The sequence below is a fragment of the Streptomyces doebereineriae genome, from assembly GCF_031845645.1.
Classification (GTDB): domain Bacteria; phylum Actinomycetota; class Actinomycetes; order Streptomycetales; family Streptomycetaceae; genus Streptomyces; species Streptomyces canus.
The window spans coordinates 1-113,365 of sequence record NZ_JAVREZ010000019.1; the positions used below are offsets into that span (position 1 = coordinate 1).

The 113,365-nt window shown below is 69.3% G+C and carries 102 protein-coding genes and 5 pseudogenes (1 of these 107 cut by a window edge); 59 read left to right on the top strand and 48 right to left on the bottom strand.

Going from position 1 to position 113,365, the window contains the following annotated elements; genetic code table 11:
- Nucleotides 1-335: 335 nt before the first annotated feature.
- Nucleotides 336-1,484 (top strand): GGDEF domain-containing protein, encoded by a 1,149-nt coding sequence (locus tag RNB18_RS39170; RefSeq protein ID WP_311718868.1) that lies wholly within the window; start codon nucleotides 336-338, stop codon nucleotides 1,482-1,484.
- An 82-nt stretch (nucleotides 1,485-1,566) separates the two neighbouring features.
- Entirely contained in the window at nucleotides 1,567-3,105 is a 1,539-nt protein-coding gene (gene hutH / locus RNB18_RS39175) for a histidine ammonia-lyase (protein ID WP_311719022.1), read from the top strand.
- A gap of 49 nt (nucleotides 3,106-3,154) precedes the next feature.
- Here hutH and RNB18_RS39180 read toward each other — a convergent pair whose 3' ends face one another.
- Together RNB18_RS39180 and RNB18_RS39185 are read right to left on the bottom strand one after the other, a co-directional pair.
- A complete protein-coding gene (locus RNB18_RS39180) occupies nucleotides 3,155-3,931 on the bottom strand; it encodes a hypothetical protein (protein ID WP_311718869.1) in 777 nt (258 codons plus the stop codon).
- Between the two features lie 63 nt (nucleotides 3,932-3,994).
- A complete protein-coding gene (locus RNB18_RS39185; protein WP_266568632.1) occupies nucleotides 3,995-4,276 on the bottom strand; it encodes an LPXTG cell wall anchor domain-containing protein in 282 nt (93 codons plus the stop codon).
- A gap of 130 nt (nucleotides 4,277-4,406) precedes the next feature.
- Here RNB18_RS39185 and RNB18_RS39190 point away from each other — a divergent pair, with 130 nt between their 5' ends.
- Together RNB18_RS39190 and RNB18_RS39195 are read left to right on the top strand one after the other, a co-directional pair.
- Nucleotides 4,407-4,751, top strand: a complete 345-nt coding sequence (locus RNB18_RS39190) for a hypothetical protein (protein ID WP_311718870.1) — start codon at nucleotides 4,407-4,409, stop codon at nucleotides 4,749-4,751.
- A 204-nt stretch (nucleotides 4,752-4,955) separates the two neighbouring features.
- Nucleotides 4,956-6,221 carry a L,D-transpeptidase gene (locus RNB18_RS39195; protein ID WP_311718871.1) on the top strand — a complete coding sequence of 422 codons (1,266 nt, stop codon included), beginning with the start codon at nucleotides 4,956-4,958 and terminating at the stop codon, nucleotides 6,219-6,221.
- Between the two features lie 77 nt (nucleotides 6,222-6,298).
- Here RNB18_RS39195 and RNB18_RS39200 read toward each other — a convergent pair whose 3' ends face one another.
- The gene (locus tag RNB18_RS39200; protein ID WP_311718873.1) at nucleotides 6,299-7,288 is read right to left on the bottom strand and encodes an SGNH/GDSL hydrolase family protein; all 990 of its coding nucleotides are present in this window, start codon (nucleotides 7,286-7,288) and stop codon (nucleotides 6,299-6,301) included.
- A gap of 201 nt (nucleotides 7,289-7,489) precedes the next feature.
- Between RNB18_RS39200 and RNB18_RS39205 the strand changes: the two genes are divergently transcribed.
- The 5 genes from RNB18_RS39205 to RNB18_RS39225 all read left to right on the top strand — a co-directional run bounded on the left by RNB18_RS39205 (nucleotide 7,490) and on the right by RNB18_RS39225 (nucleotide 21,313).
- A complete protein-coding gene (locus RNB18_RS39205) occupies nucleotides 7,490-14,230 on the top strand; it encodes an RHS repeat-associated core domain-containing protein (protein WP_311718874.1) in 6,741 nt (2,246 codons plus the stop codon).
- A gap of 556 nt (nucleotides 14,231-14,786) precedes the next feature.
- On the top strand, nucleotides 14,787-15,080 hold the full coding sequence (locus tag RNB18_RS39210; protein ID WP_394817744.1) for an ATP-binding protein: 294 nt from the start codon (nucleotides 14,787-14,789) through the stop codon (nucleotides 15,078-15,080).
- Between the two features lie 356 nt (nucleotides 15,081-15,436).
- Nucleotides 15,437-16,894, top strand: a complete 1,458-nt coding sequence (locus RNB18_RS39215) for an ABC transporter permease (RefSeq protein WP_311718875.1) — start codon at nucleotides 15,437-15,439, stop codon at nucleotides 16,892-16,894.
- A gap of 214 nt (nucleotides 16,895-17,108) precedes the next feature.
- Entirely contained in the window at nucleotides 17,109-17,792 is a 684-nt protein-coding gene (locus RNB18_RS39220; RefSeq protein ID WP_059204719.1) for an ABC transporter ATP-binding protein, read from the top strand.
- 188 nt (nucleotides 17,793-17,980) lie between these two features.
- Entirely contained in the window at nucleotides 17,981-21,313 is a 3,333-nt protein-coding gene (locus RNB18_RS39225; RefSeq protein WP_311718876.1) for a S8 family peptidase, read from the top strand.
- Between the two features lie 69 nt (nucleotides 21,314-21,382).
- Here RNB18_RS39225 and RNB18_RS39230 read toward each other — a convergent pair.
- Nucleotides 21,383-21,706: pseudogene (locus RNB18_RS39230) on the bottom strand (RNA polymerase subunit sigma-24); the annotation flags it as partial.
- A 146-nt stretch (nucleotides 21,707-21,852) separates the two neighbouring features.
- Between RNB18_RS39230 and RNB18_RS39235 the strand changes: the two are divergent.
- Nucleotides 21,853-22,623 carry a group II truncated hemoglobin gene (locus RNB18_RS39235; protein WP_059204715.1) on the top strand — a complete coding sequence of 257 codons (771 nt, stop codon included), beginning with the start codon at nucleotides 21,853-21,855 and terminating at the stop codon, nucleotides 22,621-22,623.
- A gap of 8 nt (nucleotides 22,624-22,631) precedes the next feature.
- Here RNB18_RS39235 and RNB18_RS39240 read toward each other — a convergent pair whose 3' ends face one another.
- Nucleotides 22,632-23,534: a helix-turn-helix transcriptional regulator gene (locus RNB18_RS39240; protein WP_311718877.1), complete on the bottom strand. Its 903-nt coding sequence runs from the start codon at nucleotides 23,532-23,534 to the stop codon at nucleotides 22,632-22,634.
- Between the two features lie 183 nt (nucleotides 23,535-23,717).
- On the opposite strand from RNB18_RS39240, the gene RNB18_RS39245 reads away from it, so the two are divergent.
- A complete protein-coding gene (locus RNB18_RS39245; protein ID WP_311718878.1) occupies nucleotides 23,718-24,758 on the top strand; it encodes an NAD(P)-dependent alcohol dehydrogenase in 1,041 nt (346 codons plus the stop codon).
- Between the two features lie 298 nt (nucleotides 24,759-25,056).
- On the opposite strand, the gene RNB18_RS39250 is transcribed toward RNB18_RS39245, so the two are convergent.
- From RNB18_RS39250 to RNB18_RS39260, 3 genes are read right to left on the bottom strand one after another with little or no spacing between them, the layout of a single operon-like run.
- On the bottom strand, nucleotides 25,057-26,136 hold the full coding sequence (locus tag RNB18_RS39250) for a FecCD family ABC transporter permease (protein ID WP_311718879.1): 1,080 nt from the start codon (nucleotides 26,134-26,136) through the stop codon (nucleotides 25,057-25,059).
- Nucleotides 26,133-27,119, bottom strand: a complete 987-nt coding sequence (locus RNB18_RS39255) for a FecCD family ABC transporter permease (RefSeq protein WP_311718880.1) — start codon at nucleotides 27,117-27,119, stop codon at nucleotides 26,133-26,135. The genes RNB18_RS39250 and RNB18_RS39255 overlap by 4 nt, the downstream gene beginning before the upstream one ends.
- 4 nt (nucleotides 27,120-27,123) lie before the next feature.
- Nucleotides 27,124-28,173: an iron-siderophore ABC transporter substrate-binding protein gene (locus RNB18_RS39260; protein ID WP_311718881.1), complete on the bottom strand. Its 1,050-nt coding sequence runs from the start codon at nucleotides 28,171-28,173 to the stop codon at nucleotides 27,124-27,126.
- Between the two features lie 91 nt (nucleotides 28,174-28,264).
- Between RNB18_RS39260 and RNB18_RS39265 the strand changes: the two genes are divergently transcribed.
- Nucleotides 28,265-28,648, top strand: a complete 384-nt coding sequence (locus RNB18_RS39265) for a VOC family protein (RefSeq protein ID WP_311718882.1) — start codon at nucleotides 28,265-28,267, stop codon at nucleotides 28,646-28,648.
- Nucleotides 28,649-28,686: 38 nt separating this feature from the next.
- Here the strand turns inward: RNB18_RS39265 and RNB18_RS39270 are convergent, their stop codons facing one another.
- The 3 genes from RNB18_RS39270 to RNB18_RS39280 form a co-directional block, all read right to left on the bottom strand.
- A complete protein-coding gene (locus tag RNB18_RS39270) occupies nucleotides 28,687-29,139 on the bottom strand; it encodes an SRPBCC family protein (RefSeq protein ID WP_311718883.1) in 453 nt (150 codons plus the stop codon).
- 136 nt (nucleotides 29,140-29,275) lie between these two features.
- Entirely contained in the window at nucleotides 29,276-30,196 is a 921-nt protein-coding gene (locus tag RNB18_RS39275; protein ID WP_311719023.1) for a DUF5829 family protein, read from the bottom strand.
- A gap of 130 nt (nucleotides 30,197-30,326) precedes the next feature.
- A complete protein-coding gene (locus tag RNB18_RS39280; RefSeq protein WP_311718884.1) occupies nucleotides 30,327-30,713 on the bottom strand; it encodes a hypothetical protein in 387 nt (128 codons plus the stop codon).
- Nucleotides 30,714-31,039: 326 nt separating this feature from the next.
- On the opposite strand from RNB18_RS39280, the gene msrA (RNB18_RS39285) reads away from it, so the two are divergent.
- On the top strand, nucleotides 31,040-31,552 hold the full coding sequence (gene msrA / locus RNB18_RS39285) for a peptide-methionine (S)-S-oxide reductase MsrA (protein WP_057607654.1): 513 nt from the start codon (nucleotides 31,040-31,042) through the stop codon (nucleotides 31,550-31,552).
- Nucleotides 31,553-31,594: 42 nt separating this feature from the next.
- Here msrA (RNB18_RS39285) and RNB18_RS39290 read toward each other — a convergent pair whose 3' ends face one another.
- From RNB18_RS39290 to RNB18_RS39300, 3 genes and pseudogenes are all read right to left on the bottom strand, one after another.
- Complete coding sequence (locus RNB18_RS39290; RefSeq protein WP_311718885.1) at nucleotides 31,595-32,599, bottom strand: MerR family transcriptional regulator; 1,005 nt, start codon at nucleotides 32,597-32,599, stop codon at nucleotides 31,595-31,597.
- A 3-nt stretch (nucleotides 32,600-32,602) separates the two neighbouring features.
- Entirely contained in the window at nucleotides 32,603-33,304 is a 702-nt protein-coding gene (locus tag RNB18_RS39295; RefSeq protein ID WP_311719024.1) for a HEAT repeat domain-containing protein, read from the bottom strand.
- A 75-nt stretch (nucleotides 33,305-33,379) separates the two neighbouring features.
- A pseudogene (locus RNB18_RS39300) lies at nucleotides 33,380-33,875 on the bottom strand (hypothetical protein).
- On the opposite strand from RNB18_RS39300, the pseudogene RNB18_RS39305 reads away from it, so the two are divergent.
- Nucleotides 33,817-34,179: pseudogene (locus RNB18_RS39305) on the top strand (MmyB family transcriptional regulator); the annotation flags it as partial. The pseudogenes RNB18_RS39300 and RNB18_RS39305 overlap by 59 nt on opposite strands.
- Nucleotides 34,180-34,564: 385 nt before the next feature.
- Here the strand turns inward: RNB18_RS39305 and RNB18_RS39310 are convergent.
- Both RNB18_RS39310 and RNB18_RS39315 read right to left on the bottom strand, forming a co-directional pair.
- Nucleotides 34,565-34,795, bottom strand: coding sequence for a hypothetical protein (locus RNB18_RS39310; protein ID WP_311718886.1), 231 nt, complete (start codon nucleotides 34,793-34,795; stop codon nucleotides 34,565-34,567).
- 309 nt (nucleotides 34,796-35,104) lie between these two features.
- Nucleotides 35,105-35,581 carry a DUF4291 domain-containing protein gene (locus tag RNB18_RS39315; RefSeq protein WP_394817745.1) on the bottom strand — a complete coding sequence of 159 codons (477 nt, stop codon included), beginning with the start codon at nucleotides 35,579-35,581 and terminating at the stop codon, nucleotides 35,105-35,107.
- A gap of 196 nt (nucleotides 35,582-35,777) precedes the next feature.
- On the opposite strand from RNB18_RS39315, the gene RNB18_RS39320 reads away from it, so the two are divergent.
- Entirely contained in the window at nucleotides 35,778-36,791 is a 1,014-nt protein-coding gene (locus tag RNB18_RS39320) for a hypothetical protein (RefSeq protein WP_311718887.1), read from the top strand.
- Between the two features lie 149 nt (nucleotides 36,792-36,940).
- On the opposite strand, the pseudogene RNB18_RS39325 reads toward RNB18_RS39320, so the two are convergent.
- A pseudogene (locus RNB18_RS39325) lies at nucleotides 36,941-37,096 on the bottom strand (DUF4291 family protein); the annotation flags it as partial.
- 155 nt (nucleotides 37,097-37,251) lie between these two features.
- Between RNB18_RS39325 and RNB18_RS39330 the strand changes: the two are divergent.
- Nucleotides 37,252-37,836 (top strand): hypothetical protein, encoded by a 585-nt coding sequence (locus RNB18_RS39330; protein WP_311718888.1) that lies wholly within the window; start codon nucleotides 37,252-37,254, stop codon nucleotides 37,834-37,836.
- Nucleotides 37,837-38,342: 506 nt separating this feature from the next.
- Here RNB18_RS39330 and RNB18_RS39335 read toward each other — a convergent pair.
- The 3 genes from RNB18_RS39335 to RNB18_RS39345 form a co-directional block, all read right to left on the bottom strand.
- Entirely contained in the window at nucleotides 38,343-38,681 is a 339-nt protein-coding gene (locus RNB18_RS39335) for a hypothetical protein (RefSeq protein WP_311718889.1), read from the bottom strand.
- Nucleotides 38,674-39,333: a peptide-methionine (S)-S-oxide reductase MsrA gene (msrA, locus tag RNB18_RS39340; protein ID WP_311718890.1), complete on the bottom strand. Its 660-nt coding sequence runs from the start codon at nucleotides 39,331-39,333 to the stop codon at nucleotides 38,674-38,676. Before msrA (RNB18_RS39340) ends, RNB18_RS39335 begins: the two co-directional genes overlap by 8 nt.
- Before the next feature lie 154 nt (nucleotides 39,334-39,487).
- Nucleotides 39,488-40,606, bottom strand: coding sequence for a hypothetical protein (locus tag RNB18_RS39345; RefSeq protein WP_311718891.1), 1,119 nt, complete (start codon nucleotides 40,604-40,606; stop codon nucleotides 39,488-39,490).
- Nucleotides 40,607-40,800: 194 nt separating this feature from the next.
- Here RNB18_RS39345 and RNB18_RS39350 point away from each other — a divergent pair, with 194 nt between their 5' ends.
- The gene (locus RNB18_RS39350; RefSeq protein ID WP_266388713.1) at nucleotides 40,801-41,958 is read left to right on the top strand and encodes a cystathionine gamma-synthase; all 1,158 of its coding nucleotides are present in this window, start codon (nucleotides 40,801-40,803) and stop codon (nucleotides 41,956-41,958) included.
- 12 nt (nucleotides 41,959-41,970) lie between these two features.
- On the opposite strand, the gene RNB18_RS39355 is transcribed toward RNB18_RS39350, so the two are convergent.
- The 3 genes from RNB18_RS39355 to RNB18_RS39365 all read right to left on the bottom strand — a co-directional run bounded on the left by RNB18_RS39355 (nucleotide 41,971) and on the right by RNB18_RS39365 (nucleotide 43,426).
- On the bottom strand, nucleotides 41,971-42,219 hold the full coding sequence (locus tag RNB18_RS39355) for a hypothetical protein (protein WP_059204696.1): 249 nt from the start codon (nucleotides 42,217-42,219) through the stop codon (nucleotides 41,971-41,973).
- A gap of 61 nt (nucleotides 42,220-42,280) precedes the next feature.
- Entirely contained in the window at nucleotides 42,281-42,784 is a 504-nt protein-coding gene (locus tag RNB18_RS39360) for a sigma factor-like helix-turn-helix DNA-binding protein (protein ID WP_311718892.1), read from the bottom strand.
- 138 nt (nucleotides 42,785-42,922) lie between these two features.
- Complete coding sequence (locus tag RNB18_RS39365) at nucleotides 42,923-43,426, bottom strand: MarR family winged helix-turn-helix transcriptional regulator (RefSeq protein WP_311718893.1); 504 nt, start codon at nucleotides 43,424-43,426, stop codon at nucleotides 42,923-42,925.
- 162 nt (nucleotides 43,427-43,588) lie between these two features.
- Between RNB18_RS39365 and ilvA the strand changes: the two genes are divergently transcribed.
- The 3 genes from ilvA (at nucleotide 43,589) to RNB18_RS39380 (ending at nucleotide 46,783) form a co-directional block, all read left to right on the top strand.
- The gene (gene ilvA / locus RNB18_RS39370; RefSeq protein WP_311718894.1) at nucleotides 43,589-44,818 is read left to right on the top strand and encodes a threonine ammonia-lyase; all 1,230 of its coding nucleotides are present in this window, start codon (nucleotides 43,589-43,591) and stop codon (nucleotides 44,816-44,818) included.
- A gap of 184 nt (nucleotides 44,819-45,002) precedes the next feature.
- A complete protein-coding gene (locus tag RNB18_RS39375) occupies nucleotides 45,003-45,980 on the top strand; it encodes an ATP-binding cassette domain-containing protein (RefSeq protein ID WP_311718895.1) in 978 nt (325 codons plus the stop codon).
- A gap of 5 nt (nucleotides 45,981-45,985) precedes the next feature.
- Nucleotides 45,986-46,783, top strand: a complete 798-nt coding sequence (locus tag RNB18_RS39380; RefSeq protein WP_311719026.1) for an ABC transporter permease — start codon at nucleotides 45,986-45,988, stop codon at nucleotides 46,781-46,783.
- 60 nt (nucleotides 46,784-46,843) lie between these two features.
- Here RNB18_RS39380 and greA read toward each other — a convergent pair whose 3' ends face one another.
- On the bottom strand, nucleotides 46,844-47,344 hold the full coding sequence (gene greA, locus RNB18_RS39385) for a transcription elongation factor GreA (protein ID WP_057607641.1): 501 nt from the start codon (nucleotides 47,342-47,344) through the stop codon (nucleotides 46,844-46,846).
- A gap of 167 nt (nucleotides 47,345-47,511) precedes the next feature.
- A complete protein-coding gene (locus RNB18_RS39390; protein ID WP_311718897.1) occupies nucleotides 47,512-47,910 on the bottom strand; it encodes a DUF4307 domain-containing protein in 399 nt (132 codons plus the stop codon).
- A gap of 136 nt (nucleotides 47,911-48,046) precedes the next feature.
- On the opposite strand from RNB18_RS39390, the gene mca reads away from it, so the two are divergent.
- Nucleotides 48,047-48,907 carry a mycothiol conjugate amidase Mca gene (gene mca, locus RNB18_RS39395; RefSeq protein WP_311719028.1) on the top strand — a complete coding sequence of 287 codons (861 nt, stop codon included), beginning with the start codon at nucleotides 48,047-48,049 and terminating at the stop codon, nucleotides 48,905-48,907.
- Nucleotides 48,900-49,160, top strand: a complete 261-nt coding sequence (locus tag RNB18_RS39400) for a hypothetical protein (protein WP_311718898.1) — start codon at nucleotides 48,900-48,902, stop codon at nucleotides 49,158-49,160. The genes mca and RNB18_RS39400 overlap by 8 nt, the downstream gene beginning before the upstream one ends.
- A gap of 154 nt (nucleotides 49,161-49,314) precedes the next feature.
- Here RNB18_RS39400 and RNB18_RS39405 read toward each other — a convergent pair whose 3' ends face one another.
- Nucleotides 49,315-52,518 carry a tetratricopeptide repeat protein gene (locus RNB18_RS39405; protein WP_311718899.1) on the bottom strand — a complete coding sequence of 1,068 codons (3,204 nt, stop codon included), beginning with the start codon at nucleotides 52,516-52,518 and terminating at the stop codon, nucleotides 49,315-49,317.
- A 150-nt stretch (nucleotides 52,519-52,668) separates the two neighbouring features.
- Here RNB18_RS39405 and RNB18_RS39410 point away from each other — a divergent pair, with 150 nt between their 5' ends.
- On the top strand, nucleotides 52,669-54,699 hold the full coding sequence (locus RNB18_RS39410) for a thioredoxin domain-containing protein (protein ID WP_311718900.1): 2,031 nt from the start codon (nucleotides 52,669-52,671) through the stop codon (nucleotides 54,697-54,699).
- On the opposite strand, the gene RNB18_RS39415 is transcribed toward RNB18_RS39410, so the two are convergent.
- A complete protein-coding gene (locus RNB18_RS39415; RefSeq protein WP_311718901.1) occupies nucleotides 54,656-55,414 on the bottom strand; it encodes a Mut7-C RNAse domain-containing protein in 759 nt (252 codons plus the stop codon). The two genes, RNB18_RS39410 and RNB18_RS39415, sit on opposite strands and share 44 nt — an antisense overlap.
- A 259-nt stretch (nucleotides 55,415-55,673) precedes the next feature.
- Between RNB18_RS39415 and RNB18_RS39420 the strand changes: the two genes are divergently transcribed.
- Nucleotides 55,674-56,912 carry an RNA-guided endonuclease InsQ/TnpB family protein gene (locus RNB18_RS39420; RefSeq protein ID WP_311718902.1) on the top strand — a complete coding sequence of 413 codons (1,239 nt, stop codon included), beginning with the start codon at nucleotides 55,674-55,676 and terminating at the stop codon, nucleotides 56,910-56,912.
- Here the strand turns inward: RNB18_RS39420 and RNB18_RS39425 are convergent.
- From RNB18_RS39425 to trhA, 3 genes are all read right to left on the bottom strand, one after another.
- Nucleotides 56,909-57,556, bottom strand: a complete 648-nt coding sequence (locus RNB18_RS39425) for a TetR/AcrR family transcriptional regulator (RefSeq protein ID WP_311718903.1) — start codon at nucleotides 57,554-57,556, stop codon at nucleotides 56,909-56,911. The two genes, RNB18_RS39420 and RNB18_RS39425, sit on opposite strands and share 4 nt — an antisense overlap.
- A gap of 5 nt (nucleotides 57,557-57,561) precedes the next feature.
- Complete coding sequence (locus tag RNB18_RS39430; RefSeq protein WP_311718904.1) at nucleotides 57,562-59,106, bottom strand: MFS transporter; 1,545 nt, start codon at nucleotides 59,104-59,106, stop codon at nucleotides 57,562-57,564.
- Nucleotides 59,107-59,208: 102 nt separating this feature from the next.
- Entirely contained in the window at nucleotides 59,209-59,922 is a 714-nt protein-coding gene (trhA, locus tag RNB18_RS39435) for a PAQR family membrane homeostasis protein TrhA (RefSeq protein WP_311718905.1), read from the bottom strand.
- Between the two features lie 338 nt (nucleotides 59,923-60,260).
- Between trhA and RNB18_RS39440 the strand changes: the two genes are divergently transcribed.
- Complete coding sequence (locus RNB18_RS39440; RefSeq protein ID WP_311718906.1) at nucleotides 60,261-62,084, top strand: phosphoenolpyruvate carboxykinase (GTP); 1,824 nt, start codon at nucleotides 60,261-60,263, stop codon at nucleotides 62,082-62,084.
- Between the two features lie 171 nt (nucleotides 62,085-62,255).
- Here the strand turns inward: RNB18_RS39440 and RNB18_RS39445 are convergent, their stop codons facing one another.
- From RNB18_RS39445 to RNB18_RS39470, 6 genes are all read right to left on the bottom strand, one after another.
- Entirely contained in the window at nucleotides 62,256-62,867 is a 612-nt protein-coding gene (locus RNB18_RS39445; RefSeq protein ID WP_311718907.1) for a hypothetical protein, read from the bottom strand.
- A complete protein-coding gene (locus RNB18_RS39450) occupies nucleotides 62,854-64,413 on the bottom strand; it encodes a substrate-binding and vWA domain-containing protein (RefSeq protein ID WP_311718908.1) in 1,560 nt (519 codons plus the stop codon). Before RNB18_RS39450 ends, RNB18_RS39445 begins: the two co-directional genes overlap by 14 nt.
- Nucleotides 64,410-65,573, bottom strand: a complete 1,164-nt coding sequence (locus RNB18_RS39455; protein ID WP_394817748.1) for a toxic anion resistance protein — start codon at nucleotides 65,571-65,573, stop codon at nucleotides 64,410-64,412. The genes RNB18_RS39450 and RNB18_RS39455 overlap by 4 nt, the downstream gene beginning before the upstream one ends.
- A gap of 24 nt (nucleotides 65,574-65,597) precedes the next feature.
- On the bottom strand, nucleotides 65,598-66,659 hold the full coding sequence (locus tag RNB18_RS39460) for a substrate-binding domain-containing protein (protein WP_311718910.1): 1,062 nt from the start codon (nucleotides 66,657-66,659) through the stop codon (nucleotides 65,598-65,600).
- A gap of 272 nt (nucleotides 66,660-66,931) precedes the next feature.
- The gene (locus RNB18_RS39465) at nucleotides 66,932-67,348 is read right to left on the bottom strand and encodes an SCO4983 family protein (RefSeq protein WP_311718911.1); all 417 of its coding nucleotides are present in this window, start codon (nucleotides 67,346-67,348) and stop codon (nucleotides 66,932-66,934) included.
- Nucleotides 67,349-67,397: 49 nt separating this feature from the next.
- The gene (locus RNB18_RS39470) at nucleotides 67,398-68,609 is read right to left on the bottom strand and encodes a pyridoxal phosphate-dependent aminotransferase (protein WP_311718912.1); all 1,212 of its coding nucleotides are present in this window, start codon (nucleotides 68,607-68,609) and stop codon (nucleotides 67,398-67,400) included.
- 126 nt (nucleotides 68,610-68,735) lie between these two features.
- Between RNB18_RS39470 and RNB18_RS39475 the strand changes: the two genes are divergently transcribed.
- Both RNB18_RS39475 and RNB18_RS39480 read left to right on the top strand, forming a co-directional pair.
- Nucleotides 68,736-69,383 carry a hypothetical protein gene (locus RNB18_RS39475; RefSeq protein ID WP_311718913.1) on the top strand — a complete coding sequence of 216 codons (648 nt, stop codon included), beginning with the start codon at nucleotides 68,736-68,738 and terminating at the stop codon, nucleotides 69,381-69,383.
- Between the two features lie 135 nt (nucleotides 69,384-69,518).
- Entirely contained in the window at nucleotides 69,519-70,451 is a 933-nt protein-coding gene (locus tag RNB18_RS39480; protein ID WP_311718914.1) for a S1 family peptidase, read from the top strand.
- Here the strand turns inward: RNB18_RS39480 and RNB18_RS39485 are convergent.
- Both RNB18_RS39485 and RNB18_RS39490 read right to left on the bottom strand, forming a co-directional pair.
- Nucleotides 70,441-72,081 (bottom strand): N-acyl-D-amino-acid deacylase family protein, encoded by a 1,641-nt coding sequence (locus tag RNB18_RS39485; protein WP_311718915.1) that lies wholly within the window; start codon nucleotides 72,079-72,081, stop codon nucleotides 70,441-70,443. The two genes, RNB18_RS39480 and RNB18_RS39485, sit on opposite strands and share 11 nt — an antisense overlap.
- Before the next feature lie 35 nt (nucleotides 72,082-72,116).
- Nucleotides 72,117-73,379: an amino acid deaminase gene (locus RNB18_RS39490; protein WP_311718916.1), complete on the bottom strand. Its 1,263-nt coding sequence runs from the start codon at nucleotides 73,377-73,379 to the stop codon at nucleotides 72,117-72,119.
- Between the two features lie 184 nt (nucleotides 73,380-73,563).
- Between RNB18_RS39490 and RNB18_RS39495 the strand changes: the two genes are divergently transcribed.
- From RNB18_RS39495 to RNB18_RS39515, 5 genes are all read left to right on the top strand, one after another.
- Nucleotides 73,564-74,682, top strand: a complete 1,119-nt coding sequence (locus tag RNB18_RS39495) for a sugar kinase (protein WP_394817753.1) — start codon at nucleotides 73,564-73,566, stop codon at nucleotides 74,680-74,682.
- Nucleotides 74,679-75,449 carry an IclR family transcriptional regulator gene (locus RNB18_RS39500; RefSeq protein ID WP_311718918.1) on the top strand — a complete coding sequence of 257 codons (771 nt, stop codon included), beginning with the start codon at nucleotides 74,679-74,681 and terminating at the stop codon, nucleotides 75,447-75,449. The genes RNB18_RS39495 and RNB18_RS39500 overlap by 4 nt, the downstream gene beginning before the upstream one ends.
- Nucleotides 75,446-75,856 (top strand): RidA family protein, encoded by a 411-nt coding sequence (locus RNB18_RS39505; RefSeq protein ID WP_311718920.1) that lies wholly within the window; start codon nucleotides 75,446-75,448, stop codon nucleotides 75,854-75,856. The genes RNB18_RS39500 and RNB18_RS39505 overlap by 4 nt, the downstream gene beginning before the upstream one ends.
- A 115-nt stretch (nucleotides 75,857-75,971) precedes the next feature.
- A complete protein-coding gene (locus tag RNB18_RS39510; protein ID WP_311718921.1) occupies nucleotides 75,972-77,444 on the top strand; it encodes a GntP family permease in 1,473 nt (490 codons plus the stop codon).
- 83 nt (nucleotides 77,445-77,527) lie between these two features.
- Entirely contained in the window at nucleotides 77,528-78,061 is a 534-nt protein-coding gene (locus RNB18_RS39515) for a hypothetical protein (protein ID WP_311718922.1), read from the top strand.
- 6 nt (nucleotides 78,062-78,067) lie between these two features.
- Here RNB18_RS39515 and RNB18_RS39520 read toward each other — a convergent pair whose 3' ends face one another.
- Complete coding sequence (locus tag RNB18_RS39520; protein ID WP_311718924.1) at nucleotides 78,068-79,402, bottom strand: M14 family metallopeptidase; 1,335 nt, start codon at nucleotides 79,400-79,402, stop codon at nucleotides 78,068-78,070.
- 335 nt (nucleotides 79,403-79,737) lie between these two features.
- Between RNB18_RS39520 and RNB18_RS39525 the strand changes: the two genes are divergently transcribed.
- The 4 genes from RNB18_RS39525 to RNB18_RS39540 all read left to right on the top strand — a co-directional run bounded on the left by RNB18_RS39525 (nucleotide 79,738) and on the right by RNB18_RS39540 (nucleotide 85,031).
- On the top strand, nucleotides 79,738-82,164 hold the full coding sequence (locus RNB18_RS39525) for an ATP-binding protein (protein ID WP_311719029.1): 2,427 nt from the start codon (nucleotides 79,738-79,740) through the stop codon (nucleotides 82,162-82,164).
- 32 nt (nucleotides 82,165-82,196) lie between these two features.
- Complete coding sequence (locus tag RNB18_RS39530) at nucleotides 82,197-83,087, top strand: MEDS domain-containing protein (RefSeq protein ID WP_311718925.1); 891 nt, start codon at nucleotides 82,197-82,199, stop codon at nucleotides 83,085-83,087.
- A gap of 162 nt (nucleotides 83,088-83,249) precedes the next feature.
- Complete coding sequence (locus tag RNB18_RS39535; RefSeq protein WP_311718926.1) at nucleotides 83,250-83,657, top strand: ATP-binding protein; 408 nt, start codon at nucleotides 83,250-83,252, stop codon at nucleotides 83,655-83,657.
- 57 nt (nucleotides 83,658-83,714) lie between these two features.
- Complete coding sequence (locus tag RNB18_RS39540; RefSeq protein WP_311718927.1) at nucleotides 83,715-85,031, top strand: Nramp family divalent metal transporter; 1,317 nt, start codon at nucleotides 83,715-83,717, stop codon at nucleotides 85,029-85,031.
- Here the strand turns inward: RNB18_RS39540 and RNB18_RS39545 are convergent.
- A complete protein-coding gene (locus RNB18_RS39545; protein WP_311718928.1) occupies nucleotides 85,028-86,272 on the bottom strand; it encodes a hypothetical protein in 1,245 nt (414 codons plus the stop codon). The two genes, RNB18_RS39540 and RNB18_RS39545, sit on opposite strands and share 4 nt — an antisense overlap.
- A gap of 52 nt (nucleotides 86,273-86,324) precedes the next feature.
- Entirely contained in the window at nucleotides 86,325-86,831 is a 507-nt protein-coding gene (locus RNB18_RS39550) for a SigE family RNA polymerase sigma factor (protein ID WP_311718929.1), read from the bottom strand.
- 122 nt (nucleotides 86,832-86,953) lie between these two features.
- Here RNB18_RS39550 and RNB18_RS39555 point away from each other — a divergent pair, with 122 nt between their 5' ends.
- Together RNB18_RS39555 and RNB18_RS39560 are read left to right on the top strand one after the other, a co-directional pair.
- Nucleotides 86,954-87,352, top strand: coding sequence for a hypothetical protein (locus RNB18_RS39555; RefSeq protein ID WP_311718931.1), 399 nt, complete (start codon nucleotides 86,954-86,956; stop codon nucleotides 87,350-87,352).
- The gene (locus tag RNB18_RS39560; RefSeq protein ID WP_311718932.1) at nucleotides 87,349-87,666 is read left to right on the top strand and encodes a hypothetical protein; all 318 of its coding nucleotides are present in this window, start codon (nucleotides 87,349-87,351) and stop codon (nucleotides 87,664-87,666) included. The genes RNB18_RS39555 and RNB18_RS39560 overlap by 4 nt, the downstream gene beginning before the upstream one ends.
- Nucleotides 87,667-87,675: 9 nt before the next feature.
- Here the strand turns inward: RNB18_RS39560 and RNB18_RS39565 are convergent, their stop codons facing one another.
- Nucleotides 87,676-89,358, bottom strand: a complete 1,683-nt coding sequence (locus tag RNB18_RS39565; RefSeq protein ID WP_311718933.1) for a chitinase — start codon at nucleotides 89,356-89,358, stop codon at nucleotides 87,676-87,678.
- A gap of 255 nt (nucleotides 89,359-89,613) precedes the next feature.
- On the opposite strand from RNB18_RS39565, the gene RNB18_RS39570 reads away from it, so the two are divergent.
- Nucleotides 89,614-90,513, top strand: coding sequence for a hypothetical protein (locus RNB18_RS39570; protein ID WP_311718934.1), 900 nt, complete (start codon nucleotides 89,614-89,616; stop codon nucleotides 90,511-90,513).
- A 103-nt stretch (nucleotides 90,514-90,616) separates the two neighbouring features.
- Here RNB18_RS39570 and RNB18_RS39575 read toward each other — a convergent pair whose 3' ends face one another.
- On the bottom strand, nucleotides 90,617-91,813 hold the full coding sequence (locus tag RNB18_RS39575) for an RNA-guided endonuclease InsQ/TnpB family protein (RefSeq protein ID WP_311718936.1): 1,197 nt from the start codon (nucleotides 91,811-91,813) through the stop codon (nucleotides 90,617-90,619).
- Between the two features lie 152 nt (nucleotides 91,814-91,965).
- On the opposite strand from RNB18_RS39575, the gene cpaB reads away from it, so the two are divergent.
- The 13 genes from cpaB (at nucleotide 91,966) to RNB18_RS39640 (ending at nucleotide 102,133) form a co-directional block, all read left to right on the top strand.
- Nucleotides 91,966-92,673: a Flp pilus assembly protein CpaB gene (gene cpaB, locus RNB18_RS39580; protein WP_311718938.1), complete on the top strand. Its 708-nt coding sequence runs from the start codon at nucleotides 91,966-91,968 to the stop codon at nucleotides 92,671-92,673.
- A gap of 9 nt (nucleotides 92,674-92,682) precedes the next feature.
- Nucleotides 92,683-93,933: an AAA family ATPase gene (locus RNB18_RS39585; RefSeq protein ID WP_311718939.1), complete on the top strand. Its 1,251-nt coding sequence runs from the start codon at nucleotides 92,683-92,685 to the stop codon at nucleotides 93,931-93,933.
- A 44-nt stretch (nucleotides 93,934-93,977) separates the two neighbouring features.
- Nucleotides 93,978-94,301: a pilus assembly protein gene (locus tag RNB18_RS39590; RefSeq protein ID WP_311719030.1), complete on the top strand. Its 324-nt coding sequence runs from the start codon at nucleotides 93,978-93,980 to the stop codon at nucleotides 94,299-94,301.
- Between the two features lies 1 nt (nucleotide 94,302).
- The gene (locus tag RNB18_RS39595) at nucleotides 94,303-94,656 is read left to right on the top strand and encodes a TadE/TadG family type IV pilus assembly protein (protein ID WP_057609953.1); all 354 of its coding nucleotides are present in this window, start codon (nucleotides 94,303-94,305) and stop codon (nucleotides 94,654-94,656) included.
- A 12-nt stretch (nucleotides 94,657-94,668) separates the two neighbouring features.
- Nucleotides 94,669-96,006 (top strand): CpaF family protein, encoded by a 1,338-nt coding sequence (locus RNB18_RS39600; RefSeq protein WP_311718940.1) that lies wholly within the window; start codon nucleotides 94,669-94,671, stop codon nucleotides 96,004-96,006.
- 11 nt (nucleotides 96,007-96,017) lie between these two features.
- The gene (locus tag RNB18_RS39605) at nucleotides 96,018-96,962 is read left to right on the top strand and encodes a type II secretion system F family protein (protein ID WP_311718941.1); all 945 of its coding nucleotides are present in this window, start codon (nucleotides 96,018-96,020) and stop codon (nucleotides 96,960-96,962) included.
- Nucleotides 96,963-96,972: 10 nt separating this feature from the next.
- A complete protein-coding gene (locus RNB18_RS39610) occupies nucleotides 96,973-97,863 on the top strand; it encodes a DUF5936 domain-containing protein (protein ID WP_311718942.1) in 891 nt (296 codons plus the stop codon).
- Between the two features lie 11 nt (nucleotides 97,864-97,874).
- Nucleotides 97,875-99,191, top strand: a complete 1,317-nt coding sequence (locus tag RNB18_RS39615) for a sensor histidine kinase (protein WP_394817749.1) — start codon at nucleotides 97,875-97,877, stop codon at nucleotides 99,189-99,191.
- Between the two features lie 32 nt (nucleotides 99,192-99,223).
- Entirely contained in the window at nucleotides 99,224-100,018 is a 795-nt protein-coding gene (locus RNB18_RS39620) for a response regulator transcription factor (protein WP_311718943.1), read from the top strand.
- Nucleotides 100,019-100,130: 112 nt separating this feature from the next.
- Entirely contained in the window at nucleotides 100,131-100,292 is a 162-nt protein-coding gene (locus RNB18_RS39625) for a Flp family type IVb pilin (protein WP_167368204.1), read from the top strand.
- Complete coding sequence (locus RNB18_RS39630) at nucleotides 100,289-100,906, top strand: pilus assembly protein TadG-related protein (RefSeq protein ID WP_311719032.1); 618 nt, start codon at nucleotides 100,289-100,291, stop codon at nucleotides 100,904-100,906. The genes RNB18_RS39625 and RNB18_RS39630 overlap by 4 nt, the downstream gene beginning before the upstream one ends.
- A 16-nt stretch (nucleotides 100,907-100,922) precedes the next feature.
- Nucleotides 100,923-101,504: a hypothetical protein gene (locus RNB18_RS39635; RefSeq protein WP_311718944.1), complete on the top strand. Its 582-nt coding sequence runs from the start codon at nucleotides 100,923-100,925 to the stop codon at nucleotides 101,502-101,504.
- 8 nt (nucleotides 101,505-101,512) lie between these two features.
- The gene (locus RNB18_RS39640; RefSeq protein WP_311718945.1) at nucleotides 101,513-102,133 is read left to right on the top strand and encodes an OmpA family protein; all 621 of its coding nucleotides are present in this window, start codon (nucleotides 101,513-101,515) and stop codon (nucleotides 102,131-102,133) included.
- Nucleotides 102,134-102,154: 21 nt separating this feature from the next.
- Here the strand turns inward: RNB18_RS39640 and RNB18_RS39645 are convergent.
- Nucleotides 102,155-103,389, bottom strand: a pseudogene (locus RNB18_RS39645) (cytochrome P450).
- A gap of 377 nt (nucleotides 103,390-103,766) precedes the next feature.
- Here RNB18_RS39645 and RNB18_RS39650 point away from each other — a divergent pair.
- The 3 genes from RNB18_RS39650 to RNB18_RS39660 all read left to right on the top strand — a co-directional run bounded on the left by RNB18_RS39650 (nucleotide 103,767) and on the right by RNB18_RS39660 (nucleotide 106,978).
- Nucleotides 103,767-104,105 carry a hypothetical protein gene (locus RNB18_RS39650; protein ID WP_311718946.1) on the top strand — a complete coding sequence of 113 codons (339 nt, stop codon included), beginning with the start codon at nucleotides 103,767-103,769 and terminating at the stop codon, nucleotides 104,103-104,105.
- 61 nt (nucleotides 104,106-104,166) lie between these two features.
- On the top strand, nucleotides 104,167-106,413 hold the full coding sequence (locus tag RNB18_RS39655) for a DUF6571 family protein (protein ID WP_311718947.1): 2,247 nt from the start codon (nucleotides 104,167-104,169) through the stop codon (nucleotides 106,411-106,413).
- Nucleotides 106,406-106,978, top strand: coding sequence for a hypothetical protein (locus RNB18_RS39660; protein ID WP_311718948.1), 573 nt, complete (start codon nucleotides 106,406-106,408; stop codon nucleotides 106,976-106,978). Before RNB18_RS39655 ends, RNB18_RS39660 begins: the two co-directional genes overlap by 8 nt.
- Nucleotides 106,979-107,113: 135 nt before the next feature.
- Here RNB18_RS39660 and RNB18_RS39665 read toward each other — a convergent pair whose 3' ends face one another.
- Nucleotides 107,114-107,521: an ATP-binding protein gene (locus RNB18_RS39665; RefSeq protein WP_311718949.1), complete on the bottom strand. Its 408-nt coding sequence runs from the start codon at nucleotides 107,519-107,521 to the stop codon at nucleotides 107,114-107,116.
- A 234-nt stretch (nucleotides 107,522-107,755) separates the two neighbouring features.
- On the opposite strand from RNB18_RS39665, the gene RNB18_RS39670 reads away from it, so the two are divergent.
- Nucleotides 107,756-108,592 (top strand): helix-turn-helix domain-containing protein, encoded by an 837-nt coding sequence (locus RNB18_RS39670; protein ID WP_311718950.1) that lies wholly within the window; start codon nucleotides 107,756-107,758, stop codon nucleotides 108,590-108,592.
- An 8-nt stretch (nucleotides 108,593-108,600) separates the two neighbouring features.
- On the top strand, nucleotides 108,601-108,810 hold the full coding sequence (locus tag RNB18_RS39675; protein WP_311718951.1) for a DUF397 domain-containing protein: 210 nt from the start codon (nucleotides 108,601-108,603) through the stop codon (nucleotides 108,808-108,810).
- 23 nt (nucleotides 108,811-108,833) lie between these two features.
- Here RNB18_RS39675 and mycP read toward each other — a convergent pair whose 3' ends face one another.
- From mycP to RNB18_RS39690, 3 genes are all read right to left on the bottom strand, one after another.
- The gene (gene mycP, locus RNB18_RS39680) at nucleotides 108,834-110,165 is read right to left on the bottom strand and encodes a type VII secretion-associated serine protease mycosin (protein ID WP_311718953.1); all 1,332 of its coding nucleotides are present in this window, start codon (nucleotides 110,163-110,165) and stop codon (nucleotides 108,834-108,836) included.
- Between the two features lie 84 nt (nucleotides 110,166-110,249).
- The gene (locus tag RNB18_RS39685; protein WP_311718954.1) at nucleotides 110,250-111,638 is read right to left on the bottom strand and encodes a hypothetical protein; all 1,389 of its coding nucleotides are present in this window, start codon (nucleotides 111,636-111,638) and stop codon (nucleotides 110,250-110,252) included.
- 55 nt (nucleotides 111,639-111,693) lie between these two features.
- The gene (locus tag RNB18_RS39690; RefSeq protein WP_311718956.1) at nucleotides 111,694-112,014 is read right to left on the bottom strand and encodes a hypothetical protein; all 321 of its coding nucleotides are present in this window, start codon (nucleotides 112,012-112,014) and stop codon (nucleotides 111,694-111,696) included.
- A gap of 377 nt (nucleotides 112,015-112,391) precedes the next feature.
- On the opposite strand from RNB18_RS39690, the gene RNB18_RS39695 reads away from it, so the two are divergent.
- Together RNB18_RS39695 and RNB18_RS39700 are read left to right on the top strand one after the other, a co-directional pair.
- Nucleotides 112,392-112,952 carry an SseB family protein gene (locus RNB18_RS39695; RefSeq protein ID WP_311718958.1) on the top strand — a complete coding sequence of 187 codons (561 nt, stop codon included), beginning with the start codon at nucleotides 112,392-112,394 and terminating at the stop codon, nucleotides 112,950-112,952.
- Nucleotides 112,949-113,365, top strand: partial view of a hypothetical protein gene (locus RNB18_RS39700; RefSeq protein ID WP_311718959.1) — the 5' portion only. It continues 168 nt past the right edge of the window; only the first 417 of its 585 coding nucleotides appear in the window; it begins with the start codon at nucleotides 112,949-112,951; its stop codon lies off the right edge, out of view. Before RNB18_RS39695 ends, RNB18_RS39700 begins: the two co-directional genes overlap by 4 nt.

A 113,365-nucleotide genomic window follows, 5' to 3' on the forward strand; every position in this document is an offset into this window, starting at 1 on the left:
GTCCGTCCTCGGTCCGGCGGTAGCTGTTGCTTCAGCTGTGCCCGGTAACGGACGCCGGCCGCTGCGGGCGGACACCCCCCACCCCGTCCCCTGCGCGCCGTACGCGGCCAACGGCCCGTCGGAGCGCGTGAGGTGGCTAACGGTTCGTCGTGGCGGGGGTGACTGCAGCTCCCCAGGGGCGCGGGGAACTGCGCGACAGCCCCCACCGGTCTGCACCCGCCCGACAACCCGACCCGGCACCCCACTAGGCGCCCGGCCCAAGCCCAGCGCACGTGCGTTCTCGAACGGCCCAACCACAACCGGGCCCCCACCCGAATCCTCCCTAGCCTGGAGTGATGGGTGAGGACATCCGGCTGGCCGCCGTCGTGGCGTTGGCTCAGGGCATGGCCGCGGCCCACGGCTCGCGGGAGGCGTGGCGGGCCGCCGCCGCTGGGGCGTGCCGTGCGCTCGGGGGGAGCTTTGCCGCGTTGTCCGTGTGGGAGCGGGAGCTCGGGCGGCTCAGGGTGCTGGTGAACGTGGGGGAGCTGGCCGCCGGTGAGGAGGAGTTTCCCGACGGTGAGGCCTACCCGGTGCACCAGTTCCCGGAGATCACCGAGTTTCTGCACGAGCGGTGGGCCGGCGGCGGCGAGCCCAACGCGTGGGTCGAGACGGCGGAGGGACCTGCGGCCGGGGGGCGGCCCGGGTATGTGCATCAGCGGGTCGCCGCGCTGCGCAGGAGGGGGCGTGGGAGCTGTGTCGTCGCTCCTATCGTGCTGAACGGACGGGCATGGGGGGAGCTGTATGTCGCCCGCCCCGCAGGCGCCCCCGTCTTCGGGCGGGAGGACGCCGACTTCGCCACCGTTCTGGCCTCCGTGGTCGCCGCCGGAATCGCCCAGGCGGAGCGGCTGGAGGAGGCGAGACGGCTGGCGTTCACGGATGCGCTGACCGGGCTCGCCAATCGCCGTGCCGTTGACGCGCGGCTCGACGAGGCGGTCGACCGGCACAAGAGGGATGGTGTCGTCGTCAGCCTCGTCGTGTGCGATCTGAACGGGCTCAAGCGGGTCAACGACACCCGTGGGCACGCCGTGGGCGACCGGTTGCTGGAACGTTTCGGCTCGGTGCTGTCGCTGTGTGGGGCCATGCTGCCGGGTGCCCTCGCCGCGCGGCTCGGCGGGGACGAGTTCTGTCTGCTCGCCGTCGGGCCGTCCGCCGACGACGTGGTCAAGGCGGCCGATGAACTCTGCCGTCGGGCCGGGGAGTTGGAGCTGGGCGAGGGGGTGGCCTGTGGGGTCGCCTCCACCGCGGATCCGATCGGGCCCGTTCAGTCCGCCCGGCGGCTGTTCCGGCTGGCCGACGCCGCGCAGTACCGGGCCAAGGCCGAACGCGCCGCCAAGCCCGTCGTCGCGGGGCGGGCGGGGCCCGACGATCCCGTCGTACGGCTGGCCGACGCCGCTCCTTCCGGGGAGACGGCCGAGCGGCGGCAGTTCCGGGGGCGACTGCCCTGAGGGCGTGCGTAGGTGTAAGGGGTGTAACCCCGACCCAGTAGTGACATCCTGGAATTCAGTGCGTACGCTCCTGAATATGGATATGCACACTGTGGTGGTGGGGACGTCCGGGGTCACCGCGTCCGACGTCCTTGCCGTGGCACGAGGCGGTGCCCGCATCGAGCTCTCCGAGGAGGCGGTCGCCGCTCTGGCCGCGGCCCGCGGGATCGTGGAAGCCCTCGCGGCCAAGCCCGAGCCCGTCTACGGCGTCAGCACCGGCTTCGGCGCCCTCGCGACCCGGCACATCAGCCAGGAGCTCCGCGCCCAACTGCAGCGCAACATCGTCCGTTCGCACGCCGCGGGGATGGGGCCGCGGGTGGAGCGGGAGGTCGTACGGGCGCTGATGTTCCTGCGGCTCAAGACCGTCTGCTCGGGACACACGGGGGTGCGGCCCGAGGTCGCGCAGACCATGGCCGACGTGCTCAACGCCGGGATCACACCGGTGGTCCATGAGTACGGTTCGCTCGGCTGCTCCGGCGATCTCGCGCCGCTGTCCCACTGTGCCCTCACGCTGATGGGGGAGGGGGACGCCGAGGGGCCGGACGGTGTGGTGCGGCCTGCCGGTGAGCTGCTGGCCGAGCACGGGATCGAGCCTGTCGAGCTGCGCGAGAAGGAGGGGCTCGCCCTTCTCAACGGCACCGACGGCATGCTCGGGATGCTGGTCATGGCGCTCGCCGATCTGGACATGCTCTACAAGTCCGCCGACGTCACGGCCGCCCTGTCACTGGAGGCCCTGCTCGGTACCGACAGGGTGCTCGCTCCCGAGCTGCACGCCATCCGGCCGCATCCGGGACAGGGGGCCTCCGCCGCCAACATGCTGGCCGTGCTGAAGGGTTCGGAGCTCACCGGGCATCACCAGGACGACGCCCCCCGGGTCCAGGACGCCTACTCCGTGCGCTGCGCGCCGCAGGTAGCCGGGGCCGGGCGGGACACCATGGCGCATGCGCGGCTGGTGGCGGAGAGGGAGTTGGCGTCCGCGGTCGACAACCCCGTCGTCCTGCCGGACGGGCGCGTCGAGTCCAACGGCAACTTCCATGGCGCGCCCGTGGCTTACGTCCTCGACTTCCTCGCCATCGCCGTCGCCGATCTCGCGTCGATCGCCGAGCGGCGCACCGACCGGCTGCTCGACAAGAACCGGTCCCACGGGCTGCCGCCGTTCCTCGCGGACGACGCCGGTGTCGACTCCGGGCTGATGATCGCCCAGTACACACAGGCCGCGCTGGTCAGCGAGTTGAAGCGGCTGGCCGTACCGGCGTCCGCGGACTCGATCCCGTCGTCCGCCATGCAGGAGGACCACGTCTCGATGGGGTGGTCGGCCGCGCGCAAGCTGCGCACCGCCGTCGACAACCTCACCCGGGTTCTCGCCGTCGAGCTCTACGCCGCCTCGCGCGCCGTCGAGTTGCGCGAGGGCCTGAGCCCGGCGCCGGCGACGCAGGCCGTCATCAGCGCCGTACGCAAGGCGGGTGTCGAGGGTCCCGGTCCCGACCGGTTCCTGGCGCCCGACCTCGCCGCGGCCGACGTGTTCGTGCGGGAGGGGCGGCTGGTGTCGGCGGTGGAGGCCGTCACCGGGCCGCTGCTGTAAAGGGGCGGGGCCCTGTTCGCCGTACGACCGAACAGGGCCCTCGCGGCGGTTACTTGAGCTTGGCCAGCTGAGCGTCGATCACGGCCGTCGACACGGGGGCCGCCTTGCCGCTCTCCAGTGAGGCGAAGTCGACCGTGTAGTACGTGGAGACGGTGTTGCCGACGCGGACCACCTCGGTGTTGAAGGTGGCCGTGCCCTCGCCGTCCATGTCGGCGCCGACGGAGAACGCGACGGACTCGTCGCCCTTGCCGGAGGCCTTGCCCGAGGCGACCTTGGTGATCTTCTGCTTCTCGCCCTCGGCGGTGATGGTGAAGCCGCCGGAGCAGGCCGCGATGCCGTCGGAGACGGCCTTGACGGCTTTCTCGGCGCCGTCGCCGTCGTAGGAGGACAGGCCCACAAAGGTCATCTCGACGTTGAGGACGGCCTCCTCCCCGGCGGACGGGGTGGCATCGGGGCTCTTCGTGAGGGTGTTGCTCACGCTCGCGTCCGTGTCGCCCGGTGCGAGGCCGGCCATGGCGTGGGCGAGCGGGGCGCACTCGGCCTTGTCGGTCTTCACCTCGCTCTTGGCCTTCGGCAGGGTGTCGTCGCCGTCGGCGGCCTCGTACCCGGTGACAGCGCCCTTGGCGAGCAGCAGCTTCTCGAGCTCGGCCGCGCTGCGGGCCTTCGCGGCCGGGGCCGTGCTCGAGGAGGAGGCACCGGCCTCCTTGGACGCACCCGACTCCTTGGAGTCGTCGTCCGAACCCCCGCTGCATCCTGTGATGAGGGCGAGCGACAGCACGCTCACGGTCGCCGCGGAACCTATGCGTGCCCTCGAAGATCTCTTCATGTGCGGACTATGAACGTTGGGCCAAGAAATCGTCAAGCGGGTTCAAGCGGAGCCCAAGAGGCTTCAAAAGCCCAGCCGTTCGCGGCGTACCGAATAGACGACGAAGCCCGCACCCAGAGTGAGGAACAGGGTGCCGCCGACGACGTACGGCGTGGTGTCGAAGCTGCCGGTGTCGGCGAGGCGGGTGTCGTCCACGGACGTCTCCGCGCTCGTGGTCGTGACCCGCGCCTGCGCTGTGACCTGCGGGGACGGCTCTGTTCTCGCCGGGCTGTCCTGGGTCGCGTTGGCGGACGGGACGAACCACAGGGCACCCAGAAGGGTCCCCGCGGCGGTGGCGGTCAGCAACGGACGGCGAACGGATGACACGGAATATCGATCCCCTTGTGGTGCTGGCGAATTGGCCGTGTGGGGCGATGTTAGTGAAAGGCGCGGGTCACGGGAAAGTCACGGGAGGCATGGGCTTTACGCTCCGGGCATGAGCACTGAAGAGACATCACGTTTTGTACGGCTTCGGGTGGAACTCGTCGTCGAGGTCGACGACCGGGACGCCGTGACCCGGGCCGCGCTGGCGCGGATCGCGGAGGATCCGGACATGCCGGGCGAGGAGCGGGCGCACGCCGAGGGCGCTGTGACGGAAGACACTGCGGAGGCGCTCGCCTACCTCGTGGACCCGTTCGACCTGGTCGGGGGCCTGACGGGCGTCGAACTGGCCCAGGCCTCCTGGAGCAGCGAGCAGATCGACTACGACCCGGATTCGCCGGACTGGGACCTCGACGAGGATGATGTCCAGGAGGACGAGGAAGAAGAGGCCGTCGGCTGAGCCCGCTTGGGGAAATCGTGACCCTGGGCGGCAACCGCCGTCCGGGGTTTCGTCGTCTCATGGGTCGCACGCACCGACAGCCACACCCTCCGCCACGGCGGACGTGGTGTGCCCCACACCTTCTCAAAAGGTGGAACGGGACGAACCGGTCGTAGCGTTTAGGTTTTATTGACGGGGACTCTCGTGGTTCGGGATTCGGCAACGATGGAGAAGCGTGTGATGACGGTCAGTAAGCGGCGCAGGGGCCTGACGGTCGCGTCCGCACTGCTCGGCGGGGTGCTGGTGCTCTCGGCCTGTTCCGGTGGCGACGACTCCTCGTCGAGCGGCAGCGGCGGCGACACCTCGCAGGCCAAGGCCGACGAAGCGGCGGCCAAGAAGAGCTCCCAGGCCGAAATCAAGATCACGCCCAAGGACGGCACGGACAACGCCTCCATCAACAACTCCGCCGCCGTCACCGTGAGCAAGGGCACGCTCACCGACGTGACGATGACGACGACCGACGGCACGAAGGTCGCCGGCGAGTTGTCCGCCGACAAGACCAGCTGGAAGCCCGATACTCAGCTGGAGCGCTCCACGAGCTACAAGGTCGCCGCGGAGGCCAAGGACTCCGACGGGCTCGTGGCCCACGAGAACGCCTCGTTCACGACGGTCTCCCCGGCCAACAGCTTCATAGGCAACTTCACGCCGGAGGACGGCTCGACGGTCGGCGTGGGCATGCCGGTGTCGATCAACTTCGACAAGGCGATCAGCAACAAGGCGGCCGTCCAGAAGGGCATCACCGTCTCCTCCAGCAGCGGTCAGGAGGTCGTCGGTCACTGGTTCAACGCCAACCGCATCGACTTCCGCCCCGAGGACTACTGGAAGGAGAACTCCACCATCACGCTGAAGCTCGCGCTCGACGGTGTCGAGGGCGCCTCCGGTGTCTACGGCGTCCAGCAGAAGACGGTCACGTTCAAGATCGGCCGCAACCAGGTCTCGTACGTCGACGCCAAGACCAAGCAGATGAAGATCACGCACAACGGCACGACGATCAAGACCATCCCGATCTCGGCCGGCTCTCCGGAGAACAAGACGTACGAAGGCGTCATGGTGATGTCCGAGAAGTTCAAGGAGACGCGCATGAACGGCGCGACCGTGGGCTTCACCGACGACGACGGCAAGGGCGAGTACGACATCAAGGACGTGCCGCACGCCATCCGGCTCACCAACTCCGGCACTTTCGTGCATGGCAACTACTGGGGCGCCAAGTCCGTCTTCGGCAACGTGAACACCAGCCACGGCTGCGTGGGCCTGTCCGACACCAAGGGCGCCAACGACACCGGCACGGCGGGCTACTGGTTCTACACCAACTCGATCGTCGGCGACGTGGTGGTCGTCTCCAACACCGGCGACAAGACGGTGGCCCCGGACAACGGCCTCAACGGCTGGAACCTGAACTGGGCGGACTGGAAGGCGGGGTCGGCGGTCTGACGGACGCCGGCCGACTGACGCGGGAAGGCGGTCACCCCTCGGGGTGGCCGCCTTCCGCGTTTCCTCCTGTGGTTGCGCTATGCGTCCGGGCCGAGTGAGGCGAGGTCGAAGGAGTCGCTGATGGCCTGGTATCCGTCCGTCGTCAGATTGACGTGATCACCGGAGTCGAAGTCGGCGGGGGCGGTGTCGTTGCCCAGCTTCAGGGCCTGCGGGTCGGCCGTACTGGCCGTGTCGGTGACCGCCACGACCGACTCCGCGTCCACGTAACTCACGGTGGGGGACGTGAAGTCGAGTTGGTCGGTGATCCAGGTGTTGGTGTCGATGCGGTTCTGGTCGACGGCCGCGGTGCAGGGACTGTAGCCGTCGCAGGGGGTCAGGGTCGTGAAGACGACCTTGATGCCCCAGCCCTTGAGCTGGTCGCGCAGGAGTCCGAGTGCGTTGTCGATGTCGACGTCGTCATGGCCCGCGACGATGTCCTCCAGGCCCTGGGTGACCACGACCGTGCGGATGCCGGGGACGGAGAGGACGTCCCGGTCCAGACGAGTGAGTGCCGCCCGCCCGCCGGCGCCGGCTCCCTGGTCGGTGCCGAGGTAGTTGTTCTCGATTCCGGAGGCCACCACGCCGTAGACCGGGATGCCGTCGGCGTTGTTGACCAGCCGGTACGCCAGCCACTGGTTGAAGCGTGAGTTGGTGTAGCCCGCGGTTGTGCCCGCGGTGCGGGTGTTGACGAGGCCGTCGCCGAGGACGGAGACGGTGGGCCGGTGGTCGGTGGTGGTGACGTCGACGCCGGTCAGGATGTCGGCGAAGCGACCCGATTCCGTACCGGTGCCCGTGAAGGCCGTGTTCGCCGTGTCCGTGGTGTGGTCGCCGCTGCCGACCGCGCTCACGTAGCCGACGGTGTCTGTGGCGGCCCAGGGGTGCATGACCAGGTAGTTCACCTGGTTCACCAGGTGGATGCTGGTCGTGATCACCCCGCGTGGCGCGACCGTCAGGGGAATGGGGTCGCTGTAGAGCTCGCCGCCCTCCGGGATCACCACCGACTTGGCCCCGCCGAAGGTGACGTCCACCGGTGGCGATGGGGGGCCGCAGTGCGTCGGAATTCTCGGTTGCGGATTTACAGAAAGACCATGCGGATACGCAGGGCGCCAGCCTTGTGGATTGTTGCGATCGGCGTCCTCGGCCTTGTCGTCGGGATTCTCTCGCCCACTGGAGCCGCCGCTGCCGGGCAGACCGTAAGCCACCTCGTCAAAGCGGAGAAAGAACGGCCGGTGCCCGTTGCACCGGTCAAGGGCAGGGCCGTGAAGGTCCCGCGGATGGCCCGCTGGAGCGCCGCCCAGGCACACAGGTCCTGGCCCGCCAAGAGCACGGCCGAGGTGGCGGTCCCCGTGCAGGGCGCCGCGCGGACCGGTCGCGTACCGGTGACCCTTGCTGCGGCGAAGGGTGCACACCGGGCCGCCGCCGGCACACGCCTGCAGGTGTCGCTGCCCGGGCAGACGGCGGCGCAGAAACTCGGTCTGCACGGCGTGGTGTTCACCGTCCGCCCGGACCGGACCGCCAACGACGGCACTGCCCGAGTCGGCCTGGACTACTCGGAGTTCAAGGACGCCTACGGCGGCGACTGGGCCGGTCGACTGCGCCTGGTGCAGCTTCCGGCCTGTGCCCTGACGACCCCTCGGTCTGCTGCCTGCCGTCAGCAGACCCCGCTGACCTCCACCAACGACGCCAAGACCCGGACGGTCTCCGCGCAGGTCACCACCGCACAGCCCATGGTCCTCGCGGCGGAGGCGACCGCGTCCGGCGGCGGTGGCACTTACGCGGCCACCTCCCTCGCCTCCTCGGGCCAGTGGTCGGCGGGTGGCTCGTCCGGCGCGTTCACCTACTCGTATCCGATCTCGGTACCGGACGTCCCCGGAAGTCTGACCCCGAGCATCTCGCTGGACTACAGCTCACAGGCCGTCGACGGCCGCACCTCCTCGACCAACGCCCAGTCCTCCTGGATCGGCGACGGCTGGGACTACTCACCCGGCTTCGTCGAGCGGAGCTACGCCTCCTGCTCCGACGACAGTGCGAACGGCACCCCGAAAACCTCCGACGAGTGCTGGTCGGATGACGTCGACACCCTCACGCTGTCGCTGAACGGCTCCTCCAACACCCTCGTCCACGACACGAAGTCGGGCACCTGGCACCCCCAGAGCGACAACGGCGAGAAGATCGAGATCAAGACCGACACGGTCAACGGCGACAACGACAACGAGTACTTCGTCGTCACCACCGCCGACGGTGCGAAGTACTACTTCGGCCGGAACCGCCTGCCGGGCTGGACGACCGGAGCGGCGACAACCAACTCGGTGTTCACGACCCCCGTCTACGGCAACGACACCGGCGAGCCCTGCCACGCCGCCACCTTCGCCGACTCCTGGTGCCAGCAGGGTTACCGGTGGAACCTCGACTACACCGTCGACCCGCACGGCAACGCCATGAGCTACTGGTACACACCGGAGACCGGCTATTACGGCCGGGACAACTCCACCACCCCGACCACGTACTCCCGCGGCGGCTACCTCGCCAAGATCCAGTACGGGCAGCTGGACGGGAAGGTCTACGACAGCACCGCACCGGCTGCCGCCCAGGTCTTCTTCGACACCTCCGAACGGTGTCTGGCGGACTCCGGCTTCGACTGCGCGTCCTCGAAGATGACGACGGCGAACGCCTCGCACTGGCCGGACGTCCCCGCCGACCAGGTCTGCCCGTCCTCGGGCACCTGCGCCAACCACGGCCCGGCCTTCTTCACCACGCGGCGCCTGACGGGTATTCGCACCCAGGTCCTGGTCGGCACCGCCTACACGGACGTCGACGCCTGGACGCTCACCCACATCTTTCCGCCGACCGGCGACACCACCACCCCGTCGCTCTGGCTGAGCCAGATCGTGCACACCGGCAAGGACGGCGGCAGCGTGGACCTGCCGCCGGTGAAGTTCGCCGGGCAGGCATTGGCCAACCGGGTCGACGGCCTGGACGGTTACCAGCCGATCACCCGCTACCGGATCACCACCGTCACCACCGAGTCCGGTGAGGTGATCACGGCCAACTACACCGGGCCGCAGTGCCATCGCACGGGCACCGCGGTGCTGCCGTCCAGCCAGGACGACAACAACCTCCGCTGCTATCCGCAGTACTGGACCCCTCCGGGCCAGACCTCGCCGCAGCTGGACTGGTTCAACAAGTTCGTCGTCAACTCCGTGACGGCACAGGACCCCACGGGCGACGGACTCCCGGTCCAGACGTCGTACAAGTACATCGGCGACCCCGCCTGGCACTACAACGACGACCCGATGACCCAGGCCAAGTACCGCACCTGGAACCAGTGGCGCGGCTACGGCACGGTCGAGAGCCGCACCGGCACGTCCCCGGCGACGATCACCCTCTCCCGGGAGACGTTCTTCCGGGGCATGGACGGCGACAAGACCTCCACCGGCACGCACAGCGAGACCCTCAACGACAGCGCGAACGACGACTCGCAGAAGGACTCCGACTGGCTGGCCGGCCAGACCTTCGAGGCACAGTCGTACAACGGCGACGGCGGCGCGCTGCTGTCCGACGGCGTCACCGACCCCTGGAGCTCGGGGGCGACGGCCACCCAGACCCGAACCAACGCGGGCCTGGACCCGCTGGTCGCCCACCGCACCAACATCGCGCGGGCCCGCACCGTCACCACCAAGGCCGACGGCACCAAGCGCACCACCGAGATCGACTACACGATCGACGGCGCGACCGGGCTGCCCACGGCCGTGGACGACCAGGGCGACACCGCCACGTCCACCGACGACAAGTGCACCCGCACCTGGTACGCGGCGGGCACTGACGGCACCCTGCTGCCGGTGCCGCGCCGGGTTCAAGAGCTCTCGGTCAAGTGCTCGGCGACCCTGGACTACACGAAGGACCTGGTCAGCGACGACCTGACGTTCTTCGACAACTCCACGGACAACACCACCGCGCCCACCAAGGGCGACGTGACGATGGTCCAAAAGGCCGACTCGGTCGCCGCCGACGGCACCATCCACCACATCACGGCCCTGAAGAACACCTACGACACCTACGGCCGCGAGCTCACCGAGACCGACGCGGACGGCCGTACGACCACCACGGCCTACACCCCCACGACCGGCGCGTCCCCGACCTCCGTCTCTGTCACCCAGCCGAAGGTCACCGGCCAGACGACCGCCTTCACTGCAACGTCCACGCTCGACCCGGCCCGCGGGCTGGACCTCAAGACCACCGATGCGGCCGGCTACTCCACCACCAGCACCTACGACCCGCTGGGCCGCCTCACCGCGGTGTGGGCACCGGGTTTCCCCACCGACAACAACCCCAACACCAAGTACAGCTACAACCTCTCGCCGTCGGCGCCGTCCACGGTCACCACCCAGACCCTCACAGACGCCAACGCCTACCGCACGTCCGTCTCGATCTACGACGCGATGCTGCGCCCCCGTGAGACACAGACGGCCACGGTCGACGGCGGACGCACCATCACCGACACGGTCTACGACTCGCACGGCTGGCCGGTGAGCAGCTCGAACGCGTACTACAACACCGGCGCCCCGTCCGGTGACCTGGTGGACGCGGCCGACAACCAGACCCCCTCCCAGACCGGCACGGTCTACGACGGCGCGGGCCGGGTCACGGCCTCGGTCGCCTACCACTTCGCGTCCGAGACCTGGCGCACCACCACCGCCTACCCCGGCGCCGACCGCGTCGACGTCACTCCGCCGGCAGGGGCGACTCCCACCACCACGTACACCGACGGCCGTGACCAGTTGGCCAAGCTGCTGCGCTACCACGGCACCACGCCCACCGGCGCCGCTGACACCGTCACCTACTCCTACGACGCGGCCGGCCACCAGACCGGCCAGGACGACGGCCAGGGCCACACCTGGAGCAGCCGCTACGACCTCCTCGGCCGCCGCACCTCCCAGACCGACCCCGACACCGGCGCCTCGTCTTCCACCTACGACAACGCCGGTCAGCTCCTCACCACGACCGACGCGCGCGGCAAGACCATCAGCTACAAGTACGACGAACTCGGCCGGAAGACGGCCGAGTTCGACACCACCGGCGGGGCCGCGCAGTCCACGACCAACGAGCAGGCGGCCTGGACGTACGACACGCTGAAGAAGGACAGGCCCACCGCGTCCGTCCGCTATGTCGGCGGCACGAGCGGATCGGCGTACACGGAGAAGGTCCTCGGCTACGACAGCCACGGCTGGGCACAGGCCACCGAACTGGTCGTCCCGGCGGCCGAGGGGGCGCTGGCGGGCAACTACATCCACCAGAACACGTACAACCTCACCGGCACGCTGAAGAATTACACGGACCAGGACCCGACGGCCGTCAAGCTGCCGCAGGAGACCGTCTCCTACACCTACGACGCCTACGACCGTCCCACGGCCGTCGGCGGCACCACGAACAGCTGGTCCTACGTCAACAAGCTCAGCTACACCGAGTTCGACGAGCCGTACCAGTTCACCTACGGCACCTCCGGCAACTTCACCCAGCAGACCCTCAACTACGACGACCAGACCCACCGCCTGACCGACTCCACCACGATCACCCAGTCCGGCGCGGCGATCGCCGACAGGACGACGTACGCCTACCAGCCCTCAGGCAACGTCACGAAGATCGCCGACAAGCTGGAGAGCGGCCAGACCGACACCCAGTGCTTCGCCTACGACTGGGCGCAGCGCCTGAAGTCCGCCTGGACGGCGACCGACAGCTGCGCGGCCACCCCGGCGCCGGGAGCCTCCGCAACGGTCGGCGGCCCGTCGCCGTACTGGCAGTCGTGGACCTACGGCGCCACCGGCGCCCGCGCGACCCAGGTGGACCACGACACGACAGGCGACACCTCCCACGACGCGACGGCCACCTACACCCCCGTCGCGGCGGGCGCGGGTCCGGCCCACGCGGTGTCCCAGGTGGACACGGTCGTACCCGGCGACTCGACGGCGAACACCACCGACGCCTACACATACGACGCGGACGGCAACGCCCTCACCCGCACCACCCGGGCGGGCACCGACACCCTGACGTACGACGACGAGGGCGACCTCTCCGAGCTGTCCTCGACGGGCTCGGCGGGCGACACGAAGTACCTGTACGACGCCGACGGCACCCTGCTCCTGCGCCACAGCCCCGACACGACCACCCTCTACACGGGCGACGAGGAGATCACCCTCAAGCCCGGGGCCACCAGTGCCGACGGCGTGCGGTACATCTCCCTCGCGGGCGAGACCGTGGCCACCCACTCCTCCGACGGCACGTTCGCCTACCTGATCCCGGACCGCCAGGGCACCGGCACGCTCCAGGTCGACTCGCAGACCCAGCAGGTGGTCCGGCGCCAGTACAAGCCCTTCGGCGAGACCCGCGACCAGTCCGGAGCCTGGATCGGCCAACAGGGATACGTCGGCGGCACCCAGGACGACAACACGGGCCTGACCAACCTCGGCGCCCGCGAATACGACCCCGCGATCGGCCGTTTCCTCAGCCCCGATCCCCTCTTGGACCCCGGCTCCCCGCAGACCTGGAACGCCTACGACTACGCCGGTGACTCCCCGGTCACCGAGTCCGACCCGTCGGGTCTGTGCATGGCGGACCAGTGCGGGGTGGGTTACCCGATCGGCGGCACGGGTGGCAGCAAGAGCAACCCGACGCGGTACGTGACGACCGGTCCGGTGGACCCGGGTGGCAATAACAACGCGTACTGCCACCACGGTCGGTGCACCGACGGGCACACGCTCGGGCACGGCACGGGTGCGGGTGGCGGCAACATCAACAGCAAGACGTACGACCCACAAGCCGAGGTGAAGGCCGCGCAGCGGGCCAAGGCCACCGCGAACGCGGCTGCCGCGGCGGCGAAGAAGCAGGTGTCCGGCTTCAAGCACCAGTTGCTGAGCCTCGTTGCGGACGTCATCGGTCTGACCGACGCCTACAACTGCTTCACCAAGGGCGACGTGATGGGCTGCGTCAACACGGCCCTGACGGCGGTGCCGTGGGGCAAGGTCTTCAAGGCCATCAAGGTCGGGGTGGAAGCCTTCAAGATCTGGCGGGCGCTGGACCGTGCGTACACGGCGGTGAAGGACGCGGAGGAGGCCGCGAGAATCGCCGAGGACGCGGTGCGGGCCGAGCGCGGGTTCGCTGAGGCGCGGGCGGCGGAGGGAGCCGAGGCGGACGCGACCGACGCGGTGACCTGCTCGGTGCACAGCTTCGTGCCCAGTACGGAGGTCCGCCTCGCGGACGGCACGTCGAAGCCGATCAGCAAGGTCAAGGCCGGCGACACGGTGCTGGCGACGGACCCGCAGACCGGCGTCACGTCTCCGGAGAAGGTCCAGGGCGTCATCGTCACGAAGACGGACAGGGACTTCACGACGCTGACCCTGGACACGGCGCCGACCCGAGGTCCCCCGCACCGGAAGTCCGAGAAGCAGACCCTCACCACCACCTGGCACCACCCGTTCTGGGACGCGACCCACCACCGCTGGACCGACGCATACAACATCACTCCCGGCATGAAACTCCGCCGGGCTGGCGGTACAACCGTCACAGTGACCGGGGTCCACAACTTCCATCAGAGCCAGGTCACTTACGACCTCACGGTCGCGGAATTGCACACCTACTATGTGCTGGCAGGTGCCACGCCGATACTGGTGCACAATTGCGGCGGCCCGGTTAGCCTGTCTGATGAGACGATCGACACGCACATTCTGCCGCGGCATGGCCCGGGTTCACCTGCCACGGGGAGCAAGTTCAGTGATGATGTCGATCCTGATGATTTTGAAGACATGGCGAATGAGGTTGTAAGTGGCAGTCCTACGCCGACCAAGGTCGATCCTGTGACAGGTAACCACGCGCACGAACATGATCTTGGACGCGTTGTCGGTGAGAATGGTGAGACCAAGGTGAGAGTTTGGGTTGATGAGGAGCGCAACGTCCGCACTATGCATCCGGTCCGTTGATCGAGTTCCGCGGCAGGCTTGAAGAGCGGCCGGATCCTGTGGGATGGGAGCATCGACGTGACTGCGCGACCGCAACGAGAGGCGAGCTCCTGTGGTACTTCTTCCCGGGTGATGTTTCTATCCGGGTTGATCACAACTACTGGGAGACAAACCTGGGGTGGGTCCCCCTGTTGCATTTTGCTCTCTCGCTCGCGGATATTTGCGATGCGCTAGGTGCAGCCGGACGCACTCACGCCGAGTATCATTTCACGGAATCTGATGCCGAGATTCGGTTTCGTCGATCCGGCGAGATTGTTGGAATCTATCCCAGTTCGGGCGATTTTCAAGGAGCCTGTACGCTCTCGGAATTTCGGCAGGCGGTAAGTCGACTCCTTTATCAGGTTCTTGAGGATGCCGGAGCCAGATCTTCGTCGATCTTGGAAACGCCACTCGCGGCTGAGATATCGGAAAGGGGTGAATCCCTTTCGGTCTGACAGCAGCCGCAGGTACGTTGAAACCGGCTCTACGGCTGTCCAGGCCGTTCGCGACCTGCATCTGTCGTGGCCGATGGTGGGGGATGAGCGTCTTCTGTGCATCGGTACGTGAGGTGGTCGACGCCCTACGGCCTGAAGCCCCTTGCACTTTCCGCACCCGGATCGAGGTCACCGACCCCGACCCGCGCGCCCTGCCCGTCCTCCTGCGGGCGACCGTCACGGAAGAGTCCGGCCGCGGCCTCGCCCTCCTGGACGCGATGGCCCGGCGATGGGGCGTGGAGCAGGGTGCCGACCGCAAGACGGTCTGGTGTGAGCTGGAAGAGCCGGGGCAGAGACCGCCATGCCATGTTCAGGCAGTCCGTGCAGGCAGTCTGTGATCGAATTGGCCCCCCTCGAGAACGAGGACGAAGCAGGGCGGGCGGTGTCCGCGTGACGTGGCTTCAGGAGTACGACCCCGACGAACGGCATGCGAGATAGGCGGAGCCCCGCCGGTGTCCGTGGCCGCCGTCGAGAAGCAGGCGGACAGTCTGGTAGAAGAGCAGGCTCGTCGGCGCACGGGTTCTCCAGCAACCTCATCGTCCCCGCCCTCCGCGCCTCCACATGCGCTGCGGCCTTCCGCAGCCGTGGCCCTGACAGGTTCGTCCAGGGTCCTACCTGGCTCACAGACAGCCTTCTCATGCAGCTCTTATTCGGGGCTTATGGAGTCATCACGCGCCGTACCTAGCTTTCGGCCATGTTCTTCACCTACCTGAGGCGCGAACTGCGCCGCCGCAGAAAGGCGGCCCTCGTCGTCGCCTCCGGGCTCGCGCTCGGGATCGCGCTGGTCATCGTGGTCAGCTCCGTGTCGTCCGGCATGGGGAAGGCCCAGGACAAGGTCCTCCAGTCGCTGTACGGACTGGGCACCGACATGACGGTGACCAAGGCCGCCCAGCCGCAGGCCGGTTCGTCGGAGCGGCCGCGTTTCCAGTTCGACGCGCAGGACAACGGCTCCGACGCGGAGCAGAGCAGCGACCGGGTGCTGGTGCAGGGGTTCGAGACCCTGTCCACTTCAACGGTCTCCAAGGTCGACCAGCAGACCGGGGTCTCGGACGCGGTCGGCGGGCTGAGCCTGCAAGTCATCAAGATCAACGGCCAGTTCACGCGCGGCGAGTTCCAGCAGAACGGCAACGGGGGCGGTGAAGGCGGCGGCCGGAACGGCGGCGGCACCGGCCGGCCGCAGGGTGAAGTGCGGGGCGGCGGTGCCAACTTCGACGTCAACAACTACTCCGTCTTCGGCACCGACGTCACCAAGGCGGCCCTCGGCCCGCTGACCTCCTCCAAGATCACCAGCGGCCGTACGTTCACGTCGACCGAGACCGCCGCGAAGGTCGCCGTCGTCGACTCCGCGTACGCCAAGGAGAAGAAGCTCAAGGTCGGTTCCACCGTCACCATCAAGAGCGTCAAGTTCAAGGTGATCGGTATCGCCACCGCGGACAGCGGGGACGCGGCCGCCAACGTCTACATCCCGCTCACCCAGGCGCAGACCCTCAGCGACTCGAAGAACAAGGTCACCACGATCTACGTCAAGGCGACCGACTCGCAGAAGATCGGCTCCGTCAAGTCGACGATCCAGAAGAACGTCTCGGGTACGACGGTGACGACCTCGGCGGATCTCGCGGACACGGTGTCGGGTTCGCTGTCGACGGCCTCCTCGCTCGCCACCAACGTCGGCAAGTGGCTGTCCATCGCCGTGCTGATCGCCGCCTTCCTCGTCGCCGGTCTGCTGACCTCCTCCGCCGTCTCGCGCCGGGTGCGGGAGTTCGGCACGCTCAAGGCGCTGGGATGGAAGTCGGGGCGGGTGACCCGGCAGGTCGTCGGTGAGGCGATGGTGAACGGGCTGCTGGGCGGGGCGCTGGGCATCGCGCTGGGCCTGGCGGGCGCGTACGTCGTGACGGCCATCAGTCCCACGCTGCAGGCCCAGTTGGGCGGTGGTGGCGGCGCGGGTGGTCCCGGCGGCGGAGGCTTCGGCGGTGGGTTCGGCCGTCGGGCGGCCGCCAAGACGCTGGACGTCTCCCTGACCGCTCCGGTCAGCCTTACGACGGTGTCGATCGCGGTCGGGCTGGCTGTGGCCGGCGGTCTCATCGCCGGGGCGTTCGGCGGTTGGCGCGCGTCGCGGCTGCGGCCGGCGGACGCGTTGCGCCGCGTCGAGTAGTGGACGTCGGCGGTGGCCGGCCGTCGCTCCCCCGCGCTGGTGCGCCTACGGATGTGCCTCGCCATGCCGTCTCGCGGCTGCGGGTGCGTCGTGGCCGGTCGCGCCCACGCGGCGGAGCCGCTGATCGATACAGACCCGCGCCCCTTCGGCGCACGGCCGGCCCGCCGCCGACAACGACTCGCCCACCCTCAAGCCCACCCACCCAGGAGTCACCATGTACGAACTCAGAAGCGTCACCAAGCGCTACTCCCGAGGCAAGGACACCGTCGACGCGCTCGCCGGTGTCGACCTCACCATCGCCGACGGGGACCGTCTCGTCATCCAGGGCCCCACGGGCGGCGGCAAGTCCACCCTGCTCCAGATGCTCGGCGGACTGGACAAGCCCACGGAGGGCGAAGTCGTGCTCGACGGCACCGACTTGGCCAAGCTGTCGGAGGCCAAGCTCACCAAGGTCCGCAGCGAGAACATCGGCTTCGTCTTCCAGTCCTTCAACCTCATCCCCACCCTCACCGCCCAGGAGAACGTCGAGACCGCCCTCGTGCCCCTCGGCGTGAAGGTGAAGGAGCGACGGGAGCGGGCGGCCGAGGCCCTCACCTCCGTCGGGCTCGGGGAGCGACTGAGGCACCTGCCCTCCGAGTTGTCCGGCGGACAGCAGCAGCGCGTCGCCATCGCCCGCGCCCTCGTCAAGCAGCCGAAGGTACTCCTCGCCGACGAACCCACCGGCAACCTCGACGAGTCGATGCGCGACGAGATCATGGACGTACTCGAACGCATGTGGAAGGAGCTGGGGCTGACCTTCATCATGGTCACCCACGACTCCGCCATCGCGAAGAAGGCCCCCCGCCTCGCCACGATCCGCAAGGGCAGGATCACGGTGAAGGAGAACGCCGTCTCCTGAACCGGGAACCGCAACTCCCCCTGAACCCGGCAATCTTGTAACAGACTTTGCTGTCAGGCAGTTGTCTATTGAGGTCGTGATCACCCCTCGGCATACTTCGAGCACCGGGGGGTGCACGTATACGCGTGCGAGTCTGCCCCCGCCCGGGTGAACGGGGAATTCACCCGGTCCTTTTGCAAGGGGGAATCTTGCGCAGACAAGTCAAAAAGGCATGCGCGGCGACGATCGCCACAGCGGCCGCGGTAGCGCTCGCGGCGGGCATGACCAGCCCGGCGTCGGCGGATGTGAAGCAGACTTCGAGCGTCTCGCAGTCGAACAAGGCGCAGCTCACGCCCAAGCACCGCATCACCCTGATCACCGGTGACCGCGTCGTCGTGGACGCCAAGGGCCGTGTCGTGGGCCTGGAGCCCGCGAAGGGCCGCGAGCACATACCGGTGCAGCTCCGCAAGGCCGACGGCCACACCTATGTGCTGCCGTCCGACGTCGTCCGCCTGGTGTCGAGCGGCAAGCTCGACCAGCGGCTGTTCGACGTCACCGAGCTCAACAAGGCCGCCACCCGCAAGTCCCAGAGCAAGGGACTGAAGGTGATCGTCGGCTACAAGGGCGCGGCGAGCACGGCCAAGGGCGACGTCCGGGACGCGGGCACGCTCCGCCACTCCCTGGCCTCCCTGAACGCCGACGCGGTACAGACGCCGAAGGAGGACGCGCCCGAGCTGTGGGACGCGGTCACCAACGGCGACAAGACCGCCTCCGGCATCGCGCACGTCTGGCTCGACGGCGTCCGCAAGGCCAGCCTCGACAAGTCCGTGCCGCAGATCGGCGCCCCGACCGCCTGGGCCAAGGGCTACAACGGCAAGGGCGTCAAGATCGCCGTCCTGGACACCGGCATCGACGCGACCCACCCGGACCTCAAGGACCAGGTGATCGCGGCGAAGAACTTCTCCACCTCCGCCGACGCGACCGACAAGTTCGGCCACGGCACCCACGTCGCCTCCATCGCGGCCGGTACCGGCGCGAAGTCGGGCGGCAAGTACAAGGGTGTGGCGCCGGGCGCCAAGCTGCTCAACGGCAAGGTGCTCAGCGACGACGGCTACGGCGAGGACTCGGAGATCCTCGCCGGCATGGAGTGGGCGGCCGAGCAGGGCGCCGACGTCGTCAACCTCAGCCTGGGCGGCGGCGACACCCCGGCGATCGACCCGCTGGAAGCCGAGGTCAACAAGCTCTCGGACACCAAGGGCATCCTGTTCGCCATCGCCGCCGGCAACGAGGGCGACTTCGGCGACCAGACCATCGGCTCCCCGGGCAGCGCCGCCTCGGCCCTGACCGTCGGCGCGGTCGACGACAAGGACAAGCTGGCGTCCTTCTCCAGCACCGGCCCCGGCCTCGACGGGCAGATCAAGCCCGATGTGACCGCGCCCGGCGTGGACATCACCGCGGCCGCCGCTCCCGGCAGCCTCATCGCCAAGGAGGTCGGCGAGAAGCCGGCCGGCTACCTCACCATCTCCGGTACGTCGATGGCGACCCCGCATGTCGCGGGCGCGGCGGCGATCCTCAAGCAGGAGCACCCGGACTGGGGCTACGCCGAGCTGAAGGGTGCCCTGACGGGCTCCACGAAGGGCGGCAAGTACACCCCGTTCCAGCAGGGTTCGGGCCGTATCCAGGTCGACCAGGCCATCAAGCAGACCGTCGTCGCCGACCCGGTGTCGGTGAGCTTCGGCACGCAGTCGTGGCCGCACACCGACGACAAGCCGGACACCAAGCAGGTGACGTACCGCAACCTCGGTACGAAGGACGTCACGCTGAAGCTGTCGTCGACGGCCACCAACCCGAAGGGCCAGGCCGCTCCGGCCGGCTTCTTCAAGCTGGGCGCCACCACGGTGACGGTCCCGGCCGGTGGCAAGGCCTCCGTCGACCTCATCGTCAACACGAAGCTGGGCGGCACGCTCGACGGTGCCTACTCGGCGTACGTGACCGCGACGGGCGGCGGCCAGACCGTCCGCACGGCGGCCGCCGTGCAGCGCGAGGTCGAGTCGTACGACGTCACCCTGAAGGTCCTCGGCCGTGACGGTCAGCCGACCAAGAACTACTCGAGCGACCTGAGCGGTATCTCGGGCCTCGGCAACGGCAAGTGGTACTCGCCGTACGACGAGGACGGCACCGTCACCGTGCGCGTGCCCAAGGGCGGTTACGTCCTCAGCACCACGACCTTCGTGGACCCGGAGGACGTCACCAAGGGCACCGACTGGCTGGTCCAGCCGAAGCTGAACGTCACCAAGAGCACGACGGTCACGCTGGACGCGCGCAAGGCCAAGCCGGTCGACATCACCGTGCCGGACGCGGCCGCCAAGTCGGAGTTCGCCTCGCCCGGCTTCCAGATCGAGACGCCTGAGGGTGGTTACGGCTTCGGCTGGTTCCTGGACTCGTACGCGGGCTTCAACACCGCGCACGTCGGTCCGCAGGTGACCGACGGCTCGCTCACCGAGCAGTTCGACGGCCACTGGAGCAAGGGCGCCACCGAGCAGTACGACACCGTCGCCGGCGGCAAGGTCAAGCAGTTCGCCACCGGTTACACCAAGCACTACAAGGCGAGCGAGCTGGCCAAGGTGAAGGTCGGCATGGGCGCCGCCGCCGGCGGCAAGAAGGGCTCGATCAACGCCGTGGGCTGGCTGCCCGGCTCCTTCTCCGCCTCCTCGATGGGCATCCAGCAGACCCTGCCGGGCACCCGCACCCTGCACCTGTCCACCCTCAGCGGTGTGAAGTGGCAGATGGACTTCGAGCAGGCCGGTGGCGTCGACCAGGACGGCTTCCCGCTCACCGAGGCGTACTACACGCTCGGTGCTCCGCAGTCCTTCCAGGGCGGCAAGTCCTACGGGAAGACCTTCAACACCGCGGTCTTCGGCCCGCATCTCAACGCCGACTTCGGTCTGTACCGCAGCGGCAACGAGATCTTCGGCTCCCTCCCGCTGTTCGCGGACGGCCAGGCCCACGCCGGCTCGTCGCTGTTCACCTCGGTCAACACCACGCTGTACAAGAACGGCGTCAAGGTCGGCTCGAACGACGACCCGCTGTTCGGCGAGAAGACCTTCAAGGTCCCGGCCGGCCAGGCCTCGTACAAGCTGACGACCTCGGTCAAGCGCACCGTCAAGGTCGCGGCGGCCTCCACCCGGATCGACGCCAGCTGGACGTTCTCGTCCAAGAAGACGGCCGACCTCACCAAGCTGCCCGCCTCCACGGTCCGCTTCAACGCGGCCACGGGTCTGGACAGCCGTGTCGAGGCCGGTAAGACGGTCAAGATCCCGGTGACCGTCGAGGGTTCCGCCAAGGGCTCCAACCTGAAGTCCCTCGCGGTGTACGTGTCGTACGACTACGGCCAGACCTGGAAGAAGGTCACGGTCTCGGGCGGCAAGATCACCGTGAAGAACCCGGCGAAGGGGAAGGCCATCTCCTTCCACGCCAAGATCGCCGACAAGAAGGGCAACAAGTCGACGATCTCGATCTACAACGCGTACTACGCGAAGTGACCTGTAGCACGCAGTAGTGGAGAGGCCCGCCGGAAGCACCGCTTCCGGCGGGCCTTCTCCGTGCCTCAGCCCGCCGTCGCTGGTGGCCACGGGGTTCGGGTCGAGGAGCTGGACGAGAGCGTCGATGTCCTTCGCCTGCCAGGCCTCCTTGAAATCCCGCACCACGCCCACGTGCCGGACCGTCGAAGTCGAAGCCGTGGGGGGCCGGGCCTCGCGCACACGCCGGCAGGCCGCAGGGGTACGGCCGACGATCTCGGCCACGTCGGCGAACGGGTAGCGGAAGACGTCGTGCAGGACGGACGCCACCCGCTCGGCCGGATCCGCCGGGGTGCCGGCCCACTCCGCGCTGTCCGGCACAGGCTCCGGGAGCCACAGGACCGTCGTCCTCGACCTGGCGCGGACCGGCATCGGGACCGGCCCCCAGGGTGCCCTCCCGCTCGGGTTCGCGGCCAGGGGCAAGCGCGGCCCGGGGTGAGCCCACAGCGAACTCCAGGTCGGAAGGGGAGCCTCCGGCGGGGTGTCCGTGTTTGTGTGAGGCCATGACCACAGAGACCGTCGAGTACATCCGCTACCGCATCCCGGAAGACCGCTCGGCGGAGTTCCTGTCCGCCTACACGCACGCCGCGACCCAGCTGGCGGCGGCCCCGCAGTGCGTCGACTACGAACTGGCACGCTGCGAGGAGGACTTCGAGCACTTCGTCCTGCGCATCACCTGGACCTCCACCGAGGACCACCTGGAGGGCTTCCGCAAGTCGGAGCTCTTCCCGGACTTCCTCGCCGAGATCCGGCCGTACATCGAGAACATCGAGGAGATGCGCCACTACAAACCGACGACGGTCCGCGGCCGGGGCGCCGCCGTGCCCACCCTGTTCGCGTGGGCAGGTGGCGCCGAGGCCTTCGGCCGGCTCACCACGGTGTTCTACGAGAAGGTCCTGGCCGACGATCTGCTGGCCCCGGTGTTCGCGGGGCTGGCCCCCGAGCACGCCGAGCACGTCGCCCTCTGGCTCGCGGAGGTCTTCGGCGGCCCGGCCGCCTACTCCGAGACCCAGGGCGGCCACGGGCACATGGTCGCCAAGCACCTGGGCCGTGGCATCACCGAGCCGCAGCGCCGCCGCTGGGTGAACCTCATCCAGGACGCGGCCGACGAGGCCGGCCTGCCCACCGACGCGGAGTTCCGCTCGGCGTTCCTCGCCTACGTGGAGTGGGGCACCCGGCTCGCGGTCCACTTCTCAGGACCGGACGCCAAGCCGCCGGCGGAGCAGCCGGTGCCGAAGTGGAACTGGGGAGCGGCGCCGCCGTACCAGGGCTGAGACCCGGCTCAGGAGTGCGCGGACTCGCCCGCCCGGGTCGCGTCCGCGCCCCAGCTCGCCAGCAGCCGGAGCGCCTCCGCCGACGGGGAGCCCGGTTCCGCGTGGTAGGTGATCAGGGCCTGCTCGGTGCCGTCGGACAGGGGGAACGACTCGAAGTTCAGGGTCAGGTCGCCGACCAGCGGGTGGCGGAGCTGCTTGACGCCGAAGTTCTTCTCCTTGACGTCGTGAGTGGCCCACAGACGCCTGAACTCCTCGCTCTTCACGGAGAGCTCGCCGACCAGGGCGGACAGCCGCGGGTCGTCGGGATGGCAGCCGGCGTCCATGCGCAGGTAGCTGACCACGTCGCTGGCCTTCTGCTCCCACGGCACGAACAGGTTCTGGTACTCCGGCCGCAAAAAGATCATCCGGGCCCAGTTCCGCTCCTGCGCCGGGAGCTCGGCCCAGTCCCCGAAGACCGCCGCCGCCATCCGGTTCCAGGCGACGATGTCCGATCGCCGCCCCGAGACGTACGCCGGGACGTTGATCGAGTCCAGCAGCTGCCGGATCGACCCGCGCACCTGCTCGGTGCGCGCGGTGGTCTTCTTCTTGTGCTGCTTGGGCTTGGCCAGATGCGTGAGGTGCGCGCGCTCGGCGTCGGTCAGCCGCAGCGCGCGGGCGATGGCGTCCAGGACCTCCGCCGAGACGTTGCGCCCGTTGCCCTGCTCCAGGCGGGTGTAGTACGCCACCGAGACGCCCGCAAGCTGCGACAGCTCCTCGCGGCGCAGCCCCGGTACCCTGCGGTGCCGCCCGAAGTCCGGCAGCCCCACGTCCTCCGGCTTCAGCCGGGCCCGCCGGGTGCGCAGAAACTCGCTGAGCTCGGCGCGCCGGTCCAGTGAGCGGCCCCCGGGCAGTTCCTCGGCCATGTCGTCCATACGTCAAGTATTCACGGTCGTACGCCCACCATCCTGTCCCCGCCAGTAGTAGGACCGGCGAACGTACGCAAAGCTGTGGCCTGGGTGGGCGTCGATTCATAGGGCAGGCTGTGGAGCGTGCCCGGACGGATGGACAAGACAGAAGGCAGCCGGGCACGCACTCTCCCGAGGAGAACCACCCTCATGACCACTGTTGCCGCATACGCCGCCCCCGCCTCGAAGGCTCCCCTGGAGCGGACCACCATCGAGCGCCGGGCGGTCCGCGAGCACGACGTCCTGATCGACATCAAGTTCGCCGGTATCTGCCACTCGGACATCCACCAGGCCCGCGAGGGCTGGGGCGAGGCCATCTTCCCGATGGTCCCGGGCCACGAGATCGCCGGCGTCGTCTCCGAGGTCGGGCCCGGCGTCACCAAGTACCAGGTCGGCGACCGGGTCGGCGTCGGCTGCCTGGTCGACTCCTGCCGTGAGTGCGACAACTGCAAGGCAGGCCTGGAGCAGCACTGCACCGGGGGCTCGGTCGGCACGTACAACGCCATCGGCAAGGACGGCGAGCCCACCTACGGCGGCTACTCCGAGAAGGTCGTCGTCGACGAGAACTTCGTCGTCCGTATCCCCGAGGGCCTGGCCCTCGACGAGGCCGCCCCGCTGCTGTGCGCCGGCATCACCACGTACTCCCCGCTCAAGCAGTGGGGCGCCGCCCCCGGCAAGAAGGTCGCCGTGATCGGCCTGGGCGGTCTCGGCCACATGGGCGTCAAGATCGCGCACGCGCTCGGCGCCGAGGTCACCGTCCTGTCGCAGTCCCTGGGCAAGAAGGACGACGGCCTGAAGCTGGGCGCGGACCACTACTACGCGACCAGCGACGAGAACACCTTCAAGGAGCTGGCCGGCACCTTCGACCTCATCCTCTCCACGGTCTCGGCCCCGCTGGACTTCGGCGCCTACCTGAGCCTGCTCAGGACGGGCGGCGCGCTGGTCAACGTGGGCGCCCCCGAGGAGCCCATCGCGCTGAACCTGTTCTCCCTCATCGGCGGCAACAAGACCCTCGCCGGTTCGATGATCGGCGGCATCGCCGAGACCCAGGAGATGCTGGACTTCTGCGCCGAGCACGGCATCGGCTCCGAGATCGAGCTGATCGCCGCGTCGGAGATCAACGAGGCGTACGAGCGGGTCGTCAACAGCGATGTGCGCTACCGGTTCGTGATCGACACGGCGACGATCTGACGCGCATGGCGTGAACGAAGGGCCCCGGCGTGATGCCGGGGCCCTTCGGCGTGCGGCTTGCTCCCGCCGGGGGCCTTCGGTGTGCGGTTCGGTCGTGCGGGAGGTGCTTCGGTGTAGGGGTTGTTTCGGCGGGAGGGCCTTGGGCGTGTGTCTTGCTCCGCCGGTAGGGCTTCGGCGTACGGGTCGCTTCGGCGGCTGGCCCTTCAGCGCACGGCTCGCTCGGCGCCTGGCCCTTCGGCGTGCGGCTCGCTCCGTGGGAGGGCCTTCGGTGTACGGGTCGCTCCCGCCGGGAGGGCCTTCAGCGTACGGCCGTTCGCCGGCCCAGCAGCCATAGCAGGTACGGTCCGCCGACCAGCGAGGTCAGCGCTCCGACCGGGATCTCCAGTGGGGGGAGCAGAGTCCTCGCGGTGAGATCGGCGGCCACCAGAACGACGGCACCCGTCAGCGCCGAGCACAGCAGCGGCAGCTGCGGCGTCCGGGTCAGCCGCCGGGCCAGCTGCGGCGAGGTAAGCGCGACGAACCCGATCGGCCCCGCGGCACCGGTCGCGGTGGCGGCGAGCACCACCCCGAGCACGGTCAACCCCAGCCGCACCCGGCCCACGCGAACGCCCAGCGCGGCGGCGGTGTCCGCGTCGAGCCCGAGCGGCCGCGCGGCCCTGCTCGCCCACGCCAGCGCGGGCAGACACACCAGGAGTACGACACCCAGGGGCCCCGCCTGCTGCCAACCCCGCCCGTTGAGGCTCCCCGTCAGCCACAGCTTGACCTGCTCGGCGGCCTCGAGTTCGGAGTCGGTGAGATACAGCTGCACGACGGCGGACAGGGCAACCCCGATCCCCACACCGACGAGCACGAACCGACCGGCCTGCATACCGCGCCGCCAGGCGAGCAGGTAGACGAGGGCGGCGGCGGCAAGCCCGCCCCCCACGGAGACGAGGGGCATGGCCCCGGGTGAGGAGACGACCCCGGTGGCAAGGGCGAGCACGGTTGCCGCAGCCGCCCCGTGCCCCACGCCGATCACATCGGGGCTGGCCAGGGGATTCCGGGTGACGGTCTGCACCAGCGCCCCGGACATCCCGAGAGCGGCCCCGGCGAGAGCGCCGAGCACGATCCGGGGGACGCGGAGTTCGTTGACGACCAGGTCGTAGGGGCCGGACCCGGTCCGGAGTGTGCGCCAGACCACGCCGGGGGAGAGGTACGTCTGACCGAGCGAGGCGGCGGCGGCCATGACGACGAGGAGAAGGGCGAGCAGGATCAGGGCGACGAGCACGGACCGACGGTGGATGAGGAGCGACACCCGGGGACGGGGGCGCAGGACGATGGTTCGGCTACGGGCCGGAGGCACCTCCGTGGGTGCGGCGGCACACCGGGCACCTCTCATGAGACGGCACCCCGACGCCGTACAAGAACCACCAGCACAGGCACCCCCACCAGCGCGGTCATGACACCCGCCGGCACCTCCCCGGGAGCCCGCACGACCCGCCCCACCACATCCGCCCCCACCAGCAGCGCGGCCCCGAGCAACGCCGACAGCGGCAGCACCGCCCGGTGCCCGCCCGACACGAGCCGCCTGGCCAGATGCGGCACCGCGAGCCCCACGAACGCGATCGGCCCCGCCGCGGCCACCGCAGCCGCGGTCAGCAGCGCCGCCCCCAGCGCCGCGGCCCCCCGCACCCACGAGACCCGATGCCCGAGCGCCCGAGCCGTCTCGTCGCCCAGCGCCAACGCGTCCAGTCCCCGCGCGCACCCCAGCACCAGCACGGCCCCGACGACGAGAAACGGCAGTATCCGTACGACCGTCCCCGCGTCCCGTCCGCTCAGCGCCCCCACCTGCCAGAACCGGAACTGGTCGAGAGTCGCCGAACTCGACGTCAGGACAACGGTCGTGCCCCCGGCGGTCATCGCCGACAACGCCGTCCCCGCGAGCGCCAGCTTCACCGGCGACGCCCCGCCCCGCCCCCGAGCCGCGATCCCGTACACGAGGCAGGCCGCGAGGACGGCTCCGGCGAAGGCGTACCAGACATACCCGGAGAAGCCGTTCGCGAGCCCGAGCGCGATGGCGACCACGACCCCCGCCGCGGCCCCCTGACTCAGCCCGAGGATCCCGGGATCGGCGAGCGGATTGCGCGTCACGGCCTGCAGCGCGGCCCCCGCGACCCCCAGCGCCGCTCCCGCCGTCAGTCCGATCTCGGTCCGCGGCACCCGCAGCGACCGTACGACGAGCGCGTCCGGCGACCCGCCACCGTGCAGCAGGGCGTCCACGACGGCGGACAGCGGCACCGCCCGGGTCCCGACCGCGAGGCTGAGCACCCCGGCGCAGGCCACCGCGAGGACGGCCGCAGGCCAGGCGAGACGACGTATCACGCGACTACTTGCCGATGGCGTCGGCGAGTTGGGAGATGACGAGCCGCGCGGCGGACGGCCCGGCGTTGAGGTACCAGGGGTCGTCGTCGACCTTCACGGCCTGCCCGGCCTTGACCGCCTTCATCGACGTCCACAGCGGCCCGGCCACGATGCTCCCGGCATCCGTCTTCGACGCGTCCCCCTGTACGGAGTAGAAGATCCAGTCCCCGTCGGCGGTGTCGATGCTCTCCGCGCCGATGTCCTCCGAGATGGCGTGGAACTGCTGGGACTTGGGCCGGGAGAGCCCCATGTCGACGGCGATGGATCCGGTGAACGAGGACACGCCGAACATCCGGGTGCGGTCGGGAGTGAAGCGGATCATGGAGACGGCCGGGGCGCCTTCGATGCTCTGCCCCTTCGCCCGGGCGTCGGCGGCGATGTCGTCCAGCAGCTTCCGCGCCGCCTCGCCCTTGCCGACCGCGTCGCCGACGAGCAGCAGGTCGCGCTTCCAGTTGACGCCGTTGCCGGCGGTGATCACGGTGGGCGCGATCTTCGACAGCTTCGGGTAGAGGTCGCCGAGGGAGTCGTTGGCGAGGATGAGATCGGGCTTGGCGGCGGCGAGGGTCTCCAGGTTGGGGGCCTGCCGGGTGCCCGCGTCGGTCATGCCGGCGAGCCGCTTCTTGTACGTGGGGAAGGTGTCCGCGAGATAGCCGGGCACGAGCCCGGCGTTGTCGGCGCGGGTGGTGGCCGCGGGGACGACCCCCAGAGACAGCAGGTCGTCGAGCTGCCCGGTGCTGAGCACGGCGATCCTCTTCGGCTCGGCCCTGACCGTGGTCCTGCCCTCGAAGTGCGTGACCGTGCGCGGGAAGGCCCCGTCGGTGTCCTGGTCGGAGCCCATACCGTCGGCGAGGGCGCTCGGTGCGGCGGAGGGGCCTTCGGAGGCACCCAGCACGGGGTTGCGGTCACCGGCCGCCTTCTCGGTGGTCCCGTTCGTCCCCGACGAGGACGACGAGCAGCCGGCGAGCAGCCCTCCGACGACGGTCGCGGCCACGACGGCCTTCACTGCTGTACGCACGGCTACTCCGGGGAGGTACAGGGGCTGAGGTTTGCTAAGGCAAGGCTTACCTTAACCCGTGCCGGAGTAGGGTCTGAACGAGGAGGTAGCGATGACCGTCCAGCTGAACCACACCATCGTCGCCGCACACGACAAGCACGCCTCGGCCCGCTTCCTGGCCGACATACTGGGCCTGAGGGTGAGCCCGCAGTACGGCCCCTTCGTCCCGGTCGAGATCCCCAACGGCGTGACCCTCGACTACATGGACACGAGCGACGAGATCACGCCCCAGCACTACGCGTTCCTCGTCACCGAGGACGACTTCGACACGATCTTCGCCCGGATCGAGGAGACGGGGCTGACCCACTGGGCGGACCCCTTCCACCACCGCCCGGGCGAGATCAACCGCAACGACGGGGGCCGGGGCGCGTACTTCGACGATCCGAACGGCCATCGGCTGGAGATCCTGACAAGGCCGTACGGCAGCGGGGGCTGACGTTTCCCGCGGGGCACGGGCGTGTCAGCGGCCGTGGTTCAGCCCTTCGGCCCACCGGCCAGGAAGGCACTCAGGCTGTCGAGGAGCATGGTGCTGCCCTGCTCGGCCATGTCGCGTTCCTCCGCGGTGTCACAGGTCTGGCGGAGCGCGATCTGCGTACCGCGGTCGTCCTGCTCCTCGAGTTCCATGGTCATGACCGCGGGGCCGGGCTTGCCGGGCACATCCATGCCGACCACCAGAACGCGGTTCTCGTCGACGTCGAGATAGGAGCCGGTCAGGGGGAACTGTCCGCCGTCGGGTGTGACGATCGTGGCCTTCCACGCACCGCCCGGCCGTACGTCCATCTCGACGGAGCCGGGAGCGGCGTAGGCCCACTGTGCGTACTGGTCGGCGGTGGTCCACGCCCGCCACACCCGCGCCGCCGGAGCGTCCAGCGTTCGGGTCAGCTCGTAGGAGAAGCCGTTGGCCGGGGTCGTCTGCTCGGTGCTCATGCTTCGTCGCCTCGTTTCGTGTCGTGCGGAACTGTCGCGCTTGTAGACGTCCGCGGGCACGAGGACTCATCGGTGTGCCGGGCTTTTTTGTCCGGTCTCGGGGTGCGCCCCGGGTCGGGGGCGCACCCGCTGCTGTCTACCGGGTGCCGTTGCCGGCGAACGTCCACACGGCACGGCTGCCGGGGCCGACGGTGAGGGTCGAGTGGCCGATCTGCTCCACGTGCCGGTCCTTCACGGGCCGGTTGAGTGACATCTCGACCCGCTGCAACCCCGCCTGTTCGCGCGGGACTGCGTCGAACCTGATCGTGGTGCCGCCCCCCTCCGCGACGACGCCACCGCCCGCCACGTTCTTGACGGCGAACCCGCCGGCCCGCAACAGCGGCACGTTGTCGGCGAGGTCGCCCTCGGTGACCGCGAAGCGGACGTAGGTCACGTCACGCATCAGGTGGGTGCGGTAGTCGTCGGACAGGACGCGCTCCCTGCCGACGTCGCCGGGGAAGCTCGCGGGCTCGGTGTTGCTGCGAGGGTCGGCGAAGTACTCCGGCCGGTACTCCATCGCCCAGGCTTGGAAGGCGTCGTACTCGATGGTGGGGAGGATGGCGTCGAACCACGGCACGGGCACCCCATCACCGAAGTCCCGGGTCTGGAGGAATTCGACGGGGTCGGCGCCCCCCTCGCTCTTCAGCCGCTCGGTGACCGTTGCCAGGTCTCCGTCCCGTTCGGTCGACAGGCCCAGCCCGCCGGAGCCGAGGGTGCCGTCCGGGCCGGCGATGTCACCGACTCCGAACAGTTCCAGGTAGGTCTGGCGGCCCATCAGGTAGCGGCCGGTCCAGGTCTGTCCGCCGGTACCGGTCGTGGTGCGGACCTGGAAGTTGGCGAAGTCCCTCAGGTAGTCGGAGTGTTCGATGGCGTCGGCGGTCTCCCGGTCGAGGACCCCGTAGGAGTGGTTGTAGAACAACAGCTGCCGGTCGGACGAGGACCGGCTCCCCTCGGCCTGTGCCGTCCCCACGGCACCCCCGATCGCTCCGGCGAGGGCCACAGCGAGCACGACGATCATCCGTAATATCCGCTGAATCAGCATGCGGGCGATCGTAGGGCGGGACGGCGGCGGCTGCGGTTCTTTTTCAACGAGGTCGAAATGCTTGACACATGGCGTTCGGCGAGGTGCCGCAGGGCGCTGCTCGCTGTTATGCCGGGAGGTAACTCGGCCACCAGGGTGGGACGTTGCCCGGGCAGAACGGGTCGGGGTAGGAGTCCGGCATGCCGAGCCACGTCACGAGGAACCAGGCGAACCACAGGGTGGAGACGAGCCCTGTGACCAGAGCGGTGTGGGGGTAACGCCTTCCGAGGGTGTTGTGCAGGATCACCCACGGAACGGACGTGGCGATCCATATGAGAGGCACGAGGAACAGCAGGGTCATGCTGTTGGCTGCCGCATTGACGCCGATGTCACAGGCAGCCCATGCCCTGCCGATCGCGGCGACGCACACCACCGCGGTGAGCCCGCCGAGGAGGACACCCGAACCGGCTCCTCGGAAGTGAGGGCTCGGAGGACGCGACGGACCGGCTCCCATGATCGACTCCCCCTCCGGCAGTGGTCACGAAGGCTACCAACGCCCTGCCGAAGCACTCCGGGGCCATGGCCTGAACGGGGTACGGGTGGGGCGGAGGCGGAGAATCCGGCCGCCCGGAGCTCGTGCCGGCGGCAGCCGCAGATGTGCCAGGTGCCGGCCGACCACTCATTGGACCTCAACCGGGCGCCCACGCCGTCGCCGAGGTCGGTCGAGTGGCCCGGAATCGTCCGGAACCCTCGTGCGTTGAGGAGGGTGGGCACAGAATGCCGGTGACGTGCGAGCAGAGTGGCCCGACTGACCGAGCCGACAGATATGGGAGGGCCGCAATGGCCACGCAGACACAGAGGGCCGTGTTGGCGGGCGGATGTTTCTGGGGCATGGAGGAGCTGATCCGCCGGCTTCCGGGCGTCACGGCGACCAGGGTGGGATACACCGGCGGTGACGTGCCGAACGCGACGTACCGCAACCACGGCACGCACGCGGAGGCCATCGAGATCCTCTTCGACCCCGAGAAGACCGACTTCCGCACGCTCCTGGAGTTCTTCTTCCAGATTCACGACCCGAGCACCAAGAACCGCCAGGGCAACGACATCGGCCTCAGCTACCGCTCGGCGATCTACTACGTGGACGACGAGCAGAAGCGGATCGCCGAGGACACGATCGCGGACGTCGACGCCTCCGGTCTGTGGCCGGGCAAGGTCGTCACCGAGGTGGAGCCGGTGGGCCCCTTCTGGGAGGCCGAGCCCGAGCACCAGGACTACCTCCAGCGTTACCCGGACGGCTACACCTGCCACTTCCCGCGGCCGGGATGGCGGCTGCCCGCCCGCGCGGAGGGCTGACCGCAAGGCGGCCCGCAGGCCTGCTCCGCTGCCGAGAGACCGTCACCGTGCCTCGCGGAGCCGAAGCAGATACGTCGCGGTCAGCGCGACGGCACGGTCTCCGTCGTACGACAGCTCCACGAGGGCGCGTGCGGCCGTGGCTCCGGGGATGTCCGCCAGCGCCTGGGTCAGCCGGGCTCGGGCGGGCGCCTCGGCGGCGTCGTGGGCGAGGCGGCCGACGAGCCCGGTGGCGATCCGATCCGCGGTCGCGGCGTCGCTCGCCAGCATGCTCAGCGCGTCGGCTGCGTCGGTGTCGTTCGGCCCCGCCACGATCATGTCGATGAGCGCCGGGACGGCATCGGCCACGCCACGCGTCCCGAGCGCCAGCGCCGCCTGGCCGCGGACGACGGCATCCGGGTCCGCGAGAGCCTCACGCAGCCCGGCGGTGGACTCCTCACCCGGCATCTCGGCGAGGGACCGGACGGCACGTTCCCGTACCGCGGCCGACGGTGAGCCGAGGCCCTCGGCCAGCAGTGCCGCGCTGCCGTCGCCCGATCGTGCCAGCGCCCATCGGAGGGCTCCGGCGACGTTCGGATCCGTCTCTCTGAGGACCGCCTCGACCAGGGCCTCCACCGGCACGCGGATCTCGTCGACCGAGGACAGGGCGGCACGCTGACGGGCGGCGGCGCTCTTCGACCCCAGTGCCCGGAGCATCACGACGACCTGGAGTACGGCCTCCCAGTCGGCGGGTACCGCGGCATCGATCCGGCGGAGCCGGGTGAGCAGCTCGGTCTCGGCCGCGATGCGTTCGCGCGTCTGACGGATGAGGTCGTCGACGAGCGCCGAGGGTGTGAAGCCGGGATCGTCGAGAGCGCGTCCGATCTCACGCAGCGACAGTCCCAGCGACCTCAGGCTCTCGATGTGGAAGATCCGCCGGATGTCGTCGCCGGAGTACTCCCGGTAGCCGGAACCCGTACGACCCGAAGGGCGCAGCAGGCCGAGTGACTCGTAGTGCCTGAGCATGCGGGCACTGACCCCGGACCGTCGCGCCACCTCACCGATCAACACGCCCTATCGTCCCTCCTGGCCGTCCGCGCCGAGGGCCACTACGCGCTTCGCCTCCTCGATCGCGAACTCGAATCCGGCATCAGGGTCGCGCAGCAGCCGTTCCGTGGCGAACGCGTGCGTGCGCGCAAGTCGGTCAGGAGCTGTCGTCGCGGCCCGCAGAACCGGCAGCACGACCTCACCCAGCGCGACCAGCGCCCTGCTGAGACTCAGCTGCGTCTCCCGCCCGCCACGGCCGAGCTGCGTCGCCAGCACCGTGGCCAACCCGGACTCCTCGCCCTCCGGCACCAGCACGACCGCGGTCCGCCAGGCACTGCGCGCCACCTCGTCGTCGCCGTCGGACAGGAGCGCCCTGGTGATCGCCGGCCACGCCCGCCGGTCCCCGATCTTGGACAGCGTGTGCAAGGCCTGGCTCCGTGCCTGCGCACGCTCCGAGCCCACTTCGCGAAGCAGCGCGGGGAGCGTCACGGACACCGGGTGGCGGGTCAGAGCCCAGGTGAGCATGTCCCGGACGAAGAGCTCGGGCTCGACCGCGCACCGCTCGACGAGCTTGCCGACGAACCGCGGATCCGGCGCCGTACCGACCGCCAGGGCCGCCCGCAGCCGCACGGACGAACGACCGTCCTCCAGCCCCTGGAGCGCTGGCATCGCCCCCGCGTCCGGTTCTTGTCCCTGGCCCTGTCCCTGGCCCTGTCCCTGTTCCGTCATGGTCACCGAGACCACCTCCTGAGCAGGCAGTGAAGGGCTTGTCACGGTGTCAAGGTCAAGGGCACCGAACGCGAATCACGGACGCGGCGGGCGCGGCGGGCGATTCCACAGGGTCACGTCGCCGCTCGTCGCCACGGCGAGGGTACGGCCGGAGGGGGAGAAGCCGACGGCCCGGAGTTCGGAGTAGTGGGAATGGAAGACGTGCCACCACCGCTCGCCGCGCGGACCACGGTGGGGCATGCTGCTGCCGCGGGAGAGCAGGACACGGTCATTGGGCCAGACCGGCGAGACGACCTCCACGTGCCAGCCGTCGGCGGTGGTGGAGTGGAGCCCACCGCCGTACAGCCCGGCGATGTGCACCCTGCTGCCGGCGGTCGCGGGCGTCGGGGTGCATGGCGAACCCGATACTGAGAAGCCCTCCGACGGCCGCGCGCGGTTCGAACACCGGCTGCCAGGGAGCAGGCGCGGGGAGCACGGGGACCGACGACAGCCGGTCCCGCAAGTCCCGCGGCCGCCCGCCCAACTTCGTTCGCTGGGTCTTCCTGGAGCCGGTCGCCCGATCCGTTGTCATCGACTGGGAACCCGAGGCCCGCGGCCTCCTCGCCCGCCTCCGCACCCTGTCCACCCGCCACCCCGACGACCCCCGCTACACCCGCCTGGTCCGGGAACTGCACGAAGGCAGCCCCGAAGTGCGGGCTTGGTGGCCCCAATACGACGTTCAGCCCCGCCACAGCGGCCGCAAACGCCTGCGCCACCCACTGCACGGCCCGACCGAGTACGCGTACACCGCGTACCACCTGGCCGAAGCACCGGAACAGACACTCGTGGTCTATGCCGACCGCTCCGCCGCCGAGGGCCTCGAACAGCCGCGATGATCACCGGGAGGCCGCGCATCGAGTGCCACGGCGACACGCCCCGGCCTCAGCCGTCGGCCTTGGCACCGACCGTACGAAGAGCACTTCGGGCACCAGGCGAGCAGCGGTCTGCTGCCGGATCAGCCAGGATCGCGGCGGGCAGGACTCGGGTCGCGCGTCAGGACGAGGACTGCCGGACACTGTGCGCCCGCATGGGTCGGGACGTTGTAGCCGTTCGACGCGACGTCAGCGGGTACTCCAGAGCCCCGCGCCAGGCGCGGCAAAGGGTTGTTGGTGTCGGTCAAGCGGGGCGACGTCGATGCGATTGCGGTTTGGCATGTGGAGAATCAAAGGGCTGTGAGCGCGGCTTGACATGGGCTCAGCCTTCGTTGCCTGGCTGCGCTGGTCAGCGGACGACTACGCCCGGGATGAGGGCGACGAGGGCGGACACGACGCTTGCCATGCCCGACAGCGTGACAATGGTGGCCTTCCCGTCCGAGAAGAGGCCCGAGCAGAACTCTCGAAGCTGGCGGCGGAGGAAGAGCATCTTCAGCTTCTGCCAGCGGTGTTGTCGGATGTGGCAGCCCAGAAGAAGCCCGGACGCGTTGTTGCGACAACCGTCGTCCCGTCCGCGCACCGGAGCACCACACGTCACAGGGGCTTGGAAGAAGCACCATGCGGCCGTGGCGGCCGAGAGGACGACCACTACGACCGGTCCTGCGGCGGAGTTGATCCACGCGGCTATCAACAGGAGCCCGGCCAGAACCCCCCACCACTGGCCAAGCCCACCAAGCCCTTTTGCTCTTGCCCCCGAAGTCGCCATGGAGGGGACTTGTCGCCCGGCCGCCGCGATCATGCCGGACCGACCTTGCAATGGCCAGATGGCTGCGCAAGTAGGCGTGTTCCTGTACGAGTCAGCTGACCTGGAGTGGGGCAGCAGGGTAGCTCAGACGGCAGTTACGTCTCCGTGGGTCCCGGTGCGCAGCAACTTGTCTCCAGCGGGATTAGGGCGTTCCTGGGGCAGCAGTCGCGTGGCGGCGCTCAAGTCGTCTCCGCTGATGAGGGCACGGATCTCGTGGGCGAGCGGGGTCACGTCGCGAATGGCGACCGTCCACTCGTCCGCGTAGAGTCGTACAGCTTCACCGGAGAGGCACACTTGCAAGGACCGATACCGCAGGGGCTGGAGGCGCAGGTCCCGCTCCGGGTCCCACTGCACGCGAGCGGGCACCCGCTTCAACTGACGCTGCCAGGTGGCTCGGTCGGCGTGCACTCCGCGGACGTAGCTTGACAGACACGCGTTGCGCAGCGCCCACTCGAAGCCGTCGCGGGTGATCTCAACAGCGAGGACGGTCTCCTGCCCGGCTTTCGCGCCCCAGCCGCAGCGGTACATCATCCACAGGAACGACGGCTTGATCCATGTCAAGCCGTGCTCACAGACCTTATGACCACTACGTCAACTCCATCCGCCACAGACGACGTGACCGGATTGGGTCGATCCGCCGGTCCGCGCGTGACATCAACGAAACAGGTGAACTTCGCGCGTCTGGCTGGGCATCATGCTTCGTCGACGCCATCATGGGGACACGGTTTCGCTCGTCGTGCCGGAGATGGAGGCTTTCGTGAGGAAGAAACGAAGGACCCTAAGCCTCCTATCACTCACGACCGTGCTGCTTGCGGCGGTCCTGCCGGTGGTGCTTCTGCGTGGTCAACTCTTCGGCACGGACGATTCCTCGCAACTCGCAGCCGTCCTTACTTACATCGGAGTGCTGGTCAGTGCATCAGTCGCTCTGATCGGATACGGAGTCAACCTCCAGACCGAACAGCGGCTGTGGACTGAGCAGGAAGAGCAGCAGCGTCAGCTACGGCTCGAAGCGGCGATGCGCGCAGGACAGCTTGTTTCTCCCGGTGATTCAGGGCCCGCGCACCCTGCGGCACTGGCTTCTGGGCTGCTGGCCCTCACCAGGCTCGATCACGGGGACCTTGCCGTTGTGCTCCTTGTGGACTTGTGGTCCGGCGACCAGAACTCAACCCAGGCCGAATGCGTTGGTGGAGAAGAGCGTTGGCCTAAGGTTTCGCACGAGACGGCCATCCTGGTGATCGACGCCGCCCTCAGATCGAAGTCCGGCAACGCCCAACTCGTCGCTGCTGAGCTGCTCTGTCGCAACGCGGAAAGGCTCGACGCTTGCCAATCCCTTCACTGGCCCAGTGCGGTCGACGGCTGCTGGGATCCCATGTTCAGTCCAAGGACAAAACTGTTGATCGTCGAGGCCCTGATCAGGATGACTCTGGCTGGACATGCCGAGGAAGGTGCTCTACGGTCCGTGGCCGTTCGCCTCTACGGGATCTGGTACGGCGATCACAGTAAAGAGGTGAGGGGGTGCATCGGCAAATTCATCGGAAAGATCATCGGACGGCTCCAGGACTTCGGTCTCAAGCAATTCGTTCACGGACCGAAGATGGTGACGATCGCCGACTTGAAAAAGGCGGCGACGAGTGCCGCCGAAAACCCTGACGATTACCTAGCCAAGCTCTCGAACGACCTGGGAAATGCCCTGGGCGAGTGGGCGGCCTCCTGCCATGAGCAGCCGCCACATCCCGGATCTCTGGCCACTGCTGCGATCCTGCCTCAATAGGAATTCCCTGGTCGTGGAGGCGGGCCTGATGGTGATGAGTGCTCAGAGCTGTATCCGGGCAGCAGACAAGAGCACACCGGCTGGGGGTCGGCGATGGTCACGAGTCTCCCAGCCAGGTGGCGTCTTGGGCAGGCTGATAAGCGTCAACGCGGCTTGATGACCCACGTCATTCTGTCCCGCTTCCACACGGAGGGAGAGCGGCCGTCGCGGACGGCGGGCAGCCCGATTTCCGGGGAGTATGCCTGGTAGACGGTGATCGTGGATTCCGAGTAGGCCGCACGTATCCGGTGTTGCGGTTCTTCCATGGCGTACAGCGTGGGGTCGGTCGGTTCAGTCGGCCACTGCTTTTCGACCGCCGTTCGCTGCGACGAGAACCTCTGCCGCAGCACCCTGCCGGGTGCCGGCGTGACGACGCTGCTTGATGGTTCAGCCGCGGAGCCGCTTCAATGTCGCTGTGGCCATGGCATGGATGGACGGCAGCAGGACTGTCGCCGGACGCATCTCACTCGGCGACGTCATCGCGCATCTGGGCAAGCACAGACCAGTCTTCCACTCCGAAGCCGATCTCCAACACAGCTTCGCGCGGGCCCTTTGGGAACTGTCGCCGGACATGAACTCCAGACTGGAGGTACCGCAGCAGGCAGGGGGCAGCGCCGAACACCTGGACCTCCTGTGCATCGGCCCGTCGACTCGCACCGCGATCGAGTTCAAGTACTTCACCCGGAGATGGACGGGCACGGTGGGCGCGCCCGCCGAGGACTACGCCCTGAAAGGGCATGCCGCCGCAGATCTCGCTCGTCTGCACTTCGTGCGGGACATAGCCAGGCTGGAGCGCTTCTGCCGCCGGTCCGACCAGAACGGTCTCGCCATCATGCTGACCAACGACGCATCCCTATGGACTCCGCCCGGCATCGGCCGCGGACAGACTCGGGATCGAGACTTCCGGATCCACCAGGGACGTGAGCTTGTCGGCAGGCTCCTTTGGGCGGAGGGCACCTACAAGCCGAACACGTGCATATTGCGAGGCTCATATACGCTCGATTAGAACCCCTACTCCGAACTGGACGGAGCGGGAGGAGAGTTCCGGTATCTCGCCGTGCCCGTCGGACCGTCGCCACATGAGACCGACGACGGCCCCTGACAGGTATAGCGCGGGCGACCCACAACTACTGAGAAGTGCACCGGCAGTCAATACCGTCGTGGCATGACGTCGGTTGACCAATGGCTGGAATTCCCCGATGGCCTAGACGTCGAAAGCGTGTCGTTTCGGGAGCCCGGCGTGCCGACGGGCTATCTGTATGATCGCTGCGGAACGTGGGCTCGGCCTGACGGGTGAGCCGCCGGGGGTTGTCGCGAGTGTCCGCGTCGGAGCCGTAGAGGTACGTGGCGTAGCCGCGGTACGAACCGTCCAGGCCGTACATGCCGGGCCGTGTTCGGATCAGTTTGAGGTGTTCCCTGACGCTGAACTCACCGACTCGGCGATCACCGCAGACGGACATCGGCAAGCGATCAAACATCCGTAGGAGCACTGCTGGTGCGTGCGCTTGTTTGTCAGCGCTCGATGAAGCGGGGGTCCGGCCACGTCGAGATCGGTTCGTCGGAGACCGAGTAGATCTCCAGGAGCGACAGGTAGCCGTCGTCGGTGCAGACCAGGACACCGGCCCAGTGCGGGGTGGTGTAACCGGCGTCCACAGCTGGATTGTCGTGCGGCGGCGCAGGAGCGACCGCTGTACGGTCCACCTCCAGATCGACCGTCGCGCAGCCGCAGCCACATCGGCCCGACACGCGTGTGTGGGGAATCTGCGCCAGCAGGGCGCCGCTTACCGGATCCGGGCCGGCCAGCAGCGCCCGCAGGGTCGCCTTGACCTCCGGCGACAGTGGCTCAGCCATCAGCCTTGGCCACGCCGACCGGGCAAGAGACGCCGGTCCCGCCGATCCCGCAGTAGCCCGCCGGGTTCTTGTCGAGGTACTGCTGGTGGTACCCCTCCGCCGGATAAAAGGTCTTCGCGGGGAGGATCTCCGTGGAGATCGTGCCGTGGCCCGAGGACGTGAGGGCCTGCTGGTAGGCGGCTCGGGAGGTTTCGGCCATGGCTGCCTGCGCGGGAGTGTGGGTGTGGATCGCCGAGCGGTACTGGGTGCCGACGTCGTTGCCCTGGCGGAAGCCCTGCGTCGGGTCGTGGGCCTCCCAGAAGGTCTTCAGAAGGCGCTCGTACGAGAGGAGGGCGGGGTCGAAGACCACGCGGACCGCCTCCGTGTGGCCGGTGAGACCCGAGCAGACCTCCTCGTACGCGGGGTTCTCGGTGTGGCCGCCCTGATAGCCGACCAAGGTCGTCCACACTCCCACCGGGAGCCGCCAGAACGTGCGCTCGGCGCCCCAGAAGCAGCCCAGGCCGAAGTCGGCGATCTGATAGCCCTCGGGGTAGGGGCCGAGCAGCGGGGTGCCGAGGACGGTGTGGCGGTCGGGGACGGTGAACATCGGCTCGGGGCGGCCCGTCAGCGCCTGCTCGGGGGTGGGCAGGGCGGGCGTACGGCCGAACAGCATGACGTGGGCTCCTTCGTTCGTGCGCGTCGCAGAGGGATGCGGGTCGGCACCGAGAACGTTTCCGTGCGGGGCCGCATTCCGACCGGCCCGGCGCCGGGCCGAGCCCGCCGTCAGTGCCGTCAGGGCCGTCGGTCAGATGGGCACGGCGACGCGGTCACTGCGTCAGCGTCGCCGGACTCCCGCCGTTCGCCTCGTACCCCGCCACCGCCAGTGCCCGGTATATCGCGAACTCCGCGGCCGGATCGGCGGACAGCGTCCAGGGCAGGGCACCGACGTGGCCGTCGATGTGGACGAGCTGGCTCATCGCCTCCGCCCAGCGCTCGCCGCGGACGAGGAAGAAGACCAGCAGATGGCGGACGTGGGCCAGCATCGGATCGTCGGCACGGGCCGAGTGGACCGCGTGCAGCGCGCCATGGATCGCCTTGGTCACGACCTCGCTCCGGTAGAAGCCGCTGACCAGGTTCACCTCGGGGAGGTGCTCGAAGACCGCGAACAGGGGCATCGCGGCGAGGAGGGAGCCGTGCGGGGCCCGGGCGGCGGCCGCCTCCGCGAAGCTGTACGCCAGCTCCCGCGAGCCGTGCCACTTCTCGCACCAGTAGTGCAGCGCGGCCAGGTGCGCCCCCATGTGGGCCGGGGCGCGGTCCAGGATCTTCAGCCACAGCTGCTCGAACTCCGCCTGCGAATAGGCCAGTCCGCGTGCCACGGAGAGCTCGATGATGTACGGGACCGGATCGCCGGGGGCCAGCAGCGCCGCCTCGCCGCAGGCCACCTTCGCCTCCTCCATGATGATCCGGAACTCGTCCGTGCCGGGCGCCGATGTCCGCCACGCCTGGTGGACCAGGAACTCCGCGTGCACGGCCGCGCCGCCCGCGTCTTTGGGCTGCTCGACCCGCCACACCCGCAGCCACTGCCCACCCGGTGCCTCGCTGACCCCGCCCGGACGCTGCTGCAGCTCCAGCGAGGCGGCTCCGGCGAAGGCCTGCACGCGCTGCCAGCGCAGCTCGCCCTCCCGCTCGGTACCGGCGAGGAGTTGGGAGGCCGCCTTGTAGTCCTGTGTGCGCTGCACCAGGTCCAGGACGTCCAGCAGGTCCTGGTCGGGGCCGGGCATGCGGATGTCCAGCTCCTCCTGACGTGCGAAGCCGTATTCCTCAGGGTCCGCGGCGTCCGGGTGGCCCGCCGGGACCTGTTCGATCCCGCCTCGCCTGCGCCGAAGGAACGGAAGCAGCACGAAGCCCAGCATGACCGCCGCCATCAGGACCCAGAGAATCTCCATGCCTCAAGAGTTCCAGACGCCGCCGACAATTGCCCAACCCGGTCGGCGCCCTGTGGAAAACTCCCGGACCGGCCCGAATGTCCTGGGGAAAACTCCCCGCGGCCGGCCCGAACGCCTGGGGAAAACCCTGCCGTACGGCCGTGCGGAGCCCGTCGTCCGTCATCGGTCCCCCGGGCGGACTACCCTCGGAGCCCATGAGCGACAGGCACATCAGTCAGCACTTCGAGACTCTCGCGATCCACGCGGGCAACACCGCGGACCCCGTCACCGGAGCGGTGGTCCCGCCGATCTACCAGGTCTCGACCTACAAGCAGGACGGCGTGGGCGGTCTGCGCGGCGGTTACGAGTACAGCCGCAGCGCCAACCCGACGCGTACCGCCCTGGAGGAGAACCTCGCCGCCCTCGAAGGCGGCCGCCGGGGCCTCGCGTTCGCGTCCGGACTGGCGGCCGAGGACTGCCTGCTGCGTACGCTGCTCAGCCCCGGCGACCACGTGGTCATCCCCAACGACGCGTACGGCGGCACGTTCCGCCTCTTCGCGAAGGTCGTCGCCCGATGGGGTGTCGAGTGGTCGGTCGCCGACACCAGCGACCCGGCCGCCGTACGGGCCGCGATCACCCCGAAGACCAAGGTCGTGTGGGTGGAGACGCCCTCCAACCCGCTGCTCGGCATCACCGACATCGCCGCCGTCGCCCAGGTCTCCCGGGACGCGGGCGCCAAGCTCGTCGTCGACAACACCTTCGCGACGCCCTACCTCCAGCAGCCGCTGGCGCTCGGCGCCGATGTCGTCGTGCACTCCCTGACCAAGTACATGGGCGGCCACTCCGACGTCGTGGGCGGCGCCCTGGTCACCGCCGACGAGGCACTGGGCGAGGAACTGGCGTACCACCAGAACGCGATGGGCGCGGTCGCCGGGCCCTTCGACTCCTGGCTGGTGCTGCGCGGCGCCAAGACGCTGTCGGTGCGCATGGACCGGCACAGCGAGAACGCCACGAAGGTCGCCGACATGCTGACCCGGCACGCGCGCGTGACGCAGGTGCTCTACCCGGGCCTGGAGGAGCACCCCGGGCACGAGGTCGCGGCCAAGCAGATGCGGTCCTTCGGCGGCATGGTCTCCTTCCGGGTGGAGGGCGGCGAGGAGGCGGCCGTCGAGGTCTGCAACCGCGCCCGGATCTTCACGCTGGGGGAGTCCCTGGGAGGCGTCGAGTCGCTGATCGAGCACCCCGGCCGCATGACGCACGCGTCCGTGGCGGGCTCGGCGCTCGAGGTCCCCGCCGACCTCGTGCGCCTGTCCGTGGGCATCGAGAACGTCGACGACCTGCTGGAGGACCTCCAGCAGGCGCTCGCCAAGTAGGCCGGGCCGGGCTCACCAGCCCCTCATCGGTGGAGTCGTCGTGGACGGCGGCTCCACCCACGGGCGCGCGGTCAGCGCCCACACCACGAACGCCACACTCGCGGCGAACAACAGCAGCCACATGATCCGGCGCGCCGCGGTCCTGCGCCGGAGCATGCGCGATCCACGCCGTACGACGTCCCCGTACAGATCCGCGGGCACCTGCGGCGTTCCCCGTTCCATGATCTGCCGCACGGCGGCCTCACGCTGGGTCCGGTTCACGCGCACCTCCCGGGGCGACGCGGGTGTCTCACGACACGGCCGCCACTCGCGTCCCGCCTCCTCATGACGCCGCCACCTTCGCCTTCACCACCGCCGGCGCGGGCCCGCGCGGTGGGTGCAGCAGCGTGGCCGTGGCCCGGTCGCAGATCGTGCGGACGCGTTCCGCCGGCAGGCCGAGCAGGGCTGCTGCCTGTTCCTCGGCCACGCCCTCGTAGAGGCGCAGTACCAGGATCAGCCGCTCCTGGGGGGCGAGACGGGACAGCGGGCTGTCGGGGTGCGTGCGGCCGCGGAGCAGGACGCCGTGGCGGCGCCATGCTCCGTGTGCGAAGCGCAGGGCGAGGTGCTGGCGGGCGCGGTCGTAGGGATCCTCACCGCGCATCCGGTCCCAGCACGCGTACGTGTGCGCGAGCGCCAGGGTCAGCAGGCGTCGCGCGCGCGGGTTGTCGTCCGGTGCCTCCGCCGTCAGGAGCGTCGCGGCGTGCAGGAGCCGCCCGGCCGCGCCCGCGACGAACGCCTCGAACTCCCGGGCCCGACGCGTGCCCTGGACCACCTGCCGTTGCCGCACCGCACCTCCCCGCCTGCGGATGGCCGTACGACGGCTTCGTACGACCACGAGGACCCGGTCTCAGAGGACCCGGTCTCATATGAGGCCCGGTACGGCCGTCCGGTCAAGAGGCGGGGCGGTACGCGCGTGCGCGCGTGCCTAAGAGGACTGAGCCTCCGGTCCCGGGACGCCCTGGATCGCCATCCGGGAGGAGAGGGCGGTGTTGAAGCGCGTGAGGAGCGTGCAGAACGCCTCGCGCTCCTCCGGCGCCCAGTCGTGTGTCAGCTCGGCCATCAACTGACGCCGTGAGGAGCGCACTTCCTCCAGCCGGGACTGCCCGCGCGGGGACAGCTGGAGCACCACCGCGCGTCCGTCCTCGGGGTGCGAGGTGCGCTTGACCAGCCCGGTGTCGACGAGCGGCGCCACCTGGCGGGTGACCGTGGACGAGTCGATCCCCATGCTCGCCGCCAGCGCCTTGACGCCCATCGGGCCTTCCTTGTCGAGCCGGTTGAGCAGCAGGTACGCGGCGCGGTCCATGGAGTTGCGCACCTGCCCCACCCCGCCGAGCCGGGTCTGTTCGGCGCGACGGGCGAAGACCGCCACCTCGTGCTGCAGGGTGTCGAGGAGACCGGTGTCACCGACGGTCGTCATGTCCATCGACATTTCAGGTGTTGTGGGCATGGCCGGGGGCTCACTTCATGAAGGGCTGCTGGGTTGGGGGACAGGGTACGCGGCCCGGAGGCAGGCCGTACCAGCGCTGAGCAAACCCGTCTCGGACGTTGGTCACAGCGCGAGCACGCACGTGTGAACTGCGAGACTTGAGTCATGAACTACCGCAAGGCCCACCCCGTGCCGCCGGTGACGCTCGACGACGTGCGCGGCGCGCAGAAGATGTTGTCGGGCGTGGCGCGGACGACCGCGATGGAGGGCAGCCGCCACCTGACCCAGCTGGTGGGCGCGCCGGTGCACTTCAAGTGCGAGAACCTGCAGCGGACGGGGTCGTTCAAACTCCGTGGCGCCTACGTCCGGATCGCCGGACTGCTGCCCGAGGAGCGGGCCGCGGGTGTCGTGGCCGCGAGCGCCGGAAACCACGCGCAGGGCGTCGCGCTGGCGTCCACGCTGCTCGGCGTGCGCTCCACGGTGTTCATGCCGAAGGGCGCCCCGCTGCCGAAGATCAGCGCCACCAGGCACTACGGCGCCGAGGTGCGCCTGCACGGCCAGGTGGTCGACGAGACGCTGGCCGCCGCACAGGAGTACGCGGCCGAGACGGGCGCGGTGTTCATCCATCCCTTCGACCACCCCGACGTCATCGCGGGCCAGGGTACGGTCGGCCTCGAGATCCTGGAGCAGTGCCCCGAGGTGCGCACGGTCGTCCTCGGGATCGGCGGCGGCGGACTCGCGGCCGGTGTCGCGATCGCCGTGAAGGCCCTGCGGCCGGACGTGCGGATCGTGGGTGTGCAGGCGGCGGGCGCGGCCGCGTATCCGCCCTCGCTGGCTGCGGGGCGTCCGGTGTCGATCGAGAACCCGGCGACGATGGCCGACGGGATGAAGGTCGGGCGGCCGGGGGACGTGCCGTTCGGGATCGTGGACGAACTCGTGGACGAGGTCCGCACGGTGACGGAGGACGAGCTGTCCGCCGCGCTGCTGCTGTGCCTGGAGCGGGCCAAGCTGGTCGTCGAGCCGGCCGGGGCGAGCCCGGTCGCGGCGCTGCTGAGCGACCCGGGCGCCTACGAGGGGCCGGTCGTCGCCGTGCTGTCCGGCGGCAACGTCGACCCGGTGCTGCTGCAGCGGGTGCTGCGGCACGGCATGGCCGCGCAGGGCCGCTACCTGGCCGTTCGGCTCCGGCTCACGGACAGGCCCGGTGCCCTCGCGACGCTTCTCGGGGTGTTGTCAGTGGTCGACGCTAATGTCCTGGACGTGAGCCACGTCCGGACCGATCCACGGCTCGGGCTCGCGGAGGCGGAGGTCGAGCTGCACCTGGAGACGAAGGGGCCGGAGCACTGCGCCGAGGTCGGCCGAGCCCTCCGGGAGGCGGGCTACACGGTCATCGACTGAGGTCGGGGCCCCTTCAGGACGCAGAAGTCACTCGTTCGAGTAAGTCCATTGAGAGACGCGATACATCGCGTTATGGTGTGTCTCGTGACGCCGCTCACGCCCGCCCGCGTATGAAAAAGAACGGGCGGAAGAAAGCGCACAAACCTAGGCTTTCCCAAAAATCCCCGATGACGTGGAGATTCATATGCCAGGCGCCATCTATGCCGAAGGTCTGGTCAAGACCTTCGGTGACGTACGGGCTCTGGACGGCGTCGACCTCGATGTCCCGGAGGGCACCGTCCTGGGCCTCCTCGGACCGAACGGCGCGGGCAAGACGACAGCCGTCCGCTGCCTGACGACCCTCCTGAAGCCGGACAGCGGCTCGGCGGTCGTCGCGGGCGTCGACGTCCTCAAGCACCCCGACGCCGTGCGCCGCTCCATCGGCCTCTCCGGCCAGTTCGCGGCTGTCGACGAATACCTCACCGGCCGCGAGAACCTGCAGATGGTCGGCCAGCTCTACCAGATGAAGGCGAAGCAGGCGAAGGTCCGCGCGATCGAGCTGCTGGAGCAGTTCGACCTCGCCGACGCGGCCGACCGCCCCACCAAGACCTACTCCGGCGGCATGCGACGCCGCCTCGACCTCGCGGCCGCCCTGGTGGTCTCACCGCCCGTGATGTTCATGGACGAACCGACGACCGGCCTCGACCCACGCAACCGCCAACTCCTGTGGGAGGTCATCAAACAGCTGGTCTCCGAGGGCACCACCCTGCTGCTGACCACCCAGTACCTCGAGGAGGCCGACCACCTCGCCCACGACATCGCCGTCGTCGACCACGGCCGTGTCATCGCCACGGGCACCTCCGACCAGCTCAAGGCCCGCACCGGCGGCGAGCGCGTCGAGGTCGTCGTGCACGAGCGCGAGCACATCCAGGCCGCCTCGGAGGTCCTGCGCGGCTTCGGCAAGGGCGACACCACGGTCGAGGACCACATGCGCAAGCTCACCGTGCCCGTCACCGGCGGCGCCAAGCTGCTCGCCGAGGTCATCCGCGAACTCGACACCCGCGGCATCGAGATAGACGACATCGGCCTGCGCCGCCCCACCCTCGACGACGTCTTCCTGTCACTGACGGGACATGCGGCCGAGGTCAAGGACGAGGAGAGCGACAAGGAGACCGCCAAGTGAGCACCATGACCGATTCCCTGGTCATCGCCCGACGGAACTTGATCCGCATGACCCGGATCCCCGAGATGATTCTCTTCGGGCTGATCCAGCCCATCATGTTCGTGGTCCTCTTCACGTACGTCTTCGGCGGCTCGATGAAGATCGGCGACAGCACCGACCCGGACGTCTACAAGAACTTCCTGATGGCGGGCATCTTCGCGCAGACCGTCACGTTCGCGACCGCGGGCGCCGGCGCGGGCATCGCCGACGACATGCACAAGGGACTCATCGACCGGTTCCGCTCGCTGCCGATGGCGCGCGGTGCCGTGCTGACCGGTCGTACCGTCGCCGACCTCGTGCAGACGGCGCTGACCCTGCTGGTCCTGGCGATGGTCGCCCTGCTCGTGGGCTGGCGTCCCGGCTCCGTGGACTCGACCAACCTCGGCAAGATCCTCGGCGGCTTCGGCCTGCTCCTCCTGCTGGGGTACGCCTTCACCTGGATCGGGGCCCTGATCGGTCTGTCCGTGCGGACCCCGGAGGCGGCCACGTCCGGAGGACTGATCTGGCTCTTCCCGGTGACGTTCATCTCCAGCGCGTTCGTGGACTCCAGCCAGATGACCCCGTGGCTGCGTCACATCGCCGAGTGGAACCCCTTCAGCGCCACCGTGCAGGCCTGCCGTCTGCTCTTCGGCGATCCCGGTCTGTCCCAGTCCGAGGCCTGGCCCATGCAGCACCCGGTCTGGGCCTCGCTGATCTACTCGGTCCTGATCATCGTCATATTCAGGACCCTGGCGGTCCGCAAGTACCGCTCGGCCACCGCATGACAGAGCCCCCGGCGCCGCGAGGGCGCCGGGGGCTCGCCAAGGACAGACGGTCGGCCGGGGTCAGCCGTTGTAGGGCTCGGCCTTGAGGATGGTCACAGAGGCCTTCTTGCCGTTCGGCAGTTCGTACTCCGCGTCCTCACCGACCTTGTGGCCGATCACCCCGGAGCCCAGCGGGGACTGCGGTGAGTACGTCTCGACGTCCGCGCTCGCGTACTCGCGCGAGGCGAGCAGGAAGGTCATGGTGTCGTCCTCGTCACCGTCGAAGGCGATCGTCACGACCATGCCGGGCGCCACCGTACCGTCCGCGGACGCCGGAGCCTCGCCGACCTTGGCCTTCTCCAGGAGCTGGGTCAGCTGGCGGATGCGGAGCTCCTGCTTGCCCTGCTCTTCCTTGGCCGCGTGGTACCCGCCGTTCTCGCGCAGGTCCCCCTCCTCGCGCGCGGCCGCGATCTTCGCGGTGACTTCCTCGCGCGCGGGACCAGACAGGTACGCCAGCTCTTCCTTGAGCTTGGTGTACGCCTCCTGGGTCAGCCAGGTGACGTCTTCGCTGGTCTGGGTCACAGGTGCTCCTCGTAGGTACTGGGAATACAAAGCATCGCCCTACCCAGAAGAATGTGCCTTCACGGATGGGCGAAACCACGAGCCTAACAATTCAGTGGCCGAAGGGGGAGGACATAAGCCATCAGAAATACGTCAGCGCAGGTCAGCGGTCTGCATCGAGGGTGACGTCAGTCGGCGTGACAGCCCAGCAGCTCGGCCGTGGTGCCCGGGGCCGTCGTACGGAGCGTGACGACCTTGTCGATGCGGGTGGCGTCACCGCCGAAGCGGAAGTCGGCCCGGCCCACCTCGGAGCCGTCCGCCGCCTGGGAGCGGATCGTGCAGTAGCCCGAGGCGCCGGAGTCCTTGCGGACCTCCAGATGCACCTGCACCGCGGACTTCTGCGAGTCGAACGTGATCACCTCGGCGCTGATCTTGTTCTCGACGACGTAGTGGTAGGCGAAATAGCCGATCAGCGCGAGCAGGAGGGCGCCGAGGACGGCACCGGCGATCCGGAGCTTGTGGTCGGCACGCTCGTCCGAGGAGCGGCCGTAGCGTCCCTCGGGCAGCTGAGTGCTCGCCGTGCTCATGATCGTCTCCCGGTAAACCAAGGCCGTGGAATTAATCGCCCCCCGATTCGGTCACTATAGAAGCCGCCGTTCGCCCGCGAAGACACCGGGGCGCCGACTTACTGAGGATTGAGTCTTGACTGACCAGCTGCGACTGATGGCCGTGCACGCCCACCCCGACGACGAGTCGAGCAAGGGCGCGGCCACCATGGCGAAGTACGTGTCCGAGGGGGTGGACGTGCTGGTCGTGACCTGCACGGGCGGGGAGCGCGGCTCCATCCTCAACCCGAAGCTTCAGGGCGACAAGTACATCGAGGAGCACATCCACGAGGTACGCAAGAAGGAGATGGACGAGGCCCGCGAGATCCTCGGCGTGGGGCAGGAATGGCTCGGCTTCGTCGACTCCGGCCTGCCCGAGGGCGACCCGCTGCCGCCGCTGCCCGACGGTTGCTTCGCCCTGGAGGACGTCGACAAGGCGGCCGGCGAGCTGGTGAAGCAGATCCGCACCTTCCGTCCCCAGGTGATCACCACCTACGACGAGAACGGCGGCTACCCGCACCCCGACCACATCATGACCCACAAGATCTCGATGGTGGCGTTCGAGGGCGCGGCGGACACCGAGAAGTTCCCCGAGTCCGAGTTCGGCCCGGCCTACCAGCCGCTCAAGCTGTACTACAACCAGGGCTTCAACCGCCCCCGCACCGAGGCGCTGCACCACGCGCTGATCGAGCGCGGCATGGATTCGCCGTACGGGGACTGGCTCAAGCGCTGGGACGAGTCGCCGATGCGCGACCGCACCCTGACCACGCACATTCCGTGCGCGGAGTTCTACGAGATCCGCGACAAGGCCCTGATCGCGCACGCCACGCAGATCGACCCCGACGGCGGCTGGTTCAAGGTCCCGCTCGATCTCCAGAAGGAGGTCTGGCCGACGGAGGAGTACGAGCTCGCGAAGTCCCTCGTCGATACCTCCCTCCCCGAGGACGACCTCTTTGCGGGCATCCGCGACAATGCCTGACATGAGCGCAAGCGCAAGCCTGGCAATGACGCACCTCGCGACCCTCGCCAAGGAGGTCGACGAGGACAAGGTCACCCCCGGAGTCCTCGGCTTCATCGTCTTCGCGGCGATGGCCCTGGCGGTATGGGCCCTGATGAAGTCCATGAGCAAGCACATGGGCAAGGTCGACTTCAAGGAGTCCCCGGAAGGGGAGGCCTCCGGCGAGGAGACCGCCGACAGTCCGTCCGGCAAGACCTCGCCGGCCAAGGGCTGAGCCACGCGGCGGTGACGGGAGGGGACGCCCGAGGCCCCTCCCGCGGGCGGCCGTGCTCGGCCGACGACAGCAGACGCGGACCGGCGCCCGGATCGCCGACACCACCTCGCACAGGCACGGCACCGACCGGCGCCGGGCAGACCAACCGCGCACCTCAGCCCCGCGCCGGGGCCACCGCCACACCCATGACCTCCCGCGCGTGCCGGTTCGGCACCATCCCGAGCCGCCATGCCTGCCACCCGGCATCCAGATTCACGCCCCGCTCCAGCAGCAGGCCGTACGCCCCCACGTAGTCGTCCAGTTTCTCGTCCCGGGCCCCGTGCTCCCGGCGGCCCAGTTCCGACAGTTCCTCCTGGGCGACCGCCGCGCCGATCTCCACGCCGCCCGGTGCCGCGTACGGCAGCAGGGTGCAGCGCAGGAAGCGGGCCCAGTCCTCGCCCCGCTGATCGCCGTAGGAGGCGAACAGGTTCGCCGCCTCGTCGCACAGGGCGAGGGCCTGGGGGGTGCGGCCGTTGCCCGCGTCCACCACCGCCAGTTCCAGGCAGGTCCACGCCTCCCCGTGGGCGACGCCGATGCGCTGGAAGTCGGCGCGGGCGTCGACCAGGAGCTGGCGGGCGAAACCCGAGTTGCGCAACGAACCCGTCTGCGCGGCGCGTTGGTCGCGGGTGACACGGGCCGAGTGGTGGCGGGCACAGGCCAGACCGTAGACGTCCCGCATACGGGAGAACATCGTCCGCGAGCGTTCCAGCTCACGGACCGCGAGGTCCAGGTTGCCCGTCTCCTCCAACGCCTGGCCCAGGTAGTACACCGTCCACGCCTCGCCGCGCGCGTCCTCGTTGTCGCGGTGACGGGACGCCGCCTGGCGCAGGCCGTCCACCGCCGCCGACGGATCTCCGGCCACCAGCCGGGCCCGCGCCAGCTGGGTCAGCGCCCACGCCTCGCCCCGGGCGTCGCGAGTGCGGCCGTACAGGTCGAGGGCCGTTCGCAGCTCCGTCTCCGCGCGCGGTACGTCACCCATGCGCAGCGCCAGCTGGCCGAGCTGGAAGTGGGCCCAGGCCTCGCCGTGGACGGACTCGCCGGCGCGGTGCAGGACCAGGGAACGGGTCAGCAGGTCCTGCGCCTGCTCGACACGGCCGCGGTCGCGTTCGACAGCCGCCAGGGCGTGCATCGTCCAGGCACGGTCCGTGGCCAGTTCGGGGGGTGACTGGAGGGCCAGCGCCTCCTCGAGCTTCGCCGCCGCCTCGGTCAGATGACCCTGGTGGTGGAGGGTGATGCCCAGGGAACACAGGGCGCGCGCGGCGCCCGCGTCGTGGTGGGCCTCCATGTAGAGGTCGACCACCGAGGTCAGGGTCGTGCGCGCCTTGTCCAGCTCGCCCAGCTGGCGGGCGGCGATACCGGTGCGCCACTGCACCGAACGGACCAGCAGCCCTTGGTCCACCGCCTGCGCCAACTCGCTGATCTCGCCCAGGCGATAGAGGTCACCGCGCAGCAGGCAGTAGTCGCACAGCGCCCCCAGGAGGTTGAGAACCGCTCCCTGATTGACGCCCTCCGCGTGCCTGAGCGCCGCCGTGATGAAACTCGACTCGTCGTCCAGCCAGCGCAGCGCCTCGTCGAGGGAGGTGAAGCCGTGCGGGCTGAAACGGTCCGAGCGGGTCGACATGTTGCCGTCGACCAGGCGCAGCACGGAGTCGGCGAGGTCGGCGTAGTTGACGATGAGGCGTTCCTGCGCGGCCGTGCGCTCAGCCGGTTCCTCCTCGTCCAGCAGTCTGGCCTGGGCGAAGGCGCGGACCACGTCGTGGACGCGGTAACGGCTGCCGCGGACGTGGTCGATCAGGCCTGCGCGGGCCAGCGCCACCAGGTGCCGGGTCGCCTCCGTCTCGTCGGTGGCCAGCAGCGCGGCGGCCGCGGCGGCGCCGAGCGAGGACCGGCCGGCCAGCGCGAGACGGCGCAGGAGGCGGCGGGCCGGCTCCGACTGGTCGGTGTAACGGAGCCACAGGACGCGTTCGACGGGCCCGACCGGGCCGTACGCGCCGAGATCGGTGGCCAGTTGACGCGGGGAGCGGGGACCGAGGGACGAGCCCGCTATGCGCAGGGCCAGGGGCAGACCGCCGCACAGCTCCCTGATCCGGTCGGCGGACTGGGCGTCATAGGGACCGGTGGCGGACTGCGCGGCCGCGTCCAGGAGCTCCTCGGCGCCCGCCGCGTCCAGGGCGGCGACCGGGAGTTCGTGCACCTGGGCGGCCAGGTCCGACGGCAGGCCGAGCGGTTCGCGCGCGGTGACCAGGACCAGGCTGTCGGAACGCTCGGGGACGAGCGTGCGGACCTGCTCGGGGTCCGAGGCGTCGTCCAGCACGATCGTCACCGGCAGGCCGGTCAGATGCTGGTGGTACAGCTCGCTCAGCCGCTTGACCTGCTGGTCGGGCGAGGAACGCTCACGGAACAGCAGCTGCTCGCGCGGGGCGCCGAGCCGGTTCAGCAGATGCAGCAGCGCGTCCCGGGTGGAGAGCGGGGACTCCTCCGGGTTGTCGCCGCGCAGGTCCACGACGCAGGCGCCGCGGAAGTAGTCCTTGAGGTCGTGCGCCGCCCGTACGGCGAGTGCCGTCCGGCCGCTGCCGGGCGGTCCGTGCAGCACGACCACCGTGGGCCGGGTCTCGGTGGTCGCGCGCGAGGCCTGCACCCACTGCCGGATGCGGCCCATCTCCGTCCGGCGGTCCGCGAACTCACTGATGGGCTCCGGGAGTTGCCCGAACGACTGCTCCAGCACGCTCCTGCCGCGGGCCGCCGCGCTCTTGTCCGTACCGCGCAGCCGCGGGCCAGCCTTCTTCGGCCCTGTCGACGCGCTCAGCACCCGCTGCTGGTCGAGGAAGGGCCGGATGCCCCGTACCTCCAGGGCCGTCAGCCACTGGAGCCGGAGCTGCTCCGGGCCGCCGGGCTGGCCGATGGCGCCCGCCTGGTGGTGCGCGGCCGGCAGATGCGAGCCGGCCACCTTCACCACGGTCGCCGCCGCGGCCACGACACCCACGACCACACCCGCGCCCAGCGCGGTGCCTGTGTCGGTGCCGAGCGCCAGGTCGGCCACGGCAGCAGCCAGTGCGGCGACCGCCGCCACCAGCAGAGGAGTTCCGGCCCCCTCCTTCGAATACCGCTGCCGGAAAGTGAGTTGGCCGGCCTGCGCCTCGTCCAGCGCGCGTGTGTAGGCCTCGTACTCCTCGGCGGCCGTCTGCGCCATCGCGTCCAGTGATCCCCGGGCCCGCGCGAGCAGTACGGCCCCGTCGACCCGCCCGCCCGAACGCCGCACCTCCTCCTCCACGGCACGGCCCAACAGCCGTTCGGCTTCCGCCCGATGACTGTCCCGCATGTCACTTCCCCCTCCGGCGGCAACGGCTTTCTTGGTCAAGTGTGCTGCGGACGGGGCATCGGGGCGAGAGGGCCGCGCCGGGAAGCTCGACGTCGCCGTCGGGACACGCCTGACGCCTGACCCGCGGGGTACTGCGGCAGGATGGACCCCATGCCTAACCGACTGGCCCACGAGACGTCCCCCTACCTCCTCCAGCACGCCGACAACCCCGTCGACTGGTGGCCCTGGTCGGCCGAGGCCTTCGAGGAGGCGCGGAAGACGAACAAGCCCGTTCTGCTGAGTGTCGGATATTCGAGTTGTCACTGGTGTCACGTGATGGCCCACGAATCGTTCGAGGACCGGGCCACCGCCGACTTCCTCAACGAGCACTTCGTCAACATCAAAGTCGACCGCGAGGAACGCCCCGACGTCGACGCCGTCTACATGGAGGCCGTGCAGGCCGCCACCGGGCAGGGCGGCTGGCCCATGACCGTGTTCCTCACGCCGGACGCCGAGCCCTTCTACTTCGGCACCTACTTCCCGCCCTCCCCCCGCCAGGGCATGCCCTCCTTCCGGCAGGTCCTGGAGGGTGTCCGGCACGCCTGGACCGACCGGCGGGACGAGGTCGCCGAGGTCGCCGGGAAGATCGTGCGGGATCTCGCCGGGCGGGAGATGTCCTACGGCGACGCGCAGGCACCCGGCGAGGAGCAGCTCGCCGCGGCTCTGCTCGGGCTGACGAGGGAGTACGACGCGCAGCGCGGCGGGTTCGGCGGGGCGCCGAAGTTCCCGCCGTCCATGGTCGTGGAGTTCCTGCTGCGGCACCACGCCCGCACCGGCGCCGAGGGCGCCCTCCAGATGGCCCGGGACACCTGCGAGCGCATGGCCCGCGGCGGGATCCGCGACCAGCTCGGCGGCGGCTTCGCCCGCTACTCCGTCGACCGCGACTGGATCGTGCCGCACTTCGAGAAGATGCTGTACGACAACGCCCTGTTGTGCCGCGTCTACGCCCACCTGTGGCGGTCCACCGGCTCGGATCTGGCCCGCCGGGTCGCCCTGGACACCGCCGACTTCATGGTCCGTGAGCTGCGCACGAACGAGGGCGGCTTCGCCTCCGCGCTGGACGCCGACAGCGACGACGGGACGGGCAGGCACGTCGAGGGCGCGTACTACGTGTGGACGCCGGAGCAGTTGCGTGAGGTGCTCGGGGAGCAGGACGCCGAGCTCGCCGCCCAGTACTTCGGTGTCACCGAGGAGGGCACGTTCGAGCACGGGCAGTCCGTCCTCCAACTCCCGCAACAGGACACCGTGTTCGAGGCCGAGAGGATCGAGTCGATCAGGCGGCGGCTCCTCGACGCGCGTGCGCGGCGCCCCGCCCCGGGCCGGGACGACAAGGTCGTCGCCGCGTGGAACGGGCTCGCGATCGCCGCGCTCGCCGAGACGGGCGCCTACTTCGACCGTCCTGATCTGGTCGAGGCCGCTCTCGGAGCCGCCGATCTTCTCGTACGGCTGCATCTGGACGAGCAGGCCCGTCTGTCCCGTACCAGCAAGGACGGTCAGGTCGGTGCCAACGCCGGTGTGCTGGAGGACTACGCCGATGTCGCCGAGGGGTTCCTCGCGCTGGCGTCCGTGACCGGGGAGGGGGTCTGGCTCGACTTCGCCGGGTTCCTGCTCGACCATGTGCTGACGCGGTTCACCGGGCCGGAAGGCGGGCTGTTCGACACGGCCGCCGACGCCGAGCGGCTGATTCGCCGGCCGCAGGATCCGACCGACAACGCGGTGCCCTCCGGGTGGACGGCCGCGGCGGGGGCGCTGTTGTCCTACGCCGCGCAGACCGGGGCCGAGCCCCATCGCGAGGCCGCGGAGAAGGCGCTCGGGGTGGTGAAGGCGCTCGGGCCCCGGGTGCCGCGGTTCGTCGGCTGGGGGCTCGCGGTGGCGGAGGCATACGTCGACGGGCCGAAGGAAGTCGCGATCGTGGGACCCGCGCTGACCGACGACGCCACGAGGGCCCTGCACCGTACGGCACTTCTGGGGACCGCCCCCGGTGCCGTGGTCGCGGTGGGGACTCCGGACAGCGACGAACTCCCGCTGCTCGCCGACCGGATCCTCGTCGACGGCGAGCCCACCGCCTACGTCTGCCGGCACTTCACCTGTGAGGCGCCTACGACCGACGCGGAGGCGTTGCGGGTGGCGTTGGGCGGTTGACCTCCGCCAGGGCGTTCGCCACGATCGCCTCCAGCTGTTCGTGGTGTGCGCCCTTCCAGTAGGCGCGGCCGCACTCCTGGCACTGGGCGAAGACGTCGTACGACCGTTCCGTCCCGCCCTCCAACCGGTCCGCCACCTGCTCCTTGGTGGCCTCTCGCAGCAGGCCGTTGCAGGCTGTGCAGCGGGTCCAGGGGCGTAGTTCGGGGCGGAAGCGGTCCAGGATGTCGCGGAGTTGGTCCTCGGGGCGGGTGCTGTAGACGAAGGCGCCCGCCCAGAGTTCCCTGCGGTGCAGGAGGCCCCGGTCGCGGCTGAGCATGACGCGTTTCTCGGTCGCCGAGCGGGTGGCGAGGGCCGGGTCGCCGATGTCCGTGGACTCGTACGCCGTGTCCACGCCGAGCAGGCGCAGGCGGCGGGCGAGGGTGCCGAGGTGGACGTCGAGGAGGAAGCGCAGGGGGGCGCCGGGGATCTGCTGGGGGCGGGAGACGGCCCTGATCTCCACGGAGTCGCCCGCGGCGGGGACGTAGGACCTCGGGACCTCGCGGCCGTTCACCCGCAGGGCCCCGACCTCGGTGAGCGGGACGCCGGTCGACTCGACGACGTGGCCGAGGGAGGAGACGCCGTCGGTGGTGAGGGCGGTGGGCCCCCGGCGCCGGCCGCTCGCGAGGAACACGGCCAGGCCGGGGGCGAACTCGACGTGGATCTCGGGACCGTTCACCCGGTCAGGATGCCACGGGAGGGGAGAGCGGATTCAGCTTGTTTCTTGTGAGGAACCCAGGGCGTTCACGCCCTGGAGGAATCGCATCCTGGGTCATGCGGCGCGGAGCGCCGCAGCGTCATGATGTCTGCTCGGCCGCGGAGCGGCCGGGTCTCTCGTTCGCTCAGGGCGCCGACACACGACCAGGCGGTTCACTCGTTCAGGTGATCCACTTCGAACGTGCGGTGGTCTGTCGTGCGGGTGTGTACGTTCGGTGCTTGTGAAGCTGGTGGTGCAGGTCAGGCTGCTGCCGACGCCCGAGCAGGCGGCGGCACTGGAGGCGACCCTGCACGCCAGCAACGAGGCTGCGACCTGGGTGAGCGAGGTGGCCTTCGAGCGCGGTGAGTTCAAGAACTTCGCCCTGCGTAAGCACACCTATGACACCGTCAAGTCCCGTTGGCGCCTGGGCGCCCAAGCAGCCCAGCACGTCATCAAGAAGACCTGTGATGCGTACACCACCTTGAAGGCGAATCTGAAGGCCGGAAACCTCGGCAAGCCCGGCTCCAAGCGCTACCGCCGGGCGGCCGAGAAGCCGATCTCCTTCCGCCCCCAGGGCGCGCAGCCCTACGACGACCGCATGCTGTCCTGGCAGATCCCCGGCCGCACGGTGTCGATCTGGACCACCGGCGGGCGGGTCAAGAATGTGGCGTTCACCGCCGCTGCGGAGCAGCTGGCCACCCTGGCCCTGTACCGCAAGGGCGAGTCCGACCTGATGGAGCGGGACGGCATGTGGTTCCTGAACGCCACCTGCGAGGTGCCCGAAGCACCCTTGAACACCGAGCCGGTGGACTTCCTGGGGATCGACCTGGGCATCGTGAACATCGCCACCACCTCGGACGGCGAGATCATGGCCGGACGCGAACTCAACCGGATCCGGGTCCGCGAGCGCGGCCTGCGCGCCAAACTGCAGAAGAAGAACACCCCCTCCGCCAAGCGCCGGCTGAAAAGGCGACGGCGCAAGGAGGCGAGGCGGGCCAAGGACATCAACCACAAGATCGCGAAACATGTGGTGGCCGAGGCAGAACGCACCGGTCGCGGAATCGCCCTGGAAGACCTGACGGGCATCCGCGAACGGGTACGGCTTCGCAAGCCCCAACGGGCCACCCACTCCAGCTGGTCCTTCCACCAGCTGGGCCAGTTCATCGCGTACAAGGCACGCAAAGCAGGGGTGCCGGTGATGCACGTCGATCCGGCGTACACCTCCCGCACCTGCGCCGAATGCGGACACATCGACAAGGCCAACCGGGTCTCTCAGGCCTGGTTCGCGTGCCGGAGCTGCGGATTCGTTGATCACGCAGACCGCAACAGCTCCCGCAACATCCGCGCCAGAGCGTGGCAGTTGTGGCGACGCGGGGCCCAGTCAACGGCCCCTGCCCCGCCCCGGACGCTCCGGGGCGGGACTGGACGCAAACGCAGCATCACCGCCAGTGATGCCCGTTGTGCAAGCCCGACGCTCTAGCGCTGGGTAGTTGACGGCTTTTTCGTCGGCAGGCCCTGGTCCAGGACGTCCAGGGCCTGGTCCAGGAGGTCGCGCATGTCGCCCTCGAAGCCGTTCTCCGCCCAGTACATGGAGACCTCCATGAGGCCGCCGATGAGAGACATCGCGTAGACGCGGACCTGGAGGCTGTCCGCGGCCAGGCCGGAGCGTTCGGCGAGGGCCTCGCAGAGCATGCGCCCGGTCTGCGACATGCTCTCGAGCATCCGGGCGCGGACGGCGGGGATCTGGACCCCGAGGTGGGCCCGGACGCGGATCGCCTCGGGGTCCTCCGCCATGGTGCCGTCGAGGGCCAGGCGCATCACGTGCCGCAGCGAGTCGATCCACGGCTCGTCGGCGGGCCGGGCGCGCAGTTCCTCGACCATCAGAGGGTCGTACTCGTCCGTGAGGACGATGTCCTCCTTGGTCGGGAAGTAGCGGAAGACGGTCGACGGTGACACCTCGGCGCGCTCGGCGATCTGCTCGACGGTCGTGGCGTCGTACCCCTGTTCCTTGATCAGCGCATAGGTCGCGGTGCGGATCGCCTCGCGGGTCTTGATCTTCTTGCGCTCTCGAAGACCCAGTTGGGGGCGGTCGGCGGGGGAGAGGGGGGAGCGTGCGGCCGTCATGGGGTTCATTGTCGGGCATCCGCCTCCTCGGCAGCCAAGTCCGGGGCTGTGGAGGTCTCGGCGGGACGGGGTGTGCCCGGCAGGAAGGCCGCGGCGAGCAGTGCGGCGACGAGGGCCGCGATCCCGCACACCAGCAGGACGACGCCCATGCCGTGGACGTACGCGCTGTTCGCGGAGGCCAGCAGATCGGCGGAGCCGGTGCGCTGGGCGACCACGTGCGCGGCGACCACGGACTCCCCGGCGGTGTCGGCGGCCCGGGCGGGCAGCCCGGTGACGTCGAGGCGGTCCCGGAAGGTGCCGGCGAGCAGGCTGCCGAGCAGGGCGATGCCGATCGCGCCGCCGACCTGCCGCATGGTCATCAGGAGCCCGGAGCCGCTGCCGGCGCGGTCGCGGGGAAGCGCGCTCAGGCCGCCGTTCATGGCGGGGATGAGCGAGAGGCCGAAGCCGAAGCCGGTGAGGGCGAGCCACAGCGCGACGAATCCGTAGCCGGAGTCCACTGTCGTACGGCTGCCCAGGAGCCCGGCGAAGGCCAGCACCACCAGGCCGGCGCTCACCGTGGCGCGCGCGCCGAAGCGGGCGACGACCTTGGGGGCGAGGCGGGAGGCGACCAGCAGTCCGCCCATCATCGGCAGCAGCCGGACGCCGGTGCCCAGGGCGTCGTGGCCGAGGACGGCCTGGAGGAAGGGCGGCAGCACGAACAGCAGGCCGGACAGGATGAAGTTCACCAGGGTCGCGGCGACGGTGTTGAAGAGGAAGCCGCGGTGGGTGAGCAGGGTCATGTCGAGCATGGGGCGCCGGACCCGGCGTTCGCGCAGTACCAGTGCGGCGATCAGCAGGACGGACGCCGTGATCATGCCCAGCACCAGCGGGTCGCCCCAGCCGCGGGTGGGTGCCTCGATGATCGCGTAGACCAGGGCGCCGAGTCCGGTGACGGTGAGTGCGGCGGAGAGGGCGTCGACCGTGGGGGAGGAGGGGTCGCGGGTCTCGGGGAGCAGGAAGACGCAGGCGGCGATGCCGATCGCGGCCATCGGGACGTTGACCAGGAAGACCGAGCCCCACCAGAAGTGGTTCAGCAGCCAGCCGCCGATGATCGGGCCGAGCGGCAGGCCGAGCGCGGAGGCGGCGGAGACGATGCCGACGGCCTTGGTGCGCTCGTCGGGGGCGAAGAGCGTGGGCAGCACGGAGAGCGCGAGCGGGGTGACCAGGGCGCCGCCGACGCCCATGACCGCGCGGGCGGCGATCACCGCGTTGACATCGTCCGCCAGCGCGCCGCCCAGTGACCCGGCGAGGAAGATCGCGAGTCCGGTGATCAGCATCCGGCGCCGCCCGAACCGGTCGCCGAGCAGGCCGGCGGGGAGCATCAGGGCCGCGAAGACGACGACGTACGCGTCCGCCATCCACTGCTGTGCGCCGGTGCCGGCGTCGAGATCGGCGGCCATGGTCGGCAGCGCCACGTTGAGGATCGTCAGGTCGAAGCCGAGCGTCAGCATGCTCGCGACGAGGGCGGCCAGGGCCCACCAGCGTCGGGGGTCCGGAGTGATGGTTTCCATGAAATGAGAGTAACTCTCAAAAGCTATGAACTGTCAATCGACTTCGGCATGCAAAAAGGGCCACGGCTCGGAAGCCATGGCCCTCGAAAGGCGTGGAACGGTCTACGTGTGCTGGTAGGCCACCAGTGAGATGCCGACGTAGTGGACGGCGAAGGCGGCCACGGTGAGGGAGTGGAACACCTCGTGGAAGCCGAACCAGCGCGGAGACGGGTTCGGCCGCTTGAGGCCGTAGATCACACCGCCCGCGCTGTAGAGCAGACCGCCGATGATGACCAGGACCAGGACCGCGACACCGCCGGCGCGCATGAAGTCGGGCAGGAAGAAGACGGCGGCCCAGCCCATCGCGATGTAGCAGGGGGTGTAGAGCCAGCGCGGGGCGCCGACCCAGAAGACCCGGAAGAGGATTCCGGCCACTGCGGCACCCCAGATGCCCCACAGCAGCAACCGCCCCTTGCTGTCCGGCAGGAGCAGCATGGTCAGCGGGGTGTAGGTGCCCGCGATGATCAGGAAGATGTTGGCGTGATCCAGCCGTCGCAGCACGCCGTCCATGCGGGGGGTCCAGGTGCCCCGGTGGTACAGCGCGCTGACGCCGAACAGCAGGCAGGCGGTCAGGGCGAAGATCCCGCACGCGATCCGGCCTCTGGTGGAGTTCGCGAGGGCGGTCAGTACCAGCCCCGCGACCAGTGCGGCCGGGAACATGCCGAGGTGCAGCCAACCGCGCAGCTTCGGCTTGATGGGCTCGGCCAGATGCTGGGCGTGCTGCTTGATCTGGTGCGGCAGGGAGGGCGCGTCGGCGTCGTGGGCGGGCGGCGTCATGACCGGCATCGTACCTACGGGACCGTAAGTTACGCATGAGTAGAGCGTGAGGAACAGCCAAGAGTGGCCATCATCTCACGGGAGTTGACCAGTAAAGAGACGGTTGTCTGAACGCTAAGTGCACGCAAATAAACGCGCTGTGTGCAATGGGAGCGTGGCGATCCTCACTCCGCTCACCTGTGATGCCCTCTGGACAGATGGGCGCTTCGGTCGGATGATCAAATGAGTGCGGTCGGCACCGGATGAGCGCCCAGGTCACCACCAAAGGGCACGAGAAGCATCCGGGTCGCAGCCCCCACGGGGCCTCCAAACAAAAAATCCCTCATCTAGGAGCAATCGTGGCGCGCGACATCGCGGCTCCCCCCGTCATCCCCACCCAGCACAAGGAACTGATCTCGTGGGTGAACGAGATCGCCGAACTGACCCAGCCGGACAGCGTGGTCTGGTGTGACGGATCCGAAGCGGAGTACGAGCGCCTGTGCGAGGAGCTCGTGGCGAAGGGCACCTTCAAGAAGCTCGACCCGATCAAGCGCCCCAACTCCTACTACGCGGCCTCCGACCCGACCGACGTCGCGCGCGTCGAGGACCGCACCTTCATCTGCTCGGAGAAGGAGGAGGACGCGGGGCCGACGAACCACTGGAAGGCACCGGCGGAGATGCGGGACATCTTCACCGGGGAGAAGGGCGTCTTCCGCGGTTCGATGAAGGGCCGGACGATGTACGTCGTCCCCTTCTGCATGGGCCCCCTCGGCTCGGACCTCTCCGCGATCGGCGTCGAGATCACCGACTCCGCCTATGTCGCGGTCTCCATGCGCACGATGACCCGCATGGGACAGCCGGTCCTCGACGAACTCGGCTCCGACGGCTTCTTCGTGAAGGCCGTGCACACCCTCGGCGCCCCCCTCGCGGAGGGCGAGGCGGACGTCCCGTGGCCCTGCAACTCCACCAAGTACATCTCGCACTTCCCGGAGTCCCGCGAGATCTGGTCCTACGGCTCGGGCTACGGCGGCAACGCCCTGCTCGGCAAGAAGTGCTACGCCCTGCGCATCGCCTCGGTGATGGCCCGCGACGAGGGCTGGCTCGCCGAACACATGCTCATCCTCAAACTCACCCCGCCACAGGGCGAGTCGAAGTACGTCGCCGCCGCCTTCCCGAGCGCCTGCGGCAAGACCAACCTCGCCATGCTGGAGCCCACGATCTCCGGCTGGACCGTCGAGACGATCGGCGACGACATCGCCTGGATGCGCTTCGGTGAGGACGGCCGCCTCTACGCGATCAACCCCGAAGCCGGCTTCTTCGGCGTCGCGCCCGGCACCGGTGAGCACACCAACGCCAACGCGATGAAGACGCTGTGGGGCAACTCCGTCTTCACCAACGTCGCCCTCACCGACGACAACGACATCTGGTGGGAGGGCATGACGGAGGAGACCCCGGCCCACCTCACCGACTGGAAGGGCAACGACTGGACCCCGGAGTCAGGGGTCCCGGCCGCCCACCCCAACGCCCGCTTCACCACCCCCGCCGCCCAGTGCCCGATCATCGCGCCCGAGTGGGAGGACCCCAAGGGTGTGCCGATCTCGGCGATCCTCTTCGGCGGGCGGCGCGCGAGCGCGGTCCCGCTGGTGACGGAGTCCTTCGACTGGAACCACGGCGTCTTCCTCGGCGCCAACGTGGCCTCCGAGAAGACCGCCGCCGCCGAGGGCAAGGTCGGCGAGCTGCGCCGCGACCCCTTCGCCATGCTGCCGTTCTGCGGCTACAACATGGGCGACTACATGGGGCACTGGGTCGACGTGGCCAAGGACAAGGACCAGTCGAAGCTGCCGAAGATCTACTACGTCAACTGGTTCCGCAAGAACGACGAGGGCAAGTTCGTCTGGCCCGGCTTCGGCGAGAACAGCCGCGTTCTGAAGTGGATCGTGGAGCGGCTGGAGGGCAAGGCCGAAGGCGTCGAGACCCCGATCGGCATCCTGCCGGCCAAGGACGCGCTCGACACCAAGGGCCTCGACCTGGCCGAGTCCGACCTGGAGTTCCTGCTCACGGTCGACAAGGAGGTGTGGCGGGACGAGGCATCCCTGATCCCCGAGCACCTCAACACCTTCGGTGACCACACGCCGAAGGAGCTGTGGGACGAGTACCGCGCGCTGGTGCAGCGCCTGGGCTGAGTCCCCCGAGAACCCCCGCGGCCGGCCCCCGATGGGAGCCCTGACCCGTGATCGTCACGGGCCGGCCGCGGGTGGCGGCACGAGGGCAGGTCCGCAGGACAGGCCCTGAGTCACGAACCGGCCCCGCACAACGGCGTGCGGGGCGTGCTGCCCACAGGGCGAGACCGTCGGTCACGCACTGACCCCGTTGTGCCCGCCCCGGTCCTCCAAATACCGGGTGTGGGTCTCCTGGCGGCGGGCCTCCGTGTCCCGGAGAGCCGCCGCCAGCTGCTGTGCGTCCTGCTTCATGAGGCCCAGCTGCTGTTCCAGGTGGAGTTCGGGGGACTCCGTGCCCGGTGTCATCCGCGTCCACCACCGGGTGCGCATGAAACTGTCGACGGCCTCGGGCAGGTCGCGCCGGACGATCCGGGACAGCGCGTGCACACCCTCCGGGTCATGGGTCAGCAGTTCCTTGCTCCAGCCCTGGTCGAGCAACGCGGTCAGCAGCTCGGTGAGTTCACGGAGCCGGGCCGCCGCCGTGACCGACAGGTCGATGTCCGTCAGATAGGCGCGGACCTTCTCGAAGTCGCCCCGCACCTCGTCCAGTTGGGCCGACGGGTCCGGGAGGTCGGGCAGCGCGGGGCGTTCCGGCGGGGCGATCAGCGCGCCCGCGCCGTAGAGCCCGGCCACGACCACGGGCCAGTACGGTCCGGCCACCTCCGCGAAGGTCAGCACCAGGCCGACCAGGCCGCACGCGCTTCCCGCGAGGTTCTTGCGGGACTCCAGATACCTACTGATAGCCACGGATCTCCTCGAAGGCGCCGTCCAGCGAGCCCTGCCGGGCGTCGATGAGGCGGCCGCCGGTCAGGTCGGCGATGTGGGCCAGTTCGGAGCGGTCGGAGTCGCCGAAGAGGATGGGGAAGACCGGGATCCGCCGCCCGGCGGGGGTCAGGCTGTCCCGGTAGAAGTCGTCGAAGTCCCCGGCGTCGACGCCCGCCGTGTTCTCGCCGTCCGTCATCAGCACGATCGACGTGAACGTGTCGCGGTCGGCGCCGAGATGGCCGTACGCCTTCTCCAGCGAGGTGTAGATCGCGGTGTCGCCGTCGGCGGAGAGCGCCGAGGTGTCCTCGCGGATCGCGTCCAGGCCGGTCCGCGGGTCCGCCGGCTCGACCACATGGGTCCGTACGCTCTTCACCTCCGAGCCGAACGGCATCAGCGTGACCTCCTCGCGTTCGCGGAAGTCGCCGGTGAGGTCGGTGAGGGCCGTCTTGAGGCGGTCCAGGCGGTCGCCCTCCATCGAGCCCGAGGTGTCCAGGACGTACACGGTCCTCGACGGGCGGCGCAGCTCGTTCTCGTAGGAGTCGAGCAGGCCGTCGGCGACGGAACGGGTGCCAGGGAAGGGCAGTTCACGGCGGCGGGTGGTGTCCAGGCCGCTTGCCGGAGGGACCGAGGCGATGACCGGGCGGCGGTGGGTGCGCGCGCTGATCTCCCGCTGGATCCTCTCGGTGCGCAGGTCCTCCGTCAGCCGGCGGACGTCCTCGCGGGTCCGTGTGCTCGTGGACTTGAGCGTGGTGAGCGGATAGTCGGCGGTGATCACGCCGTCCCGGGGGCGGATCACGGTCAGGCCGGGGACGCCCTTGAGGACGGACTCGTAGTTGAGCAGGGCGTCGACGTCGCCGCGCCGCTCGTACGTCGCGGCCAGCCAGCCCGAGGAACCCGAGGTCAGCTTCTGGCCCGTGAAGAACTCCTTCAGCCGGGGCGTGGCCTTGCCGACATCCGCGTCGGTGAGCGCCGACTGGGCTCCGGAGAGGGCGGAGGCCACCGAAACCAGCGTGGCGAAGCCTGAGTTGGAGCGGGCCGGGTCGGTCATGCCGTACGTCAGCTTTCCGTCCTGGACGGCCTGCTCGACCTGGGACCAGGTGACGTCCTCGGGCTGCCAGCCGAGCGCCTTCACCGTCGCCGGCTTCACCCCGATCGCGACCGGGCTCGACATGACGGGCGTCTCGGAGACCACCTTCGCGGCCGCCTCGGGGCGCAGCCGGAGGTAGTCGTTCGACGACAGCCACACGGCGTCGTACCGTCCGTCGGTCCTGCCCTTCGCCAGCATGTCCACGGCGTCCAGGGTGCCGATGTACGTCGGCCGGACCTTGATGCCGGTGTCCTTCTCGACCCGGGCGAGCACCGGGGCCATGTCGCTGAGCTCGCTGGAGGCGAGGACACGGAGGGTGCCGGGCTCGGCGGGCCCGGGGACGCCGGGCGTCGAGAGGCCGCTGATCCCGTCCTTCTGTGCCGTACAGGCGGCGAGCAGGCCGAGCGCCGCGAGGCAGGCGGCCAGTGCGTGTCGTCTCATCCGAGGCCCCCCTCCAGCGCGCCCTGCGACCGGCTGCGCTCCAGGTACCCACTGGCGTGCTGGAGTTCGGAGGTCAGTGACTCCACGGTCGCCGCCATCACCTCGGTCGCCTGGACCTTGTACGTGTCGATCGCGTCGAGGGTCCGGTAGATCTGCTGGAAGGCGGAGCGCAGGGTCTCGGCGCCGACCGCCGGGTCGGCGGCGATGCGCTGGATCTCCCCGCTCTGGGTCGCGAGCATCTCGGCGTTGCCCCGGATCAGGTCCTCGGTGGTCCCGCGCAGGGCGTTGACCTGCTCGACGACCTTCTTCTGGTTGTCGAGCGCGGAGGCCAGCATCACGGAGATGCGCAGCGCCGACACGGTGGTCGTGGCCGCCCGGTCGACGCCCTTGATCAGTTCCTCGTTGTTGCGGCGTACGACGTCCATGGCGAGGTAGCCCTGCGCGCAGACGGCGAGCTGGGTGAGCAGGTCCTGGTGTTTCTGCCGGACGGGGAAGAGGACGTCGGCGCGGAGCGAGTCGGCCGCCTCCGGATCTCCTACGGCGGTGATGTGCCGCTCGACGGCCGTGTCCAGGGCCTCGGTCAGCACGACGTACTCCTGGAGCTTGCCCATGGTCTCCCACAGACGGACCCGCTCGGTCTGCAACGCGGCGTTGTCCCGGCGGAGTTCGTCCTGGCCGCCGCGCAGCGAGCCCACGATCCTGTTCAACGTGCCTTGCGCGGAGGCGTACTTGGCCACGTGATCGCGCAGCCTGTTACCGCCGGGGAGCCGGGACAGGAACGTGCGGCCCTTGGCGGCGGGCAGGTCCCGCGGGTCCAGATCCTCGACCACGCGCCGCAGTTCGACGAGCGAGCCCGCCACCAGGGACTGGGCGTCCCCGCCCTTGTCCGGCAGGCTGCGCACGGTCCGCTCCAGCATCCGGTTGGACTGCGCGGCGGCGCTGCGCATCTCGCCGGCACCGAGTGCGGTGATCTCACCGACCTTGCCGGCGAACTCGGGCGAGCGGGCGTCGAGCGTCGCGAGCCCCTCGACGTACGCGGAGGCCTTCTTGGCCATGTCGGTGCGGACGGAGTCGTCGACGGGGACGAGTCCGCCGGCCTTCTCGCGGGGCACGGGTGCGACGGCCTCGGGAGGCGTCAGGACGAAAGTGTCGTCGTTCATGGATGTCATGTCTGGTGTCCCCCGTTATCCGCGCGCCCGTCGCGCCAGCTCGTGCAGCACCGCGGAGGTGGGCACGGGCGCCTGGCGGACGCCGGTCAGTTCCTGCTTGAGGTAGGTGGCGGCCGCGGCGAACTCGGTGGCCTCGCCCTGCGGCCGGAACCCGTGCCGGACCTCCAGCTCGCGCAACCGCCGGTCGGTGGAGAGGAGTCCGGCGAGCGCCTGCCCGTTCTCGGTCAGCGGTACGACCGTGTGGTCGCTGTTGACCGTGGTGTCCGGGTAGAGGACGACCAGGTCGTCGGGGTGCTGCCCGTCCGCGAGGAGCGAGGCGACCTGGGACTCGTAGACCAGGACGAGCGGGTTGCCGGCGCCGCTGACGAAGTCCCGGAAGGCCGCGTCCGTGCTGGACTGCTGGGCGCCCTGCACACCGACGAGCTTGTGCAGCAGCGGAGTCGTCCTCCTGACCTCCGCGTCGCTCGCGACGACATTGCCGCCGTTCGCCACACAGGAGGCGGCGGCGAGGTAGAGGGCGCCGGAGCTGGAGGTCTCCGGGTCGGTGCTGGAGAGGTAGAGGGTGCCGGTGAGCTCCCCGTACTTGTCCGCCCCCTCGAGCTGCTGCCAGGTGCGGTCCTCGCGGGCCGCGTCGAGGTAGGCGGCCATCTCGAGGGTGCCGCGGTGCTCCGCGTCCAGCGTGGCCAGGCCGTTGCCCGCGAGGACCTCGGCGGCGCTCTTGTGCGCCACGACGACGAGGGGCGAGTAGAAGGGGCGGGGGAGGGTCCCCCGTACCTTGTACTTCGCGGCGAGCTCGGTGGCCGGGGCCTGGCTGGACGGGAAGGCGAAGTCGTACCCGGCGAGGTCGAGGCCCTCCATGGCCCAGGACCCGGAGGTCTCGGCCTTCACGGTGTAGCCCTTGGCGGCGAGGGCCTTCACCACGTCGGGATCGGCGAAGAACTCGGCCTTCTCCGATCCGATCACTCCCTGCACGGTCTTCGTTGCCGTGCCGTCCTCATCGCTACGGCCCGCTACGACGGCTGCCACCACGCCGCCGATCAGCAACACCGCGAGGACGATTCCTATGATTCGTCTCACAGGTGCAGAGTGCTCGCGGAACCCAACATTCCCCGGCGAACAGGGTGAACGGAAGGTGTAGCACCGGTCCCGACTCGACACGGGCTGGGTGGGGAGCGCCCCTTTAGGGGCGCGGGGAACTGCGCGACCAGCCACAACGAACCCGCACTCGCAAGCCGACACGAACCCCTACGGCGAGGCGCCCCGGCTCAAGCGAACGCAGTGCGTGGCACCCGGTCCGCACGTCACTGCGGGAGCGCGCGGACCGGGGCCGTATCAGGGAGCCGTGCGGCTCAGTGGGTGGCGAGTGTGCGGGACTCCAGTGCCGCCGCGTGGGCATCCATCCGCTCCGCCGCGAGAATCGCCACCGCCGTGTCCGCACGGGAGGCCGCGACGAGCAGGGCGCGGCTGGCCACGGAGTGGGCGCGCCGGTGGAGGACGTCCCGGTCCGAGGTGGCCGTGGCCGACGAGACACGGGCGGGCGCACCTCCGCCCCGCAGCCGGGCCACCTGCTCGGCGAGCCGCTCGGCCGCGGTGTCCAGGTCGGCGGACGGCGCCACCGCCCGCAGCTCGTCCGTGACGGTGAGCAGCGCCGCGAGATGTCCCGCGAGCTGGATGTCCAGCTCTTCCTCGCGTGAGCGGTGGGGGAAGTCGGAAGGGGCGTCGGCCATCGTGCTGTGGACCGACTTGGTGCGGATCGGTTCGTACATGGGATGGCCTCCTGATGCTGTCAGGAAACCATCCTAGCTTAGATTCTGTCTAAAGTTGGCCGTACCCGTCCAGGAAGTTCGAGATCCGTCCCACCGCGTCCCGCAGGTCCCCGGCCGTGGGCAGGGTGACCACCCGGAAGTGGTCGGGTTCGGGCCAGTTGAAGCCGGAGCCCTGGACGACCATGATCTTCTCCTGGCGCAGCAGGTCCAGGACCATCCGCCGGTCGTCCTTGATCTTGAAGACCTTGGGGTCGAGCCGCGGGAAGAGATACAGCGCGCCCTTCGGCTTCACACAGCTCACGCCGGGGATCTGGGTCAGCAGCTCGTACGCCACGTCCCGCTGCTCGACGAGCCGCCCGCCCGGCAGCACCAGATCCTTGATCGACTGCCGCCCGCTGAGCGCGGCGACCACCCCGTGCTGTCCCGGCATGTTGGCGCACAGGCGCATGTTGGCCAGGATGGTCAGGCCCTCGATGTAGGAGTCGGCGTGCGCGCGGGGGCCGGAGATCGACATCCACCCCACCCGGTAGCCCGCCACGCGGTACGCCTTGGACATGCCGTTGAAGGTGAGGGTCAGCAGGTCGGGGGCGATCGCGGCGGTCGGCGTGTGCGTGGCCCCGTCGTAGAGGATCTTGTCGTAGATCTCGTCCGAGCAGACCAGCAGGTTGTGCCGGCGGGCGATGTCGGTCAGGCCCTTGATCATCGCCTCCTCGTACACCGCCCCCGTCGGGTTGTTGGGGTTGATGATCACGAGCGCTTTGGTGCGGTCGGTGACCTTCCGCTCCACGTCCGCGAGGTCCGGCATCCAGTCCGCCTGCTCGTCGCATCGGTAGTGGACGGCCGTACCGCCGGACAGCGACACGGCGGCCGTCCACAGCGGGTAGTCGGGAGCGGGTACGAGGACCTCGTCGCCGTCGTCGAGCAGGCCCTGCATCGCCATCACGATCAGCTCGGAGACGCCGTTGCCGATGAAGACGTGCTCGACATCGGTCTCGATGCCGATCGTCTGGTTGTGCATGACGACGGCCCGGCGCGCGGCCAGCAGCCCCTTCGCGTCGCCGTATCCATGGGCCGTCGACACGTTCCGGAGGACGTCCTCCAGGATCTCGGGCGGCGCCTCGAAACCGAAGGCGGCGGGGTTGCCCGTGTTCAGCTTGAGGATGCGGTGCCCGGCCGCTTCCAGGCGCATCGCCTCCTCGAGAACCGGGCCCCGGATCTCGTAACAGACGTTGGCGAGCTTGGTCGACTGGATCACCTGCATGTCTGGGAGCTTACGGCCCGGTAACGCTTCGTGGGCCGTGCTTTCCGCCACGTGAGACGCGTCCATTTGGGCTGTTATCGCCGGTAGCTGTCCCACCTGCCACATCCGTCTCTACAATCCGTCGCCATGTCGAGGCCAGTCGAGTACGAGTCCGGGGCGCCGAACGTCTATCAGCCGCAGCCCGCACCGGCCCCGGCGTACGAGGAGTACACGGACCCGGCGGCGGCGCACGGCTGGCAGAACGCGTACGACGCGACGGCCGAGCTCCCGCGGATCGAGCCCGCGGACCCGGAAACCGGCGACCTGGAGCCGCCCGGCCCGCCGCCCGCCGGCCGGGCCGCCCGGCGGCGCGCCGCGCACGGCACGGGCGCCCGGCGCTCGCGGCGGGTGGTCGTGGCCGTCGGAGCCGTCGGGGTGGTGTCGGCGGCGGCCCTGATCGCGGGGCTGTCCTCCTCGGGACCCGCGCAGGACCGGAAGGACGGCATCCCCTCGGCCTCCGCCGGGACGAGCGACGCCACCGACCCGGCGTCCTCCGCCCGCCCGGCGGTCCCGGGGGGTACGGCCTCCGATGCCGCCGCGTCCGGCGCGGCCACCTCCGCGGGCCCGGAGGCGGGCGGGAGTCCGTCGGCGGGGGCCTCCTCCGGCACCCGGCCCACCGCTTCAGGTTCGCCGGCACCGTCGCCGTCGCCCTCGTCGAGCTCCGCTTCCGCCGACGGCCCGGGCAACTCCAACGGCAAAGGACGCGGACAGGGCAGTACCAAAGGCCCCAAGTAACCGTCCAACTGGGTAGGTTGCCCATGCCGACACAGCTTCTTGCCCAATAACCCACCTCTCTTCACAATGTGCATGACAAAATCGCGGGCGGCCGGAAGATTTCCGGTCGCCCAAGTCGTAAGAGGGGACCCCCACATGAGAAAGCCTCTCGTCGCCGCGCTCAGCATCCTGGCCTTCGCCGGGATGAGTACGGCACCCGCGGTCGCGGCCGAACCCACGGCCACGAGCGTGGGCAAGGGCGTCGGCACGGACACGGTCACCTCCGTGGTCAACGACGTGGTCACGTCCACCACGGCGAGTCTGTCCCAGCTCACGTCACCGTCGCCCCAGCTGAAGGCCGTGACCCTCGCCGGGACCGTCTCGCTCAGCAACTGTTCCGGCTCGGTCATCCGGTTCCCGAACTCCCTGGACACCGATCCGGCGCTGGTGCTCAGCAACGGGCACTGCCTCACCACCGGCTTCCCGGAGCCCGGCGAGGTGCTCACCAACCAGGCCTCCAGCCGGACCTTCGGACTGCTCAACTCCGCCGGAACCAAGGTCGCCACCCTGCGCGCCGGCAAGCTCGCCTACGGGACGATGACCGACACGGACGTCTCGATCTACCAGCTCACCAGCACGTACGCGTCGATCAAGAGCTCGTACGGCATCTCCGCGCTCACCGTGCAGGACACGCACCCGACCGCCGGTACCGCCATCACCGTGGCCTCCGGCTACTGGAAGAGGCTCTACAGCTGCAACATCGACGGGTTCGCGTACCGCCTGAAGGAGGGTGACTGGACCTGGAAGGACTCGGTCCGTTACACCTCCGCCTGCCAGACCATCGGCGGCACCTCGGGCTCGCCGGTCATCGACCAGTCCACCGGCAAGGTCGTCGCCGTCAACAACACCGGCAACGAGGACGGCGAGCGCTGCACGGAGAACAACCCGTGCGAGGTCGACGCGAACGGCAACGTCACCGTCCGCGAGGGCATCAACTACGCCCAGGAGATCTACAACATCCCGGCCTGCTTCACGACGGGGAACCAGCTCAACCTGAACGCGAGCGCGTGCACCCTGCCTAAGCCGTAGCGCCGTGCGGGGCGTTCCGTCGCACGGGACTGTGACGGACCGCCCGGCCTGCCAGGACGTCCGTGCGCCGGCCGTTCTCGATCACGAACCGTCCGTCGACCAGGACGTGGGGGATGCCTGTCGGCAACCGGCGCGGGTCCTCGAACGTCGACCCCGGCGCCACCGTCTCCGGATCGAAGAGGACCAGGTCGGCCCGGTGGCCCTCCCTGACGAGGCCGCGGTCCGGCAGACGCAGCCGGGACGCCGGGCGCGAGGTGAGATGCGCGACGCACTCCTCCAGGGAGAGGACGCCCAACTCCCTGACGTACGTGCCCAGATACCGCGGGAACGTGCCGTACGCCCGGGGATGCGGCTTGGCGCCCCGCAGGATGCCGTCGGAGCCGCCGGTGTGCACCGGGTGCCGCATGATCGTCCGGACGTTCTCCTCGTGGCCGACGTGCTGGAGGATCGACGGGGCCAGCCGGTCGGCGAGCAGGAGCCGGCGGGCGGTCGCCCAGGGGCTCTCGCCCCGCGCGCGGGCCGACTCCGCGACCGTACGGCCGACGAGGTCCGCGAAGGCCGCGTCGCCGACGCCCGAGATCTCGACGGTGTCCCACTCGACGGGCACACCGTGGCACCCGTCGGCGCCGATCTCCTCCAGGTGCTGCCGGATCCGCTCGGCCGTGTCGTCGTCCGCCAGCCGCTTCAGGACGGCCTCGGGACCGCCCTCGCCCGCCCAGCTCGGCAGCAGGGCCGCGAGGGTCGTGGAGCCGGGGGTGTAGGGGTAGGTGTCCAGGCTGATGTCCGCACCCGACGCCAGCGCCTCGTCCAGGAGGGCGAGCAGCTCCGGCGCCCGGCCCTTGTTCACGCCGAAGTTCATGGTGGCGTGGGCGAGATGGAGGGAACAGCCGGCCTCCCGGGTCAGGGCGACCATCTCCTCGTACGCCTCCAGCGCGCCCGCCCCGTACGAGCGGTGGTGCGGGCAGTAGTAGCCGCCGTACTCGGCCACCACCCGGCACAGCTCGGTCAGTTCGGCGTCCTCGGCGTACATGCCCGGGGTGTAGGTCAGGCCCGACGACATGCCGACCGCGCCCTGTTCCATGCCTTCCGCGACCAGCCTGCGCATGCGGTCCAGCTCCCGCGGGGTCGCCTCGCGGTCCTCCCAGCCGACGACGAGCGCGCGGAGCGTGCCCTGGGGGATCAGATAGGCCGCGTTGACGGCGATCCCGCGGTCGAGGCGGTCCAGGTACTCGCCCACCGACCGCCAGTCGAAGTCGATGTCGTCGCCGTAGCCGTTCCACCCGGTGATGGCGCGGCGGACCTCCTCCAGGGTGCGGTCGTCGACCGGCGCGTACGACAGCCCGTCCTGGCCCAGCACCTCGAGCGTGACCCCCTGCGCGGCCTTGGCGCTGTGGTCGGGGTCGCGCAGCAGGGCCAGGTCGCTGTGGGCGTGCATGTCGATGAAGCCGGGGGACAGGACGAGGCCTTCGGCGTCCAGCTCCCTTCTCGCCGTGGGACGCTGACAGCCCGCGTCGGCCGCCTCCTTGACGATCGAGACGATCCGGCCGCCGTCGACCACGACGTCGGCGCGGTACGAGGGGGCGCCGCTGCCGTCGACGACATCGGCGTCCCGGATGACGAGCTCTTCCATCGCCGGACTCCCTTCGTGTCTCAGACGAACGTGTCTCAGAAGAACGTGCGGATGTATTCCACAACGGTGCCGTCGGCCTGCGCCACGGGGATGAGTTGCCACTTGTCGAAGGACGTGCACGGGTGGGAGAGGCCGAGGCCCAGCCAGTCACCGACCTCCAGGTCGGCCCCGGGAGCCGTGCGCAGCCAGGCGTGCTGGTCGGAGAGGGCGGTCACCTCGATGCCGGTGGCCGGGCGCTCGGTGTCGCCCCGGCGGACCACCTGCGGGAACGGGAGGTCGAGGTCGTGGGCCGCGTCCCGCTTGCCCCCGTTGGTGAAGGCCTGGTCGGGGGAGGGGCGGGAGACGACCTGCGTCCACAGGCGGAACGCGGGCTCCAGGGCGCCCTCCTCGGGGATCCGGTTGAAGGGGGTCACCTTGCGGTAGTGGCCGTCGTCGTGCGAGACGTAGGCGCCGGAGCGGAGCAACTTCAGGACCGGGCGGGAGAGTTCGGGAATCTCGGCGAAGACGTCGGCGACCGCGTCGAACCAGGCGCTGCCGCCGGCGCTGATCACGATCCCGTCCGGTCCCGCCGCGGTGAACCGTCCCGCCTTGTCGAAGTCGGCGGCCAGGGCGACGAGCCGGCGCAGCCAGGTGTGGACGCGTTCCGGGTCCGCCCCGGGGACCTCGCCCTCGTATCCGGCGACGCCGACGAGCCGTAGCGTCCCGGTGGCCGCGACCGCGTCGGCGACCGCCGCGCACTCCGCCTCCGTACGGACTCCGGTGCGGGCGCCCTCGCCGGCGGCGAGTTCGACGACGACGTCCAGGGGGCGGGCGGCGCCCTGGAGGGCCGCGTCCATCAGCTCGACTCCGCGCACGGAGTCGACGTAGCAGATGAAGCGGAAGGCGGGATCGGTGTCGAGCTGGGCAGCGATCCACTTCAGGGCCGCCGGGTCCACGAGTTCGTTGGCGAGGAAGATCCGCTCGATGCCGAAGTCGCGGGCGACGCGTACCTGATGGGGGACGGCGAGGGTGATGCCCCAGGCGCCGTGCTCGATCTGGCGCCGGAAGAGCTGGGGGGCCATGGTCGTCTTGCCGTGCGGGGCGAAGGCGAGGCCGTGGCGGGCGGCGTACGTCTCCATGAGTGCGAGGTTGTGCTCCAGGCGCTCGGCGGAGAGGGCCAGCACGGGGGTCGTGAAGCCGCCGGTGAAGAGGTTGCGGCGCTGGGCGGTCAACTCGGCGACGGAGAGGCCGTCCGCGTCCGGGGGGAGGCCCTTGAAACGGTGGTCGACGCGGTCCTCTGCGAGGCGGGCGAGGGACACAGGGCCTCCCTGATCAGGTGGATTGCGGTATCTGCAACGGCCATTGCGTATAACGCTTACTGCTGTCTAACATCCAGGCCAACGCGGGGTCAATGGAGCCGCCGTGACCCTCCGCCATCGACGAGGAGCTACGACCATCGTGAATGCCCCCGACGTCGTGGACGTCGTCGCGCTCGGCGAGTCCATGGTCACGTTCCTGCCCACGCGTGGGGGCCGGCTCGCCGACGTGCCGTCCTTCGACCGGGCGATCGGCGGGGCGGAGTCGAACGTGGCGTGCGGGCTGGCTGCTGCCGGCCATGCCGTTCGGTGGGTCAGCCGGGTGGGGTCGGACGGGTTCGGGGATCACCTGGTCGAGACGGTCGGGGGGTACGGGGTCGATGTCTCCGCCGTGCGGCGGGATTCCTGGCGTCCTACGGGGGTGTACTTCCGTACGGCGGGGGACCGGGCGACGGACGCCCATGAGGTCGCGTACTACCGGGCGGGGTCGGCCGCGTCGGCGATGTCGGTGGAGAACGTGGACCTGGCGTCGGTGCGGGCGGCTCGGGTGCTGCATCTGTCGGGGATCACGGCGGCGTTGTCGGAGGGGTGTCTGACGCTGCTGCGTGCGCTGATGACGCCGGGTGAGGACCGGCCGCTGATGTCCTTCGACGTCAACCACCGGGCCGGCCTGTGGCGGGATGCCGAAGGTCCGCGGGTGCTGCTGGAGTTGGCTCGGGGAGCCGACATCGTGTTCGTGGGGGAGGACGAGGCGGAGGAGGCGTGGGGGATCTCGGGCGGACCGTCGGCGATTCGGGCCGCGCTGCCCGAGCCAGGAGTGTTGGTGGTGAAGCAGGGAGCAGTGGGGGCCACGGCCTTCGTGTCGGCTGCGGGCCGGTGGGGGCTGGTCGCGCCCCGCCCCACGCAGTCTGCGGGCGGTCGTGTCGCTCCGGGCGGCTCCGGTCCTGCGGAGAGCAGCAGCCCGCACGTGCGGGCGAGCGGCACCCACCCCCGGCCGGCTCCGGAGCCGGGCACCTTCGTCCCCGCCCTGCATGTCGACGTCGTGGCGACCACAGGCGCCGGTGATGCCTTCGCTGCCGGGTTTCTCTCCGCCACCCTCCGTGGTCTTCCCCTGAAGACCCGCCTGCGGCACGGCCACCTCCACGCCGCCGCCGCCCTCACCACCCCCGGCGACCTCGCGACACCCCCCACCCGCGACACCACCGACCGGCTGGCCGCCGTCGCGGACGACGCGTGGGGGACACTTCGACTCGGCCCCGGCTGGACGCAAGCCGGTACGGCCCCGGAGGAGGTACGCACCCCATGAGTCAGACCGTCGACCGAGCACTCAGCATCCTGCCGCTGCTCGCCGAGGGCCCCGCCGACCTCGGTCAGGTCGCCGACCGCCTCGGCGTCCACAAGTCCACCGCGCTGCGACTCCTCCGCACGCTCCACGAACACGGCATGGTCTACCGCCAGTCCGACCAGCGCTACCGCCTCGGCGCCCGCCTCATCGCACTCGCCCAGGAGGCGATGGAGAACCTCGACATCCGCGAGATCGCCCACTCCCATCTCGTACGGCTGAACGAGCTGTGCGGACACACCGTCCACCTCGCCGTGTACGAGGAGGCCGAGGTGCTGTACATCGACAAGGTCGAGAGCCGGTATCCGGTGCGGATGTACTCGCGGATCGGCAAGCCCGTCGCCATCACCGTCGCGGCCGTGGCGAAACTGCTGCTCGCCGATCTCCCCGAAGCCGAGCTCCGCGCGCTCGCGGACAAGCTCGACTACCCCCTGTACACGGCCCGTTCGACACCCAACGCCCCCGCATTCCTCAAGGAGCTGGAGCGCGTGCGCGAACAGGGCTGGGCCACCGACCTCGGTGGCCACGAGGAGTCCATCAACTGCGTCGCGGCCCCCATCCGTGGCGCCGACGGCAGGGTCGTCGCCGCGATGTCGGTCTCCGCGCCGAACGTCGTCGTCACCGCCGAGGAACTCCTCACCCTGCTCCCGCAGGTCCGCCGTACGGCCGACGCCATCAGCGGCGAGTACTCCGGCAGAACACCACCAAAGGACCCCAAGGACACCGTATGACGGACAAGATCGCGCTCACCCCCAAGACCCACACCACCCCGCCCGCGAAGTTCTCCCACGGGGTGAAGAAGGGCAACATCCTCCAGGTCGCCGGCCAGGTCGGCTTCCTCCCGGCCGAGGAGGGCAGGCCGCCCACGCCCGCCGGGCCCACCCTGCGCGAGCAGACCCTCCAGACCCTCGCCAACGTCAAGGCGATCCTGGAGGAGGGCGGCGCCTCCTGGGACGACGCGATGATGATCCGCGTCTATCTGACGGACGTGGACCACTTCGCCGAGATGAACTCGATCTACAACACGTACTTCGAGGAGCAGGGCCTCACCGCCCCGCCCGCCGCGCGGACCACCGTCTACGTCGGCCTCCCCGCCGGGCTCCTCATCGAGATCGACGCGCTCGCCGTTCTCGGCTGAGACGCCGCCGGCTCCACCCACTCCCGCACGCCGTGACCGGTGCGGCCCGTGACCGGGCCGTACCGCGATGCCCCCTGCCCGAAAGCTCCATGTACTTACGCAGAGGACCTCCCCCATGTCCCTACCGCTCGCCGCGACCACCGAGATACCCCCGCACACCGGTGGTCTGCTCCTCCTCATCGACGGCACGGCCGGTCTCCTCACGGTCGCCGCCATCGGTATCGCCCTGCTCCTCTTCCTGATCATCAAGGCGAGACTCCAGCCCTTCGTCGCCCTGCTCGCCGTCTCCATAGCCGTCGGCCTGCTCGCGGGTCTCTCGGTCACCGAACTCTTCGGAACCGTCCAGCGGTCGGACGCCGTGTCCACCATCGAGTCCGGGATGGGCGGCATCCTCGGCCATGTCGCGATCATCATCGGCCTGGGCACGATGCTCGGGGCCATTCTCGAAGTCAGCGGCGGCGCGGAGGTGTTGGCGTCCCGGCTGCTGAACCTCTTCGGCGAGAAGCGCGCCCCGCTCGCCATGGGCCTCACCGGTCTGATCTTCGGCATCCCGGTCTTCTTCGACGTCGGCATCTTCGTGCTCGCGCCGATCGTGTACGCGGCGGCGAAGCGCAGCGGCAAGTCGATCCTGCTCTACTGTCTGCCGCTGCTCGCCGGTCTCTCGATGACCCACGCGTTCCTGCCTCCGCACCCGGGCCCGGTCGCGGCCGCCGGTCTGCTCAACGTGGACCTCGGCTGGGTGATCCTCATGGGCATCGTCTGCGGCATCCCCGCGGTGCTGGCCGCGTGGGCCTACTCGGCGTGGGTCGGCCGCCGCATCTTCGTCGCCGTACCGCAGGACATGGTGGAGGCGGCCGCTGAGGCGAAGCAGGCGGTGATCGAGGAGCAGCGGACGCAGGGTGTCGTGCCGCGCGAGGACCCCGTACCGCTCGGCACGGTCCTCGGCATCATCGGTACGCCCCTGATCCTGATCCTGGCCGCCACCTTCTCCTCGATCGCGCTCGACCCGTCCACGGGCCGCTCGGTGATCGAGTTCTTCGGCAGCCCCTTCGTGGCGCTGACGATCGCCCTGGTGCTCGCGTACTACCTGCTCGGCATCCGCCGCGGCTGGTCCCGCAAGTCCCTGGAGACGGTGTCCACCGCGTCCCTCAAGCCGGTCGGCAACATCCTGCTCGTCGTCGGCGCGGGCGGTGTCTTCGGCGCGATCCTCAAGGCCAGCGGGGTCGCCCAGGCGCTCTCCGACACCTTCAACGACGTCGGCCTGCCCGTGCTCGTGCTCTCCTACCTGATCTCGGTGGTCCTGCGCGTCGCCCAGGGCTCGGCGACGGTCGCCATCGTCACCACGGCCGGCATCGTCGCGCCGCTGCTGTCGGAGGGCGACCACTCCCAGGCCTTCGTCGCGCTCGTCATCATGGCCATCTCGGCCGGCTCCATCTTCGCCTCGCACGTCAACGACGGGGGCTTCTGGATGGTCGCCAAGTACTTCGGCATCAGCGAGCGGGACACGCTCAAGACGTGGACCGTGCTGGAGACGGTGCTGTCGGTGGCGGGATTTGTGGTGGCGGCGGTCCTGAGTGTGTTCGTGTAGGTGGTGTGGCCCCATGTAGGCGTCCGATAACGATGTAGGGGCTGGCTGTGTCGGGCACAGGATCGTCGACCATACTGCCCGCTGTGGAGCAGCGCATAGGTTCGAGCAGCCAGCCCCTGGAAGGCGCCGGATTCGACCCGGCTTTCATCCCCGGGCTCACCTCACCCGTGTCCGGCGAGGCGGAGGACGCAGGGCCCGGGGACGCGGGGCCCGAGGAGGCGGTCGAGGAGGCCGACGCCGACGAGCCCACGCCCACGGCGGAGGAGCCCGACGACGCCGGCGAGGAGGAGGCCCCCGACGGCCCCGTCTTCGAAGCCTCCGACCGGCGCGCGAAGTTCGTCGCCGACCACCAGGGCGTCCGGCTCTCCCTCGACGACCAGGCCTGCGAGTTCCGCTGGGACGAGATCGGCGCGATCGAGACGGAGACGCCACGGTTCGGGAAGCGTTTCACCATCACGGTTCACACCCCCGACCGCCGCTGGTACCCGATCGAGATCGAGGCGGAGTCGAGGGCGCGGTTCGCCGACTGGGACGAGCAGTTGGACGCGGTCATGGACAAGTACTTCGAGGACGAAACCCCGGAGACGAAGGAAGAGGGGCCCGAGGAGTCCGACTAGGGACTCCTAGCAGTACTGCGCCTGCTTCCCGATGGACCGGTACATGCAGTCCGAGTTCTCGAGGAGCTGCAGCACCGCGTCCCGGTTCCGTGAGGTCTCCCGCTCGATCACCTCGTCGGGCGGATAGAACCCTCCACCGGAACTCGACGACGGATACATCTCGAAGGTGTACGAGAAGATCTTGTGCGTGCCCCAGAGGTAGTCGTCGATCGACCCGTCGGTGATGTACAGGTCGCTCGCCTGCTCCGCCGTGTACCCGTTGCTCGCGGCCATCTTCTGCCCGACCGTCTTGAACACGGCGTTGTCGTCCGCCGTCATGCCGGCCGCCGTGTCGGAGTACGTGTACCCGTAGGGCCACAGCACCAGTTCGCTGTACGTGTGGAAGTCGATGTTCGACTTGATCTGCTGGACCCCGCCGACGACCCGGCTGCGCACGAAGTCGGCCACGACCTTGACCTCCGGCGCCGACTCGGCGGCCGTACCCCGGTAGGTCTCGGAGGACGTCGATCCGGACGAACCGCCGCAGCAGCCCCAGCGGTAGGCCCAGTTGCGGTTGAGGTCGGTGCCGACGGCCGAGGAACCGGAGTTGGGCTGCCGGTTCTTGCGCCATGAGCGGTAGGAGCCGGTGGCGATGTCGTACTCGCCGCCGTCCGGGTTGAGGTCCGGGACGATCCAGATCTCACGGTTGTTCACCATGTTCGTCACCCGTGAGTCGCTCCCGTAACCGGCGCCGAGTTCGCGCAGCAGATACAGGGCCATCTCCACCGTGAGGTGCTCGCGGGCGTGCTGGTGGTGGGTGAACAGCACCTCGGGCTCGGCCTCGTCGGTCGCCACGTTGTCGCTGATCTTGATGGCGACGATGTCCCGGCCCTGGTACGACCTGCCGATCACCCGCTTGCTCATGATGTTCGGGTAGGCGGCGAGGCGCTGGTCGATCTCGGCGTTCGTCTCGGCGTAGTTGTGGTACCGCGAGTCGGCCGACGGGAAGTCGTACAGCCGGACCTCGTCCTCGGCGATCCGGTCCGGGGCCGCGCCCAACTCGGAGACCTGATAGCCGAGTTGGCGCAGCCTCTTGATCTGGTCCGCGCGCCCGGAGACCACGACGGTCTCCTCGTCGGCCTCGTCGACGGTCACCCCGCTCCGCTGGATCGCCGTACGGGTCAGGGGCGTTGTGTGCTGGTGGATCTCGTACTGCCGGACGTCCTCGGCGCTCGGTGCCGCCTTCGGGGCACTGTCGGCGTTCGCGGAGAGCGGGGCCGCGAGGGCGAGGGCCAGAACGGCGGCGAGGGCCGCGTAGCGGGTGCCGCCGCGGGCGCCGGAACCGCGTATGCGAAGTCGCATGAAGTCTCCTTGGTTCTCCGGGGTTTCCGGGATCTCCGGAAGTGGGGGAGTGGAGCGGGGGGGTGGTTCAGCGACGTGCTGCCGGTGCGGGTGTGCCGCTCATCGTGGGCTTGTGGCATGAGCAGGTCAAGAGCGAATAAAGACGCGATGGCGTGAACTGTGCGTCGCCTGTGGGTTCTTGATGTGCCCCGGGGCCGCGGCAGTGTACGCGGATCGGTGCGCCACGGCGTGATCCCCGGGGAAGTGCACCCACGGGTGTGAGCCGTAGGTGCATATATGTGAGGGCCGGGAGCACAGTGGGATCTCCGACCACACCCCCGGAGGGCTGGCTGATCATGGGCGGATCAGCGCCACGGCGGGCCGGACACCTGCCGGTCGAGACGACCAGTTTCGTCGACCGGCGCGGTGAACAGGCCGCGGGCCGCGAACTGCTCAGCCGCGCCCGCCTGGTCACGCTGACCGGCCCCGGCGGCGTCGGCAAGACCCGCCTCGCCGCACGCATCGCGGCCCGCGCGGAGCGCACCTTCCCCGACGGCGTCCGCTTCGTCCACCTGGCGGGCCTGCGCGAGCCCGAACTGGTCCCGCTCGCCGTCGCCGACGCGCTCGGCCTCCACGACCACTCCGCCGGGCCGCCGGCCGACGCCCTCGTCGCCCATGTACGGGACCGCAAGGTGCTGTTGGTCCTCGACAACTGCGAACACCTGCTGCGGGCCTGCGCCCGGCTGGCGGCGGCGCTGCTGCGCGGCACCACGGGGGTGCGCATCCTCGCGACCAGCCGGCACCGGCTCGGTCTCACCGAGGAGAACCTCCTCGACGTACGACCGCTGCCGGTGCCCGATCCGGACGGCGACCTGTCCGCGGCCGACGGATATCCGGCGCTGGCCCTCTTCGCCGACCGCGCGGCCGCGGTCGTCCCCGGCTTCGCGCTGACGGCCGGCAACCGGGCCGCCGTCGCCCGCCTCTGCCGACGCCTCGACGGACTCCCCCTGGCCATCGAACTCGCCGCGGTGCGCATGCGGGTGCTCGGTGTGGAACAGCTCCTGGAACGCCTCGACGACCGCTACCGCCTCCTCACCTCCGGCAGCCCGGCGGCCCTCCCACGCCACCGGACCCTGCGGGCCGCGGTCGACTGGAGCCACGAACTGTGCACCGCACGCGAACAGTTGGTCTGGGCCAGGCTCTCGGTCCCGGCCGGCGGTTTCGACCTCGAGACGGCGGAGGCGGTCTGCGCGGACGGCGACCTCGTCCACGGCGCCGACGTACTCGACGCGATCGCCGGCCTCGTCGACAAGTCCGTGCTCTCCCGGGAGCCGGGCCCTGACGGGGTGCGGTACCGGCTCCTGGACACGTTGCGGCACTACGGCCTGGAGAGACTGCGCGGAACGGAGGGCGAGGAACTCGCCACCCGGCGCCGGCACCGGGACTGGATGCTGCGGCGGGCGACCGCCTGCGAACAGGCCTGGTTCGGTCCCGGCCAGCGGGAGATCGTCGCCCGGCTCCGCGCGGACCAGGACAACCTGCGGGCCGCGCTGGACTTCAGCTTGCGGGGCGCGGGCGGGGCGGCCCTCGCGTCGGGCCCTGGAGGGGCTTTCGGCGCGGGTGCCCCGGGCGAAGAGTCCGTCATGGCCGCGGGCCGCGAGGGTGTCGCGCCGACCCCCGCCGACGCCCTCGCCGGGTTGCGGCTCGCCGGGACCCTCTGGTTCTACTGGCATGCCTGCGGGGCTCCCCGCGAGGGCCGGTACTGGGCCGAGCGGGCCCTGGAGGCGAATCCGGAGCCGACGTCCGAGCGGGCCCGCGCGCTGTGGGTGGCCGGGCTGCTGGCCGGGTGTCCCGAGGACCTGACCAGGGGACTGCGCCGGGCCGAGGAAGCCCGGGACCTGGCACGCGGTCTCGAGGACGCCGCCGAAGCCGCCCACGCCGAGTACGTCATCGGCGTCATCCGGCTCTTCGCCGACGACCTCCCCGGCGCGCTGGCCCACTTCGAGGCCGGTGTCGCCCGCGGGCCCGTCCCCGGCCAGCACCTCAGCCTCGTCGGCCTCGACCAGGTCGAACTCGCCTGCGCCCTCGGCTTCCTGGGGCATGCCGACCGGGCCGTCGAGGTCTGCGAGAAGACCCTGCGGCTCTGCGAGGAGCACGGTGAGGATTGGGTGCGCTCCTACGCCCTGCGCATGCTCGCCCTCGCCCACACCGTGAAACAGGACTGGCCCCGCGCCGAGCAGTACGCCCGCGAGGCTCTCCGGCTCAAACTCGCCGTCAACGACCTCATCGGCCTCGCCCTCACGCTGGACCTCACGGCGCGTATCGCGACGGAGCGCTCCGCGCACGAGCGGGCGGCCGTTCTCCTCGGCGGGGCCGACCGGACCTGGGCCGCCGTCGACCAGGGCAGGTGGGGTTCCGAGGCACTCAACTCCTTGCGGCGGGACACGGAGAGCCGGGCGGGGCGTGCCCTGGGCGCGACCGCTTTCACCGCCGCGTACGACCGGGGCGCGGCCCTCACCCTCGCCGAACTCGTCGGTCACGCCCTCCAGGAGCCGGGCCTTCCCGACGTCACGCCGCCCGCACCGGACAGACCCCAGGTCCGCCTCACCCCCCGGGAGGCCCAGGTCGCCGAACTCGTCGCCGAAGGCCTCGCCAACCAGCAGATCGCCGACCGCCTGGTCATCGCCCGCCGCACCGCCGAGGGCCACGTCGAACGGATCCTCAACAAGCTCGGCTTCAACACCAGAACGCAGATCGCGACCTGGGTCACGGCCCAGCGGTGACCGAACACCCACCCCACCCGAAGGATCCCCCCATGAGCACCCCCTTCGACCACCGCATGTCCGTCCACTCCACCGACGACGAATTCCTCGCCAACGCCCTCCCCTTCCTCACGGAGGCGTTCAACACGCCCGAGGAACCCCCGCCCGCGGCCATCGCCTCCCCCCACCACCTCGCCCTCCTCAGGGACACCCTCGGCACGGACGTCCGGCACGTCACCCTCATCGACCACACCGACTGGTACACCGGCTCCGCCGCGAACGCGGTCGCGCAGGGCGCCGGGTACCTCGCGGCGCATGCCGGGCCCGGCGGCCGTATCCACCTGCTCATGGAACCCGTCTGGAACGGCAGGGCCGGCCGTTCACCCCGCGAGACCACGGAGTGGATCCGCTACGAGGCCCTCGCCAACCTCCTCTTCGCGCCGTTCGCCACCACCGCGCTGTGCGCCTACGACACCCGCACCGCCGGTCCCGCGATCATCGACACGGCCCGCAGGGCCCACCCGGACACGGGCGTGTACGAGGAGCCCGTACGCCTGGTCGCCGAGCTGAACGCCGTACCGCTGGCGCCGCCCCCGCCGGACGCGGAGCTCCTCACCGACCTGGCCGCCGACGCCGTACGGCTCGCGGCGCAGGCGCGTGGGCTCGCGCCCGCCGACGCGGAACTGTACGCGACGGCCGTCGCCGAGGCCGCGCAGGCCGTGGGGCAGCGGGCCGGTACCGCGCTGCTGTGGGGGCAGGACACGCACTGTGTCTGCGAACTGCGCTCGGAGCGCCGTGTGGACGACCCGCTCGCCGGATTCGTCCCGCCGGACACCACCGACCTGGAGTCCGGCCAGGGGCTCTGGTACGCGCGCCAGGTGTGTGCGTACGTCGACGTACGCGACGACCGGGACGGGTCGACCGTACGACTGCAGTATGCGTAGTCGTACAGGTGTGGTGCAGGTATGGAATCAGGTAGTACTCCCCGTGTGCCACGCTCCCGCGGGGGCCACCCTGTGAACATGCTGCGACTCTCCGGGGGACGCCTGCCGGATCCCGACCCTCGTTACGCCGCCTACCCCCAACCTCCCCTGGGAGCAGGTCACTTGAGTGTCGAGTACGAACCCCGCCCGTCCGTGGTGCGCGAGGCCCGGGCCGAGGTCCGAAGACAGCTGGAGGGGTGGGGGCTCGCGGAGCGGGACGACCTGGTGGACACCGCGGAACTGCTCGTGAGCGAACTGGCCACCAATGCCCTGCTGCACTCGGCCGGCCGCTTCACCCTCACCCTGTCCGCCGCGCACGGCCTGCTGCGCTGCGAGGTCGCCGACACCGGCCGGTGTATCCCTCAGGTGCTGGACGCCGGGGTCTCGGAAAGCGGCCGCGGGATGTTCCTGGTGAAGGCGCTCGCGCTGCGCTGGGGCTGGCACGAGCACGGGCCGGGCAAGACGGTCTGGTTCGAACTGGGTACCTGCGGGGGCGCCGGCTGCGGTGGACGCCCTCCGGGCGACCGCTGATTTCCTTCACCGCACGCCCTCTTGCCGGGTCGAGATCTTTAGGGTTTCTTGACCTTCATGGCGGACACCACGGACAACACAGTGACCGGTGAGGCGAACTCCGTACCGCGCAAGTCCAGTTGGCGGTACATCGGCCCGGGTATCGTCGTCGCCGCGACCGGCGTCGGGGCCGGAGATCTGGTCGCCACGCTCATCGCGGGCAGCAACTTCGGCTACACCCTGCTGTGGGCCGCGGTGATCGGCTGTCTGGTCAAGATCTCTCTCGCGGAGGCGGCGGGCCGCTGGCATCTGTCCACCGGCAGCACCCTGTTCGACGGCTGGGCGAGCCTGGGCCGCTGGACCACCTGGTTCTTCGCCGTCTACGTGGTGATCTGGGGCTTCGTGTACGGAGCGGCGGCGATGTCGTCGAGCGCGCTGCCGCTCCAGGCCCTGTTCCCGGACGTGATGGACCTCGAATGGTGGGCCATCGCCTGCGGTCTGGTCGGCCTGGTCTTCGTCTGGTTCAACAAGTACGCGGTGTTCGAGAAGGTCATGACGGTCCTGGTGGGCGTCATGTTCGTGGTGACGGTGTACCTGGCGATCAGGGTCACCCCGAACCTCCCGGACGCCTTCGCGGGCCTGCTGCCCGTCCTGCCCGACGAGAAGGACTCGATCCTCAACACCCTCGGTCTGATCGGCGGCGTCGGCGGCACGATCACGCTCGCGGCGTACGGCTACTGGGTCAACGCCAAGGGGTGGACCAACACCGGCTGGATGAAGGTGATGCGCCTCGACAACCGGGTCGCCTACATCACCACCGGCATCTTCGTCGTCGCCATGCTCTTCGTCGGCGCGGAACTGCTGCACAGCGCCGACGTGGCGATCGCGAGCGGCGACAAGGGACTCGTCCAGCTGAGCGACATCCTGGAGGACGAGTACGGGTCGGCGACCGCCAAGTTCTTCCTGATCGGCTTCTTCGCCACGTCCTTCACCTCGCTGATCGGCGTCTGGCACGGGGTGAGCCTGATGTTCGCGGACTTCGTATCGCGGTACCGCGACCGCGGTGCTGCGGCGGGCTCAGGCCAGGAGGTCGCGTCCGGCTCGCGCGAGCGCTCCTGGCCCTTCCGGGCGTATCTGCTCTGGCTGACGTTCCCGCCGATGGTCCTGCTCTTCCAGGGCCAGCCCTTCCGCCTGGTCATCATCTACGGCGTCCTCGGCGCGGCCTTCCTCCCCTTCCTGGCCGGCACGCTGATGTGGCTGCTGAACACCTCCCGCACGCCCAGGGAGTGGCGCAACGGTCCCCTGAGCAACGCGATGCTGGCGATCGCGGGACTGCTGTTCCTGGTCCTGTGCGTGAAGCAGATCTGGGACCAGCCGTGGTCGGAGTTCTTCTAACTGACGCTCCACCACCGGGCGTCGAGCGCCATCTTCCGCATCTGGGCGATGGTCAGCGCGGGGGTCGCACGGGTCGCGGGCTCGATCTGGGTGCCGGCGTTGAAAGCGCTGATCACCACGCGTTTGCCGTCGGCGCGCATGGTGTCGACGGTCCACATCACCTGGTGGCCCCGGTCTCCGGGGCCCTGCTTGACGGCGACCCGGGTGCCGTCGGGCAGGGTCTCGGAGTTCGAGCCGAAGAGGTCACCGGCCGAGTCCAGCATGTCGGGCTGCACATTGACCTGGACCATGCTTTTGCCCTTGCCGTCGTCGACCACGACGTAGGCGTAGTCGCCGTCGTCGCTGCTCTTGTCGGTCACCTTCAGGCCCTTCGGCAGCAGGGCCAGCAGGTTGGTGCGGGCGTGCAGGTCGGAGCCGGGGAGCTCCGGCTCGGGGAGGGGCGCGGGGAGGGCGTTCGCGACGGTGCGCCACTCCTTCGCCGCTGCCAGCCGCGTCAACGCAGCCGGGTTCAGAGGGGGATCGGTCCGGGTGACGGGCTTGCCCTTCTCGGCGGCCGCGTTCCACTCGCTCACGGTGATGTGCTGCCCGGTCGGGGTGACCAGCTCGGCGGACCAGAGCTTGGTGTCCGCCCGGCGGTCGGGATACTCGTACCCCTGGAGCACGGTGACCACGGAGCCGTCGGCGAGCCGACTCGTCTTGCAGGCGTCGTACGGGATGTACACCCGGTCGGGGCACTGGGCCGCCTGCCGGGCCGTCGTACCGCCCGGCTGCACCCGGCCCACGGTGACCCCGATGGCCGCGGCGCCGGCGCCGTCGTCGAAGACGAGCGCGGCGGACGGCGCGGGCACCTTCAGCTTGTGGGTCGGCTCGGTGCCCTGCCCGCGCTCCTCGCTGAAGTCGCCCTTGGGCAACAGGCTCTTGAGGGTCTCGATCATCTGCTCGTCGGTCGTATGCGTGGCCGTGGCGCTCGGCTTCGGTTTGGCGGAAGCCGTCAGGGACGACGGCACGGCCTCCGTAGCCGTACCGCCCGGCCGCAGGACCAGCGCCCCGCCCACGCAGGCGAGCACGACGCTCGCGGTGCTCCCGGCGACGGCGGTCCGCCGAACGAACCGCTTGCGCCGGCCCCGCGCCGCGCCGCGTGCGGCGAGGGCCGTGCGGTTGGTGTCGAACCCGCCGCCGGTCTCGTGCAGGGCGGCGGCGAGCCGCTCCTCGAAGGGGTCCTTGTACTGGTCTGCGAACATGGGGCAGCCACCGTTCCGGATCGGTCGGACGAAAGAGAAGTCAGGGGGCCGGTCAGGGCCGGGCGTAGGCGTCGATGTCCTCGCCGAGGAGCTCGCGCAACTGCTTGAGGGCCCGGGTGCAGCGCGTGCGGACGGCTGCCGCGCTGGCGTTCAGGACACCGGCGGTCTCCTCGATGGAGCGGTCCTCCCAGTAGCGCAGGACGACCACGGCCCGGTCCTTGGCGGGCAGCCGTGCGAGGGCGTCGAGCAGCGTCAGCCGCAGGGGCGTGTCGACACCGGCGGCGGCCACCTCCGGCAGGACGTCGGTCGCGCGCTCTTTGCTGCTCCGGCGGCGCTGATGGGTCAGGAACACCCGGACCAGGACGGTCTGCGCGTACGCCGCGGGGTTGCCGACGACGGAGATCCGGCTCCAGCGGAGGTAGATCCGCCCGAGCGCCTCCTGCACCAGGTCCTCCGCGAGATGAGTGTCACCCGCGGTCAGCAGACACGCCGACCGGTACAGGTGTCCCGCCCGGGCAGTGGCGAACTCCTCGTACTCGTCCGCGCGGGCCTGTCTCATGTGTTCCCCCTGGTGCTGTGCGCCCGGCTGTGGAAGAGGTCCTCACTTCACTGACGCTGTGGGGTGGGGAGAATGTTTCATATGACCTGGAAGCAGTCCGCGACGCGAGGGGACGGACGCCGATGACCACCCCGCCACCGCCCTACGGCAACCCGCCCCACCCGTACGGCACCCCGCCGGGCTTCGGCCCGCCACCGCCCCCCTCGGCCTTCGCCCCTCAGCCGCCCCAGGAGGCGCCCGAGGGCCCGGAGTTCATGGCCGTCGACCGGAACAACTCCATCGTCGTCGACTCCGCGGGCGTCGCCTTCGAGGACCACGGCCACTCCGCCGAGTTCCCCTGGCACGAGATCCGCAGCGTCCACTACAAGGACGGCCCGGGCGGCAAGACCTTGATGATGGCCGTCATCCACCTCGACGGCCGCTTCTACGAGTGCGTCGTCGACGCGAAGAGCCGGGACACCCTGGGCCAGTGGTTCGCCCAGCTGGCACCGGTCCTCGGGTACTACCGGCCATTGGCGTGACGGGCGACGCGGAGCTCCAGATCCACGAGGTGCGGTGCGCCACGGCGACGGAGACGACGGTGGTCGTGCGCTGCCTGCGCGGCCCCGTCCGCATCGGCGCCCGCTTCTCGCTGGTTCGCGACACACGGGCGCCGATCGATCTGACCGTGACGAGCATCGTGCGCTACAACCACCCGGACCACGCGGTCGACCCCGGGCACTCCGCCCTGGTCACGCTCCGCGGCACGGGAGCGCAGGAGCTGCGACCGACGATCGGGGAGACGGGCCGGGAGATCATGGCGATTGCCCAGGGCGACAACCCGGCCGCGCCCTGACCCCGACGGTTACGGCAACCCGTGCACGTGCGGTCCCACCGTGTTGGACCACGTGTTGCCCGCCGCCGCGTCCCAGTTGGTCGACCAGGTCATGGCGCCGCGCAGGTCCGGGTAGGTCTTCGACGGCTTGAAGGAACCGCAAGCCGTGCCCTTCGTCAGGCAGTCCAGCGCGTTGTTCACCACGGAGGGCGAGACATAGCCGCTGCCCGCCCCGCTCGTGGACGCCGGCAGGCCCAACCCCACCTGGGACGGGGACAGTCCGCCCTCCAGCTGGATGCACGCCAGGGCGGTCAGGAAGTCCACCGAGCCCTGGGAGTAGACCTTGCCGTCGCAGCCCAGCATCGAACCGCTGTTGTAGTACTGCATGTTGACGACCGTGAGGATGTCCTTCACGTTCAGGGCGGTCTGGAAGTACGCGTTGGACGTCGACTGCATGTCGATGGTCTGGGGCGCCATCGTGAGGATCAGCCCCGGCCCCGCCTTTGCCGAGAGCGATCGCAACGCCTGTGACATATAGGTCGCGTTGAGCCCGTTTTCCAGATCGATGTCGACCCCGTCGAAGCCGTACGTCTGCATCAGCGCGTACACCGAGTTCGCGAAGTTCGCCGCCGACGTCGGGTCGCTCACCGAGACCGTGCCGTTCTGGCCGCCCACGGAGACGACGACCTTCTTCCCGGCCGCCTGCTTCGCCTTGATGTCCGCCTTGAACTGGTCGACCGTGTACCCGCCGAGCCCGGCCGAGTCCAGGGTGAAGGTCACGGCGCCGGGAGTCGTCGTGGCGTCCGCAAACGCCACCGCGACGATGTCGTACTGCGACTGCACGGCCGACAGCTTCTGGACCGTCGCCCCGTTGTTGAAGTTCTGCCAGTACCCGGTGACCGCGTGCTTCGGCAGCGCGCCGCCCCCGTCGCCCGGGGAGGCGGTCGTCGTCCCCGTCACCGCGCCCGACTTCACCGACTCACCCGCCGAGTTCACCGCCGTGACCTGGAAGCTGTACGACGTCGACGCGGCCAGTCCGGTCACGGTCGCCGATGTCCCGGTCACCGCCGTGATCTTCGTTCCGTTCCGGTAGACGTGGTAGCCCGTCGCGCCCGACACCGCGTTCCAGGACAGGGAGACGGACGACGAGGACGTGCCGGAGACCGCCACGCCGGCCGGTGCCGCCGGGACCGTAGGGGTGGGATCGCCCCCGCCGCCCCCGTCCGGGCCGTACACCGACACGTCGTCCGCGAGATACGCGGCCTGTCCGTACCAGCCGTGCGTGTACACCGTCACCGAGGTCGTTGAGGCGCCCGTCGTGAAGCTGGTCGTCAGCTGCTTCCAGGACGAGGTGTCAGGGGTCCAGGTCGACACGTCCGTCGTGCCGGTGCCGGTCGCGCCCAGGTAGGCGTAGCCGCCCTGCACCCAGGCGCTCAGCGTGTACGTGGCATTCGGCTTCACGGCCACCGTCTGGACGCACTTGGCGTTGTCCTGCCCGGCCGGCGTCGCCTTCAGCGCGGCCGAGCCGCCGTGCACGGGGGAGGAGACGGTCGTACCGCTGCTCGCCGAACAGGTCCAGTTGGTCAGGCCGGACTCGAAGCCGGCGTTTTTCGCGTTGTTGACGTCCGCGGCGGACGCGGGGCCCGCGACTCCCAGGGCGAGGGCCAGAGCGACGGTTGTTGTCCCGAGCCGTTTTCTGCTGAGTATGGGCATGACAAGAGAGTTGGTCCAGACCAATCCCGCTGTCAAGGATGTCGTCAGGATGGGTACGCAACCGGCCTTTCTCTGGCCCGCGCACGTGGCAAGTGCGCCCCATCTGGGCAGTAATCGCCCGTTTTTGATCCCTGGCGCGGGCCAGGAAGTCACAGAATCGCTGTTCTCCGGCCATAGAGCCGTGGTTACAGTGCTCAGGTAGTCACGCAGTGAAGTCGACCGGGTGCGCCGGAGTGATCCGTCGGACCCACGGGCATGGGATACGGGGAGCTGCGCGTGCCAACTGCCATCGCCGTGACCGGTGCCGACATGGCGCTGCCGGCGCAGGACGAGCGGACTCTGCCCGCCGTCGTGCTCGACGGCCTCGGCCGGCAGCCGCTCGACCACTCGCTCGCCGCCCTCCAGACGCTGATCGACCAGCACGGCCATGTGATCGTCGTGTACTCCCGTGCCGTGCCCCCGGCGGTGGACCAGCGGCTGCGCACCGTGCGGTCCCTCCTGGAGAGCGACCGGATCGCCCTGTTCCAGCCCGATCTGCCACCTCTCGGGATCGCCGTCCTGGCCCGCCAGTTGAGACAGCTGGCCTCCTGCGACCTCAGCCCGGGCGTCCTCGCCTCGGCGGGCCGGCTGCTCACCCACTACCTCCACGCGGGCGCTCTCCTCGGCTCGGTGGCCAAGCTCGACCGGGTCCCCGTCGGCCTGAAGTCGCACGCCAAGTCCTGGGTGCCGGGCAGTCAGTTCGCCGTGCTCGCCCACCCCCAGCCGCAGCTCGTCAGGATCGCCCCGGACGCCACGCTCGCCGGCCCGGAGTTCGCCACCTCGCTGCTGGTCGCCCGCGGTCAGCTCCAGTCCGACTGGGTCTCCGGGACGCTGGCCAAGTCCTGGCGGATCCAGGGGCTGCGCGAGAGCCCGCTGCCCGCAGAATCCGCCGAGTGGTGGGGCACCGGCAAGCTGATCGAGTTCTGCAGCTTCCTGCCCGACCTGTCCGTCCTTTACCAACTGGTCACCTCGGTACGGCAGAACATCTGTCACTGGTGCGGTATCGACGTCATCGGTGACCGCTGCGTGTTCTGTTCGGCCACCGCACCCGTGACGCCCGTTCCTCAGCAGCAACAGCTGCAACAGCAGCGACAGCACCAACTGCCCGCCGGGTGAGCCGTACCGGATCGCCCCCGTCCCCGATTCCGCTCGACCGAGCCCTAAAAAAACGAGGTTGTACGGTTCTTGACTTCCTCCCCCTCGTGAACGAAGGAGATTCCTACGGCTCGCGCCGTGGGGTTTTCTGCTTCACAGCCGACCGCCCGCCCGGAGTACTCCGTTGAGGTCTTACGCCAGCTCCACAGACAGACACGGCCAGCCCGGCCGCCAGAAGGTTCTTCGCCGCGTTCACATCACGGTCGTGGGTCGTGCCACAGTCGCACGTCCAGGTACGGACATGGAGCGGCATCTTGTTCTGCAATGTGCCGCACTCGGAGCACAGCTTGGAGGAGGGGAACCAGCGGTCGACGACAACGAGTTCCCGCCCGTACCAGGTTGCCTTGTACTCCAGCATCGTCCGGAACTGCGCCCACGCCGCGTCACTGATCGCACGGGCGAGAGTGTGGTTCTTGAGCATGGTGCGGACGGTCAGGTCCTCGATCACGACCACTTGGTTTTCGTGGAGGAGCCGGGACGAGAGTTTATGCAGGGCGTCACGCCTCCGGTCGGCGATCTTCGCGTGGATCTTGGCGACCTGGTGCCGGGCCTTGGCCCGGTTCGCTCCGTCGCCCTTGGCTTTCTTCGCCAGGCGGCGCTGGGCCAGAGCCAGACGAGCACGGTCGCGACGCTCATGTCGCGGGTTGGCGATCTTCTCTCCGGTGGAGAGAGTCAGCAGGTGGTCCAGACCGACGTCGACGCCGACCGCCGCGTCGGTGGCCGCCAGCGGCGTGACGCGGGGGTCCTCGCACAGCATCGACACGAACCAGCGCCCTGCCGCGTCCAGCGACACGGTCACTGTGGACGGCTGCGCCCCCTCGGGCAGCGGGCGAGACCACACGATGGCCAGTGGCTCGCTCATCTTGGCGAGAGTCAGTTTTCCCTCACGGAAGCGGAACCCGCTCGTGGTGTACTCCGCGCTCTTGCGGGACTTCTTCCGCGACTTGAACCGAGGGTACTTCGCCCGCTTGCCGAAGAAGTTGGTGAACGCCACTTGCAAGTGCCGCAAAGCCTGCTGGAGCGGAACCGACGACACCTCGTTGAGGTAGGCCAGCTCCTCGGTCTTCTTCCAGGCGGTCAGCAGTGCCGACGTCTGGTTGTAGTTGACCCGCTCCTGCCGCGCCCACGCCGCCGTACGGGCGGCGAGCGCCATGTTGTAGACCTTCCGCACGCATCCGAAGGTGCGCGACAGCTCGGCTGCCTGCACATCTGTCGGATAGAAGCGGTACTTGAACGCCCGCTTCGCGTGGTTCGTGGGCATTCTCACAAGCTAATGCCGCTATTAGTTAAGATCAAATCTGCGGGTCAGAGCACTGGGACTCACCCTGGCGTGGAATCTCGGCTCATTGCTCCGGTCCGCAGGAGTCCGGTCCCTCCCCGGCCTGAAGGCCGGGGTTTTCTCGGAGGCATCCGATGAACTCCCGTCAGCGCCGCGGCGTGATACTCCTGCTCCTGTCGGTCCTGGGCGCCCTCGCGGCCTTCGCCGGCGTGCTCTCCGTCATCGACGACGTGAAGTCCAAGGTCGGCCCCGAGGTCACGGCGTACGAGGTCAAGAAGGACATCGAGCCCTACACCCGGCTCAGCGCGGCGCAGTTCGAGAAGACCGAGATGCCCGAGCGCTGGCTGTCCGCCAACGCGATCACCGACCTCGCCGCCGTCCGCGACAAGATCGCCGTGACGACTCTGAAGAAGGGCTCCCTGCTGCAGAGCGACATGATCGTCGATCAGCCCGCTCTGCAGCCCGGGCAGCAGGAGGTCGCCATCATGATCGACGCGGCGACCGGCGTCGCCGGCAAGATCACAGCGGGCTCCGCGGTCAACGTGTACGCCACCTTCGAGGGCCAGCGGGAGGGTGATCCCGACCAGTCGAAGATCATCGTGACGAACGCCCGGGTCCTCGACGTGGGGCAGATCAAGGCCCTCGAACCCGACGCCGACGACCGTACCCGTGAGGCCACCGACGCCGTCCCCATCACCTTCGCCCTCTCCGCCCTCGACGCCCAGCGCATCACGTACGCCGAGTCGTTCGCCAAACGGGTCCGGCTCGCGCTGGTCGCGCCGGGCGAGACCGGGACCGTGCCCGAGCAGGAGCGCACGTACGAACTCGCGAAGGACAAGTGAGAGGCCGCCATGCCCACGAGGATCCTCCCGGCAGTCGGCGACGCGGACGCGGTCCGCTCCCTCACCACGCTGCTCAGCCAGCTCCCGGACGCCGAGCCGGTCGTCCCGGTGACCGACTCCACCCAGCTCATCGACACCCTCGCACGCCTGGCGTCCGAGTCGATCGACGAGCTGCCCGAGGTCGTCGTGGTGCACGAGCGGATCGGGCCCGTCCCGGCCCTGGAGCTGATCCGTGAGGTCGCCCTGCGCTTCCCGGCCGTCGGCGTCATCCTCGTCACCTCCGACGTCAGCCCCGGCCTCTTCCAGGCCGCCATGGACTACGGCGCCCGCGGCCTGATCTCCCTCCCGCTCGGCTACGAGGAGCTCGCCACCCGGGTGCACGCGGTCGCCCAGTGGTCGGTGGGCGTACGACGGCACCTGGGCGCCGTCACCGACGTGTTCACCGGCGTCGGCGGCACCGTCGTCACGGTCAGCGGCGCCAAGGGCGGCGTCGGCGCCACCACGACCGCCATCCAGCTCGCCCTCGCCGCCCAGGCCTCCGGCCGCACCACCGCCCTGCTCGACATGGACCTCCAGACCGGTGACGTCGCCTCCTATCTGGACGTCCAGTTCCGCCGCTCGGTCGCCGACCTCGCCACCATCACCGACATCTCCCCGCGCGTCCTCGCCGACGCCGTCTTCCCCCACGACACGGGCCTCGCGCTGCTGCTCGCCCCCGGCGAGGGCGAACGCGGCGAGGAGGTCACCGAGCGCGCCGCCCGCCAGATCGTGAGCGCGCTGCGCTCCCGCTACGAGGTCGTGCTGGTCGACTGCGGGGCACAGCTCAGCGGGGCCGGCGCGGCGGTCGTGGAGATGGCCGACACGGCCCTGCTGGTCACCACGCCCGACGTGGTCGCCGTACGCGGCGCCAAGCGTGCCGTGCGCATGTGGGACCGCCTCCAGGTCCGCAAGGCCGAGGAGACCACCGTCGTCGTCAACCGGCACAGCCGCGCTACGGAGATCCAGCCCGCGCTCATCCAGAAGATCACCGGCACGGCCGTCGCGGCGACCGTGATCCCGGCGAACTTCAAGGAGCTCCAGGGCGCGGTGGACGCGGGCCGGGTCCACGAACTCGACGCCAAGGGCACGGTGAAGCAGGCCCTGTGGACGCTCGCCGGTGAACTGGGCCTGGTCAAGGGCTCGGAGGCGAACTCCCATCGCAACGGCGGCCGGGAGCGCGGTGCGCTGACCTTCCGGCGGCGCAGGGAGCTCGGGAGGTGAGCGGGCGGCGGGACGAGGGGCAGGTGACCATCGAGTTCCTCGGGATGACCCCGCTGATCCTGATCACGCTGGTGTTGCTGTGGCAGTTCGTGCTGCTGGGATACACGTACACGCTCGCGGGGAATGCTGCGGACGAGGCGGTACGGGCCGCGACGGCGGCGCCGCCGGGGGAGCGGGAGGCCGCGTGCGAGCAGGCGGGACTGGACAAGCTGCCCGGCGCCTGGACCGGCCAGGTGGACTGCGCCACCAGCGGTGGCTATGTCACGGCCGATGTCCACCTGGACGTCCCCGTCCTCTTCCCGGGCTCGATCGCCTTCCCCTTCCAGGTCGACGGACACGCGGGCGCCGTGGAGGAGGACAAGGACTGAGATGTCGTACTCCCGGAAAAGCACTCGCGACCGCGGCCAGGTGGCCCTCGAGTACCTGGGCTTCATCCCGATCCTGATCCTCGTCGCCATGGCGGGCGTCCAGATCGGGCTCATCGCCTACACCGCCCAGCAGGCCGGTACGGCGGCCAGGGCCGGGGCGCGGGCCGCCTCGCTGGACATGAGCGCGCAGGAGGGCTGTGTGAACGCGATCAGCGACTGGCTGTCCGTCGACTGCGCCGAAGGCGGCGGCGGCGACTCGGTCACCGTCACCGCCACCGTCCAGATCCCGTCGATCGTCCCCGGCTGGGACTTCGATCCCGCCGTCAAGACCGCCACCATGCCGCTCGACCACTGAACGAGGTACCTCATGAGTCTGCGGTCCCGCATCAACACCCCCGAGGAGAACGGCAACCGGGGCGAGGACGGCCACCTCGTCTCCTCCTACCGGGCCAAGCTGCTGGAGGAGATCGACCTCGCGGAGATGAGCTCGCTGGCGGCGGCCGAGCGCCGGGCCCGTCTCGAGCGGGTGCTCGGGCACATCATCAGCCGTGAGGGGCCGGTCCTGTCGACGGTCGAACGCTCGCAGCTCATCCGGCGGGTCGTCGACGAGGCCCTGGGGCTCGGCATCCTGGAGCCGCTGCTCGAAGACGCCTCCATCACCGAGATCATGGTCAACGGCCCGGACTCGATCTTCGTCGAACGCGGCGGCCGGGTCGAGCAGTTGCCGCTGCGCTTCCCGTCCCACGACCAGCTGATGCAGACCATCGAGCGAATAGTCTCCACGGTCAACCGGCGCGTGGACGAGACGAACCCGATGGTGGACGCGCGCCTCCCGTCCGGCGAGCGGGTGAACGTCATCATCCCGCCGCTCTCCCTGACCGGCGCGATCCTCACGATCCGCCGCTTCCCCCGCTCCTACACGCTGCAGGAACTGGTCGGCTTCGACTCGCTCGACGAGAACATGCTGTACCTGCTGGCGGGCCTGGTGCAGGCGCGCTTCAACATCATCGTGTCGGGCGCGACGGGCACGGGAAAGACGACCCTGCTCAACGCGCTGTCCGGGCTCATCCCGGAGGGCGACCGGATCATCACCATCGAGGACTCGGCCGAACTCCAGCTCCAGCAACGGCACGTGGTCCGGCTGGAGTCGCGGCCGCCGAACGTGGAGGGCCAGGGCCGGGTCACCATCCGCGACCTGGTCCGCAACTCGCTGCGGATGCGCCCCGACCGGATCGTGGTCGGCGAGGTCCGCGGCGGCGAGTCCCTGGACATGCTCCAGGCGATGTCGACGGGCCACGACGGCTCCCTCGCCACCGTCCACGCCAACAGCGCGGAGGACGCGCTGATGCGGCTGAAGACCCTGGCCTCGATGTCGGAGGTGGAGATCCCCTTCGAGGCGCTGCACGACCAGATCAACAGCGCGGTCGACGTGATCATCCAGCTCACCCGGTTCGCCGACGGCGCCCGCCGGATCACCGAGATCGCCCTGCTCGACAGCCACGGCAGCGAGCCGTACCGGCTGGCCACGGTGGCCCGCTTCGACGCCCAGCCGATGGCGGCGGACGGCCGGATCTACGGCCGGTTCGAGTACTTCCCGCTTCCGCGCCGTACCGTCGACCGCCTCTACATGGCGAGTCAGCCCACGCCCCAGGCCTTCGGCGTGGCCCAGTCCGCGAACCAGTTGGCCATCCGAGAAGCCAGGTAGGACCCACCCCCATGGACCTCCAGACCCTAGTCACGCTCACCGTCGGCGCCACCCTGGTGACCTGCGCGCTCGCCGTCGTGGGCGTCCACTTCTACGCCAGGGGACGGGCCCAGCGGGCGGCTCTGGTCGACCGGCTGTCGGCCGCGAGCCAGGTGCCGTACACCGGCCGCCGCCGGCACTTCCGCGACCTGGACCGCCGGCTGCGCCGCACCCGGCTGGGCAGGCAGCTGGAACTCCGGCTGGCGGCGACCGGGCTGGACGTGACACCGGGCGAGTTCTTCGCCGCGATGATCGGGCTCGTCGGAGGCCTGTGGCTGGTCGGCCAGGCGACCCTGGCGCCCTTCTTCGGCCCGCTGGCCGGTCTGGCGGGCGTCTGGGCGGCGGTGCAGTTCCTCAACTGGCAGCGGCAGAAGCGCATCGAGAAGTTCATCAACCAACTCCCCGAACTGGCCCGCATCCTGGCCAACGCCACCCACGCGGGCCTCGCCCTGCGCACCGCGATCGGCATGGCGGCGGAGGAGCTGGAGGCGCCGGCGGGGGAGGAACTGGCAAATGTGGCCAACCAGTTGGCGGTGGGCGTGTCGATGGAGGACGCGCTGGACGAGATGGCGAAGCGACTGCCGTCCCGGGAGCTGGTTGTCCTGGTGACGACCTTGGTGCTGTCGAGCCGGGCGGGCGGCCAAGTGGTCAGCGCCTTGCGGAACCTGACCGAGACGCTGGAGGAGCGCAAGGAGACGCGGCGTGAGGTCCGCACGCAGCTCTCCCAGGTCAACATGACGTCGTACGCGGTCCCGGTCCTCGGCATCGGCTCACTGTTCCTGATGAACGGCGTCAAGGACGGCGCGCTGGAACGCATGACGGGCTCACCACTCGGCCAGGCGGCGGTGATCATCGCGTTCGCCCTGTACGCGGTGGGATTCGTCCTCATCCGCCGGATGTCCCGGATCGACGTCTGAGGGGGTGGCCATGATCGGTTTCGGACTGGCCCTGTTGATGGCCGTGAGCGTGTGGGGCGTCTTCGCCGGTATCCGTATGTACCGGGCGGAGGCGAAACTGCCGAGCGACCTGGTGCTGGCACTGGAGGTCGGATCGACCCGCACCGGCGCGGTGGACTCCCTGATCGACCGCATGGGCATGCGCTACGCCCCCGCCGTCCTGCGGCTGATGGGCCCCAAACAGGTCGCCAAGTACCGCCGCAAGATCGACCTCGCGGGCAACCCCGGCGGCCTGACCATCCACCGCTACGCGGCCCGCAGGGCGGTCTACGGCTTCCTCGGCGCCCTGGGCTTCCTGGTCTTCCTCCTCCGCGGCCAGATCCTGGTGGCCCTTCTCCTGCTGGCCTTCGGGGCGTTCTGGACGGAGGTCGGCATCTGGTCGGCGATCCGGGTCAGGAAGGACGTCATCGAGCGCACGCTCCCCGACTTCCTGGACGTGCTGGCGGTGGTGGTGAGCGCGGGCCTGGGCTTCCGCCAGGCGCTGGACCGCGTGGCCTCCAAGTACGAGGGCCCCTGGGCCGACGAACTGCGCATCACGCTCCGCCAGATGGACCTGGGCATGAGCCGCCGCCAGGCCTTCGCGGAGCTGCGCCGCCGCAACGACTCCGAACAGGTCGCGATGTTCGTGACGGCGCTGCAGCAGGGCGAGGAACTGGGCGCGCCCATCGTGGACACCCTGGTCTCCCTGGCCAAGGACATGCGCCGTACGGACGCCCAGAACGCCCGCCGCAAGGCCGCTCGCGCGGTCCCCAAGGCCACCATGATGATCACCACCTTCATGGTCCCGGCCACGATGCTTCTGCTGGCCGCGGGGCTGCTGCTCGGCTCGGGCACCGACTTCGGCACGATCACGGGGAAGTAGGGGGCCGGGCGATGTCGATGACGGGTGCGCGCAGGAACACCGACCCCGCCGAAGGGGGGGTGGGGTCCTCCCTAGGCGGGGTGGGGCCCTCCGACGTACCCGCACTGGACATCCAGGTCAACGCCCTGCAGGCCATGTGCCGCCAGGTCTTCGGCTTCCGGCTGGCCATGATCGCCCTCGCCGCCCCCGCCGCCCTCCTCAACGCCAACCCCGGCCTCGGCACCCGCCTGGTCGGCGCGGCGGTCGTCATCACCTTCATGGTGTCCTACGCCCTCTTCAGGGACTGGGAACGCTTCGGCCCCCTCCTCCTGCGTCACCCCAGCCTCCTCGCCGCGGACACCCTCTTCGCCAGCCTCCTCCTGATCTCCGCGGGCCCCGACACCACGCTCGCCTACGTCAGCGTCTGCACCCCTCTCCTCGCCGGTATCGCCTACAGCTGGCGAGGCGCCGCGGTCTTCGCGTCCCTGCAGTCCCTGATCCTGCTCCTGGCCCAGACAGCCCTCCCGCACCCGAACACGACACCCGCCGAGATGCTTCTCCTCCCGGGCTTCTGCGTGATCACGGGCGCGGTCGGCTCCACCCTGCGCAACCTCCTGCTCCGCTTCGGCACGGCGACCCAGGCCCTCACCGCGATGAAGGCCCGCCTGGCGGTGGCGGAGGCGATCAGCGAGGAACGCGCCCGCCTGGCGCGGGAGATGCACGACTCGGTGGCGAAGACCCTCCATGGCGTGGCCCTGGCGGCGGAAGGCCTGGCGACATCGGCGGCCGCCCCCACCCCGGACCCGGCCCTGCTCGAACGACAGGCCGGGCTGGTGGCCCGAGCGGCCCGCAGAGCGGCAACCGAGTCCCGCGAACTCCTGACAGATCTGCGCCGGGACCAGACCCCCGCCACGGACGTACTCGAAGAACTGGCCACCCGCACAAGGAACTTCAGCGCCCGTACGACCCTCCGGGCGACCTACCGGGCCCCCGCCCATCCCCACCCCGCGCTCGCCGTCCCGCACCCCGTGGCCCGCCAACTCCTCACCATCACCGAGGAGGCGATGGAGAACGCTCACCGGCACGCCGAGGCCACGCGCATCGACGTCACCGCGGACGTGGACCCCGATCACGAACTGCTCAGCATCAGCGTCCAGGACGACGGCCGCGGCCTCCCCCCGGACACCACCCTCGACGCACTCCGCCGCTCCGGTCACTTCGGCCTGGTCGGCATGGTGGAACGCGCCGAGTCGGTGGGCGCCCGTATCCACATCGGCGAGGGCGCGGACGCGAAGGGCACGGAAGTACTCCTGGAACTGCCCTTGTCACTCCCGCGGGCGGACCGATGACCCCCCGCCCCACCACGAGAGGAGGCCGCGACATGCCGGACGACCCCCAGCACGCCACCCCACCGATCGCGCTGTTCCCGACGGCCCCGCCCACCCCCGTCCGGATCGTCGTCGCCGACGACAACCCGGTGGTCCGAGCGGGCCTCACCGCCCTCCTCACGGGCCGCGAGGACATCACGGTCGTGGCGGAGGCGGCGGACGGCCGCGAGGCGTACGAGGCCGCGAGCCGGCACCACCCGGACGTGATCCTCCTGGACGTCCGGATGCCGGGCGTCGACGGGCTCTCGGCGCTGCCGTACCTCGTGCCGATCGCCCCGGTGCTGATGCTGACGTACAGCGGAGAGCCGGAGACCGTCCAGGAGGCGCTGCGCAGGGGAGCCGACGGTTATCTCGTCCACGGCGAGTTCACCGCGGACCAGCTCGTCCTGGCCGTCAGGGACACCGTCCAGGGCCGCACCCACCTCACGCCCACGGCGGCGGGCGCCCTGCTGACCCAGCTACGCGATGCGAATGCACACGTAAATCCCCATCTTCCGCTTCCTGCAACGCCCATTCCCCTCAAAGGGCTTTCGCAACTGCAATCATCTGTGGGACAGTCGTCATCGGACCGGTCGTGTTTCCAACTCAGCGCGAGGGAGGCGGAGATCATGGACCTCATCGCATCCGGCATGAACAACCAGCAGATCGCCGCCGCCTGCTTCATCAGCGAGAAGACGGTCAAGAACCACATCAACCGCATCTTCGCCAAGCTCCACAGCACGAGCCGCTCCGAGGCCGCCGCGAAGTGGCTGGGCACGGCGCCGAGTTCGGGCCGAGGGGTGGGGTGAGCGGTGTCGATGCGAGGTTGGGCCCGGATTTGGGCCCAGGGGCCCTGCGCCGATCGGCATCCGCAGGTCTACGTTCCGGTTGTCGACAGCGACGACGCCGAAGGGGCCCGCAATGAGCAACCGGTTCAACGACGACAAGGGTCAGACCGCGGTCGAGTACCTGGGCATCATCGCGGTGGTGGTGGCGATTGTGCTGGCGATCACGGGGACGGATATCGGCAACACGATCTACACCGCGATCGTGGACAAGGTCAACGAAGTAATCAGCGGCTGACCGGGCCTCGTACACACGACGACGCAGGGCAGGCTTTCCCCATCTACATCATGGTGGTGGCGGGCCTGCTCTTTCTCGCGTTCGCCTACCTCGCGGTCGGCCAGGCCGCGGCGAACAGGAACGGCGCCCAGACGGCGGCCGACGCGGCGGCGCTGGCAGCGGCCCTGGATACCCGGGACAAGATCACCGACAAGTGGGTGGAGAACGTACTCGATCCCACCAAGTGGCAGGACATCTTCGACGGCGTGGGAGTTGACTTCGACGGGTGCGCGCGGGCGGACCAACTGGCCGCACAGAATGACGCCACCCCCTTGTACTGCCAGTCGATACCGGGGCTGCCGCCGGGCTACAACGTCGAGGTCAGGACGAACAAGACCGTCGGTGATTCCATAGTCCCCGGAGTCGAGGGCAAGCAGTCGACCGAGGTCGCCACGGCGGTCATCGAACCGGTCTGCGAGTTCGAACTGCCTGGCGAAGACGCGGACGCGGACGTACTGCCGAAGCTCACCTGCGAGGACGGTGTCGAGTGGACCCTGGACCCGGACGACCTCACGGATCTGCCCGGACCCGAGGACCTCTTCGACGTCCATCTGGCACAAGCTAACGACGAGTGACGAAGGAAGCGGAGTGATGAGCATTCGGTTCACGGCGAAGGCCCGCAGGGGGATGGTCGCGTTGACGATCGCGGCCGGACTGGCCGTCGGTGTGGCCGGTTGCAGCGGCGGAGGAGACGACGACAAGAAGCCGGAGGCGTCGGCGTCGGCCTCCCGCACGGGCGGGTCCGACCCGAGTACTCAGGAAGGCGAGTCCGACGAGCCGATGGCGGAGCTGAAGGGCTCGAGCGGGCTGCTGCTCCAGATCACCTCGGCCACTCGTGACGCCGGCGGCTTCGTCACGGTGAACGGCAACCTGAAGAACGACGGTTCCAAGCGCATCACCATCCCCCCCGCGGTACGCGGAGACGAGACGGAGATCCTCCGGCACGGCATGTCGCTCGGGGGCGCGACCCTGGTGGACGCCACGTCGAAGAAGCGCTACTACGTGCTGCGCGACACGGACGGCCGACCACTGACGACGACCGGCTTCTCATCGCTGCAACCCGGCGAATCCCTGGCCGTCTTCGTCCAGTTCCCGGCCCCCCCGACCAGCACGACCGACGTCACCTTCCAACTCCCCACCTTCGCCTCCGCCCCCATCCAGATCTCCGGGTGAGGCACCACATGACCACCGCTCCCCGCCTCGCCCTCACCCTGACCGCGGCCACGCTCCTCACCGCCGTGTTTCTCCCCGCCGCGCATGCCGACGACGGCCCCAGCGTCCCCCCGGGCACCGAACCCTCCGCCACCGCACCCGTAAAGGTGGACCCCAACGACCCGGACCTGAAGCTCCCGGAAGGCGCCACCCTCGCCGAACCGAAGGTCCTGGACATCAAGCAGGTCGTTGAGGACCAGAGCGGAGACGAACGGCGCGAGGACACCAACGCGGACGTGAAGTTCGCTCTCCAGGCAGAGGTCCTGTTCAGCAAGGACAGCGCGAAGCTGAACGGCGAGGCGAAGGCCCGTATCTCCGCGATCGCGGCGGAGATCAAGAACCAGAACGCCACCCGGATCCGTGTCTTCGGCTTCACCGACAACCTCGGCAGCTACGCCCACGGCCTCACCCTCTCCCGGCAGCGCGCCAACGCCGTACAGGACGTCCTCGACCAGGAGTTGAAGGACTCGGGCATCACCTACGAGGTCCGCGGCTACTCCGAGGACTACCCGATCGCCTCCAACTCGACGGAGTCGGGCCGCAAGAAGAACCGCCGAGTCGAGGTGTCCTTCCCCCGAGGGGAGAACTGACCGACCGGGATGGTGGGGCCCTCACCAGGTCACCGGCAGCTCGTAGACGCCGTAGACGATGCCGTCGTCCTTGAACGGGATCTTGTCGAGGCCGGTGGCCCGGCGCAGGGTGGGGATGCGGCGGAGGACGGTGTGGTAGACGACCTGGAGTTCCAGGCGGGCCAGGGGCTGGCCCAGGCACTGGTGGATGCCGAAGCCGAAGGCCATGTGGCGGCGGGCGTCACGGCGGACGTCGAGCCGTTCGGGGTCGGGGAAGACATCGGACTGCCAGTTGCCCGTGGCGCCCGGCATGATGACGCCTTCGCCGGCCCGGATGGACCGGCCGCCGATCTCCAGGTCCTCCAGGGCGAGTCGGCGCTGGCCGTTGTGAACGACCGTCAGATAGCGGAGCATCTCGTCCGCGGCGGACGCCAGGACCTTCGGGTCGTCGGTGTCGCGGACGACGGCGAGTTGGTCGGGGTGTTCCAGGAACGCGAGGATGCCCAGGGCGAGCATGTTGGCGCTGGTCTCGTGCCCGGCGCCGAGCAACAGGACACCCAGCATGGTGGCGTCGTGGTGGGTGAGGTCACCGGCCCGCACCCGGGCGGCCAGCTCGGAGAGCATGTCGTCAGCAGGGTCGGCGAGTTTCGCGTCGATCTGGCCGCTCAGATACTGGTAGATCTCGCCGAAGGCGGCCCGAACCGCCTCGGCGGTCACGTCACGGCGGAGCCCCACCTTGCTGTTGGCCTGGAAGAAGTCGTGGTCCTCGTAGGGGACGCCGAGCAGTTCGCAGATGACCCCAGTGACGGCAGGGGGAGCGTGAGGGCCTCCACCAGGTCGACCGGCTTGGGACCGGCCAGCATCTCGTCGATCAGATCGTCGGTCATCCGCTGGACGGCCGGGCGCATGGCCTCGATGCGTTTGACGGCGAACGCACCGGTGACCATCCGGCGGATGCGCGCGTGGTCGGGGTCGTCCATATTGAGGAAGGACGGCGGGTTCTTGGCGGCGGTCTCCCGGAAGGCCTCGTTCAGGTAGGGAAATCCCGGCCGGGTGGTGTCGACGCTGAGGCGCGGGTCGCCGTACAGGGCCCGCTGGTCCTCGTACCGGGTGACGAGCCAGTGCACGCTGCCGTCCCACAGCCGGACCCTGGAGACCGGATCCTCGGCCTGCAGTTTCATCATCGCCGGAGGCGGGGCGAACGGACAGCCCGCCGCCCGAGGCATCGGAAAGTCGGGAACAGCCTCGTCCTGCGAGTCGACAGGGGCGTGGGTCATGACACTCCTCGGTGGGGGGAAGGAAGCCGAGGACATCGAACCCGGTGAGCCTGACAACTTCCCGTCAGACGGCTGACGGGGGGGCTGATTGGCCGGATCAGGGAGGTGTCTGTGTCCAAAAGACACGGAGAGGTGGAGCCGTCTCGTCGAACCTGGTGACACGCCTGCGCACCGGACCTTGTTCCCGGGGCGTATGCGAGAGCAACGGCTCCATGGATCCTCCCTGGCCGTGTCGTCAGGGTCGGAATCCAGCCGAAGCCCAGGAAAGGCAGTCCGCCACGGTGATACTTTTTTACTCGCTCACCGCTAATCGATTCGCGTAACAAATCGAAAGCCCCGGATGATGAGGGGCGGCAGCGAACAATGGGGGATACGGCATGTCGGGCGGCACGGACATCGAGGATCCGGCGGCACTGAACCGCGCGGGCACCGGCGCGCAGGAGTTGGCGGGACGGACGCGAACGACGGGCGCGCACCCGGTGGACGAGACCCGCTCGGCGTCGAAGGACTTCGGTAGCGGCAACTGGGACGGCGGGCTCGGCGGAGCACTGAGCGGTCTGGCGGAGACCTGGTCGAGTCAGGTCTCGGCACTCGCGTCCAAGTGCGACGGCCTCTCCCGCCAGTGCGGCGGTTCGGGCCTGCTCTACCAGAACACCGAGACAGCGAACACGCAGACCATGCGCGCCCTGTCCGGCAAGCCGTCACCCTTCGGCTGAACCTGACACGAACCCGCCACCGCTCACGGCGATCACCACACCACGGGGACCCACCACAGCCATGCCGACGTACGAGCAGCTCTATCACCTGAACCTCAGCAACCTGAAGGCCGCCGCCGACCGCTGGAAGGAAACGGCCTCCAAGTTCAAGGGGCTGCACACCGCGTACGGCGACGAGGTCGCGGCGCCCTTCAAGCAGGCGGGCTGGCACCAGCCCGTTCTGACGGCGGCCAAGGCGGACAGCGATGTCCGCGCCGCCCACCAGGAGTTCGCGGACGCCCAGAAGGAGGCGGAGGGCATCGCCGGTGTCCTCGCCTCACTTCACACCGAGTTGCAGGCGGCCAGGACCAAGCTCCACAATCTCGCCGAAGTCGAAGCGCCGAAGCAGGAGTTGCACGTCAGCGCCAGCGGCGTCGTCACCCCGCGCAACGACCTCTCGCAGGACACCGGCGCCCGCCATGATCCTGACGGCCAGGCCCTCATCCGCGAGCAGCAACAGGCGTGCGACGCCTTCGCCCGCCGTATCGAAGCCGTCCTCCGGCAGGCCGCCGACGCCGACGAAACCGCCTGCTGGGCCCTGCGCCGCGACCTCGGCGGTTACACGGACAACTTCAATTCCAAGGTCGTCATGTCCTTGGACTCCGCCGACGCCACCCACGCGGCCGAGCTGATGAAGAAGGGCGACAAGCTCACCGACACGGAACTCACCGAGCTGAACCACCTGCTGAAGTCCAACCAGGGCGACGCGGAGTTCTCCACCAGCTTCTACAAGCAGCTCGGCCAGAAGGGCACCCTCCAGCTATACGGCCAGCTCGCGCTCCAGACCGCCGACGCAGGCGACGAACGCAAGGCGCTGCTCCAGGAGTTGCAGCGCAACATGGGCAACAACCTGGCTACCGCCACCAACCCGGGGAAGACCCCGCACCTGGATGAGCAGTGGACCGCCGACCTGCGCAAACTTGGCACCCAGCACATCGCGCTGTACCCGGACAGCATGCGCGAGGGCCCCTACGGCTACCAGCTCCTCGGCGGCATCCTCCGCTACGGCAACTACGACTCCTCCTTCCTCACCCCGATCGCGGAGCACGTCACCCAACTCCACGCCAGGGACCCGTACTTCTTCGCCGGAACGAAGTCCGACTTCGGAGGCTCGGACTACGGCTTCAATCCCTCGGGCAAGAACGGCGCGGGCTACGACCCGATGAACAGCGTCCTGGAGGCGTTGGGGCACAGCCCGCAGGCGGCCACCGACTACTTCACGCCACCTATGGAGAAGTACGCCGAGGACGGCACCCACAAGGGCGAGCTTGCCAACATCGACGGCGCGAACAGCTACTTGGACTACCTGGTCAACAAGGACTACGAGTCCTTCCCCGACATCACCGGGCACGACCCGGACGCCGCGAAGAAGTCCATGAACGACTTCCCGGACTCCTTGGGCCACGCCCTCGAAGCAGCCACCACGGGCCGTCCCGCCGGTGCCGACCCTTCCACGGGCCCGCTCGCGCACAGTGCGGACCAGGCGGCTCTCGCTTCCCAAGTGATCAATAAATTCAGTGGCCCTGATGCCGGCGGCCTCCTCAACAGCGACGACGGAACCGCCCCTTACGCGGCTGCCACTGACAGCCTTGGCAACATCGGCGCCGACTACATGGGTGACATCCAGCGCTCGATCAGCGGTCAGACGGGCCTGCCGGTTCAAGGTACGAGTGCTGATCTGGATCCCGAAGTGACCAAGGAGTTCCTCTATCAGGTCAGCCAGGACCCCGACGCCTACGCCGCCCTCACAGGTTCCCAGCAGGCCTACACCTCGGCGGTCATCGACGCGGAGATCAAGGGGCCGGACGACAGCGACGTCTCTCTCACGCAGCGCGTCTCCTCCGCCGCGCACCCGGGGGCCGAAGTCGCGGGCATCATGAGCGCTGCCCGTGCGCACGCCGTTCATGACACCCATGCGCACGGGGACGCCGAGTACAACGAAGGTGTGGACACGGCCAACAAGTGGGTGGGTCGCGGCTTGGGCCTGGCCACAGGTGCCATCAAGGTCCCCGTCGTCGGCGACGTCGCCGGCTGGGCGATCGAGGATATCCAGGAGAACGTGGCCAACAGGCTGTACCAGGACACTACCGGTGAGGCCCAAAGCGAGGCGGGCAGAAGCTACACCAGCGGTGAGTCGGCGCTGCGGGAGGCGGTCCGTGCTGACATCGCCCGTTCCGGAGGGAGCGAGAACTTGCAGGACGCTGTGGGCCGAGAGGTCGACCAGAGCCACGCCACCGGCGCCGAGTGGGGGGACCAGTACCATGGCTGACCGCCATTCCAGCCGCCGTATGGGCTGCGCAGTACTTTCTGTCACCGCGCTTCTGCTCACGGCCTGCTCTGGTGAGGAGAAGCCCGAAGTCGCATACGACTTGCCTGACACCTTGTGCGGAGCACACGTCGGGAAGAAGGCTGTCGAGCCCCTCTTTCCACCAGGGAGCAAGCTGACGCACACCGGCGACGCCCTCGGCAACGGAAAGTACGCCTCGGGGTGCGACTATGCGGTCGACAACGCCAAGACACTCCTCGTCAGCAGCTTCTTCCACGAGGACAGACCAACTGCCCGCCAGATCGCCGAGAAGAGGGCCAGCGATTACGGGGACGGGGACAAGAAGGTCACCGTCGACGCCTCTGGCAACATCGCCTTGTACTCCCGTGGTGCTGTGGCGGTGGCAGCGTGCCCCGGGTACTCGCCTGACGCGGACGATCTGCCCAGAACCAGTTTCTCTGTGGAGATCCTTGCCTTCTACCCCAAGGATCTATCCAAGGCGGACAAGACGCTCACGCAGCTGGTGAGAAAGCTTGTTCCGGTCGTGGCCAAGGCCAACAGCTGCTGATTCGGGAACTCGCGCACGAGGATCTGCGGCGTTCGGGCCCAGATCCACGTGACGGGGGCCCCAATTTGTCAGAAGGTGCTCTTCACCACCGATTTGGTCACCGACGGGCTCCGCGCCCAAGTCCCGTACGCACTGCTAGGCCGTGGCGAGTTCACACCACACGAGTTTGCCTCGGTTGCCGTGTCTGGACAGTGGCTGCCATCCCCACAGGTCGGCGCAAGCCAGTACCAGCGCCAGCCCACGCCCTTCTTCTGCTTCCTCGGAGAGGTTCAATGCGCCCGGTGGCTCGGGCGGTTCGGGGTCGGTGTCCCAAGCGCCGATTCTGAGGACGCCCGTCGACCAGGTGATCCGGAGGGCAGCCGGCCCCTTCGTATGGCGTACGGCGTTGGAGACCAGCTCCGCTGCAAGCAGTTCAGCGGTGTCGACCAGACGGATCAGGCCGTGCATCGTCAGGATCAGGCCAAGCGTCCGGCGGCTGATGGTGACCGCTCTGGGGTCGTTCGGGATGTACAGCGTGTACTCCCAAGGGGCGCTTTCGGGCATGCGGCAACTCCGCTTTCGTGCCGGGAGGGTCGGAGAGCTGCGGAGTGTCCGGCGGTGGCATTGCCACAGCCGTCGTGGCAGGACGGAGCGGTGCGCTTCCGGGATCCGGCGATTCCGCAGTGTGTGCGTCGCGTCACTGAAAGTAGACCTAAGATGTCATCCGCGACAAGGTGATTGCGTGATCCCGACCCGAACGGGTCTGTACGGCAGGTGCGTTGAATCGAGGAGTGAGCCATGGTCCTGAGGCGGGAACCCACAGCACGTCATCTGCGCCTGGCGGCCGAGCTGCGCAGGCTCCGTGAAGCCGCAGGGCTCTCCGCCACTGAAGCCGCAGCGCTGCTTGGAGTGAACAGAGTCCAGATGAGCCACATCGAGTCGGGGCTCACGGGTGTGAGTGAGCAACGACTGCGCCGACTGGCATCTCACTACGCCTGTACGTACGGGGACTTGATCGATGGCCTGGTCGCGATGGCCGTCGACCGGACTCGCGGCTGGTGGGAGGAGTACCGAGGTCGGCTCCCCTCGTCGTTCCTGGACATCGCCGAGTTGGAGCATCACGCCACCTATCGGCGTGACGTCGAGTTCCTTTTCATCCCGGGCCTACTCCAAACACCTGACTACGCCCGTGCCGCTTTCTCCTCCAGGGTTCCTGAGCTGCCCCAGACGGAACTCGAACTGCGCGTACAGCACCGATTGGAGCGGCAGCGGATCACCGTGCCCTACGAAGCGGTCGTGCACGAGGCGGCCCTGCGTATCAGGCCGGGTGACCGTGCTGCCTCGCGCAAGCAGCTCGCCCATGTGCTGGAGCGCTCCGAAGCCGATCACATCACTATGCGAGTGATCCCGTTCGACCTGGACGGCTTCGGCGGGACATGGTCCACCGTGATGCTGGTCGGCGGAGCTGTGCCCAGACTTGATACCGCCGTTCGTGATGCGCCGCACGGTACAGCGTTCGTTGATTCCGAAGCCCAACTCCACGTCTTTCGAACGCTTTTCCGTAGAATGAAGGCTGCGTCACTCGACCCCGAACGGTCCCGTGACTTCATCCACAGACTGGCCAAGGAACTGTGAGGCACCGCATGGCACCCTCTGGCAACTGGCGCAGGTCGTCCTACTCCGGCGGCGGCGATGGCAACAACTGCGTGGAGATAGCGAACTTGCCGACAATTGTTGCCATCCGAGATTCCAAGGACCCGGCCAGGGCAACGATCACTGTCCCGGTTGGTGCTTTCGCTCCCTTCGTCGGAGCTTTGAAAGCTCGCGCTACCAGTGACTTCGCGCCGTTCTGAGTTCGATCGCCCTCCGCCGACGGCTACTCCTGGGAGGGCAACTGGCTGTGGGGCGGGGTGGGCTGTTGCTGGTACGGATTGTGCGGCTGGGGTGATACTGGCTGGTGGTACGGGTTCTGCTGCGGGTAGGGCTGCTGGCCGTACTGCGGGTAGCCGATAGGAGTGCCAGGACCGGCGGGCCCGCCGTTGCTGTTCCTGTTTCGCCTGGATCGCTTCACGATCAGAAGGATGACCAGGCCGATGACGGCCAGTCCCGCGAGCCCGATGACGGCCCAGATGATCAGGGCCTTCTGGTCCGCCCTCTCCTGTTCTTCGGCGGATGCACCGAATGCAGGAGCGGTGGATTTCTCCTTTAGGGACTCCGGGACGGTCAGGGGGCCGTACTTCGAGCCGGCCGAGATGTTGTCCTTTAGCGCGGAGAGAGGCTGGATGATGCCGTATCCGTATCTCTTGTCCGGGAGAGACAGGCCCTTCTCGGAATCGGGCAGAGCCGCTGTCTTTACGAGGCGGTTGGCGATCTGGCCTGCCGTCAGGTCGGGGAACTTGGATCGGAGGAGGGCAGCCGCCGCCGAAGTGTAGGCGGCTGCATCTGATGTGCCGTTTGCTGCGTGGTAACCATTGTTGAGTCCATTTGCTGACACGATGTTGGTGCCAGGGGCCGTCAGTGACACGAAATCCCCAGGATTCGAGCCTTCCCAGATGAAGCCGCTGTTCTTTACGGCCCCTACGCCCAGTGCCCCGGGTGAGGCTGCGGGGTAACACGCACCACCTTTGTCATCTTCATTTCCTGACGCCCCGACAACCAGTACGTCATGCTTCAAGGCATATGCGACGGCGTCCGAAGTTCTATCTAGTTCCTCTTGACTGCTGGAATCGAAACACTGCGAGACGTTGATCACGGATGCGCCGTTATCAACTGCGTATCGGATGGAGGCCGGAAGTCCTGGTCCCTTAGTGCCGTAGTCCCGAACTGGCAGGATTTCCGCCTCAGGGGCCAAGCCCATCACTCCATCATTTGACCCATGTCCGTGGCCAGCGATGATTGAAGCCATGGCCGTGCCGTGATCTTGGTCTCGCCCGGGCTCCGGGGTTGCGCTACCTCCATCCAGGAAGTCCTTCCCCTTGAGCACGTTTCCCTGCAAGTCGAGGTGGCTGCTATTCACGCCGGTATCGATAACGGCAACGATGACGCCGCTTCCCTTGGAGATCTTCCATACGGATTCGGCATTGAGCGCTTTGAGCGCCCATTGATCTTCTCTGACCTGATCTGCTGCCGCGAGGGGAGCGGAGGCAAACAGAAACGCCCCGGCCAATGTGCTGCAGCCTGCTGTGCGAAGTGCCTGGGCGAAGCCCATTTGCCTGTCCTCTCTCGGGAGAGTGAGGGGCTGACTCCGGATGCCCCTCACCTTCCCACCAACTGTGGCGTCCCGCGCCGCTTACTACTCGATGACCCGAGGCGCCACGTTACGTTGCGGGGCCCAGGTCTCCTCGTCCTCGACCAGGTAGTCGGGACGCTGGCCCTCGCGCTGTTCGTCGTCCTCGACGCGACCAGTACGTGTACCAGGGGCTCCCACCAAGCCGCCTTTCCGAATGGCACTGGCTCCCCGTCCTGCAGCACCGCGGCTGCTGTGCAAACCAGACCCGCCAGCCGTGCTCCTGCCTGTGCCTGCACCGGCCTTGGGCTGGCCGCCGGTGATACCACCCGGCTGGCGGGCAGACCCTCCGGAGCGTGCGCTTACTGCGGCACCCGCACCTCCACGACCAACCGTTCCACCCACCCCTCCACGGTTCGCCATGCCGCCCATACCGGGGCGGCCGCCCCCGGCTCCGCGAGCACTGCCGACACCAGCCGCGCCGCCGACGAAGCCGGCTCCGCCGCCCATGGCGCCGCTACCAGTGGACCCACCGCCGACGACGCCCCCGCCGCCGACCGACGGAGTGCTTGTGCGCCCACCGGAGATTCCGTCAATTGCTGTGCCTACGTCCTGGGTCGGCCCCGTCGGCTGGTGCGCGCCGCCTGTGATACCTGAAGGCGGAATCACCGATTTCGGCTGGTTGGTCGTGCCCGTCTGGGCGTGCCGGGCTGTACTGGCTGCCGCGCTCTGCGGACTTCGAGGCGAGCTGGCCGATGGGATGACGACTGGAGTGGGCGTAATACCGCCGGGGTCCCCCGGGTAGTCATGACTCTCTTCTTTCACTGGCCGCTTATTCCATGACCCCATAGCCTTGGCCTGCGAATTATAAGAAGCCCCCAACGTCTCCATCTTCGCCGCCATGGCAAGCTGCGCCTCCCGCCCCGCCGACAGATCGTCATGGTTGCGGTCGAGTACTTCCTGTGCGCCCTTCCCGGCGGCGATGTCCTTGTCCGTGCCCTCCCCGCTGCGCGTGAATCCATCGCCCGCAGAATTGAGGAAGCTGGAGACCCTCCCCGGCTTCTCCATCGCCAGGACGTCGTCCTTGACCTTGCCCAGCGTGTAAGCGGCATTCGCCATGGCGAGCGACGTGTGCCCGGCATACTTCGCGGTGTCGCCGATGCTCTTGCTGACCTGCGTGGCCTTCGCGGCGAATCCGTCGGCGGCGGCGCCCTTCCAGTGTTCCTGGATGCGGGCGACCTCCTTCTCGAAGTCGCGCTGGATCGTGGTCAGTTGAGCCTGGACGCCCTTCCAGCCCGTCACGACGCCCTCCACGAGGTCCGGTCTGGCGTGGCGGACCATGGCCTGCATCTCGTCCATGTTCTTGCCGCCGGAGAAGGGTGTCGAGTGCTTCTCGTTGAAGCACCGGTTCATCTCGACGTAGTCGTAGTCGATGTACTTGTCGCCCTCAGCCATACGCCCTTGCCCCCTTGTTACTTCGTACATCAGCCCGCATCGCGCTCATGGACCGCTACTGTCCCGCGTTCGGGAAGCTCGCCTGCGCCGCGTAGTCCGAGTCCTGGTACGCCCCGTGCGTGTACTTCGTCTTGCGGCCGAACTCGTCCATGACCGTGTTGAGGTACTTCACGACGTCCTCGATGTACGTCTTCATCTCGTTGTGGGCGTTGGCGAGTTTGTGGGCCTCGTCGAATCCGGTTCCGAGGGCGCCTTCCGGGAGATACGTGTTGGTCGCCGTGTCCGTGTTCGCCTTGCCGAGATCACTCAGCACCTGGTTCAGTGCGGAGACGGTCTTCTCGAGTTCGTCGAGATCGACCCTCACTTCTTCGGCCATGCCCAGCTCCCCGTTGACTTCGCTGCGTCACTCGCGGTCGGTCGCGCGTGTCGTGCTCGTGTCACGACCGGTGGCGGACGCACCCCGCTCCGACCAGCCCTGACCTGCCCCAACTCTACCGGTGACCACTGACAGAACGAACATCACAACGTTCCGTCACGAGACCACGATGAACTCAACTCACCTTGCACACATGCAAGATTCAAGGCGGCGCGCGCATCGCCCGCACAGTCGGCAAGGGCAACTGCACCAGCCCGTTCCGGAATTGCCTGGCTTGCTGTCGGCCGGGGCAACGCCCGTCCCACCCGGTTGGACTCGCGCGTGATCACCATGATGTGCTTTCGCGCATCACATGATCAGCCACGAGGTGACCACGCATGAAGGCGGATGTGGCCAACAGCCCGACGGGTGGCGTGGGTGCACTCGAACGGGCAACGCTGGCCGCCGAGATCCACGACCTGTACGACGGACAGGGCGACGGCGACAGGCTGCTCGCGGCCTTCCGCGCGGCGGCGCTCTACGTGCCCTTCGCCGCGGTCGATGCCGACCGTGATCCCGAGACCAGCGTCGCGGATGCCGATGACGCCCAGGACCAAGCCATGTGCTCCGGCGAAGCCGACGGCGTCCGCTGGCTGTACGCCTTCACCTCCACCGCCGAACTGGAACGTTTCGCACGCGCCCGCGCCGAGGCGGGCACCGACCCCGGGTGGGCGAGCGGCCGTATCCGCTACTGGACGGTGCTCGGCTCCCGGCTGCTCGACATCGCCGTACCCGCCGCCGTGGCCGAGAGCCGTACGCCCGCCGGAGTAGCGGTGGACGTGGGTGGCATCCGGCCGCTCCTCCTTCCTCCGCTGTCCGGTGTCGTACCGGACCAGGTGGCGGTGGATCTCATCGACCGGACTCCAGGGGCCAGGCCTCGTAGCGCAGGAGAAGCGTGAGCAACGGTTACGAAGGGGACCCCGAGGTCCTCAAGCAGGCCGCCAAGGGCATCAACCAGACCATCGAGGAGCTCCAGGACGTCGGCATGGTCGGCGGGGGCGCGGTCGGACGCGGCTTCGGCAGCCTCGGGTTGACGCAGCTGCAGATGGGACACACCGGGCTGGCCAAGGCCTTCGCCACGTTCGCGGAGCGCTGGGAGTGGGGGGTGAAGGCGCTGGTCGACGAGGGCAATGAGATCGCGGAGAAGCTAGATCTCTCGGCCGGTTACTACCACGAGGCCGAGGAGTACGCGATCGGCGTCACCAAGGACTACGTCGTGGCCACCTTTGGCGATCCGGCCGTCTCCGGAGAGGACGCGGAGCGGATGTCGTGGGGCCAGGTCGGTGCGTCGGCGAAGGGGAGTTGGACGCCG

Coding starts and splice junctions, on each gene's coding strand:
- RNB18_RS39170 (WP_311718868.1), top strand. CDS start 336: ATGGGTGAGGACATCCGGCTGGCCGCCGTCGTGGCGTTGGCTCAGGGC.
- hutH (WP_311719022.1), top strand. CDS start 1,567: ATGCACACTGTGGTGGTGGGGACGTCCGGGGTCACCGCGTCCGACGTC.
- RNB18_RS39180 (WP_311718869.1), bottom strand. CDS start 3,931: ATGAAGAGATCTTCGAGGGCACGCATAGGTTCCGCGGCGACCGTGAGC.
- RNB18_RS39190 (WP_311718870.1), top strand. CDS start 4,407: ATGAGCACTGAAGAGACATCACGTTTTGTACGGCTTCGGGTGGAACTC.
- RNB18_RS39195 (WP_311718871.1), top strand. CDS start 4,956: ATGGAGAAGCGTGTGATGACGGTCAGTAAGCGGCGCAGGGGCCTGACG.
- RNB18_RS39210 (WP_394817744.1), top strand. CDS start 14,787: ATGAGCGTCTTCTGTGCATCGGTACGTGAGGTGGTCGACGCCCTACGG.
- RNB18_RS39215 (WP_311718875.1), top strand. CDS start 15,437: ATGTTCTTCACCTACCTGAGGCGCGAACTGCGCCGCCGCAGAAAGGCG.
- RNB18_RS39220 (WP_059204719.1), top strand. CDS start 17,109: ATGTACGAACTCAGAAGCGTCACCAAGCGCTACTCCCGAGGCAAGGAC.
- RNB18_RS39235 (WP_059204715.1), top strand. CDS start 21,853: ATGACCACAGAGACCGTCGAGTACATCCGCTACCGCATCCCGGAAGAC.
- RNB18_RS39240 (WP_311718877.1), bottom strand. CDS start 23,534: ATGGACGACATGGCCGAGGAACTGCCCGGGGGCCGCTCACTGGACCGG.
- RNB18_RS39245 (WP_311718878.1), top strand. CDS start 23,718: ATGACCACTGTTGCCGCATACGCCGCCCCCGCCTCGAAGGCTCCCCTG.
- RNB18_RS39250 (WP_311718879.1), bottom strand. CDS start 26,136: ATGAGAGGTGCCCGGTGTGCCGCCGCACCCACGGAGGTGCCTCCGGCC.
- RNB18_RS39265 (WP_311718882.1), top strand. CDS start 28,265: ATGACCGTCCAGCTGAACCACACCATCGTCGCCGCACACGACAAGCAC.
- RNB18_RS39270 (WP_311718883.1), bottom strand. CDS start 29,139: ATGAGCACCGAGCAGACGACCCCGGCCAACGGCTTCTCCTACGAGCTG.
- RNB18_RS39275 (WP_311719023.1), bottom strand. CDS start 30,196: ATGATCGTCGTGCTCGCTGTGGCCCTCGCCGGAGCGATCGGGGGTGCC.
- RNB18_RS39280 (WP_311718884.1), bottom strand. CDS start 30,713: ATGGGAGCCGGTCCGTCGCGTCCTCCGAGCCCTCACTTCCGAGGAGCC.
- msrA (WP_057607654.1), top strand. CDS start 31,040: ATGGCCACGCAGACACAGAGGGCCGTGTTGGCGGGCGGATGTTTCTGG.
- RNB18_RS39295 (WP_311719024.1), bottom strand. CDS start 33,304: ATGACGGAACAGGGACAGGGCCAGGGACAGGGCCAGGGACAAGAACCG.
- RNB18_RS39330 (WP_311718888.1), top strand. CDS start 37,252: ATGGCATGGATGGACGGCAGCAGGACTGTCGCCGGACGCATCTCACTC.
- RNB18_RS39335 (WP_311718889.1), bottom strand. CDS start 38,681: ATGGCTGAGCCACTGTCGCCGGAGGTCAAGGCGACCCTGCGGGCGCTG.
- msrA (WP_311718890.1), bottom strand. CDS start 39,333: ATGCTGTTCGGCCGTACGCCCGCCCTGCCCACCCCCGAGCAGGCGCTG.
- RNB18_RS39345 (WP_311718891.1), bottom strand. CDS start 40,606: ATGGAGATTCTCTGGGTCCTGATGGCGGCGGTCATGCTGGGCTTCGTG.
- RNB18_RS39350 (WP_266388713.1), top strand. CDS start 40,801: ATGAGCGACAGGCACATCAGTCAGCACTTCGAGACTCTCGCGATCCAC.
- RNB18_RS39365 (WP_311718893.1), bottom strand. CDS start 43,426: ATGTCGATGGACATGACGACCGTCGGTGACACCGGTCTCCTCGACACC.
- ilvA (WP_311718894.1), top strand. CDS start 43,589: ATGAACTACCGCAAGGCCCACCCCGTGCCGCCGGTGACGCTCGACGAC.
- RNB18_RS39375 (WP_311718895.1), top strand. CDS start 45,003: ATGCCAGGCGCCATCTATGCCGAAGGTCTGGTCAAGACCTTCGGTGAC.
- RNB18_RS39380 (WP_311719026.1), top strand. CDS start 45,986: ATGACCGATTCCCTGGTCATCGCCCGACGGAACTTGATCCGCATGACC.
- RNB18_RS39390 (WP_311718897.1), bottom strand. CDS start 47,910: ATGAGCACGGCGAGCACTCAGCTGCCCGAGGGACGCTACGGCCGCTCC.
- mca (WP_311719028.1), top strand. CDS start 48,047: ATGGCCGTGCACGCCCACCCCGACGACGAGTCGAGCAAGGGCGCGGCC.
- RNB18_RS39400 (WP_311718898.1), top strand. CDS start 48,900: ATGCCTGACATGAGCGCAAGCGCAAGCCTGGCAATGACGCACCTCGCG.
- RNB18_RS39405 (WP_311718899.1), bottom strand. CDS start 52,518: ATGCGGGACAGTCATCGGGCGGAAGCCGAACGGCTGTTGGGCCGTGCC.
- RNB18_RS39410 (WP_311718900.1), top strand. CDS start 52,669: ATGCCTAACCGACTGGCCCACGAGACGTCCCCCTACCTCCTCCAGCAC.
- RNB18_RS39425 (WP_311718903.1), bottom strand. CDS start 57,556: ATGACGGCCGCACGCTCCCCCCTCTCCCCCGCCGACCGCCCCCAACTG.
- RNB18_RS39430 (WP_311718904.1), bottom strand. CDS start 59,106: ATGGAAACCATCACTCCGGACCCCCGACGCTGGTGGGCCCTGGCCGCC.
- trhA (WP_311718905.1), bottom strand. CDS start 59,922: ATGACGCCGCCCGCCCACGACGCCGACGCGCCCTCCCTGCCGCACCAG.
- RNB18_RS39450 (WP_311718908.1), bottom strand. CDS start 64,413: ATGAGACGACACGCACTGGCCGCCTGCCTCGCGGCGCTCGGCCTGCTC.
- RNB18_RS39455 (WP_394817748.1), bottom strand. CDS start 65,573: ATGAACGACGACACTTTCGTCCTGACGCCTCCCGAGGCCGTCGCACCC.
- RNB18_RS39465 (WP_311718911.1), bottom strand. CDS start 67,348: ATGTACGAACCGATCCGCACCAAGTCGGTCCACAGCACGATGGCCGAC.
- RNB18_RS39470 (WP_311718912.1), bottom strand. CDS start 68,609: ATGCAGGTGATCCAGTCGACCAAGCTCGCCAACGTCTGTTACGAGATC.
- RNB18_RS39475 (WP_311718913.1), top strand. CDS start 68,736: ATGTCGAGGCCAGTCGAGTACGAGTCCGGGGCGCCGAACGTCTATCAG.
- RNB18_RS39480 (WP_311718914.1), top strand. CDS start 69,519: ATGAGAAAGCCTCTCGTCGCCGCGCTCAGCATCCTGGCCTTCGCCGGG.
- RNB18_RS39485 (WP_311718915.1), bottom strand. CDS start 72,081: ATGGAAGAGCTCGTCATCCGGGACGCCGATGTCGTCGACGGCAGCGGC.
- RNB18_RS39495 (WP_394817753.1), top strand. CDS start 73,564: ATGGTCACGTTCCTGCCCACGCGTGGGGGCCGGCTCGCCGACGTGCCG.
- RNB18_RS39500 (WP_311718918.1), top strand. CDS start 74,679: ATGAGTCAGACCGTCGACCGAGCACTCAGCATCCTGCCGCTGCTCGCC.
- RNB18_RS39505 (WP_311718920.1), top strand. CDS start 75,446: ATGACGGACAAGATCGCGCTCACCCCCAAGACCCACACCACCCCGCCC.
- RNB18_RS39510 (WP_311718921.1), top strand. CDS start 75,972: ATGTCCCTACCGCTCGCCGCGACCACCGAGATACCCCCGCACACCGGT.
- RNB18_RS39520 (WP_311718924.1), bottom strand. CDS start 79,402: ATGCGACTTCGCATACGCGGTTCCGGCGCCCGCGGCGGCACCCGCTAC.
- RNB18_RS39525 (WP_311719029.1), top strand. CDS start 79,738: ATGGGCGGATCAGCGCCACGGCGGGCCGGACACCTGCCGGTCGAGACG.
- RNB18_RS39530 (WP_311718925.1), top strand. CDS start 82,197: ATGAGCACCCCCTTCGACCACCGCATGTCCGTCCACTCCACCGACGAC.
- RNB18_RS39540 (WP_311718927.1), top strand. CDS start 83,715: ATGGCGGACACCACGGACAACACAGTGACCGGTGAGGCGAACTCCGTA.
- RNB18_RS39545 (WP_311718928.1), bottom strand. CDS start 86,272: ATGTTCGCAGACCAGTACAAGGACCCCTTCGAGGAGCGGCTCGCCGCC.
- RNB18_RS39550 (WP_311718929.1), bottom strand. CDS start 86,831: ATGAGACAGGCCCGCGCGGACGAGTACGAGGAGTTCGCCACTGCCCGG.
- RNB18_RS39555 (WP_311718931.1), top strand. CDS start 86,954: ATGACCACCCCGCCACCGCCCTACGGCAACCCGCCCCACCCGTACGGC.
- RNB18_RS39565 (WP_311718933.1), bottom strand. CDS start 89,358: ATGCCCATACTCAGCAGAAAACGGCTCGGGACAACAACCGTCGCTCTG.
- RNB18_RS39570 (WP_311718934.1), top strand. CDS start 89,614: ATGGGATACGGGGAGCTGCGCGTGCCAACTGCCATCGCCGTGACCGGT.
- RNB18_RS39575 (WP_311718936.1), bottom strand. CDS start 91,813: ATGCCCACGAACCACGCGAAGCGGGCGTTCAAGTACCGCTTCTATCCG.
- cpaB (WP_311718938.1), top strand. CDS start 91,966: ATGAACTCCCGTCAGCGCCGCGGCGTGATACTCCTGCTCCTGTCGGTC.
- RNB18_RS39585 (WP_311718939.1), top strand. CDS start 92,683: ATGCCCACGAGGATCCTCCCGGCAGTCGGCGACGCGGACGCGGTCCGC.
- RNB18_RS39590 (WP_311719030.1), top strand. CDS start 93,978: ATGACCCCGCTGATCCTGATCACGCTGGTGTTGCTGTGGCAGTTCGTG.
- RNB18_RS39595 (WP_057609953.1), top strand. CDS start 94,303: ATGTCGTACTCCCGGAAAAGCACTCGCGACCGCGGCCAGGTGGCCCTC.
- RNB18_RS39600 (WP_311718940.1), top strand. CDS start 94,669: ATGAGTCTGCGGTCCCGCATCAACACCCCCGAGGAGAACGGCAACCGG.
- RNB18_RS39605 (WP_311718941.1), top strand. CDS start 96,018: ATGGACCTCCAGACCCTAGTCACGCTCACCGTCGGCGCCACCCTGGTG.
- RNB18_RS39610 (WP_311718942.1), top strand. CDS start 96,973: ATGATCGGTTTCGGACTGGCCCTGTTGATGGCCGTGAGCGTGTGGGGC.
- RNB18_RS39615 (WP_394817749.1), top strand. CDS start 97,875: ATGTCGATGACGGGTGCGCGCAGGAACACCGACCCCGCCGAAGGGGGG.
- RNB18_RS39620 (WP_311718943.1), top strand. CDS start 99,224: ATGCCGGACGACCCCCAGCACGCCACCCCACCGATCGCGCTGTTCCCG.
- RNB18_RS39625 (WP_167368204.1), top strand. CDS start 100,131: ATGAGCAACCGGTTCAACGACGACAAGGGTCAGACCGCGGTCGAGTAC.
- RNB18_RS39635 (WP_311718944.1), top strand. CDS start 100,923: ATGAGCATTCGGTTCACGGCGAAGGCCCGCAGGGGGATGGTCGCGTTG.
- RNB18_RS39640 (WP_311718945.1), top strand. CDS start 101,513: ATGACCACCGCTCCCCGCCTCGCCCTCACCCTGACCGCGGCCACGCTC.
- RNB18_RS39650 (WP_311718946.1), top strand. CDS start 103,767: ATGTCGGGCGGCACGGACATCGAGGATCCGGCGGCACTGAACCGCGCG.
- RNB18_RS39655 (WP_311718947.1), top strand. CDS start 104,167: ATGCCGACGTACGAGCAGCTCTATCACCTGAACCTCAGCAACCTGAAG.
- RNB18_RS39660 (WP_311718948.1), top strand. CDS start 106,406: ATGGCTGACCGCCATTCCAGCCGCCGTATGGGCTGCGCAGTACTTTCT.
- RNB18_RS39665 (WP_311718949.1), bottom strand. CDS start 107,521: ATGCCCGAAAGCGCCCCTTGGGAGTACACGCTGTACATCCCGAACGAC.
- RNB18_RS39670 (WP_311718950.1), top strand. CDS start 107,756: ATGGTCCTGAGGCGGGAACCCACAGCACGTCATCTGCGCCTGGCGGCC.
- RNB18_RS39675 (WP_311718951.1), top strand. CDS start 108,601: ATGGCACCCTCTGGCAACTGGCGCAGGTCGTCCTACTCCGGCGGCGGC.
- mycP (WP_311718953.1), bottom strand. CDS start 110,165: ATGGGCTTCGCCCAGGCACTTCGCACAGCAGGCTGCAGCACATTGGCC.
- RNB18_RS39685 (WP_311718954.1), bottom strand. CDS start 111,638: ATGGCTGAGGGCGACAAGTACATCGACTACGACTACGTCGAGATGAAC.
- RNB18_RS39690 (WP_311718956.1), bottom strand. CDS start 112,014: ATGGCCGAAGAAGTGAGGGTCGATCTCGACGAACTCGAGAAGACCGTC.
- RNB18_RS39695 (WP_311718958.1), top strand. CDS start 112,392: ATGAAGGCGGATGTGGCCAACAGCCCGACGGGTGGCGTGGGTGCACTC.